Source organism: Atopobium fossor DSM 15642 (assembly GCF_000483125.1).
Taxonomy (GTDB): Bacteria; Actinomycetota; Coriobacteriia; order Coriobacteriales; family Atopobiaceae; genus Atopobium; species Atopobium fossor.
This window is the reverse complement of record NZ_AXXR01000003.1, coordinates 115,343-230,685: the sequence shown is the minus strand read 5'-3', so window position 1 is coordinate 230,685 and position 115,343 is coordinate 115,343. Positions and strand designations below refer to the sequence as shown.

The 115,343-nt window shown below is 47.1% G+C and carries 111 protein-coding genes, 2 tRNA genes and 1 riboswitch (2 of these 114 running past the window's edge); of the genes, 73 read left to right on the top strand and 40 right to left on the bottom strand.

Translation table 11 applies throughout. The features are described from left to right. From rplN to G469_RS0100975, 29 genes are all read left to right on the top strand, one after another. Positions 1-259: the 3' portion of a 50S ribosomal protein L14 gene (gene rplN / locus G469_RS0101115; protein ID WP_002563169.1), read on the top strand. Its footprint begins 110 nt before the window's first position; only the last 259 of its 369 coding nucleotides appear in the window; its start codon lies off the left edge, out of view; its stop codon occupies positions 257-259. Positions 260-273: 14 nt separating this feature from the next. Beyond that, positions 274-582, top strand: a complete 309-nt coding sequence (gene rplX, locus G469_RS0101110) for a 50S ribosomal protein L24 (RefSeq protein WP_028263480.1) — start codon at positions 274-276, stop codon at positions 580-582. A 274-nt stretch (positions 583-856) separates the two neighbouring features. Next, a complete protein-coding gene (rplE, locus tag G469_RS0101105; RefSeq protein WP_028263479.1) occupies positions 857-1,423 on the top strand; it encodes a 50S ribosomal protein L5 in 567 nt (188 codons plus the stop codon). A gap of 64 nt (positions 1,424-1,487) precedes the next feature. Next, positions 1,488-1,673, top strand: coding sequence for a type Z 30S ribosomal protein S14 (locus tag G469_RS0101100; protein WP_028263478.1), 186 nt, complete (start codon positions 1,488-1,490; stop codon positions 1,671-1,673). 98 nt (positions 1,674-1,771) lie between these two features. After that, the gene (gene rpsH / locus G469_RS0101095; protein ID WP_028263477.1) at positions 1,772-2,170 is read left to right on the top strand and encodes a 30S ribosomal protein S8; all 399 of its coding nucleotides are present in this window, start codon (positions 1,772-1,774) and stop codon (positions 2,168-2,170) included. 29 nt (positions 2,171-2,199) lie between these two features. After that, the gene (gene rplF, locus G469_RS0101090; protein WP_028263476.1) at positions 2,200-2,736 is read left to right on the top strand and encodes a 50S ribosomal protein L6; all 537 of its coding nucleotides are present in this window, start codon (positions 2,200-2,202) and stop codon (positions 2,734-2,736) included. A gap of 62 nt (positions 2,737-2,798) precedes the next feature. Continuing rightward, positions 2,799-3,167, top strand: a complete 369-nt coding sequence (rplR, locus tag G469_RS0101085; protein WP_028263475.1) for a 50S ribosomal protein L18 — start codon at positions 2,799-2,801, stop codon at positions 3,165-3,167. An 11-nt stretch (positions 3,168-3,178) separates the two neighbouring features. Further along, a complete protein-coding gene (rpsE, locus tag G469_RS0101080) occupies positions 3,179-3,700 on the top strand; it encodes a 30S ribosomal protein S5 (protein ID WP_028263474.1) in 522 nt (173 codons plus the stop codon). 2 nt (positions 3,701-3,702) lie between these two features. After that, the gene (gene rpmD, locus G469_RS0101075) at positions 3,703-3,891 is read left to right on the top strand and encodes a 50S ribosomal protein L30 (RefSeq protein WP_002563177.1); all 189 of its coding nucleotides are present in this window, start codon (positions 3,703-3,705) and stop codon (positions 3,889-3,891) included. A 13-nt stretch (positions 3,892-3,904) separates the two neighbouring features. After that, positions 3,905-4,354, top strand: a complete 450-nt coding sequence (gene rplO / locus G469_RS0101070) for a 50S ribosomal protein L15 (RefSeq protein WP_028263473.1) — start codon at positions 3,905-3,907, stop codon at positions 4,352-4,354. After that, a complete protein-coding gene (gene secY, locus G469_RS0101065; protein ID WP_028263472.1) occupies positions 4,348-5,634 on the top strand; it encodes a preprotein translocase subunit SecY in 1,287 nt (428 codons plus the stop codon). The genes rplO and secY overlap by 7 nt, the downstream gene beginning before the upstream one ends. A 16-nt stretch (positions 5,635-5,650) precedes the next feature. Beyond that, a complete protein-coding gene (locus G469_RS0101060) occupies positions 5,651-6,277 on the top strand; it encodes an adenylate kinase (RefSeq protein WP_028263471.1) in 627 nt (208 codons plus the stop codon). Continuing rightward, positions 6,274-7,062 carry a type I methionyl aminopeptidase gene (gene map, locus G469_RS0101055; RefSeq protein ID WP_028263470.1) on the top strand — a complete coding sequence of 263 codons (789 nt, stop codon included), beginning with the start codon at positions 6,274-6,276 and terminating at the stop codon, positions 7,060-7,062. The genes G469_RS0101060 and map overlap by 4 nt, the downstream gene beginning before the upstream one ends. 93 nt (positions 7,063-7,155) lie before the next feature. Next, positions 7,156-7,374 carry a translation initiation factor IF-1 gene (gene infA, locus G469_RS0101050; RefSeq protein ID WP_028263469.1) on the top strand — a complete coding sequence of 73 codons (219 nt, stop codon included), beginning with the start codon at positions 7,156-7,158 and terminating at the stop codon, positions 7,372-7,374. A gap of 140 nt (positions 7,375-7,514) precedes the next feature. Then, the gene (gene rpmJ / locus G469_RS0101045; RefSeq protein WP_002563183.1) at positions 7,515-7,628 is read left to right on the top strand and encodes a 50S ribosomal protein L36; all 114 of its coding nucleotides are present in this window, start codon (positions 7,515-7,517) and stop codon (positions 7,626-7,628) included. 15 nt (positions 7,629-7,643) lie between these two features. After that, positions 7,644-8,012 (top strand): 30S ribosomal protein S13, encoded by a 369-nt coding sequence (rpsM, locus tag G469_RS0101040; RefSeq protein WP_028263468.1) that lies wholly within the window; start codon positions 7,644-7,646, stop codon positions 8,010-8,012. Between the two features lie 12 nt (positions 8,013-8,024). Then, positions 8,025-8,426: a 30S ribosomal protein S11 gene (rpsK, locus tag G469_RS0101035; RefSeq protein WP_028263467.1), complete on the top strand. Its 402-nt coding sequence runs from the start codon at positions 8,025-8,027 to the stop codon at positions 8,424-8,426. An 18-nt stretch (positions 8,427-8,444) separates the two neighbouring features. After that, positions 8,445-9,038, top strand: a complete 594-nt coding sequence (rpsD, locus tag G469_RS0101030; RefSeq protein WP_028263466.1) for a 30S ribosomal protein S4 — start codon at positions 8,445-8,447, stop codon at positions 9,036-9,038. Between the two features lie 23 nt (positions 9,039-9,061). Next, on the top strand, positions 9,062-10,003 hold the full coding sequence (locus G469_RS0101025) for a DNA-directed RNA polymerase subunit alpha (protein WP_028263465.1): 942 nt from the start codon (positions 9,062-9,064) through the stop codon (positions 10,001-10,003). Positions 10,004-10,038: 35 nt separating this feature from the next. Next, on the top strand, positions 10,039-10,554 hold the full coding sequence (gene rplQ, locus G469_RS0101020) for a 50S ribosomal protein L17 (protein WP_028263464.1): 516 nt from the start codon (positions 10,039-10,041) through the stop codon (positions 10,552-10,554). Positions 10,555-10,707: 153 nt separating this feature from the next. Further along, positions 10,708-12,177, top strand: coding sequence for an ABC transporter ATP-binding protein (locus G469_RS0101015; protein WP_028263463.1), 1,470 nt, complete (start codon positions 10,708-10,710; stop codon positions 12,175-12,177). Beyond that, positions 12,174-12,959: an energy-coupling factor transporter transmembrane component T family protein gene (locus G469_RS07945; RefSeq protein WP_051353677.1), complete on the top strand. Its 786-nt coding sequence runs from the start codon at positions 12,174-12,176 to the stop codon at positions 12,957-12,959. The genes G469_RS0101015 and G469_RS07945 overlap by 4 nt, the downstream gene beginning before the upstream one ends. Before the next feature lie 29 nt (positions 12,960-12,988). Then, positions 12,989-13,825 carry a tRNA pseudouridine(38-40) synthase TruA gene (gene truA, locus G469_RS0101005; protein WP_156908392.1) on the top strand — a complete coding sequence of 279 codons (837 nt, stop codon included), beginning with the start codon at positions 12,989-12,991 and terminating at the stop codon, positions 13,823-13,825. Between the two features lie 24 nt (positions 13,826-13,849). Beyond that, positions 13,850-14,608, top strand: a complete 759-nt coding sequence (locus G469_RS0101000; RefSeq protein WP_028263461.1) for an HlyD/EmrA/EmrK family protein — start codon at positions 13,850-13,852, stop codon at positions 14,606-14,608. 129 nt (positions 14,609-14,737) lie between these two features. Continuing rightward, the gene (locus G469_RS0100995; RefSeq protein ID WP_028263460.1) at positions 14,738-15,811 is read left to right on the top strand and encodes a glycosyltransferase family 2 protein; all 1,074 of its coding nucleotides are present in this window, start codon (positions 14,738-14,740) and stop codon (positions 15,809-15,811) included. A 3-nt stretch (positions 15,812-15,814) separates the two neighbouring features. Then, on the top strand, positions 15,815-16,495 hold the full coding sequence (locus tag G469_RS0100990; RefSeq protein WP_028263459.1) for a response regulator transcription factor: 681 nt from the start codon (positions 15,815-15,817) through the stop codon (positions 16,493-16,495). 11 nt (positions 16,496-16,506) lie between these two features. After that, entirely contained in the window at positions 16,507-17,559 is a 1,053-nt protein-coding gene (locus G469_RS07940) for a sensor histidine kinase (RefSeq protein WP_084522256.1), read from the top strand. Positions 17,560-17,661: 102 nt separating this feature from the next. After that, positions 17,662-18,468: an ABC transporter ATP-binding protein gene (locus G469_RS0100980; RefSeq protein WP_028263458.1), complete on the top strand. Its 807-nt coding sequence runs from the start codon at positions 17,662-17,664 to the stop codon at positions 18,466-18,468. After that, positions 18,458-20,578: an FtsX-like permease family protein gene (locus tag G469_RS0100975; RefSeq protein WP_028263457.1), complete on the top strand. Its 2,121-nt coding sequence runs from the start codon at positions 18,458-18,460 to the stop codon at positions 20,576-20,578. Before G469_RS0100980 ends, G469_RS0100975 begins: the two co-directional genes overlap by 11 nt. Before the next feature lie 117 nt (positions 20,579-20,695). Here G469_RS0100975 and G469_RS0100970 read toward each other — a convergent pair whose 3' ends face one another. After that, a complete protein-coding gene (locus G469_RS0100970) occupies positions 20,696-21,418 on the bottom strand; it encodes a B3/B4 domain-containing protein (RefSeq protein WP_028263456.1) in 723 nt (240 codons plus the stop codon). 268 nt (positions 21,419-21,686) lie between these two features. On the opposite strand from G469_RS0100970, the gene G469_RS08820 reads away from it, so the two are divergent. Genes G469_RS08820 through G469_RS0100950 form a run of 4 tightly spaced genes read left to right on the top strand, consistent with a single transcriptional unit; the run spans position 21,687 to position 24,374 of the window. Continuing rightward, a complete protein-coding gene (locus G469_RS08820; protein ID WP_028263455.1) occupies positions 21,687-22,511 on the top strand; it encodes a GNAT family N-acetyltransferase in 825 nt (274 codons plus the stop codon). 37 nt (positions 22,512-22,548) lie between these two features. After that, positions 22,549-22,854 (top strand): peptide-methionine (S)-S-oxide reductase, encoded by a 306-nt coding sequence (locus G469_RS0100960; protein ID WP_028263454.1) that lies wholly within the window; start codon positions 22,549-22,551, stop codon positions 22,852-22,854. Between the two features lie 11 nt (positions 22,855-22,865). Then, the gene (locus G469_RS0100955) at positions 22,866-23,645 is read left to right on the top strand and encodes a Cof-type HAD-IIB family hydrolase (RefSeq protein WP_028263453.1); all 780 of its coding nucleotides are present in this window, start codon (positions 22,866-22,868) and stop codon (positions 23,643-23,645) included. 12 nt (positions 23,646-23,657) lie between these two features. Continuing rightward, complete coding sequence (locus tag G469_RS0100950; RefSeq protein ID WP_028263452.1) at positions 23,658-24,374, top strand: DUF554 domain-containing protein; 717 nt, start codon at positions 23,658-23,660, stop codon at positions 24,372-24,374. Here the strand turns inward: G469_RS0100950 and G469_RS07930 are convergent. Next, a complete protein-coding gene (locus tag G469_RS07930) occupies positions 24,352-27,321 on the bottom strand; it encodes an insulinase family protein (RefSeq protein ID WP_051353674.1) in 2,970 nt (989 codons plus the stop codon). The genes G469_RS0100950 and G469_RS07930 overlap by 23 nt on opposite strands. 128 nt (positions 27,322-27,449) lie before the next feature. Here G469_RS07930 and G469_RS0100940 point away from each other — a divergent pair, with 128 nt between their 5' ends. Continuing rightward, on the top strand, positions 27,450-28,433 hold the full coding sequence (locus G469_RS0100940) for a DMT family transporter (RefSeq protein ID WP_028263451.1): 984 nt from the start codon (positions 27,450-27,452) through the stop codon (positions 28,431-28,433). Between the two features lie 39 nt (positions 28,434-28,472). Here G469_RS0100940 and G469_RS0100935 read toward each other — a convergent pair whose 3' ends face one another. Then, positions 28,473-28,922, bottom strand: coding sequence for a universal stress protein (locus G469_RS0100935; protein ID WP_028263450.1), 450 nt, complete (start codon positions 28,920-28,922; stop codon positions 28,473-28,475). A gap of 301 nt (positions 28,923-29,223) precedes the next feature. Between G469_RS0100935 and G469_RS09235 the strand changes: the two genes are divergently transcribed. The 3 genes from G469_RS09235 to G469_RS0100925 all read left to right on the top strand — a co-directional run bounded on the left by G469_RS09235 (position 29,224) and on the right by G469_RS0100925 (position 31,298). After that, on the top strand, positions 29,224-29,433 hold the full coding sequence (locus tag G469_RS09235) for an ORF6N domain-containing protein (RefSeq protein WP_245579094.1): 210 nt from the start codon (positions 29,224-29,226) through the stop codon (positions 29,431-29,433). A 3-nt stretch (positions 29,434-29,436) separates the two neighbouring features. After that, complete coding sequence (locus G469_RS07925) at positions 29,437-30,234, top strand: ORF6N domain-containing protein (protein WP_245579093.1); 798 nt, start codon at positions 29,437-29,439, stop codon at positions 30,232-30,234. A 95-nt stretch (positions 30,235-30,329) separates the two neighbouring features. After that, positions 30,330-31,298, top strand: coding sequence for an undecaprenyl-diphosphate phosphatase (locus tag G469_RS0100925; protein WP_084522254.1), 969 nt, complete (start codon positions 30,330-30,332; stop codon positions 31,296-31,298). 17 nt (positions 31,299-31,315) lie between these two features. Here G469_RS0100925 and G469_RS0100920 read toward each other — a convergent pair whose 3' ends face one another. Further along, positions 31,316-32,350: an ATP-binding protein gene (locus G469_RS0100920; protein WP_028263448.1), complete on the bottom strand. Its 1,035-nt coding sequence runs from the start codon at positions 32,348-32,350 to the stop codon at positions 31,316-31,318. Positions 32,351-32,520: 170 nt separating this feature from the next. Continuing rightward, on the bottom strand, positions 32,521-34,356 hold the full coding sequence (locus G469_RS0100915; RefSeq protein WP_169726171.1) for a DUF3825 domain-containing protein: 1,836 nt from the start codon (positions 34,354-34,356) through the stop codon (positions 32,521-32,523). 177 nt (positions 34,357-34,533) lie between these two features. On the opposite strand from G469_RS0100915, the gene G469_RS0100910 reads away from it, so the two are divergent. Both G469_RS0100910 and G469_RS0100905 read left to right on the top strand, forming a co-directional pair. After that, the gene (locus tag G469_RS0100910) at positions 34,534-36,564 is read left to right on the top strand and encodes a heavy metal translocating P-type ATPase (RefSeq protein ID WP_211225389.1); all 2,031 of its coding nucleotides are present in this window, start codon (positions 34,534-34,536) and stop codon (positions 36,562-36,564) included. 132 nt (positions 36,565-36,696) lie between these two features. Next, positions 36,697-37,380, top strand: coding sequence for a hypothetical protein (locus tag G469_RS0100905; protein ID WP_028263445.1), 684 nt, complete (start codon positions 36,697-36,699; stop codon positions 37,378-37,380). Here G469_RS0100905 and trmB read toward each other — a convergent pair. Then, entirely contained in the window at positions 37,334-38,224 is an 891-nt protein-coding gene (gene trmB, locus G469_RS0100900; protein WP_028263444.1) for a tRNA (guanine(46)-N(7))-methyltransferase TrmB, read from the bottom strand. The two genes, G469_RS0100905 and trmB, sit on opposite strands and share 47 nt — an antisense overlap. Positions 38,225-38,234: 10 nt before the next feature. Further along, on the bottom strand, positions 38,235-38,858 hold the full coding sequence (gene yfbR, locus G469_RS0100895; RefSeq protein WP_028263443.1) for a 5'-deoxynucleotidase: 624 nt from the start codon (positions 38,856-38,858) through the stop codon (positions 38,235-38,237). Between the two features lie 116 nt (positions 38,859-38,974). Between yfbR and G469_RS0100890 the strand changes: the two genes are divergently transcribed. After that, the gene (locus G469_RS0100890) at positions 38,975-39,658 is read left to right on the top strand and encodes a GNAT family N-acetyltransferase (RefSeq protein WP_028263442.1); all 684 of its coding nucleotides are present in this window, start codon (positions 38,975-38,977) and stop codon (positions 39,656-39,658) included. Here G469_RS0100890 and G469_RS07920 read toward each other — a convergent pair. Next, positions 39,614-40,507 carry a DMT family transporter gene (locus G469_RS07920; RefSeq protein WP_035425212.1) on the bottom strand — a complete coding sequence of 298 codons (894 nt, stop codon included), beginning with the start codon at positions 40,505-40,507 and terminating at the stop codon, positions 39,614-39,616. The genes G469_RS0100890 and G469_RS07920 overlap by 45 nt on opposite strands. A 223-nt stretch (positions 40,508-40,730) precedes the next feature. Here G469_RS07920 and G469_RS0100880 point away from each other — a divergent pair, with 223 nt between their 5' ends. The 3 genes from G469_RS0100880 to pth2 all read left to right on the top strand — a co-directional run bounded on the left by G469_RS0100880 (position 40,731) and on the right by pth2 (position 43,823). Beyond that, complete coding sequence (locus tag G469_RS0100880; RefSeq protein WP_028263441.1) at positions 40,731-41,618, top strand: LysR family transcriptional regulator; 888 nt, start codon at positions 40,731-40,733, stop codon at positions 41,616-41,618. A gap of 30 nt (positions 41,619-41,648) precedes the next feature. Continuing rightward, positions 41,649-43,328 (top strand): energy-dependent translational throttle protein EttA, encoded by a 1,680-nt coding sequence (gene ettA / locus G469_RS0100875; RefSeq protein ID WP_028263440.1) that lies wholly within the window; start codon positions 41,649-41,651, stop codon positions 43,326-43,328. Positions 43,329-43,394: 66 nt separating this feature from the next. Beyond that, positions 43,395-43,823 (top strand): aminoacyl-tRNA hydrolase, encoded by a 429-nt coding sequence (pth2, locus tag G469_RS0100870; protein ID WP_035425210.1) that lies wholly within the window; start codon positions 43,395-43,397, stop codon positions 43,821-43,823. Between the two features lie 250 nt (positions 43,824-44,073). On the opposite strand, the gene G469_RS0100865 is transcribed toward pth2, so the two are convergent. Together G469_RS0100865 and G469_RS0100860 are read right to left on the bottom strand one after the other, a co-directional pair. Further along, positions 44,074-45,411, bottom strand: a complete 1,338-nt coding sequence (locus tag G469_RS0100865) for a putative manganese-dependent inorganic diphosphatase (RefSeq protein WP_028263438.1) — start codon at positions 45,409-45,411, stop codon at positions 44,074-44,076. Between the two features lie 123 nt (positions 45,412-45,534). Beyond that, positions 45,535-46,575: an asparaginase gene (locus G469_RS0100860; protein WP_028263437.1), complete on the bottom strand. Its 1,041-nt coding sequence runs from the start codon at positions 46,573-46,575 to the stop codon at positions 45,535-45,537. A 153-nt stretch (positions 46,576-46,728) separates the two neighbouring features. Here G469_RS0100860 and G469_RS0100855 point away from each other — a divergent pair, with 153 nt between their 5' ends. The 3 genes from G469_RS0100855 to G469_RS0100845 all read left to right on the top strand — a co-directional run bounded on the left by G469_RS0100855 (position 46,729) and on the right by G469_RS0100845 (position 48,787). Next, positions 46,729-47,910 carry an iron-containing alcohol dehydrogenase gene (locus tag G469_RS0100855; protein WP_028263436.1) on the top strand — a complete coding sequence of 394 codons (1,182 nt, stop codon included), beginning with the start codon at positions 46,729-46,731 and terminating at the stop codon, positions 47,908-47,910. A gap of 26 nt (positions 47,911-47,936) precedes the next feature. After that, positions 47,937-48,320, top strand: coding sequence for a hypothetical protein (locus G469_RS0100850; protein ID WP_028263435.1), 384 nt, complete (start codon positions 47,937-47,939; stop codon positions 48,318-48,320). A gap of 191 nt (positions 48,321-48,511) precedes the next feature. Continuing rightward, the gene (locus tag G469_RS0100845; protein ID WP_156908386.1) at positions 48,512-48,787 is read left to right on the top strand and encodes a hypothetical protein; all 276 of its coding nucleotides are present in this window, start codon (positions 48,512-48,514) and stop codon (positions 48,785-48,787) included. Positions 48,788-48,839: 52 nt separating this feature from the next. Here G469_RS0100845 and G469_RS0100840 read toward each other — a convergent pair whose 3' ends face one another. Then, positions 48,840-49,673 carry a DUF1700 domain-containing protein gene (locus G469_RS0100840; RefSeq protein ID WP_028263433.1) on the bottom strand — a complete coding sequence of 278 codons (834 nt, stop codon included), beginning with the start codon at positions 49,671-49,673 and terminating at the stop codon, positions 48,840-48,842. Positions 49,674-49,720: 47 nt separating this feature from the next. Next, entirely contained in the window at positions 49,721-50,050 is a 330-nt protein-coding gene (locus tag G469_RS0100835; protein WP_028263432.1) for a PadR family transcriptional regulator, read from the bottom strand. Between the two features lie 309 nt (positions 50,051-50,359). On the opposite strand from G469_RS0100835, the gene G469_RS0100830 reads away from it, so the two are divergent. Continuing rightward, positions 50,360-51,631 (top strand): ATP-binding protein, encoded by a 1,272-nt coding sequence (locus G469_RS0100830; protein WP_028263431.1) that lies wholly within the window; start codon positions 50,360-50,362, stop codon positions 51,629-51,631. A 40-nt stretch (positions 51,632-51,671) separates the two neighbouring features. Here the strand turns inward: G469_RS0100830 and G469_RS0100825 are convergent, their stop codons facing one another. Continuing rightward, complete coding sequence (locus tag G469_RS0100825; protein ID WP_028263430.1) at positions 51,672-53,153, bottom strand: DUF1846 domain-containing protein; 1,482 nt, start codon at positions 53,151-53,153, stop codon at positions 51,672-51,674. 303 nt (positions 53,154-53,456) lie between these two features. Here G469_RS0100825 and G469_RS0100820 point away from each other — a divergent pair, with 303 nt between their 5' ends. Then, on the top strand, positions 53,457-56,132 hold the full coding sequence (locus G469_RS0100820; protein WP_028263429.1) for a coiled-coil domain-containing protein: 2,676 nt from the start codon (positions 53,457-53,459) through the stop codon (positions 56,130-56,132). 264 nt (positions 56,133-56,396) lie between these two features. Here G469_RS0100820 and gltA read toward each other — a convergent pair whose 3' ends face one another. The 9 genes from gltA to galE all read right to left on the bottom strand — a co-directional run bounded on the left by gltA (position 56,397) and on the right by galE (position 65,100). Continuing rightward, entirely contained in the window at positions 56,397-57,794 is a 1,398-nt protein-coding gene (gltA, locus tag G469_RS0100815) for an NADPH-dependent glutamate synthase (RefSeq protein ID WP_028263428.1), read from the bottom strand. After that, positions 57,782-58,624, bottom strand: a complete 843-nt coding sequence (locus G469_RS0100810; protein ID WP_028263427.1) for a sulfide/dihydroorotate dehydrogenase-like FAD/NAD-binding protein — start codon at positions 58,622-58,624, stop codon at positions 57,782-57,784. Before G469_RS0100810 ends, gltA begins: the two co-directional genes overlap by 13 nt. A 155-nt stretch (positions 58,625-58,779) precedes the next feature. After that, positions 58,780-59,349 (bottom strand): aminoacyl-tRNA hydrolase, encoded by a 570-nt coding sequence (gene pth, locus G469_RS07915; RefSeq protein ID WP_035425207.1) that lies wholly within the window; start codon positions 59,347-59,349, stop codon positions 58,780-58,782. A 6-nt stretch (positions 59,350-59,355) separates the two neighbouring features. Next, complete coding sequence (locus G469_RS0100800) at positions 59,356-60,351, bottom strand: ribose-phosphate diphosphokinase (protein WP_028263426.1); 996 nt, start codon at positions 60,349-60,351, stop codon at positions 59,356-59,358. After that, the gene (gene glmU / locus G469_RS0100795; RefSeq protein ID WP_028263425.1) at positions 60,351-61,760 is read right to left on the bottom strand and encodes a bifunctional UDP-N-acetylglucosamine diphosphorylase/glucosamine-1-phosphate N-acetyltransferase GlmU; all 1,410 of its coding nucleotides are present in this window, start codon (positions 61,758-61,760) and stop codon (positions 60,351-60,353) included. Before glmU ends, G469_RS0100800 begins: the two co-directional genes overlap by 1 nt. A gap of 43 nt (positions 61,761-61,803) precedes the next feature. Continuing rightward, a tRNA-Gln gene (locus G469_RS0100790) sits at positions 61,804-61,878 on the bottom strand. A 45-nt stretch (positions 61,879-61,923) separates the two neighbouring features. Beyond that, the gene (locus G469_RS0100785) at positions 61,924-62,835 is read right to left on the bottom strand and encodes a peptidoglycan-binding domain-containing protein (protein WP_028263424.1); all 912 of its coding nucleotides are present in this window, start codon (positions 62,833-62,835) and stop codon (positions 61,924-61,926) included. Between the two features lie 111 nt (positions 62,836-62,946). Next, positions 62,947-64,035, bottom strand: coding sequence for a polyprenyl synthetase family protein (locus tag G469_RS0100780; RefSeq protein ID WP_051353673.1), 1,089 nt, complete (start codon positions 64,033-64,035; stop codon positions 62,947-62,949). A 9-nt stretch (positions 64,036-64,044) separates the two neighbouring features. Continuing rightward, a complete protein-coding gene (gene galE / locus G469_RS0100775; RefSeq protein ID WP_028263422.1) occupies positions 64,045-65,100 on the bottom strand; it encodes a UDP-glucose 4-epimerase GalE in 1,056 nt (351 codons plus the stop codon). A 151-nt stretch (positions 65,101-65,251) separates the two neighbouring features. Between galE and G469_RS0100770 the strand changes: the two genes are divergently transcribed. Beyond that, complete coding sequence (locus G469_RS0100770; RefSeq protein ID WP_028263421.1) at positions 65,252-66,280, top strand: 3-deoxy-7-phosphoheptulonate synthase; 1,029 nt, start codon at positions 65,252-65,254, stop codon at positions 66,278-66,280. 93 nt (positions 66,281-66,373) lie between these two features. Here G469_RS0100770 and G469_RS0100765 read toward each other — a convergent pair whose 3' ends face one another. The 3 genes from G469_RS0100765 to G469_RS0100755 are packed head-to-tail and all read right to left on the bottom strand — an operon-like array spanning position 66,374 to position 69,644. Then, positions 66,374-67,174, bottom strand: a complete 801-nt coding sequence (locus tag G469_RS0100765; RefSeq protein ID WP_028263420.1) for an energy-coupling factor transporter transmembrane component T family protein — start codon at positions 67,172-67,174, stop codon at positions 66,374-66,376. Continuing rightward, a complete protein-coding gene (locus tag G469_RS07910) occupies positions 67,159-69,051 on the bottom strand; it encodes an ABC transporter ATP-binding protein (RefSeq protein ID WP_084522252.1) in 1,893 nt (630 codons plus the stop codon). Before G469_RS07910 ends, G469_RS0100765 begins: the two co-directional genes overlap by 16 nt. 11 nt (positions 69,052-69,062) lie before the next feature. Next, the gene (locus G469_RS0100755; protein ID WP_051353672.1) at positions 69,063-69,644 is read right to left on the bottom strand and encodes an ECF transporter S component; all 582 of its coding nucleotides are present in this window, start codon (positions 69,642-69,644) and stop codon (positions 69,063-69,065) included. Between the two features lie 5 nt (positions 69,645-69,649). Continuing rightward, positions 69,650-69,780, bottom strand: a riboswitch (FMN riboswitch). Between the two features lie 81 nt (positions 69,781-69,861). On the opposite strand from G469_RS0100755, the gene murB reads away from it, so the two are divergent. Beyond that, complete coding sequence (murB, locus tag G469_RS0100750; RefSeq protein ID WP_028263418.1) at positions 69,862-70,788, top strand: UDP-N-acetylmuramate dehydrogenase; 927 nt, start codon at positions 69,862-69,864, stop codon at positions 70,786-70,788. A gap of 16 nt (positions 70,789-70,804) precedes the next feature. Here murB and G469_RS0100745 read toward each other — a convergent pair whose 3' ends face one another. Then, on the bottom strand, positions 70,805-72,169 hold the full coding sequence (locus tag G469_RS0100745; RefSeq protein ID WP_028263417.1) for a PFL family protein: 1,365 nt from the start codon (positions 72,167-72,169) through the stop codon (positions 70,805-70,807). A 181-nt stretch (positions 72,170-72,350) separates the two neighbouring features. Between G469_RS0100745 and G469_RS09120 the strand changes: the two genes are divergently transcribed. After that, positions 72,351-72,653, top strand: coding sequence for a hypothetical protein (locus tag G469_RS09120; RefSeq protein ID WP_028263416.1), 303 nt, complete (start codon positions 72,351-72,353; stop codon positions 72,651-72,653). A gap of 81 nt (positions 72,654-72,734) precedes the next feature. Here the strand turns inward: G469_RS09120 and G469_RS0100735 are convergent, their stop codons facing one another. After that, entirely contained in the window at positions 72,735-73,700 is a 966-nt protein-coding gene (locus G469_RS0100735) for a serine hydrolase (protein WP_028263415.1), read from the bottom strand. A gap of 487 nt (positions 73,701-74,187) precedes the next feature. On the opposite strand from G469_RS0100735, the gene G469_RS07905 reads away from it, so the two are divergent. The 6 genes from G469_RS07905 (at position 74,188) to G469_RS0100705 (ending at position 83,135) form a co-directional block, all read left to right on the top strand. Further along, positions 74,188-74,907, top strand: a complete 720-nt coding sequence (locus tag G469_RS07905; protein ID WP_084522251.1) for a TetR/AcrR family transcriptional regulator — start codon at positions 74,188-74,190, stop codon at positions 74,905-74,907. Next, a complete protein-coding gene (locus tag G469_RS0100725; RefSeq protein WP_028263414.1) occupies positions 74,907-79,520 on the top strand; it encodes a 2-hydroxyacyl-CoA dehydratase in 4,614 nt (1,537 codons plus the stop codon). The genes G469_RS07905 and G469_RS0100725 overlap by 1 nt, the downstream gene beginning before the upstream one ends. Positions 79,521-79,631: 111 nt before the next feature. After that, the gene (gene pepT, locus G469_RS0100720) at positions 79,632-80,930 is read left to right on the top strand and encodes a peptidase T (protein ID WP_051353671.1); all 1,299 of its coding nucleotides are present in this window, start codon (positions 79,632-79,634) and stop codon (positions 80,928-80,930) included. A 108-nt stretch (positions 80,931-81,038) separates the two neighbouring features. Beyond that, entirely contained in the window at positions 81,039-81,878 is an 840-nt protein-coding gene (locus tag G469_RS0100715) for an HAD family hydrolase (RefSeq protein WP_028263412.1), read from the top strand. A 136-nt stretch (positions 81,879-82,014) separates the two neighbouring features. Continuing rightward, a complete protein-coding gene (locus G469_RS0100710; RefSeq protein ID WP_028263411.1) occupies positions 82,015-82,812 on the top strand; it encodes a Cof-type HAD-IIB family hydrolase in 798 nt (265 codons plus the stop codon). 246 nt (positions 82,813-83,058) lie between these two features. Beyond that, positions 83,059-83,135, top strand: a tRNA-Met gene (locus tag G469_RS0100705). A 56-nt stretch (positions 83,136-83,191) separates the two neighbouring features. Here the strand turns inward: G469_RS0100705 and G469_RS0100700 are convergent. Beyond that, a complete protein-coding gene (locus G469_RS0100700; protein ID WP_028263410.1) occupies positions 83,192-84,205 on the bottom strand; it encodes a hypothetical protein in 1,014 nt (337 codons plus the stop codon). A 632-nt stretch (positions 84,206-84,837) separates the two neighbouring features. On the opposite strand from G469_RS0100700, the gene G469_RS09115 reads away from it, so the two are divergent. The 4 genes from G469_RS09115 to G469_RS0100680 are packed head-to-tail and all read left to right on the top strand — an operon-like array spanning position 84,838 to position 90,201. After that, positions 84,838-85,014: a hypothetical protein gene (locus tag G469_RS09115; protein WP_169726170.1), complete on the top strand. Its 177-nt coding sequence runs from the start codon at positions 84,838-84,840 to the stop codon at positions 85,012-85,014. Continuing rightward, positions 85,014-88,112: a type I restriction endonuclease subunit R gene (locus G469_RS0100690; protein ID WP_211225386.1), complete on the top strand. Its 3,099-nt coding sequence runs from the start codon at positions 85,014-85,016 to the stop codon at positions 88,110-88,112. Before G469_RS09115 ends, G469_RS0100690 begins: the two co-directional genes overlap by 1 nt. Positions 88,113-88,121: 9 nt before the next feature. Then, on the top strand, positions 88,122-89,633 hold the full coding sequence (locus G469_RS0100685) for a class I SAM-dependent DNA methyltransferase (protein ID WP_028263408.1): 1,512 nt from the start codon (positions 88,122-88,124) through the stop codon (positions 89,631-89,633). Next, a complete protein-coding gene (locus G469_RS0100680) occupies positions 89,623-90,201 on the top strand; it encodes a restriction endonuclease subunit S (RefSeq protein WP_028263407.1) in 579 nt (192 codons plus the stop codon). The genes G469_RS0100685 and G469_RS0100680 overlap by 11 nt, the downstream gene beginning before the upstream one ends. On the opposite strand, the gene G469_RS08815 is transcribed toward G469_RS0100680, so the two are convergent. Together G469_RS08815 and xerA are read right to left on the bottom strand one after the other, a co-directional pair. Further along, positions 90,167-91,318, bottom strand: coding sequence for a restriction endonuclease subunit S (locus tag G469_RS08815; RefSeq protein WP_051353670.1), 1,152 nt, complete (start codon positions 91,316-91,318; stop codon positions 90,167-90,169). The two genes, G469_RS0100680 and G469_RS08815, sit on opposite strands and share 35 nt — an antisense overlap. Further along, positions 91,315-92,280, bottom strand: a complete 966-nt coding sequence (gene xerA, locus G469_RS0100670) for a site-specific tyrosine recombinase/integron integrase (protein WP_028263406.1) — start codon at positions 92,278-92,280, stop codon at positions 91,315-91,317. Before xerA ends, G469_RS08815 begins: the two co-directional genes overlap by 4 nt. A gap of 32 nt (positions 92,281-92,312) precedes the next feature. Here xerA and G469_RS09135 point away from each other — a divergent pair, with 32 nt between their 5' ends. From G469_RS09135 to G469_RS0100655, 3 genes are all read left to right on the top strand, one after another. Next, positions 92,313-93,098 carry a restriction endonuclease subunit S gene (locus tag G469_RS09135; protein WP_051353669.1) on the top strand — a complete coding sequence of 262 codons (786 nt, stop codon included), beginning with the start codon at positions 92,313-92,315 and terminating at the stop codon, positions 93,096-93,098. 98 nt (positions 93,099-93,196) lie between these two features. After that, positions 93,197-94,000, top strand: coding sequence for a hypothetical protein (locus G469_RS0100660; protein WP_028263405.1), 804 nt, complete (start codon positions 93,197-93,199; stop codon positions 93,998-94,000). Continuing rightward, positions 93,997-97,083, top strand: coding sequence for a DEAD/DEAH box helicase (locus tag G469_RS0100655; RefSeq protein WP_028263404.1), 3,087 nt, complete (start codon positions 93,997-93,999; stop codon positions 97,081-97,083). The genes G469_RS0100660 and G469_RS0100655 overlap by 4 nt, the downstream gene beginning before the upstream one ends. A gap of 822 nt (positions 97,084-97,905) precedes the next feature. Here the strand turns inward: G469_RS0100655 and G469_RS07890 are convergent. Beyond that, positions 97,906-98,862: an Abi family protein gene (locus tag G469_RS07890; protein ID WP_051353668.1), complete on the bottom strand. Its 957-nt coding sequence runs from the start codon at positions 98,860-98,862 to the stop codon at positions 97,906-97,908. Between the two features lie 210 nt (positions 98,863-99,072). On the opposite strand from G469_RS07890, the gene G469_RS08810 reads away from it, so the two are divergent. Further along, a complete protein-coding gene (locus G469_RS08810) occupies positions 99,073-100,047 on the top strand; it encodes an NERD domain-containing protein (RefSeq protein ID WP_169726169.1) in 975 nt (324 codons plus the stop codon). Positions 100,048-100,507: 460 nt separating this feature from the next. On the opposite strand, the gene G469_RS0100635 is transcribed toward G469_RS08810, so the two are convergent. Next, positions 100,508-101,122 carry a DUF1643 domain-containing protein gene (locus G469_RS0100635; RefSeq protein WP_028263402.1) on the bottom strand — a complete coding sequence of 205 codons (615 nt, stop codon included), beginning with the start codon at positions 101,120-101,122 and terminating at the stop codon, positions 100,508-100,510. 187 nt (positions 101,123-101,309) lie between these two features. On the opposite strand from G469_RS0100635, the gene G469_RS07880 reads away from it, so the two are divergent. The 4 genes from G469_RS07880 to G469_RS0100615 all read left to right on the top strand — a co-directional run bounded on the left by G469_RS07880 (position 101,310) and on the right by G469_RS0100615 (position 104,499). After that, entirely contained in the window at positions 101,310-102,353 is a 1,044-nt protein-coding gene (locus G469_RS07880) for an EcsC family protein (protein WP_051353666.1), read from the top strand. Positions 102,354-102,550: 197 nt separating this feature from the next. Then, positions 102,551-103,045 (top strand): methionine--tRNA ligase, encoded by a 495-nt coding sequence (locus tag G469_RS0100625; protein ID WP_028263401.1) that lies wholly within the window; start codon positions 102,551-102,553, stop codon positions 103,043-103,045. 58 nt (positions 103,046-103,103) lie between these two features. Continuing rightward, positions 103,104-103,922 (top strand): DUF4230 domain-containing protein, encoded by an 819-nt coding sequence (locus G469_RS0100620; protein ID WP_028263400.1) that lies wholly within the window; start codon positions 103,104-103,106, stop codon positions 103,920-103,922. Then, a complete protein-coding gene (locus G469_RS0100615) occupies positions 103,912-104,499 on the top strand; it encodes a DUF4230 domain-containing protein (protein WP_028263399.1) in 588 nt (195 codons plus the stop codon). Before G469_RS0100620 ends, G469_RS0100615 begins: the two co-directional genes overlap by 11 nt. Before the next feature lie 156 nt (positions 104,500-104,655). On the opposite strand, the gene G469_RS08805 is transcribed toward G469_RS0100615, so the two are convergent. Then, complete coding sequence (locus tag G469_RS08805; protein ID WP_028263398.1) at positions 104,656-106,611, bottom strand: DUF5011/hyalin repeat domain-containing protein; 1,956 nt, start codon at positions 106,609-106,611, stop codon at positions 104,656-104,658. A gap of 159 nt (positions 106,612-106,770) precedes the next feature. Then, complete coding sequence (locus G469_RS0100605) at positions 106,771-107,508, bottom strand: MerR family transcriptional regulator (protein ID WP_028263397.1); 738 nt, start codon at positions 107,506-107,508, stop codon at positions 106,771-106,773. A gap of 245 nt (positions 107,509-107,753) precedes the next feature. Here G469_RS0100605 and G469_RS0100600 point away from each other — a divergent pair, with 245 nt between their 5' ends. Genes G469_RS0100600 through G469_RS07870 form a run of 3 tightly spaced genes read left to right on the top strand, consistent with a single transcriptional unit; the run spans position 107,754 to position 110,398 of the window. Beyond that, on the top strand, positions 107,754-108,764 hold the full coding sequence (locus G469_RS0100600; RefSeq protein WP_211225385.1) for a metal ABC transporter substrate-binding protein: 1,011 nt from the start codon (positions 107,754-107,756) through the stop codon (positions 108,762-108,764). A 5-nt stretch (positions 108,765-108,769) separates the two neighbouring features. Next, positions 108,770-109,516, top strand: a complete 747-nt coding sequence (locus G469_RS0100595) for a metal ABC transporter ATP-binding protein (RefSeq protein ID WP_028263395.1) — start codon at positions 108,770-108,772, stop codon at positions 109,514-109,516. Continuing rightward, entirely contained in the window at positions 109,517-110,398 is an 882-nt protein-coding gene (locus tag G469_RS07870; protein ID WP_322785993.1) for a metal ABC transporter permease, read from the top strand. A 101-nt stretch (positions 110,399-110,499) separates the two neighbouring features. Here G469_RS07870 and G469_RS0100585 read toward each other — a convergent pair whose 3' ends face one another. From G469_RS0100585 to G469_RS0100560, 6 genes are all read right to left on the bottom strand, one after another. Continuing rightward, positions 110,500-110,931 carry a Dps family protein gene (locus G469_RS0100585; RefSeq protein ID WP_028263394.1) on the bottom strand — a complete coding sequence of 144 codons (432 nt, stop codon included), beginning with the start codon at positions 110,929-110,931 and terminating at the stop codon, positions 110,500-110,502. A 34-nt stretch (positions 110,932-110,965) separates the two neighbouring features. After that, on the bottom strand, positions 110,966-111,406 hold the full coding sequence (locus tag G469_RS07865; protein ID WP_035425204.1) for a Fur family transcriptional regulator: 441 nt from the start codon (positions 111,404-111,406) through the stop codon (positions 110,966-110,968). Between the two features lie 156 nt (positions 111,407-111,562). After that, positions 111,563-112,699, bottom strand: coding sequence for a YdcF family protein (locus tag G469_RS07860; RefSeq protein ID WP_156908383.1), 1,137 nt, complete (start codon positions 112,697-112,699; stop codon positions 111,563-111,565). 56 nt (positions 112,700-112,755) lie between these two features. Beyond that, on the bottom strand, positions 112,756-113,976 hold the full coding sequence (locus G469_RS0100570) for an aminoacetone oxidase family FAD-binding enzyme (RefSeq protein ID WP_028263393.1): 1,221 nt from the start codon (positions 113,974-113,976) through the stop codon (positions 112,756-112,758). 100 nt (positions 113,977-114,076) lie between these two features. Further along, positions 114,077-114,619, bottom strand: coding sequence for a hypothetical protein (locus G469_RS0100565; protein WP_035425202.1), 543 nt, complete (start codon positions 114,617-114,619; stop codon positions 114,077-114,079). Between the two features lie 2 nt (positions 114,620-114,621). Then, positions 114,622-114,825, bottom strand: coding sequence for a helix-turn-helix transcriptional regulator (locus G469_RS0100560; RefSeq protein WP_028263391.1), 204 nt, complete (start codon positions 114,823-114,825; stop codon positions 114,622-114,624). Positions 114,826-115,214: 389 nt separating this feature from the next. Here G469_RS0100560 and G469_RS07855 point away from each other — a divergent pair, with 389 nt between their 5' ends. Next, positions 115,215-115,343: the 5' portion of a helix-turn-helix domain-containing protein gene (locus tag G469_RS07855; protein ID WP_051353663.1), read on the top strand. The gene runs 927 nt beyond the window's last position; 129 of the gene's 1,056 nt are visible here — the first part of the coding sequence; it begins with the start codon at positions 115,215-115,217; the stop codon falls past the right edge of the window.

Genomic DNA, 115,343 nt, shown 5'->3' with positions numbered 1-115,343 from the left:
CGTCGTTATTGGTGCTGTTCAGGAGGCTACCCCTGGTGGCAATGTAAAGAAGGGCGATATCGTACGTTGCGTTATCGTTCGTACCGTTAAGGAGACCCGTCGTAAAGACGGTAGCTACATCCGCTTTGATCAAAACGCTTGCGTTGTAATCAACAAGGATGGTAATCCTATCGGTACCCGCATCTTTGGGCCTGTTGCCCGTGAGTTGCGTGATCGCAAGTACATGAAGATCGTCTCTCTCGCACCTGAGACGCTGTAGGCAAGGGAGCGAATATGAAAATTAAGAAGGACGACCTCGTAGTAGTAATTTCTGGTAAGGACAAGGGCAAGCAGGGCAAGGTTTTGCGTGCGCTTCCTTCCAAGAATAAGGTTGTTGTAGAAGGCGTTGCAATCATTAAGAAGGCAATGCGTCCTACCCAGGCTAACCAGCAGGGCGGCATCGTATCCAAGGAAGCTCCTATCGACGTTTCCAATGTTGCCCTCGTAGATCCTAAGGATGGCAAGCCTACCCGCGTAGGCTACCGCGTATCCGAGGATGGCACCAAGGTTCGCTATGCAAAGCGTTCCGGTGAGGAAATTTAAGCAACAGCTAGAATTTCTCGGTAGCATGTACAAGACCCTGTTCTAAGGAGCAGGGTCTTTTCTTGTCTTTATGGCCTTGAGAACGTCATAAATGTGCAGGCTACGTGTGAAAATCTCAAGATAATCTACTAAACAGTGGTAATGCGTCGCGCAAATCACTAAACTGTATCGATGCATGTCTATGCGTAATGGGCGTGCTATGGCCCTTTGCATGCCAAACAAAGGGGCGCGAGGCGATCCCCGCGCGTAAGCCACCATGAGTTAAGGAGACAACATGGCAGATCAGAAGGACAAAGTAGTCCCTCGCTTGAAGGAGCAGTACTTCGCCACCGTTCGTGACGAGCTCCAGAAGCAGTTTGGCTACGCCAATGTAAACATGATCCCTAAGTTTGAGAAGATCGTGGTTAACATGGGTGTTGGCGAGGCTGCAACCGATGCTAAGGCAATTGATGGTGCTGTAGCAGACCTTCGTGTTATTACGGGTCAGCAGCCCATTATTACCCGCGCTCGTAAGTCTATTGCAACCTTCCACCTGCGCGCTGGTATGCCCATTGGCGCTAAGGTTACCCTTCGCGGTGATCGTATGTGGGAATTCCTCGATCGTTTGATTGCTGTTGCAATTCCTCGCATTCGCGATTTCCGTGGTATTTCCGATAAGAGCTTCGATGGCCGTGGTAATTTCTCCATGGGCGTAACCGAGCAGCTCATCTTCCCCGAGATTGACTTCGATAAGATGGACCACACGCGTGGTATGGATATCACCATTGTTACCACTGCTGGTACCGACGAAGAGGGTAAGGCACTTCTCGCCGCCTTTAACTTCCCCTTTAAGAAGAACTAAGGCATTTATTATTTGGTAAGTCGCGGCTTGGTATACGCCAAGACGACTTTATGAAGGAGGATTTGTGGCTAAGACATCGATGATCGTCAAGGCTTCGCGTGAGCCGAAGTACTCTACGCGCACTCAGAACCGTTGCCAGCGTTGTGGTCGTCCCCACTCCGTATATCGCAAGTTCGGTTTGTGCCGTGTTTGCTTCCGTGAGCTTGCAAGCAAGGGCGAGCTTCCTGGCGTAAAGAAGGCCAGCTGGTAAACAGCTGCTGCTGAGGAAGCAGCCATGTAAAGGCGCTTTTACCATGGGTTTAAGCGAACCAGACATGGAAATTCATCTCTAACAAAGGAGAAAACTACATGAACGTTACCGATCCTATTGCTGATATGCTTACGCGCATCCGCAATGCGAACTCTGCTGGTAAGGCAACCGTATCTATGCCTTCCACTAAGGTTCTTGTTGAGGTCGCTCGCGTTATTAGCGAAGAGGGCTATGTAGAGGGCTATGTTGTAGAGGACACTAAGCCCCAAAAGACTCTGACCATCACACTTAAGTATGGTGAGCGTCGCGCAAAGACCATCAAGGGCATCCGTCGTATCTCTAAGCCCGGTCTGCGTATTTACTCTGCAGTAGAGGATTTGCCTCGTGTACTTGGTGGTCTTGGTACTGCAATTATTTCCACTTCTAAGGGCATGATGTGCGACCGCGATGCACGTAAGAACGGCGTTGGCGGCGAGGTCATCGCTTACATTTGGTAAGACTCTAAGGAATTAGGAAAGGAGACACCGTGTCTCGTATCGGTAAGAAGCCTGTCCAGATTCCTTCTGGAGTCACCGTGACAGTAGATGGTTCTAAGGTAAGCGTAAAGGGCTCCAAAGGTGAGCTCGAGCGCACCTTCTCTGAGCTTGTAAACATTGCTCAGGAGGGCGAGGAGATTCTGGTTTCTCGCGTAGATGACTCCACCGAGTCCAACGCACAGCAGGGTCTTGTACGCACCCTTATTAACAACATGGTTATTGGTGTTTCTGCTGGTTTTGAGAAGCAACTTGAGCTCACTGGTGTTGGTTACCGTGCAGCTCTTAAGGGCAAAGATCTCGAGCTTTCTCTTGGTTATTCTCATCCAGTACCTTATCCCGCACCCGAAGGTATTACTTTCGAGGTACCCGATAACACTCACATCAACGTAAAGGGCATTTCTAAGGAGCAGGTTGGTCAGGTTGCCGCCGAGATTCGCGCTAAGCGTGCTCCAGAGCCCTACAAGGGCAAGGGTATTCACTACGTTGGTGAGCACATCCGTCGTAAGCTTGGTAAGGCTGCTAAGTAACCTCGCCTTGCGAATATAAAAGACCGTCACCCCGTTAGGTGGCGGCATAAAAAGGAGTGTTAATGAACAAGTTTAAGGCAAAGTTGCTCGGACTTAAGCGCCGCCAGCGCCGTGTCCGCGCCAAGATTTCGGGTACCCCCGAGCGTCCTCGCTTGAGCGTACACCGTACCAATGCCAACATTTATGCACAGGTAATCGACGATGTCGCTGCCAAAACCATTTGTGCTGCCTCCACACTCGACCCTGAGTTCAAGGCAACAGGCAAGGTGGCTTCCAATAAGGAGGCTGCTGCGTTCGTAGGCGAGCTCGTTGCAAAGCGCGCTGTCGAGAAGGGCGTAACTGAGGTTACGTTCGATCGTGGTGGCCGTGTGTACCATGGTCGTATCCAGGCACTCGCAGATGGCGCCCGCAACGCGGGCCTGAAGTTCTAGGAGGAATTTAGATGGCACGTGATCGTAAGCGCCAGCAAGAGACTGATCTTCAGGAGCGCGTAGTATTCATCCGCCGTGTTTCCAAGACTGTTAAGGGCGGTCGCCGTATGTCTTTGGTCGCACTGGTAGTAGTGGGCGATGGTAAGGGCAACGTAGGTCTTGGTTCTGGTCGTTCCGCCGAGGTGCCTCTGGCAATTCAGAAGGCAGTTGACGACGCCAAGAAGAACATGTTTAAGGTACCTATTACCGAGTCTGGTTCTGTACCTCATGCAGTAGAGGGTCATTATGGCGCAGGCCGCGTTCTTATTCAGCCTGCAGTAGAGGGTACCGGTGTTATTGCCGGCGGTCCTGTACGCCCCCTCTTTGAGCTTGCTGGCATCACCAATGTACTTGCAAACTCTCTAGGTACCGACAATGCACTTAACATGATTAAGGCAGCCGCAGAGGGTCTCAAGGAGCTTGAGAGCCCCGAGCAGACCGCTGAGCGTCGTGGCCTGACCGTCGGCGAGATGTTCGTCGGTAAGGAGAACTAATAATGGCAGACAAGACTCTTAAGGTTACGCTCGTTCGTAGCGCCGTAGCTTCTGTAAAGAAGGATCAGACGGCAACATGCCGTGCAATGGGCCTTCGTAAGATTAACGACGTAGCCGTACTTCCCGATAATCCCAGTGTCCGAGGTATGATCTTTAAGGTCAAGCACCTCGTGACTGTAGAAGAGAACTAGGAGTTAGCCTACTATGCAGCTCAATGATCTTCGTCCCGCAGAGGGTGCCAAGAAGGCCCGCAAGCGCGTGGGTCGCGGTAACTCCTCTGGTCATGGTACTACCGCTGGCCGCGGTCAAAACGGTCAGCTTTCCCGCGCAGGTGGCGGCAAGGGTTCAGGTTTCGAGGGCGGTCAGCAGCCTTTAGCTATGCGCCTTCCTAAGCTCCCAGGCTTCCGCAACATTAATCGTGTCGAGTATGCTCCTGTAAACGTTGCTCGTCTCGATGGTCTTTTCTCCGATGGCGACACGGTAGATGGTGCTGCTTTGGTAGAGAAGGGCGTAATTAAGTCCGAGCTCGTTCCCGTTAAGGTCCTCGGTGACGGCGAGATTACTAAGAAGCTTACCGTCAAGGTGGATAAAGTTTCCGCTTCTGCTAAGGCTAAGATTGAGGCGGCTGGAGGAAAGGTTGATCTCCCGTGCTAAAGGGAATCGCCAACGCATTCCGCATTAAAGAGCTTCGTAACAAGATTTTGCTTACGTTGGGTATTTTGTTCCTGTACAGGATTGGTTCACACCTTCCTGTACCGGGCATTCCCTTTGCAGGCATGCTTGCTGCTTACAAGAGCGCATCTTCTAATGCAAGTTTTATTTCAGTGCTCGACCTATTTTCGGGTGGTGCACTCTCTCGTGTGTCGCTGTTTAGCCTAGGTATCATGCCGTACATCACTGCAGAAATTATTATGCAGATGATGCAGACTGTTGTTCCTTCTTTGAGTGAGCTTGCCAAGGAAGGCGAGTCTGGTCAGCGCAAGATTACGCAATATAACCGCTATATTACGATTGTGCTTGCGTTTATCAGCGCCGTTGGCTATCTCTTCTTGTTTAAGAGTCCTGCTTTTGGTATTAGCTTTGCAAACAGTGGCGCACCCGAGTTTCTCATGGATGCAGTGGTTGTTGTAACTATGGTTACAGGCGCAATCATGATTATGTGGCTCGGTGAGGTTATCACTCAGCGTGGTGTAGGTAATGGTATGTCTCTGATTATCTTTACCAATATCATGAGTGGTCTTCCTTCAGCAATCCAGGGCACTATCCAGTCTTCTGATAAGGGTATTCTGTACGCAATCCTTACTGTTTTGGTAATTGCGCTTGTTATTCCGTTCATTGTTTACATTGAGCGTGGTCAGCGTCGTATTCCTATTCAGTATGCAAAGCGTGTTGTAGGCCGTAGGATTATGGGTGGTCAGTCTACGTATCTACCAATTAAGGTAAATACTGCAGGCGTAGTTCCCATCATTTTTGCTTCTGCAATTCTCTACTTCCCTGCACAGATTGCTGTGTTCTTCCCAGGTGTTGATTGGATTAACAGTGTTGCGAATGCTGTTTCTTCGGGCTGGGTAAACTGGACTCTCTCTGTTTTGCTCATTGTCTTCTTTGCTTACTTCTACACTTCAATGGTGTTTAATCCAGAGGAGACAGCAGATAACCTCAAGAAGCAAGGTGGCTTCATTCCTGGTGTACGTCCAGGTTCTGCTACCGCTGCTTACATTAAGAGCACGCTTGATCATATTACGCTGCCCGGTGCTATCTTTATGGCACTCATTGCAGTGGTTCCTTCTATTGCATTTACCTTTACGTCCAATGCGCTTATTAGGACGTTTGGCGGTACCTCGATTTTGATTATGGTTGGTGTTGCAATGGACACCATCTCCCAACTTGAGGCACAGCTGAAGATGCATAACTACGAGGGCTTCTTTAAGTAGGAGAAGAGTGACGTACATGAACATCGTATTGCTCGGCGCTCCTGGCGCAGGTAAGGGAACTCAGGCTCAGAAGCTTGTAGCTGAATTCGGAGTGGCTCATATTTCTACTGGAGATATGCTTCGTGCAGCTGTTAAGGCTCAAAGCTCTCTAGGCGTAAAAGCTAAGTCTTTTATGGATGCTGGTACCTTGGTACCTGATGAACTTATTATTGACTTGGTAAAAGAACGTCTTGATGCAGAAGATGCACAGAAGGGTTTTATTCTAGACGGCTTCCCTCGTAATACGGCTCAAGCAGTTGCTCTTGATGATGCGTTAGAAACTATGGGTAAGTCCATCGACTCTGCACTGCTTGTAGATGTAGCAGCCGATGTTATTGTTGCACGCTTAAGCGGACGTCGTACTTGCAAGGTATGTGGTTATACCGGTACTGCCGCAAACGAGGTTTGCCCAAGGTGCGATGGAGAAATGTATCAGCGTGATGACGACAAGCCCGAGACTATTAAGCATCGCCTTGATGTCTACGAGCAGCAGACTTCGCCACTTGTTGAATATTACCAGCAGCGTGGTCTTCTCAACAAGGTTGATGGCGATCGCCCTGTTGATGTTGTCTACCTAGATGTAAAGGATCAGCTCGGTCTATGATTATTATCAAAACACCGCAGCAGATTGAAGAAATGAAAGTCTCCGGAGCGCTGTCTAAGATGGCGCTCCGCCGCGTTGGTGCTGCGATCAAGCCTGGCGTAAGTACGTTGGAACTTGATCAGATTGCCGAGAGTGTAATCCGCATGCACGGCGGAACTCCCACCTTTAAGGGATACGGCGGCTTTCCTGGCTCTATTTGCGCAAGTGTAAATGAGCAAGTAGTCCATGGTATTCCTTCTGCTGACGTTCGTCTTTCCGAAGGCGATATCATTTCTATTGATACGGGAGCAACAGTAAATGGTTGGGCTGGCGACAACGCTTGGACCTTCTTTGTTGGTGAGCCTTCCCGTGAGGCTAAGGCATTATGCGAGGTAACGCGTGATTGTCTTAAAGCAGCAATTACTCAGGCTCTTCCTGGTAATCATGTAGGTGATATTGGAAATGCCTGTCAAGAGCTTGCCGAGAAGAACGGTTTTGGAGTTCTTCGTGAGTATGTAGGCCATGGTGTTGGCCGTGACATGCACGAAGAGCCAAATGTTCCTAACTATGGTAAGCGCGGTCGTGGTGTTCGCCTGCAGGTTGGTATGGTAATTGCAATCGAACCCATGATTACCTTTGGTAATCCTACGGTTGATGTAGCTCCCAATGGTTGGACAGTTTCCACTATCGATCATTCTTTGGCAGCGCATTATGAGAATACTGTTGCGATTACAGAAGATGGTCCGGTAATTGTTTCCGCCGATGACAACGGTGCATGGTGCTCCTTGTATGGTGGTCAGCTTTAGAATCTATGTTCAATTGGTGACGTTTGGACAAAATACCAATTGTTTAGGTATGATGTCTAATCGCCGATATTGTGCGAGGAGAGGTATACACCAGTGAGCAAACAGGACGCAATCGAGCTTGAGGGAAAAGTACTCGAGCCACTGCCAAATGCGATGTTCAATGTTGAGCTCGAAAACGGAAGCACTATTTTGTGCACTATCTCGGGCAAGATTCGAATGAACTACATTCGTATTCTTCCTGGTGACAAAGTTGTAGTGGAGATTTCTCCCTATGACTTGACTCGTGGACGCATTACTTACCGTTACAAGTAAGTAAGCGCTTTGTCCTTGTAAGGGACAGCAAACGGTTATTCACGCCTGCGGCTGGGCGAGTAGATAGCGCTAGATCAGCTCCACCTGATCAGCCACCATAGCACGAGGGTTCGTAATAGAACTATCGAGAGGAATTGAAAATGAAGGTACGTCCTTCCGTTAAAAAGATGTGCGATAAGTGCAAAGTCATTCGCCGTCACGGTAAGGTATACGTGATTTGCGAGAACCCGCGCCATAAGCAGCGCCAGGGCTAAGAGAGGAGCACGAAGTTGGCCCGTATTAACGGTGTCGACCTCCCACGCGAGAAGCGTGTCGAGATCGGTCTAACTTATATCTACGGCATTGGCCGCACCAGCGCTTCCAAGATTTGTGAAGCAGCTGGAGTAAATCCAGGTACTCACGTACGTGACCTCACTGAGGACGAAGTAACCAAGCTTCGTGACGCCATCGATGCTAACTATACTGTCGAAGGCGATTTGCGTCGTGAAGTTCGTCAGAACGTAGCCCGTTTGATGGAGATTGGTTGCTACCGCGGCCTTCGTCATCGCAAGGGTCTTCCTGTCCATGGTCAGCGCACCCACACGAACGCTCGTACCCGTAAGGGTAAGCGTCGTCAGGTCGGCGGCAAGAAGAAGTAGGGAGACTAGACAATGGCTACACAGAAGAAGAACGCTCGCGCACGCGTAAAGCGCTCTGAGCGTAAGAACATTGCTGTTGGACAGGCTCACATCAAGAGCACCTTTAACAACACAATTATTTCGATTACTGACCCTCAGGGTAATGTAATTGCATGGCAGTCTGCCGGTACTGTTGGCTTTAAGGGCTCTCGTAAGTCCACTCCTTTTGCTGCACAGATGGCAGCAGAGGCATGCGCCAAGGCAGCTATGGAGCACGGTCTGCACAAGGTTTCCGTGTTTGTAAAGGGCCCCGGCTCTGGTCGTGAGACCGCCATTCGTTCCCTCCAGGCTGCTGGCCTTGAGGTTTCGAGCATTCAGGACAAGACCCCCATTCCGCACAACGGTTGCCGTCCGTGCAAGCGTCGTCGCGTGTAGTAAGGAAGGATCACTAACATGGCAGTGGATAGGACGCCTGTTCTGAAGAGGTGCAGGTCTCTTGACATTGATCCCATCGTTATGGGCATCAATAAGAAGTCCAATCGTACGCCTAAGCGTACGCGCCGCAACGAGTCCGAGTACGGTCGTCAGCTGCGCGAGAAGCAAAAGGCTAAGTTTATTTATGGTGTTCTCGAGAAGCAATTCCGTGGCTACTATGCCAAGGCAATTAAGATTGAGGGCATTACCGGTGACAACCTGATGACGATTCTTGAGACTCGTCTTGACAATGTTGTTTTCCGTCTTGGTTTTGCACGCACTCGTAAGGAGGCACGCCAGACTGTACGTCACGGTCATATCACCGTAAACGGTCACCGCGTTGATATTCCTTCTTATCGTGTAAAGGCTGGCGACGTTGTTGCTGTAGCTGCTAAGGCCAAGGATCTGCTTCCCATTAAGGAAGCTTTGATTTCCACCGAGCACATGGCTGTACCCGCATGGCTTGAGGTTGATATTGAGAAGCTCCAGGGTTCTGTACTGCAGCTTCCTTCTCGTGATCAGATTGATCTCGATATTGACGCTCAGCTCATCGTCGAGCTCTACTCCAAGTAGTCCAGCTCTGGTTGGAGGTATACATGTCCGAATTCATCCGCCCTACCGTCTCTGTTGAGGAGATTAGCGATACCCTTTCCCGCGTCATTGTGGAACCTTTGGAGCGCGGTTACGGTGATACGTTGGGTAATTCCCTGCGTCGCGTACTTCTTTCCTCACTGGAAGGTGCGGCTGTTGAGGCAATCAGAATTGATGGTATTCAGCATGAGTTCACTTCGGTAGAGGGCGTTTATGAGGACGTTACCGATATCGTTCTGAATGTTAAGGAACTTGTATTCCAGGCAATGGGTACAGGTGACGAAGCTGAGGCAAGCATCAATATTGATGGTCCCGCAACGGTTACCGGTGGCGATTTCTCTGTACCAGCAGAGTTTAATCTTATTAACCCCGAGCACGTAATTTGCCACCTTGGCGAGGGTGCTCATTTGTCAATGTCTTTACGCATTGGCACTGGCCGTGGTTACGTGAGTGGCGAAGATAATAAGCGTGATTCCGATCCTATCGGCATCATTCACATTGATTCTCGTTTCTCTCCTGTGCGCCGCTGCGCTAAGGCTGTTGAGCCTTGCCGCGTAGGTCAGCACACCGACTACGATCGTTTGATCCTCGAGGTAGAGACCGATGGTTCCATCGCACCTCGCGATGCTGTGGTTGAGGCCTCTAACATTATTAATCAGCATATGGGTGCCTTTATGGCTCTTGCTGAGCAGACCGAGGAACCCGAAGAGCAGTCTATCTTCGCAACTGAAGAGACGGATGACAACAGCGATCTTGACAAGCAGATTGAGGACTTGGATCTTTCCGTACGTTCTTACAACTGCCTCAAGCGTGCAGCAATTCATTCTGTACGTCAGCTGGTTGAGTTCTCCGAGAATGATCTTCTCAACATCCGTAACTTCGGCGTCAAGTCCATCGAAGAGGTTAAGGATAAGCTCGAATCGATGGGTCTTGGCCTTAAAGCTTAAACCCCGCCACTTACACGCTTAGAGGAGTAGTAAGAATGAGGCACAACAAGAAGCGCGGCATGAAGCTTGGCACCGACGCAAGTCACACCAAGGCCATTAAGAAGGGCCTGGTTTGCGCTTTGCTGGCTAATGACCGCATCAAGACTACACAGGAGCGCGCCAAGGCTATCCGCCCTGACGTGGACCGCGTAATTACCTGGGCTAAGAGGGGCGACCTTGCTGCTCGTCGTAACGCTATTGCTAAGCTTGGCGATGCAGCTCTCGTTTCTGAAGTCTTTGATAAGGCTGCTCAGGGTATGTGGGCAGACCGCAATGGTGGTTACACCCGCATCATGAAGCTTGGTGCTCGTAAGGGTGACAACGCTGAAGTTGTTATTATCGAGCTCGTAAACGAGCCAGTAGCTAAGAAGGCTGCCAAGCCTGCAGCAACGGTAAAGAAGGTTGCTAAGGTTGAGGAGAAGGTAGAGGAGCCTGCAGTAGAGACTCAGGCAGAGGCTGCCGAGTCTGAGACTGTTGAAGCCGCTGAACCTGAGGCTACTGACGCTGAGTAGTTTTTACTCAATTGTAGTGTAAGAGGTCCACTGAGGTGGGCCTCTTTTCTTATATCGAGGCAGTTTTGTTTGTAGTAGCATGGATTGACGCCTGTACCGTGTGTACAGGATAGAGAGTGCTGTAGATATGTATTGAGCAAGAAAGGAGGACGAATGCTCGACTTTAAGGATGTAAGTTATTCATACAAGAAAGCTTACGAGAATGCTAATGTACTACATGGTGTTAACTTGACCGTAGCTCCGGGAGAGCGTGTTTGTATAGTTGGCGCAAATGGTTCAGGAAAATCCACTTTGCTTCGCTTGGCAAACGGAACAATAAGGCCTTCGTCCGGATATGTTTTGCTCAACGAACAGCCTATTTTAGATCTTGGCTCTGTGGAACTGCATAGGCATGTGGGATTGGTTAGACAAGATCCTACCTTGCAAATTGTGTCTTCTCTTGTTTGGGATGAAGTATGCTTTGGACCACAAAATATTGGTCTTGATGCTGAGGAGATTTCTCAAAGGTGTACAGATGCTTTAATCTGCGTGGGATTGGCACAATATAAGCAGAGAAGTACTTACAGTCTTTCTGGTGGCGAGCAGCAGCGATTGGCGCTTGCATCCGTGCTGGCTATGCAGCCAGAGTATATGCTTTTGGATGAAATTACCACGCACCTTGATCTGGTTTCTCGACAGAGTGTACGAGAAATTATCGATGGTTTGGTGCATTCTGGGATGGGCGTAGTTGAGGTATCTCACTATGTTCAGGACATACAAAAGGCCGATAAGGTTGTATTGCTGGAGCATGGTTGTGTGACTTGGCAAGGGATGCCCTATGAGCTGCTGCAATCTTCAGAGCTCTTGCAGCGCTCGTGTTTGGTGGGGGCGTCTACGTTATCCATACATGGTGATGAGTCGTCCTTAAAATCGGTTGTTGCTGCAAGGCCTTTGTCCACCCCTGTTTTACAGGCTAAACAGGTGGGTGTGGACGGCGTAATACATAATGCTTCGCTTGAAATTTACAAAGGAGATATGCAGCTTATCGCTGGTAAATCGGGGGCAGGTAAGTCAACACTTGCTCAAGTACTTGCGGGGCTAATAGAACCTGATGCAGGCGAAGTAACATATGTCCATGCTGAAGTAAAACCAGGTGATGTGGGCTTGGCATTTCAGCGAACTGCAGAGCAACTGTTTTGTGACACCGTGTTGGAAGATGTGATGTTTGGACCGCTGCAACAGGGTTTGTCAGAATCAGAGGCTCACAAGTGTGCAATAGATGCATTGCAGCTTTTGAGTATTGATGCAACGTTATTTGAGCGAAGCCCTTTTGATGTATCTGGTGGACAGGCGCGCCGTGTAGCGTTGGCGGGGATACTTGCCTTGCAGACGGAAGTGTTTATCTTTGATGAGCCAACTGCCGGCCTTGATGCACGTGGTCGAGAAGAGCTTCGATGTGTGGTATCTGAGTTGTGCAACAAAGGGCATGCGGTAATCGTAGTTACTCATGATATTGAGGAATGGTTGACTCAAGCAACAAAAGTAATGCTGCTTGATGACGGATGTGTTATCTGGTCGGGAGCTGCATGTAAAGCCCGTCACATATTGAGTCAATCAGGTCTTATTTTGGGTGAACGCTCATGAAAAATGTTGCAATTTTGGGCTCCTACAACTCAAAGCAAACCTGGCTGCATCTTGTTGATGCTCGAGCAAAATTGATTATGCTCATCATCCTGCTTGTGACAACATGTATGATCCATTCTGTATGGGGATTATGCCTGATTGCGGGTTTGTTAGCGGTTGCCTGGGTAGTCTCGCGTGCAGATGTGCGCGCATTGCAGCTGGCGATAAAACCGTTGCTGGTTATTACCTTAGTAAGCTTGCTGGTAAATGGTCTTGTGCTTGACGGGACAGGCACGATTGATCTTATAGGACCTGTTGGACTTACTTCAACAGGACTTGCGCGTAGTGCTCAAGCTTTGGCACGGGTATATCTGCTCTTGGGCTTCTTCTTGGTGGTATCCGCTACAACAACTGCGCCACAAATTGCTCATGCGTGTGGTCGATTTTTACAACCCCTTGCTCGATTTGGTATTCCGGTAGGGGATGCTTCTATGGTCTTATCGTTAGCATTGCGTTTTGTTCCTATCTGTGCAGAAGAATTTGAACGCATCATGATGGCACAAAAAATCCGTGGTGTTAGATTCGACAAAGGCAGTATAAAGCAGCGTTTAAAGAAGTGGTTATCGGTCTTGGTGCCTGTGGTGGTGGGATTATTCCGTAAGGCGGATGAATTGGCAATATCCATGCAAGATCGTTGTTATTCAAGTGCTGGTAGAAGATATGAGTCCAAGCCAATGCATGCGCGGGATATGACAGTGCTTACAATAGTTGTCTTGGCTAGCATACTTGCTTGTATGATGTAACAAAAGAAGAAGGAACAGCAATGTGCATGATGGATGAAAACAACTCCATAAAGCAGGCTATCGAGAAGCCCCTTGAAGTGGCAACTATGGTGCTCAAACTTGGTTATCGCGGAGCGTCTTTTTCCGGTTTTGCGGCTCAGCCAGGTGATGTGCGTACGGTAGCTGGAGAGCTTAATCGTGCATTGTCCACGTATCTGCACAGACCTGTAGAAATTACTTGTGCTGGTCGTACCGATGCGGGGGTTCATGCACTGGCACAGCATGTTAGTTTTCCAGTCTACAAAAAGGAGCTGGAACTAAAGGGAGCTACTATCAAGCGCGCACTTAATGCGCTGGTAGGAGATGACATTTCGGTTTCAGAAGTATATAAAGCTCGTGCGGGCTTCTCGGCAAGATTTGATGCGGAAGCGCGCAGCTATAGGTATCGCATTGCAGATGGTTGGACCCGTCCCATTATGGCGTGGGATCATGCATGGTGGTTGCGCGCTCAGGTGGATGTAGAGGCCATGGACCGTGCAGCTCAGAGTCTTGTGGGAGAACATGATTTTAAGAGTTTTTGTAAGGCAGCTTCGGCGGTGGATAAGCCAACGCATCGACAGGTAATGTCGGTGGGAGTAGCGCGCATAGAAGAGGCGGGAGAGCAGCTTATTACCGTAGATATTACAGGCAATGCGTTTTTACATTCCATGGTGCGCACTATTGTGGGCAGTTTGGTTGAGGTGGGGTGCGGTCGCAGAGAAGAGCAGTGGATTTCTGAAGTATTGGCTGCCTGTGATCGGAGAGCTGCTGGTCAGTGTGCCCCAGCAAAAGGCTTAGTGTTTGCGGCAGTGAGGTATCCAACAAAGTCATTTGAACCTTGGTTATAGCAGTAGATAAGAAGGTAGCAGGGTATGAAGCAGCGCAAGCGATATGAACGAAGTGATGTGATGGCGCCCAGTGCGCACAAGACACGCAACGCTCTGATTGCGCTGGCGGCAATAGTAATTATGCTGGCTGGTGGTGTTTTAGCGCTATGGAATCTTGCGCAAGCACATTCTCAGCTAGGCGATACGGGTTTATCGGCATCTGTAGAGAAAAACGGCGGTAAGAATACCGCGACAATAAATACACAGGTTTCGGATCATGTAATTACAACAGTGCTTGTGTTTATTCATGCAGATAAAGATGAATCGGTGTTGAGTTCGGCTAAATTGCTGAGTTTGGATCAAAGCGCAGGTAAAGGCTTTATTGTAAATCTGCCTATCGATATGGCAGTAAGCTTAGATGAGGCGCAGTCAACACTGGCAAATGTTTTTAAGAAACAACAATCGCAGGGCAGCATTGGTGTTGTTTCGGCTGCAACGGGCGTACAAATTTCACACGTTATGGTGGTTAATTCGTACGGTTGGGAAAAAGTGTTGGGGCTTTCTAACGTTGGTGCAACACAGTTGGCGCACCAGGCAACGGAGTTGCTGAGCATACTTCATACAGATATGTCTGCACCAGAATTACTCAATCTGGCAGAGACGACACATGGTATTGGTAGAAAAAATCTTAGTGTAGTAGAGGCTCCCTGCACGAGCATTGCTGGCACAGACGGTGCAACGCAAACTGTAGTGGATCCTGAGCAGCTGGGGCTTACCCTAGGGACATTGGTGGAAAAGCAATAAACAGGTAAAAGCTCTTGCATTTCTTACGATCAACTGTTGGGTTCTCGTGATACGTCATAGTCTAGGTAAAATAGAGCAAGAGTGATGCGGTGTAGCGACCGCAAAGACGTCACAGAATCCGGGGGTTTTATGGCGCGGAACAATCCAAAAGTCTCGGTAGTTATGCCGGTGTACAACGTTGCAGCTTATGTAGGTCGTGCAATTGAGAGTTTGCAGGCTCAAACCATGGGCGACTTTGAGCTGTTGGTTGTTGATGATGGATCAAAAGATCGCTCTGGTGATATTTGTGATCGCATGGCCGAGAAGGACATTCGTATAGATGTTTTTCATACATCTAATGGCGGAGCACCGGCTGCGCGCAACTTGGCACTAGATCATGCGCGTGGTCAGTACGTGTACTTCATGGATGCAGATGATTGGGCAGAACCAAGCATGCTTGCAGATATGGTTGCTCTAGCAGACGAGTACAATGCAGAGCTGGTAGTTGCTGGTTTTTACATCGATACATTTTATTCTAAAAAGAGCAATGAGCATTTGAGTGAACTTAAGGCACAGCCCTCAAAGGTATATGCAAATCAGGCAGAATTTCGAGCAAATGCCTATAAGCTTTTTGACGAGAATTTGCTGTATACCCCCTGGAACAAGCTCTTTTTGCGTTCTCGTATTGAAGAGCTTGGTCTACGCTTTCGTCCTACGTTTTGGGATGATTTTCCCTATGTGTTGGATTTTATTCGCGATGCACACAAGGTTGTTGTGACGGAAAAAGCGTATTATCACTTTATTCGTTCTCGTGCGGAATCGGAGACGGCTCGCTGGCGTCCCAACATGTACGAGAAACGCGAGGAAGAGCATGGCTGGATGCTCGATTTACTTGAGCACTGGGGTTTGTTGGATGATGTAGCAAGTAAAGAGATGGTTATGCGCCGTTATGTCGAACGCCTTATAGGCTGCATAGAAAATGTTTGCAATCCTTCAGCAAAATTATCGCGCGCGCAAAAAATAGAAGCTATTCGTCATATGATTAGCACGCCGCATGCGCAAGAAGCAGTACAGCTTGCCCGCCCGCGCTCTAGAGTTATGCGCACATTGGTAAAGCCTATTGCTCGTAAAAATGCAGCTCAGGCATATATTGAAGGTTCGTTTATCTCATTTGTTAAACGTCGCAATACGCGTATTTTTGCTACGCTCAAGGCACGTAGGTAGCTTATGGCACGTATTTTTGTTGTAGAGGATGATGCATCGGTTCGCAAGCAGCTGTGTACGTTGCTCAAAAATGCTGGTCACACTCCTGTATTGCCTACAAATCTTGAAACTATAGTAAGGGATATTTGTGCGGCATCGCCCGATATTGTACTGTTGGATCTTGGACTTCCAGGCACTGATGGCCAATATGTGCTTCGTGAGTTACGCCAAAAATCTAATGTACCTGCTATGGTGCTTACCAGTAGAACTTCGGAACTTGATGAGCTCATGAGCATGAGCTTGGGTGCAGATGATTTTCTCGCCAAGCCATATAACGGTCAGATTTTGTTGGCCCATATTGATGCTATTATGCGTCGCACACAGTCCGCAGACGCTAATTCAAGGACTCTGAGTTTTGCGGGGATAACGTTGGATTTGTCTCGTTCCTTTGTTTCTCTGGGCGAGAAGAGCGTAGAGCTTACTAAAAATGAGCTGCGTATTTTAGAGACGTTATTGCAGGGTAAAGGTGCCATTGTCCCGCGCGAGGACATTATGGAAGCCCTTTGGAACTCCGATGAATTTGTAGATGACAATACATTGACAGTTAATATGAATCGCCTACGCCGTACGCTGGCCAAAATTGGTGCGGATGAAGTGATCATTACTCATCGTGGACAGGGCTACTCCATTTTGGCACGCTCGTAGCGTAGGTATACATGATGATGTTTTCATACCTTAAATCACATTCCATTCCTGCAGCTTGTTGCTTGTTGGCTGCATGTATACCTGCAGCTTTATCGCGCTTAGCAGGAATGAGCCTGGATTTCTGTATCCTATGTTTTTTGTTGTCTGCCATGCCACTGTTGGCTGCAGGAGTATTTACCTTTGTGCGTGAAGCACGTTTCTTACGTGCGCTTGAGTGTATTTCTCAAGATACTACTGGTTCACCCATATCGTATGCTGCGGTTGAGTTGTTAGAAAAGCCTACATTTTATGAGGGCAGACTTTCGTATGATGCACTACATAAGGTAATGCTCGAGTCACAGCGACAGACAACAGAGGCTCAGGCACAGATGAATCAGTATCGTGACTATATTGAGACCTGGGTTCACGAAATCAAGACTCCTCTGGCAGCAGCACGGCTCATGCTACAAAATGAGCCCACAAGCAATGCTCGTGAATTGCAGGTAGAGCTTTCTCGCACAGAGGAGCTGGCGGAGCAAGCACTGTATCTAGCGCGCAGTACCTCTGTCGAGAAGGACTATGTCATTCGTAAGACCCCCCTTACCAGTCTGGTAAACACGGCAATTAAATCGCGTGCTCATACGCTTATTGCAGTTGGTATACATGTAGATACTTCAGACATTGTTGACAAGGACTTGGAAGTAGTTTGTGACTCTAAGTGGCTGGTATTTATCTTGGGACAGCTCATAGACAATGCAGTACGCTATCGCACGGACCATCACAAGAGCGATGATGAGCCTCCTATGCTGCGCTTCTCGGCAGTTATACAAAAGCCTTGCACCGCACACGAACGGGTAGACCTGCACATATGGGACAACGGTTGTGGCATTGCATCAGAGGATATAGAGCGTGTATTTGACCGCGGGTTTACGGGTCAAAACGGACGTACTCACACGCGTAGCACCGGTATAGGTCTGTATTTGGTAGCGGAGCTATGTCACAAGATGGGTTTGATGGTTACGATAAGTAGTCAGCAATATGCATGGACTGATGTGTGCATTGGATTGCCTAACTTACAAAAGTGAAAGCCAAGTGTAAGCTAGTTCGATGGCACCACGCTCGCCAACATCCGATGATAGTAGTGTCAACAAAGCCATTTGGCACAACCTATTGTTGGAGGACGCTTTATGAATAAGCATATGAGTACTACCCCAAAAAGCTATACTACGGCGCAGCCTGCGCTTGTTGCTTCTAATGTCGAGAAAATCTACGGAGGTGCAGATACCACCACCCGTGCTCTGGCTGGGGTAAGCCTCACCGTGCAAACGGGCGAGATGGTGGCCATCATGGGACCTTCCGGTTCTGGTAAGTCTACCTTACTTAATTGTATTTCCACTATTGATACGCCAACGGCTGGCTCCATTACTATTGGTGGCCAGAGCACGGCAACACTTTCTCAAAAACAGTTAGCCGCATTTCGTCGCGAGAGCTTAGGATTTGTCTTCCAAGACTCTAATTTGTTGGATACGCTAACCGCTCGTGAGAACATTGCACTTCCGCTGTCCATTGGTCGTGTGCCTGCAGCGCAAATCCAGCAGAGCGTTACCCATGTGGCTACTATGTTAGGCGTAACGGAAGTGCTTGAAAAATACCCCCATCAGATGAGTGGTGGTCAGCGTCAGCGTGTTGCTGCAGCTCGTGCCATTGTTACCAATCCTACACTCATCTTGGCAGACGAACCCACTGGTGCATTGGACTCTAAAAACGCCCGCGTGCTTCTTGAGTGCTTTGAGAGGCTCAATACTACGCATAATGCTACGGTGCTCATGGTTACGCATGATGAGTATGCGGCCAGTTGGTGCCAGCGTGTTATTTTTATCCGTGATGGCAAGCTGTTTACCGAGATAGTTCGTGGACAAAAATCCCGTCGTGAGTTCTTTGATCGTATTATTGAGGTTGTCGCCACGATTGGTGGTGACGTAGATGCTTGCTAAGCTAGCGTTTCGTAACGTACGCCGCTCCGCGCGTGACTACTTGGTGTATTTCTTTACCCTTACCATTGGTGTTGCTGTGTTTTATGCCTTTAACACCATTGCCGTTCAGGCAGATTTTCTTAAAAATGACGTGCGTGAGATGGTCAGAGAAATCCATGGCATTGTTACAGGGCTTACCATCTTTCTGGCAATCATTACAGGCTTTTTGATGGTGTATGCTAATAACTTTCTTATGCGTCATCGCAAAAAAGAACTTGGATTGTATCAGGTTCTTGGTATGCCGCGCTCTATGGTTGCTCGTACCATCACCCTCGAGACCATGCTTGTGGCCTTTGCGGCATTGGTCATTGGCTTTGCTGTGGGCGCTTTACTTTCTCAGATTCTTCTTTTTGTGACAGCAGCACTTTTTGGTTCTAAGGTTGACGAATTTAAATTCTTCTTCTCGTCCACTGCTTTTGCAATTACCCTTGGTTGTTTTGCTGTCATTTTCTTTATTATGGTGCTCTTTAACCTGCGTTCTTTGCGCAAGGTTGCACTGGTAGAACTCATGAGCGCTCAAAAAAAGGCCGAGAAAACACGCGTAAAGAGCTTGTTTTTTTCTAGCATGGTGTTTCTTATTGGCGTGGTGTGCGTGGGTGTTGCCTATTGGCGTTTGGTCACATTGGGCTTTCCTGGATTTGGTGGCACCGGAACTGGAGTGGACTTTCTTATTACTACAGTGCTTGTGTCAGTTGGTACGCTCGTTTTGTTTTATGGTTTAGCTGGCGCGCTGGTTGCTCTTGCACAACGATCCAAGAAATTCTATTTTTCTGGTTTACACAGCTTTAGTGTGCGTGAGGTGTCCAGTCAGGTAAACACTAATGCCATTTCGATGGGCTTTGTTTCCCTCATTTTGTTTTTGGCTATTACTTCTGTTACTACAGGTATGAGCATTACAAATGCGCTTAAGGCTGCACAAAAGGTAGCGCTTCCATTTGATGTAACCATCCAGGTTTATGCAGGATCAGAAGACAGTGCGGAAGTTTTAGCAACTGCTCCCGAGCGTCTTAAGGCTGCAGGGTATGACCTTGCTTCACTTGGTCAAACCTCCACCATGCTGTTGCGACTACCTCAGGATTGGGACAGCCAAAATACAAGCAATCAATCACTTTCTTTAGGTGGTTTTGTTCAGGCTGGTCATAGTAAAATGCCTGCTGGCTTTGAAAGTTCAGACGCTGCTGCGTACGCATTGGAATCTATGAGCATTGATGATTACAATGCTTTGCGCAAAATGGTAGGTTTGGACGCCGTATCGCTGGCTTCAGATGAGTATATTGTTACTTCCAACATGGAGGCCATAATTCCTATTTATAAGGCCGCGGTAAAAGAGAATCACAACATTGATATTGCAGGTGTCACACTCAAGCCCTCGAGTTTTGGTGTTGTTACGGATACTTCTGCCAACCTCATGAACTTCACCATGGCAAGCAATACGGGTACCTTGGTTGTTCCTAATGAAGTTGCTAAGAAGCTCGTGCCTCGCAAGTTTCTTCTCAACCTCACCTATGATCAAGGTAAGCAAGCTGCTGGCGATGAGCTTCTCAAACAAATTGATGATCTGGATGATCAAACAATGTCCCAGCTGATGTATGGCAACTCTGACTTTGGTACGGCTGGTATTCAGGTGCTTACTCGTACCGAAATGGCTAATGCCAGCCAAGGTTTGCGTGGTCTGGTAACCTATCTTGCTTTGTATATTGGTTTTGTTTTGGTAGTTATTTGCGCTGCTATTTTAGCTATTCAGCGCCTGAGTGCTACCTCAGACTCTGCAGCACGATATCGTACGCTCAATGATTTGGGTGCTTCCGAGAAGGACATGCTGCATTCACTTTTATTCCAAACCAGCCTCTCCTTCGTGGCTCCTTTATTGGTAGGTATGGCTCATTCTGTATGTGCTCTTAGTGTTCTTATCGAAATTGTTCGCGTGTTGGGTGGAGTGAATATTGCTACTGATTCGCTACTTATGGTGGCTATCTTTGTAGTAATCTATGGCAGCTATATGGGGCTTACTTATGGCATGTCGCGTCGCATGGTATTGAATGCACTTGGAACAAAGCGTCACAGTCTCTAAGATACAGAGTTACAGGTAATGCAAAATACATCGACCTACATCTCTTATAAGGTGTAGGTCGATTGTTGTTACGTGCCCATGAGCATCGAAAAAGGCATTGTAGAACGGATACTGTTTTTACTCAGCAATTATGCAGCTACGATTATCTGAGCTTATACAAGTTTGGGTAAGAATTGTGCCACCCAAGTGCTTCTCGATAAGCGCGGCCATGGTAGCAAGAGCCTCTGCCATTTCCTCTGTGCGTTCAGGATCTATACATTCGGTAACGATAAATACATTGCGGGTTGTATTGGTAATGGCAGTGCGCTGTCCGTCTCGCCAGTTAAAGCAACGACATACGGCTCCTGCATTATCTATGTAAGCCAGCTCGCCAGCTAAGGTGGGATCAGAGCCTTCTCCCAAAGGATCAAACTCATCTCCACCATCGGTTATCTTAAGCACCAGGTTTCCTACAAAGCTATCTACATCTTCGGCACCAAAAGGCAGAGCATAGCGCAAGGATAAGGCGTTGTAGATGTCTACCAGCGGAGCAATGTCGCCTACGGGGTTACCCTTTGATGCGCGTTTAAGGAGGTTCTCAATGGAGACACGGGCACCTTTTTTAGTCTTGAACTTTTGGTAGGCTTCACGCCAAACAGCTATGACTTTGTTTTTTGACAGCTGAGGGTCTTCCAGCCATTTATCTGCTGCAAGATTTGCGTGAATAAGCAGGTTGTGGATAGCCTTCTTGTCTTCTTCTGAAACTTCGGAGGGGAGTTTGAGTCCAGTTGCTACGACAACACCCAGCCGGGCATTGGGAAAAAGCTTCCAAAATGATTCGTCTGCAATAAACTGTTGCACGTTGTGCTCCTTAAAAGTGGGATAGGAATTGCAAAATCACAACTATTGTTGCGTTAAGCGAAATATTGATAGCGTTTAAAGAGTTACAGAAACAGTATACAAGCTTCCTTCTCTATTCAAAGTTAAGAATTAGTTTAGATAAATTATCATTTGGCTGTGTAATTTAACAAGTCTATACATGAATTAAAAACACAATCGGTCTTTTTGTGCATAAACTAATAGTACTATTAGCATATATGCGTAATTTGAGGTTTATACAGGAGCAATTATGTCCATGCCACGCCGTTGTACCAAGAGCGATCGCGCTAAAGTTTTGGAATATATTTCAAAAGATCCCGAGGTAACTACCTTTATCATGGGTGATATCGAGCAATTTGGCATGAGTGATCCCGTAAGTGTTTTTGCCCTTACAAATGAAGACGGCAGCTGGGATAGCATTGTGCTTAAGTTCTATGCTAACTTTGTTTGCTATAGCCAAAACCAGCTCTTTGATGCTCTTGGTATGGCGCAGCTTATTAAGGAAGAAACGAGCGAAATGCTCTATGGTTCTATTAATGGGCCGTATGAAGTCATTGCAGCTATTGCACCTTATTTTGATGATCTTTCGGTAACGTCATCCAATCTTGCACGTCTTACTGCCATCAATACCGAGAAAATCGCACCTGCTCCAGATGGTACGATCATTCGTCCGCTTTCAGCAGAGGATTACGATGATTTGTTTGCACTTCTTGCAAGCACAGATGAATACCACGAGCTATATTGTGATGCTCGTTCGGTGGCAATGGCTAAACAGCAAAAGGCAGCAGACGCTGCTCATGGTTGCTTAACCTATGGTGCTTTTTACGAGGGCAAGCTTGTTTCCACGGCGTCTACCAGTGCAAATAATTCACAGTCATCTATGATTGTTGGCGTATGTACTCGTAAAGATATGCGTAATTATGGTTTGGCTACCGCGGTTGTGGCTCGGCTCTGTGCGGATGAGCTTGCGGCAGGCAAAAAATTTTTAACGCTGTTTTATGACAATCCCACGGCTGGGCATATTTACAAGCGCATTGGCTTTGAAGGGGTGGCACAATACGCTATGTTGCGATAAATGGGGTATAACCCATTGCACATAGGAAGGTATTGTTTTGATTTCTACAATTTATTTAGCGGGTGGATGCTTTTGGGGCATTGAGCACCTCATGAAAGCGTTGCCTGGTGTTTTAGAGACCGCAACGGGCTATGCAAACGGTTCAAGTGCTTCAGATGCAACCTATGAGCGTGCGCGGCATCCTCATTTTGCAGTGGAGTCCAAAGAGCTGGAAAACTTTTTTGAGGCAGAGCAGTATCACCAAGATTATCTGGATAAAAATCCTGATGGCTACTGTCATGTGCCTTTAGGTGTTATTAAGCAGCTTTCCCAATTGACATTTGACGAGAACTATTACAAGTAAGTGAGCAGGTAATGACAAAAATTAAAGCTGCGTTTTTTGATGTAGATGGTACTCTGTTTTCTTTTAAAAGCCATACAGAGCCCGAGTCTACACGTCAAGCGATACGTAAGTTGCGTGCCGCAGGCATCATGCCAATTTTGGCAACGGGACGTCCAACCTATCAGTTTGAAGGCTTAGATCTTGAGCCGTTTGAGACTTTTATTACGCTTAATGGACAGTTGTGTTTTTCGCCTGCTGGTGTGTACCGCAATATAACCGTAAGTTCAGAAGATGTGCAGACCATTGTTGATCGTTCCTTGGCAGGCCTACATTCTACATTGTTTATGGAGCGCGAGAGATTTTATACCTCTGCATATACGGATCGTGTTCGTGCAGTAGAGAAGTTGGTGGGTGTTAGCTTCCCCACAGGAAATGCCTCTTGGGCACTGGGAAGTGATATTTATCAGTTTAATATCTATCAGGATCCTTCATATGACCAAGAGATTTTAGATTGCACATCCAGTGTTACTATTACGCGCTGGACAGATTTGTTTGCAGATGTTTTTCCCAAAGAGGGTGGCAAGGCTGCTGCAGTTTCCCAAACGTTAGAGCATGTGGGTATTGCGCCTGAAGAAGCTATTGCATTTGGTGATGGCGGCAACGATTTGTCTATGTTTGAGTTAGTTGGCACGGCTATAGCTATGGGTAACGCGTCTGACGAAGTAAAGGCTGCCGCTAACATAGTTACCGATGATGTGGATCATGACGGCATCTATAATGCTTGCGTTCGACTTGGTCTTATCGATGCATAACAGAAGGTTTGTATGGTTATCTTAGGTGCATTAGTTAATGGCATAGCGGCTCTTGTGGGCGGTGCGCTGGGTATGATAGTGGGTACAAAACTCAAACAAGACATGGGCAACTTTCTTATGGTGGGTATGGGCCTGTGTGTTGTATTGGCTGGTGTGCAGGGTATGGCTGCTGGTGGTTCGGTGTTGCAGGTAACACTTGCTATTACCCTAGGTGGCATTATTGGTCATTTGATAAACCTAGACGGTATTATTCATCATTTTGGCGATCGTATTCAGGATCGTATGCAGGCGTTTGCCGCGGGTAATCCTGCATTTGCTAACATGTCGGCGGGATTTGTTAATGCAACGCTAGTTATTTGTATTGGTTCGATGGCCATTGTTGGTTCATTACAAAGCGGCCTGACCTTGGATCATTCCACCTTATTTGCTAAGTCTTTAATGGATATGATCATTACTATGCTACTGGCTACCACTATGGGTGCTGGTGTTATGCTTTCTAGCTTGGTGGTATTTGCATACGAGGCGCTGCTAAGTTTGGGCGCAAGTTTTATTGCGCCCTATCTTACACAGGCTGTAATTACACAAATGCTTGCTACGGGTTCTTTACTACTGTTTGCTGTTGGTCTTAACCTGGCAAAAATCACAGATATTAAGGTGGCTAATTTCCTTCCGGCTTGCTTCTTGCCCATTGTGCTGGTGCCACTGCTTATGCTCTGTGGACTGATGTAGCGGCCAAATCGCCACCCATAAGAGGAATGATGGTCAGGTCAAGCTGAGAAGCATCAATGAGAGCTTTGCTGCCAAAGACACAGATACCACGCTCGGCCTTGAGGTTTTCAAGGCCGGCTGCGCGTTCGCGGACCTTCTCGACTGTAGCGTGAAGTGCTTCATTACGATGCAGCAGGCGTAACTGAGGATCTTGGCCATTCAAGCGTGTGATGTCTTGTCTGCGTGCAAGAGCTCGGGGTTTAATGGGGGCATCAAAGTTGGAAACCGTGCTTACTACATAGCCAGTAAACTCGTCTTTTGTGGGATTCCAATTTTTAAGCCATTCACCCGTATTTTCAAAGCGTTGGATGGTGGCATCCACGCTAGGATCGCGGTAGGAGAAAAAGCGTACAATGCCTGTAGCGGTAACATTAAAGCCGCAGCCGTATGCACCACCGCGTACGCGAACCTCGTTCCACAAATAATCAAGTGAGATAGCTCTACTAGCAACGTTCCAAACACCGTCAGAGGTGCAGTTATCTGCCTGTCCGTCCTTGCTTTCGGCAACAAATACTACATTACCAGGAACGATAAATGCTTCATTTTTGATGCTTGGCTCGGGGATTTGCAGCTTGCATGTATTGTTATTTGTGGACGTGAGTACCAGATTGTCTGCTGCTGCCCACCACTGTGCAAGTTCTTCGTCGGAGCCGGTAAAGCTAAGCTCCATATTGCTGGCAGAAAATATATCGCGAGAAATGCGTTTAAGAGTGGAAATAAGTTCGTCTGCACGTTCATCAAAGTGATCGATAAGCTCACAGAGGAATTGATAGAAGTCAATACCATTGAGTTTATCAGTGGTAAGCGCGGCTTTGCGGAAATAGGACATCAGACGGTTGCTAGCGCAAAGGTGACCAGCACCAATGAAAGATTGTTCCATACCAATGCGATGTTGCTGGAGAGCGTTAAGGATACGTGACCTATCATCAAACTGAGTGGAAGACCAAATCTCTATAGGAATTTGTGCAGCGTAAGAAAGGTTTTCGCTGAGTGTTGCAATGCCTACTACAAGTTTTGGGTGAACGTCGTTGGCATCGTTAAAATTACTATTGGTCTCTACAAAAAATGAGAGGTGGCCTAGGTTGGTTTCCACCAAGGTATCCAGCTCAGCTGCATTATGCGTGGCTGTGTTCAGCTTACCTAGTAGATCTGTGAGAATGGTTACGTAGGGCAAGTCATCCCAGGTAATGTTTTGCAAATCAAAATAGTTGTAAATGTAGTTGATGTGTTTGGTGGGTATTTCGTGCACGTAGCTGGGTGCAGGATACCTTTTTACGAGGTGCATGCCGGGGTTGGGGACAGCAGGGCCAATGTCACCTATACCAAGCATGGGCAGTGTTGCAAGAGCTTCGGGACTATCGGGAGCATCTTGTTCTGCACGTAGAGCATCTGTCTCATGGGAGATGGCTGTAAGTTGTTCGTTGCTCAATGTGCCCGCATAGTCTGCCAATTCTTTAATCTCGGCATCTGCATCGCCCTTATCGGTAGGTATGAGCTCCACTTGGGCAAAGTGAACAGAAGAGCAAATAACTTCATCTAAGAGATCTTCGTACCATGAGGTGGTAAGTGCATCATGCAAGAACAAAAGGGAGTTTTCATAATGTAGATAACTGGTGGGGTCATCGTCATTATAGAGCCAGCTGTTAAGGGATTGCATGGCTAGAGCTACTCCATCAGGAGTGTATCCCCACTCACTCTCGCGCAGATTAAACTCTGCTTGAGCCAATGCTGCATCAATGAGCTGTCTAGCAATTCCATTTTTAACAAGATCGCGACAAGTGCTAAATACGAGCTCTCGGAAGCGGTCTGCTACATTTGGCTTGGCGCCTTTAAGTTCGATAAGAATAAAGGGCTGAGCAACGCTGTCCATAAGGTAACTAACCACGTCATCACCCAAGTGAGCGTCCAGAATTGTGCGCTTGAGAGGAGCCTCGTTGGAGCCCATAAGTGCATCCATAAGGATATCTGCGCCAAGTACGCGTGTGCGGTCATGTGCTTTACCAATAACAAAGCCCAAGGTAATACTTGCATTGTCTGGTGTGGTAGCCATGGTTATTTGTGCGGGAGCTGCTATAAGAGGCTGCTGCATGGGAAGAGCATTTGGTGCCCCAGCATTACGTATAGGAGCTGCACTATAACGCTCATCCAAAAAGCTCAGTACGTGCTGGATGTCTAAGTTACCGTAAAGCACCGTATAGCTGTTGGGTAGCGTGTAGTGGCGGGCATGTGTATCTATAAACTCTTTGTAGGACAACTGAGGGATGGCACGAGGATTGCCACCAGATTCAAAACGATATGGTGTATCAGGGAAAAGCTGACGGCTCATCTCGCCCATCATGATTTCTTCGGGGTCAGATAGAGCGCCCTTCATCTCGTTAAAAACAACACCGTTGTACGTAAGTGTTTTTCCGTCTTCTGCTAATTCATAGTGCCAACCTTCCTGCTCCAAAATACGAGGACGGTGGTAGATAGCAGGATGTAGTACTGCATCAATGTATACATCCATAAGATTGAGCAGGTCTTGCTCATTGGTAGATGCAACGGGATACATGGTCTTATCGGGGAAGGTCATGGCGTTAAGGAAGGTTTGCATGGAGGTCTTAAGTAGGTTGGTAAATGGCTCTTTTACCGGAAACTTGTCCGAGCCACAAAGCACCGAGTGCTCCAAGATGTGAAAAACGCCCGTGTCATTTGCAGGAGGGGTCTTAAAGGCAATGCTAAACGCCTTATTATTGTCTGCACATGCAAGCCACATGGTGCGAGCGCCTGTGGGATTATGACGCATAATATAGGCACCACCTGCTATTTCTTCAATCTGCTCAAAGCGCTCGATAGTAAAGTTTGCAATGGTGGTGCCGTTTGCAAGCTCGGGAAGCTGTGTGGCGAAGTTAGGCGTTGTGGTATCCATGTGTTCCTTTCAATACGTGGCAAAGATGTGCCACGTGCGGGTTTGGGCACGTTGACGCTTATTTTTTGTCTGGCTAGATGGTACCCTCTTTTGGGTATTTAAAATCGTTTCACTGGACTGGTGATAGTGTGACCAATAAGCTGCCACAAGATTGTACAAAAGCTCAAGCTGTTAAGGAACCTGCCGAGAAGACCGTTGATGGTGCAGAGGTAGTTTTGGACTCAAATAAAACTGCGCAGTCACGTCTATTGCGCGGTGTACTTATTTCGCTTGCAGGTGGTGCTTGCTGGGGCATTAACGGTACCTTTGTAAAGATTTTGCTTGAGGTGTATAACATCCCAGAACTGTGGTTAGTGTGCATACGCGAGCTGGGTGCTAGCGTGTTGTTCTTGGCCACGGCATACGTTGTTAACCGTAGTGGTCTTACTGGTATTCTCAAAAATAAGCGTGACATGCTTAATTTAACGTGGATTTCTGTTGCATCTATTTTGATGTCTAACATTTCTTACGTTATGACCATTAGTTATACCAACTCAGCAACAGCCACAGTATTACAAACACTCAGTGTGGTTATGGTGCTGTTTTACGTATGTGTACATAATCGTCGTCAGCCACGCCGTCGTGAGTTGATTGGTATTGTGTTGGCAATTGGTGGCACGTATTTATTGGCTACGGGTGGTAATCCTTCTGAGCTTGCTATTCCAGCCTTAGGATTGGCTTGGGGTGGTATGTGCGCACTTTCTGCTGCAGCATTAGCAATCCTGCCCAACGACCTTCTTAATAAGTGGGGTAGTTTTGTGGTTAATGGCTATGCCATGCTCATCTCTGGCTTGATGCTTGCACTGTATGTACAGCCTTGGAATTACCTACCAAACATAGATGCGGTTGGCTGGATTTTGATTATATTTGCTATTGTTGTTGGCACGTACGGTGCCTATGCACTGTTCTTGCAGGGCTTGCGTGAGGTTGGCGCAGTTCGTGCAAGCATGCTTACAACATCCGAGCCTTTAGTAGCCATGATTTCTTCGGTGTTGCTTATGGGTACGGCCTTCTCGGTAACTGACCTCATTGCCTTTGCCATGATTATTGTGATGGTGTATCTAACGGCATAGCTTATATATTTGGTTGTATTTGGTGTAGCACGCAAAGAGTTACTTAACCACCAAAATGTCACAGGGTGTAGCACGCAGCAAGAAGGTAGAAATAGAACCCAGCAACGCATACTTAATGGGAGACAAACCACGGGCGCCACAAATTACCAGGTCAGGCTCAATCTGATCAAGCAGCTCTTCTTTAAGTGTCTCGCGCACACGTCCATACTTTACAACAACCTCAACGCCGTCTATTTCGGGGTCATTCTGAATAGTTTCAATGGTCTTTTCTATAGACTTGCGGAAGAGGGCTTCCAGCTTAGGGATGAGATCCACAGGATAAGTACCTGCAGTTTCAAGCGCAGTAGAATCCATAACGTGTCCAACATACAGCTTGGCGTGGTTGTTTTTTGCTACGGCAATAGCGCGATTGAGCACAGCATCCTGTTCCTCAGTGCCATCCAATGCAACAAAGATCTTTTTATAGCCTAGGTTTTTGTAATGCGCCATAATGCCTCCTTCATCCACGAAGCTGTTGTCATATTTATCGTACCCTTGTTGTGCTTTTGATATGTTCAATTCTACCTTCAGTACTTTTAATACAGCATAAACAAAATAAGGTGAGTAGATATAGTTCAAGGGTCGTATAAAAATCAAGATAGATTTTTAAAATACCGTTATAGTAGCCGTGAAAACTTAAAATGCTGTTAAGGCATTACATTAAGATTTTAGATTACTTATAAGAAAACTGTTTGATAACTAAAAGATACTAGAACGAATATTTAAAAGAATATATCGGAAGGTATGTTTTATGGCAGAGCAAGATAAAGAAATCATAGTAATCAATGAAGATACGATTAAGGATAAGATTCACTATATACGAAATCAAAAAGTTATGCTTGATTTTGAACTTGCTGAAATTTATGGATATGAGACAAGAGCTTTTAATCAGCAAGTCAAAAATAACATAGAAAAATTTGATGATGATTTTAGATTTCAACTTACAAAAGATGAATGGTAATTTTTGAGGTCAAAATTTTTAACCTCAAAACCTGAAGCCGGCTCCGGTGGAAGAAGGTATTTGCCTTTTGCTTTTACAGAGCAGGGTATTTATATGCTTATGACTGTATTAAGGGGAGAGCTTGCAGTTAAACAGAGCAAGGCTTTAATACGAATGTTTAAGCAGATGAAAGACTTTGTCATTGAAAACCAAGATTTTATAGGGGCGAAGGAATTAGCTCAAATAGCTATTCAAACAAATCAAAATACAAAAGATATAGCAAGGCTAGATAGAAAGATATACACCTTAGCCACAAAAGAAGATTTGAAAAAGGTAATGGATAATTTTATAGATCCGGAAACATACAAGCACTTTCTTTTGATGAACGGAGATAAGATAGAAGCAGATATTGCCTATACAAAAATATATAAGTCAGCAAAGAAAAGTATTTATGTGATAGACAACTATATAGGGCTTAAAACATTAGAACTTTTAAGAGCTGCAAGAGGTAAAACCCAAATCATAGTCTTTAGTGATAATGTAAAAAATAAAGATATGCTCACAAAAAATATCTTAGATGATTTTAGAAAAGATTATCCTAATATAGACCTGAAGCTAAAGATAGCCGGTAAAAAATACCACGATAGATATGTTGCAATAGACTATGGAACGGAAAATGAAGCCTTTTATCTTTGTGGGGCATCATCAAAGGATGCAGGAAATAAAATATCGAGCATTACCAAAATAGAAGAATCATCTAAGGATATGTACCATATGATGTTTAGTGGAATGCTAAACAATAAAGACTTAAAAATTTATTGATACATAAAAATGTGTTATGTAAAAACATGTGCATTTGCATATGTCATTGTGTGGCAGTGTGACGCAAAATCGTACCCCGGCAAGGAGAGAAGTTCGTGGATCTGCTTATAGAAATCCTTAAATCCATTTTGTTTGGCATTGTGGAGGGCATTACCGAATGGCTACCTGTTTCTTCTACGGGCCATATGTTGTTGCTAGACCAGTTTGTAAAGCTGGATGTGAGCAAGGATTTTTGGGATATGTTTTTAGTGGTCATTCAACTGGGGGCCATCCTTGCTGTTGTAATTTTGTTCTTTAGCAAACTCAATCCACTGTCTTGCACCAAGAATACTGCCGAGCGCAGCAATACCTGGAAGCTTTGGGCAAAAATTATTGTTGCGTGCATTCCAGCTGCTGTTATTGGCATCCCTCTCGATAATTGGATGGAGGACCATCTGGGCAGTCCTTTTGTCATTGCAGCTGCTCTAATCGTATATGGCATAGCTTTTCTTGTTATCGAGAAACGCCGAGAAGCGCGTGCAAAATCACTGCTTGACCAAGGTAAAAATGCTGTTGTGGCAGCACTTGCTGGTGTGGAGGCCGGTCTTACTGCCCCTAAGCATATGGCAGCTCCTGACATAAGTACATTGAGCGTATCTGAGCTTGCCGATAGTGATGCCAAAATTACCGATGTGTTTGAGATGACCTGGCCGGTGGCTTTAGGTATTGGTGCATTTCAGGTTCTGTCTATGATTCCAGGTACTTCTCGTTCTGGCTCTACCATTATTGGTGGTCTATTGTTGGGATGTTCTCGTGCAGTTGCTGCCGAATTTACGTTCTTTTTGGCCATCCCTGTTATGTTTGGTGCGAGCTTGTTGCGTTTGGTTAAGTTTTTCCTTAAGGGAAATGCATTTACTAACCATGAGCTTATGATTTTAGGAGTGGGCTGTTTAGTAGCGTTTGTACTTTCCTTGCTAACGGTTCGCTTTTTGATGAGCTTTGTAAAGCGCCATGATTTCCAGCCCTTTGGTATGTATCGCATTGTGCTGGGTCTTGCAGTGGTTGCATACTTTGCTTTGGTGTAAGTCTACGTAAATATTTGTTAAAGTGCAGTTTTTGCAAACTCTCCAAAGAAGGGTAGCGTGAAGTAAACGTATCCGCGCTTATCTCCGTTGATAACACCTTTGCGTATTAAGCGCTGTCTATAGGGATTAAATTCATTGCTTTCCATATGCAGCTTTTTACGAACTTCCGCAACTTTGCCACCTTCAGCATCTGCAATTCCTCGCACGACAAAGCGGTCTTTCTCAGAAAGCTCAGACCAAATTTTCTCGTATACGTACTCTTCGAGATACTGCTTATAGGTATCTAAAATAGACTGATAATCTCCATGAGCTTGCCATGTGAGATACCCTAGCACTTGAAATGCAAAAGAGTAACCAGAAGTAAGCTTAGCCATTTGACGAGCTTGATCATCCTGCAATCCAAATGTCTTCTTATAGTTTGCAATGATGGCACCTTGATTCAAGGGCCCCAAATCAATGCGTGGTGCACGATACAAAAACGTAAGATTCTTCGTATTCTGTAGCTCACGGATGTTTTCATAAAGACCTGTTACCAACAAATATACTGGTAATTCTTTACGGATAAGGATTTGAAACGCACTTACAAACTCACGCATTTCTTTGGTATTTGAGGCTTCATCTATGGTTATAAGTAGATGCTTTCCATGTTTCTTAATGCTCTTTAGCATTTGTTCAAGAGCGACTTCTACATCCGTAATGGGAGTGACTCCCGAAACTTCAAGTCCAAAACCAAAGAACGATAGGTTAATTTTTGCCTTTTGGAAAATCTGCGCCAGAGTATTTTCGCTGGATAGCTTGGCTACTAACGATTCAAGGAGATTTCTATTAGGATTAAGTTCGACTGTTATCCATCTGCCTTGCTCTGAGATGCGTGTAGTGACTTCAGTAAGAAAGACAGTCTTTCCAACACCACGAACCCCTGTTATTACATATACCTGTTGTTGCGGTTCTTTTTGAGCGAAGTTATCTAAGATTTCGTGTTGAGAAAAAAGACGAGAAATAAGTTGCGTAGGCTCTTTTCCAAAGGAAAGGGTGTATGGATTAGCCGACATGCCAATGCCTCTTTTACTGTTTTACAGATTCTTTACTGTTCTTTACTGTCTTATATATCCTTTACTGTTTTTTACTGTTTGTCAAGCAAAGTGTTATCTGTCGAGTTGACATGGTAGACACCTTTTACTGTATTCCACGAAGGAGACACGGATTGTTAAACTGCAATTCCTTAGACTAACCAGCTAGGAAGCTCAAGGCTTATGACTTGTGCGGCTCCACGTGCAACAATGCGAGAAACTACATTGGCAAGCTCATAGGTATTCTCGCTAGGCTTAAGAATAAGGGCATAATTTTCTAGGCCTGTGGCATCAACAGGAAGTGCTACAAGTGTTTGATTGAGCTGTGTGCTGTAAACCGGAGTTGCTGTTCGGTAGTTGTACTGGGCGGTAATGAGGGACTTATTGCAAGCATCAATGAAGTCTTGCTTGGGTAGCGTGTTTAGTATGGAGTCGGGCAGCATATCTGCAATTTGTTTAGTGGGAAGCTGCAGCGTAGCTTCTGGAGTAATACTAAGCACATTAGCATGCAGTTCAAAATTGGGGGCTGGGGGTAGCTGTGGAAGGTTGGTGAGCTTTTCACCCAAACCAGGAGTTTGGGTAGTGGCAAAGCCTGCGAATTGCCAAGGAGTTATTTTTGCGGACGATTTTTTTGCAGATGGAGTAAAGCATAGGTAGATTACCTGGTTAAATGGGGTAAGCAAGCCTGTATTGCAAGCGATAAAATCACCAGTAGAGGCTTGGATGAGTGTACCACTTTGCTTTGCCCGATAGAATACAGCGCTTATATATGAGCAAAGTTCGGTAGGTAAAAATGTTGTGGTAGGAGCAAAATCCTTGAGTGTTGCTGCTATGTTTTCCCAGCTGCCCATGAGGGCAAATGTTGCCAGCTCATTAAGTGCACTTGTTTGAGGACGAGCTGTGACACGTGTTATAAGCAGCTCATCAGAAGCACAATAAGTCTGTGGAGTTTTACCCAGTATTGGCTGATTGGACTGAACAACGCTTACAACTTCCCAAGGTTTTACATGGCCAGGCATTTTGCTTCTTTGGATGGTAGCTGTGGTCTGATTGCAGTTAATGAGTGCAAAGGAGATGCTGCTACGAGTTCCAAAAAGTGAACCAGTAGTGCGCGCGGTGTTCCAGCTGCTTCGTAAAAGTTCAAGGGCATTAGTGTTGATGGGTGCAAGTTCGTAGATTTTCTTAAGAAGATTGTTGGGGCAAAGTACTTCATTAATAAAATCCTGTGGCAAAGTGGATTGTAAAACCACGGGGATGTAGGCTTCTACCTGTGAGGGGGCTGCAAAAGTCTGCGCAGGAACGGAGGGTTCCTCAAGCGGTGTTTGAGGCGCATATGTAATATTAAGAGAAATATTTGGCGTAGGAATTGCTTCAGGCATGGGGATGGGGTAGTCGTGCCATGAGTAGTCAGGCTCTGGCTTGGTTTCTGGTTCTGTTTCTGATACTGCCTCGTCTAATGCTTCGGCTTCTCTTATGGGTGCCACTTCAGACGTGCTTTTGCTTGTGGGCTCGTCAATGACTTTGGGCGCTATTTCAAATTCAGGCTCAGAATCTTGTACTGGTATTGGTTCAGGCTCTTGCTCTGTCTCAGATTTTGATTCCGTACGTATAGGAGCAGGTGCTTCCTTGTGTTGAGGCTTTTGTGGACGAAGCAGCTTTGAACTACGCTTGCGCTTCCAGGGTTTGCCTTTTGTGGCAGCTTTATCTGCAGTTGTGGGTTCATCGATTTTCTCAAGAGCTTGATCAAAATCTGCGTGAGGCATGATGGTGGCAAAGATACGGCCTTTTTTAAATACGGTAAGTTTTACAAACTCGGGAAGTGCTTCCATGAGAGCGCCAATATCCGTGCAATCAAGATCTGCAGGAGTAATATCATCTGCCAAAAGCACAGCTTCCACGTCTGAAAGAGGAATCTGTCTCCCATACCCCAACTCTTGTTTAAGGAGCTTATACAGGTAAAGGGCATTATTTATAGGAATCATAGTCATACTGATGACCTTTCGTAAAAATGTGTTCCTCTCAAGCATAAAGTACCTTGCTGCTTGCTCTGCCCACTTTTCATAATTATTGCAATGCCGCATGCTTGACGAAAAGACTCTCTGGGAATAGTATTATTCATGAGTATATGAGCAGTTACTCATATATAGAGAAGAACGGGGATAAAGATGTCTTGCTCTTGCCATGCTGGTCATCATAACCACGATGAAGGTACTCAGTCCTGCTGCGAACATAATCATGATCATGATTGCATGCATGATCATGACCACAATCATGCTCATGAGTGTTGCTGTGGCTGTGGTCATGACCACTCGCACGGCGAAGAAGAAAACAAGATACCTCGTATCCTTGCGTCTGCAATTTTATTGGCAGTTGCCGTTATACTTACCAAGCTTGTGGAGATGCCCCTACCCCTACAGCTATTAGCTTATTTACCTGCGTATTTGGTAGCCGGCTATGATGTATTGCACGAGGCAGGCGAGTCCCTTATTGAGCGTAAGCCTTTTAACGAATCTTTGCTTATGGCCATTGCAACTATTGGTGCACTGCTCATCGGTTTTATTCCAGGTGGTTCTCCAGAGTTTGCAGAAGCAGTATTTGTTATGTTATTTTTCCAGGTAGGGGAGGCATTTGAGGATGCTGCGCAAGGAAAAAGTCGTAATGCGGTCTCTGCGTTAGTAGATATTCGTCCCGATGTAGCAAACTTGTTAGTAGATGGAGAAATCCACGAGGTTCATCCTGCACGGGTTCACCCTGGTGATACGCTGATAGTTCGTCCTGGCGAGCGTGTAGCATTGGATGGCGTTGTGGTAGATGGTACATCCAGTTTAGATACCGTTGCACTAACAGGAGAGTCTGTTCCTCGTGGTATTGTTGCTGGAGACAGCGTGCTGTCTGGTTGTGTAAACCTGAGTGGTGTATTGCATATCCGGGTAACCAAGGAATTTGATGAATCTACTGCATCTCGGATCCTTGATTTGGTAGAAAGTGCTTCTAGGGGTAAGTCTACTTCTGAACGCTTTATCACACGTTTTGCGCGTGTGTACACGCCTATAGTTGTAGGTGCTGCATTCGTAGTTGCTTTTGTGCCGCCTCTGTTGTCGGGCAATTTTAGTGCCAATTTTGCTACTTGGCTGCTACGCGCTCTTACGTTTCTTATTGTGTCATGCCCATGTGCGCTGGTTGTTTCTGTGCCGCTATCCTTCTTTGGTGGTATTGGCGCTGCATCCAAAAAAGGCGTGCTTATTAAGGGGTCAAATTATCTTGAGGCTCTGGCTCAGGCAGATACCATTGTGTTTGATAAAACGGGCACTCTCACACGCGGTGTATTTAAGGTGCGCGTTGTTCATCCCGAGAATATCAATCCCGATGAACTTTTGCACCTTGCAGCCCATGTAGAACGTCACTCTACGCATCCTATAGCAGCAGCTTTGCGCGAAGCGTATCCTAACGAGAAGGACGATTGCGTTATTTCCAATATCCAAGAGCGTGCGGGCGAAGGCATTATTGCCCAGGTTAACAACCAGACTGTAGCGGTTGGTAATAACAAACTTATGGATGAAGTGGGAGCTCACTGGCATGAGTGCAGTCTTGGCGGCACAACCATTCACGTGGCAATTGATGGCACGTATGCCGGACATCTTGTTATTTCTGACGAGGTAAAGCCTCATGCTGCACATGATCTGGCGGCTCTTCGCAAGTTGGGCGTTCGTAAAACCATTATGCTTTCTGGTGACCGTGCAGATGTGGCTGCTACTGTAGCAAAAGAACTTGGTTTGGATGATTATCATGCCAACTTGCTGCCTGACCAAAAAGTGGTGCAGGTAGAAGAGCTTCTTACTACTACGTCGGACGAGAAAACCCTTGTGTTTGTAGGTGATGGCATAAACGATGCGCCGGTGTTAGCACGTGCAGATGTAGGTATTGCTATGGGTGCCATGGGATCTGATGCTGCAATCGAAGCGGCTGATGTAGTGCTTATGGATGATAGTTTAAGTAGCATTGCACAGGCTATTGAATTATCTCGTCGTACCGTACGTATTGCTCGGCAGAATATTGTGTTTGCTATTGCTATTAAGCTGCTGATTCTTAACCTAGCTACACTGGGCTTAGCTCCCATTTGGCTGGCGGTGTTTGGCGACGTAGGTGTTATGGTGCTATGCGTGCTTAATGCATCAAGGACGTTGCAGGTCAAGTGAGTCGTACAGTTTTAACGCTTGGTTAAAAAATATAACCACTTGCCGAGTCTTATCTTCTAAAATACGGCTATCCAGAAAATAATAACTATATTATTTTCTTACACGTATGTAAGTTGCTGAAAAAGGAAATGTATGAGTTCCATACGTTCTATATTCAAAAAGTTGTTTATAGGTATGGCAGCTTTAGTAATAGTACTTCTTAGTTGTTTTGTTATAGAGCGCGTCTACGTAGCGTTTTTATATGCACAAGGTCCTAGCGAGGAACTTGCGCTTGAGGAAGCGCGTAACTCTTTTCGTTTTTCCGATTCGTTTAGTCTGGTGTATGTTGACAGAGATCAAAACGGTGATACCCGTTATCGTTTTATAGGAAAAGATAAAGATGGGGTTATTCGGGATCGCCTGTATATTACCTGTAAGTTTCAATGGTTTACTATTATTAGTCCCGGTGAAGTTTTTTGCCCCCAAGAGAGCGGCATGCGTATACCTTTCATGCCTCCTACTCTTTTTGACATCATACCTGCTGGATGGTATTACTACTCAACAGAATCTACCCCAAGTGTTATGGATAGATTTCTTATAAGTGTTAGGGGTGCACCAAATCAGGTTGAGGTGTACAAGGAGTTTACCTATAAGTTGAGCACAAAACGTGGGCAAAAATTAAAAAAATTAAGAGACGCTATACTACTGAAGCCTCTCTCAACATCAATTTCTGTAGGTCGTACCTATAAATATTGTGAGGAAATTGAAAAAGCAAAATTTAAGCGCCCAATCAAATTTGTTTGTTCTTGGAGCGAAGCCGCTTGTTACGCAGATTAGTAACCGTGCCCTGCATGCCATGAGGGATGTAGTCGAGTTCAGATAAATCCTCGGGTAGGTAATCAATCAAGCTCATAGACATATCAAGCTCAATGGATTGAGGGCGTGGACCAGGTGTAATTTCATAGCCATGTACCGTGGCGCCTTGAGCGGTAAGACGCAGCTCATAGCCTGTCGCTGGGTCATTTGGCAGCATTTCCCTAACGTTGTCACTCTTCCAGCGTAGTTTATAGCCCGCAGACTCAATTTGGGTGAGACTAAAGCGATACAGCGGAATGCTGTCGGTCTTTAATCGCACCAGGCCATCGGGTGCAAGAATTTCTCGATAGGAATTAAGCATGTGGGCATGTGTGAGGCGCTTGGTGCATTCTTTTTTGCGCGGGAATGGTGTGGGAAAGTTAAGGTGTATACAGCTAATTTCGTTAGCAGAGAAATACCGAGAAAGCTTTGCGGCATCACCAGGGACAAAAATGACGTTGTCTAGCTTGGCCTTACTGGCATGTTGCGCAGCATATGCAATACAAATGGGTTCTGAGTCCATGCCAATGAAGAGGATGTTGGGGTGCATGACTGCAATATCACAGGTAAATACACCCTTACCGCACCCTAAATCCAAATGAACAGCATCAAAGCGCGCTGGTTTTTTGACGGAGTGTTCTTTTGAGCATTTGTCCGTGTTATTGAGAACATCCTCAAAATCATTCACAATGCCTAGTGAAGGATAGCATGCTTCGGCCCAGCGGCCTTTAAGTGTCCAAGGTGCGGGTTCGATGAAGTTAGCAAAGCGCTCAAGGCGCTCTTCAAGAATAAAGTTTTTGGGTAGGCGAGCGTGAAGCGCATGCATGCAACTATCCTTACAGGCTTAAGAGTTCGTCGAGAGTCGATCCATATGAAGGCAAAAATTCTGCCACAAAGTCAGCGACTTCTGGTAGCTGGGCGGCCATTACGTCAACGGTGGCCTGACAGGTTTTTTGTGCAGTAGCAAACTCGGCATTGCCTGCCTGTGCTTCGTCAATGCATTTAATAAGCGCAGAGATCTTATCGGCAGCTTTAACTAAACGGCGTATATACTGCTCATCCTCAGACGGGCAATCCGTGTGATACAAATCTGCATATACACCACGTAAGTCCTCCGGAAGAGTCTTGATCAAAGATTCTTCTGCAAGCACCTCTATATCCTTGTAGGCATCCTGGATGTGTCCGTTGGCATATTTAACGGGCGTGGGCATATCGCCCGTGATAATCTCTGATGAGTCATGCAGCAGTGCGATCATTGCCGCACGATCCGCATTAAGGGTACGGCTATGACGTACGTTAGCAAGGGTGACCAGCATGTGAGCAATCAGGGCCACATCAAGTGAGTGCTCGGACAAATTTTCCTCGCGTGAGTTGCGCATAAGAGCCCAGCGATTAATGTACTTCATGCGAGATAAAATAGCTAAAAAGGGAGATTGTTGCTGGTTATGAGTTTGCGCCATGAGGTTCTCCTGCGCGTTCGTATCGGACGTGTTACAAGCTGCGCATAGGGGATATGGCGCAGTGCTATAAGCATATACTGTCTGCAGGAGTGACGTAGGCACAAGGGGAGAAGGATATGAATTTGCATGATATCCGTATGAGGGTGGCTACACCCAATGATGCAGCAGCTTTACTAAACATCTATGCTCCTTACGTGCAAAATACAGCGATTACCTTTGAGTATGAGGTTCCGACAACTGAGGAATATGCGCGTCGAATCTCTAGCTTTGGCTCTGATTTTCCGTTTTTAGTTGCCGAGAAACCCATCGAGGCTGTCACTGTAACCAATCCTCATGACGCTTTTGCTTTTAGCAGCGCTTCCATTTCTGGTAACACCACCACTCCTGCCACACAAATCCTTGGCTATGCCTACGCACATCCCTACTATGGCTATGCAGCATACAGTTGGTGCGCGGAACTTACTATTTACGTGGCTCCAGAAGCACGCCATCAAAAGGTGGGCACGCTTTTGTACGATACCTTGGAAGATGCGCTTGGTCGCATGGGCATTCTCAATGTATATGCTTGTATAACTACCAGCGATGATGCCTTGGATCCGCGTGTTCCAGTAGCATCGGTACACTTTCATGCCTCGCGCGGGTATCGCATTATTGGCACGTTTGAAAAATGTGGATACAAATTTAATCGTTGGTATAACACGGTATGGATGCAAAAAACGCTCGGTAGTCACCAAGATGATATGTCCACACCACACTCATTCGCCAATGTGCGTGGTAGCTTGAGCTGGCTTGTGCAATAGCTCACTTGCGGCAGCTCCTCCTACAATAAGTAGCGCACCCAAGGCCTTGGCTGGCGTCATGGTTTCCCCCAGCAAAAGTACGGAAAGCACTACGGCAGATAACGGCTCTATATATCCCAATACTGCAACCTGTTGTACGGGTAATTTTGCAATGGATGAGAAGTACCAGTAGCAGCCAAGCCCAGTGTTTAGCAGGCCTAAAATAACAATACCAACAATGGATGACGAATCATGAGGCAGCTCAAAGTGCATGCCACCAATGATTTGAGCCAAGCTATATATGCCAACTACTACAAAGCTTGCGCTCATTTGGATTGCGGAGTTGGCAAGTCCGGTAATGGAGGGTGCTCTGCGAGAAAAGATAATCATAACGGCATACATGCAGGCAGAACCTAGTCCCAACATAAGGCCAAGAGGGTTAAGTAAGCAGCTTACGTTGGTGTATACCACCAGAACAGCTCCTGCCAGCACGGCACAAAAACCAATTACACGAGCTGACGTGAGTTTCTCGCCAAACAGCAGGGGAGAAAGCACCATAACTATGACGGGTCCGCAGTAATAGGCTAAAGACGCAATTCCTACGCCTACCAGTGTGTACGCTTCAAACAAAAAGAGCCAACTAATACCTAACGCAGCTCCAGAAATGGCGAGCATAGCTATTTCTTTGCGAGCAACTCCGGCTAGTGCGTGACGGTTTGACGCAAATAATAAAATGAGCAAGCTAGCAGCGCCAAAAAACGTGCGAAACAAAACGATCTCACTACTGTGTAAGGCAATGCCGCTGGCAATAATGCCATTAGAACCAAATAGCAGTAAAGAAAGCAGGTATTTGGTAAGTGACTTGTTCACAAGCAGTCCTTGTATTTTCGTTGCCATCACAAAGAGCATGAGCAGCAGTTGGACAAGAGGCCAAACAAGAAAACAACGGACTTTAAGTGTCGTATCTTCTTACGTTCAAGAAAAGCGAATACTTCGCATGGATTGTATGACAAAATAGCATTGATAAGCGTGTGCAATCAAAAAAGCAATGCGTATGTAATTGTGCTGACGTTGTGCTAAGGAGCCTCACGCCATGGAGCAAAACATTACTAAATATCAGGCGTTCATAGAAACTGCGCGTCAGGGTAGTTTTACACGTGCTGCGCGCAGACTGGCATACTCTCAGTCGGGCGTGAGCCGCATGGTAAATGATTTAGAGCAAGAGTGGGGTATTCGCTTGCTGGAACGTGGTAAGCATGGCGCGCGTCTTACCCCAGATGGCCAGCGGATTTTGCCTCGCATTGAGCAAATCTGTGCCGAGCAGCGTCTATTGCAAGCAGAGGTAGATAACATTACAGGAATGCTTACAGGCAGTATTCGTATTGGTACGTTTTCGAGTGTAGCTAGTCACTGGCTGCCGCGCAGTATTAAGCGTTTTCGCGATGACTATCCCGGCATAGATTATGAGTTGTTGATGGGCGACTATTCGGAAATTGAAGCCTGGGTGGATGAAGGTCGCGTAGATATTGGTTTTTTAGCGTATGAACCTCAAAAGCCATCGCTTATGTTTGAACCTCTGGGTACCGATGAGCTTATGGCGGTTTTGCCCGAGAAGCATCGTCTTGCAAATAAGTCCACTGTTAACATTGCAGATCTTACGCGCGAGCCGTTTTTGCTGTTGGAACGAAAAGGCGTAGATGAGATTACGCCGATTTTCTCGAAAGCCGGCATTGAACTGCGTGCCGCACTTTCTACCTGGGATGATTACACTATTATGTCCATGGTGGAATCTGGTTTGGGTCTATCTATCTTACCTGCGCTTATTCTAAAGAGAAATCCATACCGCCTGGCAATTCGCCCTCTGGCGGACCGCGCCTACCGTACAATAGGCTTGGTTCACCGTGGCCAGGATAATCTAAGTGTGGCAGCCCTGCGTTTTTGCGACTATTTGAGTCGTGCGCCCCAGGTAAAACGTCAATAAAACAAAGCTCACATATATGAGGAGTGCACTATGGCAGAGTTTATTTATCAGATGTATAAGGTTCGTAAGGCCTACGACGGCAAAACCATTTTGGATGATGTGACCATGGGTTTTTACCCAGGAGCCAAAATTGGTGTAGTGGGTCCTAATGGTATGGGTAAGTCTACCCTACTCAAGATTATGGCTGGCATGGAAGACGTTTCTAATGGAGAAGCTCGTCTTGCTGCGGGTTATACCGTTGGACTTTTGCAGCAAGAACCTCCTCTGGATGATAGCAAAACCGTTAAAGAAAATATTGAGCTTGCTTTTGCGGACCTGTTGGCAAAGATTGATCGCTTTAATGAGATTGGCAATCTTATGGCCGATCCCGATGCAGATTTTGATGCGCTTATGACAGAAATGGGCAAGCTGCAAGATGAGATTGATGCAGCCAATGGTTGGGATTTGGACAGTCAACTGTCCCAAGCTATGGATGCGTTGCAGTGCCCCGATGCGGATGAGAATGTAGCTCATTTGTCTGGCGGAGAACGTCGTCGTGTGGCACTGTGCAAACTGTTACTTGAAGCGCCTGACTTATTGCTTTTGGATGAACCTACCAACCACTTGGATGCAGAGTCCGTTTTGTGGCTGGAGCAGTTCCTTAAAAACTATTCTGGCGCTGTTTTAGCCGTAACGCACGACCGCTACTTTTTGGATAACGTGGCTCAGTGGATTTGTGAGGTTGATCGCGGCACGCTGTACCCCTACGAGGGTAATTACTCTACATATCTGGAGACCAAGGCTCACCGCTTAGAAATGGAGTCTCGTCAAAACGAGAAGCGCGCTCGCAAGATGAAGTCCGAGCTTGCATGGGTTCGCTCTTCTCAGAAAGCTCGCCAGGCAAAGAGTAAAGCGCGTTTAGCTGCATATGAGCAGATGGAAGCAGAGGCACGTCGTGCCACCAAGGTAGACTTTACGGATATCCACATTCCTGTTGGCCCACGTTTGGGTACCAAGGTTTTGGAAGTTGAGCACTTGCATAAGGCTTTTGGTGACCGTGTGCTTATTGAAGACTTGAGTTTTAGCCTTCCGCGTAATGGCATTGTTGGTGTTATTGGTCCCAACGGTGTGGGTAAGTCTACACTCTTCAAGATGATTACGGGTTCTGAACAGCCAACATCTGGCTCACTTACAGTGGGTGAAACCGTGGAGCTTTCTTATGTTGATCAGGGTCGCGTTGGCTTGGATGCTCAAAAAACGGTATGGGAAGTAGTATCTGATGGTAACGATGTCATTCGTGTGGGCGAAACAGAAATTCCTAGTCGTGCTTATGTAAGTGCCTTTGGGTTTAAGGGTACCGATCAGCAAAAACGCTCTGGTGTGCTTTCTGGTGGTGAGCGCAATCGCCTGAATTTGGCGCTTACACTTAAGCAGGGTGGCAATCTGCTGCTCTTGGACGAGCCTACCAACGACCTGGATACCGAGACCTTGGAAAGCCTAGAAGAGGCATTGCTTGAGTTCCCAGGTTGTGTGGTCATTACAAGCCATGATCGCTGGTTTATGGACCGCATTTGTACACATATCCTTGCTTGGGAAGGTACAGATGATGCGCCCGCTACGTGGCATTGGTTTGAGGGTAACTTTGCAGATTATCAAAAGGACCGCGTGGCTCGTTTGGGTGCAGAGGCTGCGCGCCCTCACCGCCTGCATCGTAAACTTACGCGCGACTAAGAAAAGTTGAATATTTGACCAGTATTAATTTAATGAGCATCACCGATTGAGAAAAGAATTCTGCCCATGGCTTACAAGTCTAAACAAATGATTGTCATGCGCCGTGATCTTCACATGCGCAAGGGAAAAATTGCGGCTCAGGCTAGTCATGCCTGTGTAGAAGCTATCCTTATGGCGCTTGCTCGCGAGAAGCGCTTGGATCAGGTGCGTGTTGCCCATGATAACTGGGTGTATCTAGAAGAGGGCAGCCAAGAGCCAACGCCGTTGTCTGGCTGGTTTGAGGCTGGTGTTGCCAAAATCTGTGTGTATGTGGATTCCGAAGAAGAACTGCTGGATTTAGCAGCGCGTGCTAAAGAGCAAGGTTTTGTGTGTGCGCTGGTACGTGATGCAGGGCTTACAGAGTTTCATGGTGAAGCAACGTTTACTTGTTTGGCGCTGGAACCGCTGCTGCCCGAGCAAGTAGACCCCCTAACGGGGGATTTACCCTTATTTTAGGCATGAAGTAGGAGCTATAGGTAGTGTCTCTAGGTGGAGTAATAACTATTTCGCATTGCGTCATGTCATTATTAATATTAATAATGACATGACGCAATGGAAGCTAAAAATAGTGTTGGAAAGCTAAAGACACTGTTGGAGATTAAAAATCTTGAAAATCTTGAAAACCTTGCGAGGATTTAAAAATCAGGGCTGATGCCGGAAACATTCTGGCATCAGCCCCTTATCGTTGAGATTGTATGCGTTAATCTTAATCCAGCATATCAGTAAGCGTGGACATCAGAGGTGGCGTGACTTGCTTTTTACGGCTTACTACGCCCTCCAAAACAGCCATACCATCAACAGGTTTTACACCAAAGGCATGCTCAATAACAGTCTCGGCATTTTCGCCCCAGTAGAGCAGCTCAGAAGTTTGAGACTTAACATCAGTGAACATATAGAAGACTAGAGGAATATCGTTGGTAGCAGCACCTTCCTTAAGGTAGGGACCAACCAAAGCCTCTGCAGCCTTGCGGCTATTCTCGGTCATAAAGCTTGCCTGACCAACGCCAAAACGAACCTTACCGCGCGAGAACACCTTGAAGTCGCCACCAAAAACATCCTCTGCGGTGCGTCCTGTTAGGTCTGCGCCAGCATCAAACATGGCATCGGAGTAAGTGTCTACGTCCTCACCGCAAATGGCAGCTAGAGCACGACCCGCCTCAATATCACGAGCAGTACAGGTAGGAGAGCGGAAGCAGAGTGTGTCGGACAAAATGGCGCTCATCATAAGACCAGCAATGTTGGCGGGAATTTCCACACCCTTCTCCTGATAAATACTGTACAAAATGGTGCAGGTACAACCTACAGGCTCAAGACGCATGCGGATGGGGCCGTCGGTTTCAATGGAGCCCAAGCGGTGGTGATCAACAATCTCCATAAGTTCTGCCTGCTCAAGACCGTCAACGGCCTGGCTACGCTCGTTAAAGTCAACCAAAATGACGTGCTTTTTGCTGGGATTAAGCAGGTCAGGAGAGCTTACCATGCCAGCATATTTGCCATTCTCGTCCAAGACGGGGAAGAAGCGGTGCTTGGAAGCGGTAATAACTTCCTTGGCGTCGTCAATAGCAGTGTTTACCGAGAAGTGCAGCAAGTCTGCAGCGGGGCGCATCTGGCTGGAAACCGGCATGCTCATGGCATTGGCACGGTCTTCTTCCAGGCTGTCCAGGTTGGCAAACGCAATATCACGGATGGCGATAAGACCCTCAAGCTCGCCGTTTTTATCAACAACGCACAAAGAACTTACATTGTTGTCGCGCATGCTTGTCCAAGCCTCTGCCAAGGTGGTATCTGCCGCAATACCGGGAATAGCTTGGATTTGTGCATCCTTGATTTGAGGGGTAACGGTAGTAATAAGCTGGGGCTCGTTAAAGCCAAAGTGCTTGAGAACCCATGCGGTCTCGCGATTAAGGGCGCCGCAACGGCGAGCCTCATAAATAGGTTTATCAATCTGGTTTTTAAGATACGCGTAGGAAAGAGCTGCGCAAATACTGTCGGTATCGGGGTGCAAGTGTCCAAAAACGTTGACCTTGCGAATATCGTCGGCCATGTGATCTCCTCGTCGTGTTTGCTTACGCGCGTTTGGTGGCGCGCAGTTTTAACACGTCGATTTTGCCACGATATGCTGTATAAATGGGGTTTTTCGCCTAATGAACATACAAACAAGAGGTTGCTACAGGTCCATGCGATCGTGATTAATGGGCGCATAAAATAGCTCTGCGCGCTCTTGGGGGTCATGTGTTTGGCCTAATACCCACATAGTTTTGGCTACTAAAGCTTCAGTGGACATGTCTGCATCACGTAAAATACCAGGATGATTGGCATAGGCGTGGCTCACCTCATACACGCCAAGGTCGAGACCTTCTTCATCTACCTGTGTGGTAATGACCAGGGTGCGACCAGAGTCTACCCAGTCAAAAATTGCCTTCTTGTAGGAAGCATCTGCATGCTCGGGGATGCCGCCTATACCAAAAGTTTCCAGAATGATGGCATTGTAGTCCCGTTTAAGCAGCTCAAAGATGGATGGATTGAGCTCGGGCGTGAGTTTAAGCACAATGGCTTTCTCGTCAAGCTGGTGATAAAAACGAGGGGCTGCGGTGAGCTTACAGGGTTTCTCGACAGCGGTGTGGGTAGATGTGCGGATAATTTTGTTGTTGCGAATAACGGCTATTGCTGGGAAATTCATACTGGTAAAGGCGTTAAAGCTCATAGTGCGCTGTTTGTGCGCACGGGTACCGCAAATGACTTGTCCGCTAAAGACAATAGATACATCACGTGAGGCATCATCGCAAGCGTATAGCAAAGATTGATACATATTGAGCTTAGCATCGGTAAAGGGATTACCCATGGGTTGCTGTGAGCCTGTAAGGACAATGGGCTTAGGTGAGCCTTGGATGAGGTAAGACAGTGCGGCGGCAGTGTAGGCCATGGTGTCGGTGCCGTGGAGTATTACAAAACCATCGTACGAATCGTAGTTTTTCTCGATAAGCGCTGCAATTTCTAGCCAATTACGAGGACGCATATTGGTGCTGTCTATGTTCATGGGCTGAACGTAGTCCAAGTTGCACAGTCCTTCAAGCAAGGGGACTTCTTGTACAAGCTCACGACCAGAAAGCGTGGGTGTAAGCTGACCAACCTGACCGGTGGAAGCAATGGTTCCGCCAGTGGCAATCATCAAAATGGTTTTGAGGTTTGGCATAGCTGCATCTGACATAGTGGAAGCCTTGCTCGTGGGGTGCATGGACATGCTAATACTAGGACAAATATGCGCAAAATTATATAAGCGTTTGGCTAGTGGTAAGACTATCCCGTAGAGGATAATAGAAGCAGGTAATCTGCATATTGTGCACAGGGGCGGGGAGGCTTCATGAACGATTTTGAGTATTATGCACCTACACACGTGGTGTTTGGCCGTCATTCTGAAGAGAAGCTCGGTGAGCTTGTGGTTGCTGCTGGTGCTCATAAGGTACTGCTGCACTATGGTTCGGGAAGTGTTAAACGTACGGGTGTGTTGGATCGTGCCAAACAAAGTCTTTCTGTAGCCGGCATTGAGTATGTTGAGTTGGGTGGTGTGGTGCCTAATCCACATCTATCTTTGGTACGTAAGGGTATCGAGTTGGCATGTACCAACAAGGTAGACTTTATTGTTGCTTTGGGCGGTGGTTCTGTCATAGATTCTGCTAAAGCAATTGGATACGGTGTTGCCAACAAAGGTGACGTATGGGATTTTTATTTGCGTACACGCAAGCCTACGGCCTGTCTTCCCATTGGTGTCGTCTTGACGATAAGCGCAGCGGGATCGGAGATGTCTAACAGCTCTGTTATCACAGATGATTCTTGTGGAGATAAGCGTAGTTGCAACACTAATTTTGCAAGGCCTATCTTTGCCATTATGAATCCCGAGTTGCTCTACACATTGCCCGAATACCAGACGGCATGTGGTACTACAGATATTCTTATGCACACTATGGAGCGCTACTTTACAAGTGGTTCCACCATGGAGCTTACGGATAGTCTTGCAGAGGCTCTTATGCGCACAGTATTGGATGCTGGTCTTATCGTTACGTCTGATCCTACTAACTACGATGCGCGTGCCGAACTCATGTGGGCAAGCTCTTTGTCTCACAATGGCCTGACTGGCTGTGGTGGAGATGGTGGAGACTTTGTTTCTCATAACCTAGAACACCAAATGAGTGGCATGTTTGATGTTGCACATGGTGCTGGACTAGCAGCTATTTGGGGAAGCTGGGCACGTTATGTATATAAGGATTGTTTGAGCCGCTTTGTGCGCTTTGCGCATAATGTTATGCGTATTTCAGATACAACGCTGTCTGAGGAAGACATTGCGCTTGCTGGTATTTGCGCTTTGGAGGATTATTTCCACCGTATTGGTATGCCAATTACTATGAAAGAGTTGGGGATAACACCAACTAATAAACAGTTGCACGAAATGGCGCGCCAGTGCGCTAAAGTAAATGGTGGATCTAAGGGCTCGGCAAAACTCTTATACGAGCAGGACTTTTTGGCAATTTATCGCATGGCATTGTAAGGTCATGTGCAGGTAAGGAGACATGCATGTCTAGTTTGCAAAGGCAGTTTAAGATTTCTTGTCTTACACTGCTGGGTTTTGGTTTAATGACTGTTATATTTGGGCTGGTAGGAGGTTTTATTCACCTGAGTGCTCCTGCTGGTACTGCTGCAAGCTTGGTGTTAGGTGCCCTGAGTGTCTATTACGGATACAACAGTGCTATGGCAGCAAATGTTCCTGCTCAAGCAGTTGGTCAGCGCAATAATTTAGGTATGGTACTCGTGCTTTCCATCATTGTGATTTTTGCGGCGCTTGGTGGAAGTATCCTAGGTCAAAAAATTCCTTTTATGATAATGGGCTTTGTTCTTGCCGTAAGTGCTCTTATCTGCATCATGCTATGTAATAAGCTTGCTAAGGAAGTTGACCGATAAAACCAAATATTAGTACAGCTTAAACCCAAGGAACTGATTTCGATAGTACTTCGGAATCAGTTCTTTTTTGTTACTCGGGTGATGCCTGTGCTTTAGATTATGAGTCTATGTATAGGTAAAGATAATTATGTTATAAAGTAAGAAAGATTTAATTCATCGAAAGGTGGAAGTCAAGCTAGTAAAGGAAGTGCTTGATGATGGAAGTCTGCGCTAAAAAAGTTGCTACCAAGGCTTTAAATATTCTTTTTGCTGCTTGCGTTATTGGATATGCGGTCTCTGCGTTTTATTTTCATGTCAATGTGTCTTTATTTCAATTCTTAGCAGGAATGATGGCAACCATCATGAGTGTAGTGCAACTTAAAAAAGAAAGAGAAACATTAACGAGGGTCGAAACCATCGTTAATGTTGTATGCATAGTTTTTACTGGCATCTTTGCCTTAGTCGGGTTAGTCCATCTTTTTATCTAAAGAAAAGACATCTGCAATAACATATGCGTTGAGGGAATATCTGCCTGACTAATTATGAAAACAAAATGGTAGGCCCTTGGGTGTTTTCAAACAGCTCTATTCGAACATGACCGTCAGTTGCGCTGCTAATATCTCTGAATTGCTTGTTCATACGTGTTGTACTAAACCCTACGGTAGTCCATGCTAAAAGTGCAGTTGCTATACCAACAGCAATCATAGAACCTGCAATAAGATGAACTACCTTCCAAAGAGGGTGTGCAATTCCATGATTCCAAGCAACAGGAGCAGAGGGGTTTATAAAAAGCGAGGCACCCTTACAGATAAGCCATGAGAGCGCCTGAATAATAAGGCGTGATAGTGCAATTGTTACATGTGAGAAATAGAGGCCTGCACCCGATATGACAAGGCTAATTCCAAGTGCTAATAGTGCTGCCGAAATACCTCCAGTAATTATGGCATTATAAGTAACAATTGTGCCAGGTATAATTGCGCATATAAAAAGGCCCGTAAAAACCCAAATGACTAGCAGTGCTGAAAAAAGAACAACAAGTGCAGCAACAAACAGAGCAGCTATAGCAAAAAGAATTGCAACCCAAAGAGGCGAACCGAGAATTGTCAAGATGAGAAGGCCGATGAGCGTTGCGGTTGGAATTTGTGTACTTTTTAGTTTTGCTGCAAATCGAGATACTGCTGGTAGCTCAGAAATAATACGTTGTGCCGCTTGCTTGGGTTTCTCCAATTCCGCTATCGCATCGGATTCTTGCATACCAGCTTCAAGACGATCTTGTATGGCTTCTTCATAAAAAGAAAGTGCGCGTTTAATTTCTTCCTCTGGAAGTGAACTCAGATGATCGCGTAATGCTTGCATATATGCATTCTTATCCATGGTGTTTTCCTTTGTCGTAAGGCAAAATGTCTGTGTAGAAGTGTCTTTTAAACGTCCGAATTGTTTTGATGCAATCTATTCTCAACGTAGTTATAAAGTTCTATGGCTTGCTGACGTTCTTGCGTAAATTGCTTAAGACGCAATTTTCCCTCGGGGGTTGCATGAAAATATTTTCGCAAACGACCATTATGCTCAGCTGAACGAGAAGCAACAAGCTGTGCTTGTTCTAAACGCTTGAGGACGGGATAAAGGGTTGATTCGGTCAGCTCAAGAGCGCTAGGTATATCTTTAATAATCGCATAGCCATAGGATTCTTTATCACAGACAGCTGCAAGAATGCAGGCCTCGATAAAACCTCTTTTCATTTGCGAGTCCATAGATACCTCCCTCCTATGCATGTGTGTTCTTGCATGATCTTAGTACTATTTATTGCATAATACTATATATCACATAGTATTATGCTTACAACAAAAAAGACGAGAAAATAAATGGCATTTTTAGTTTGAGTGCCAAACTCCATAACAAAACAGTGCCAAACTCCATAACAAAACAGTGCCAAACTCCACAACAAAACAGTGCCAAAATCCACAACAAAACAGTGCCAAACTCCACAACAAAACAGTGCCAAACTCCACAACAACATACATTATGATATGATTAGCTGCATAAACATAAAAGGAGGATGTATGAAAAAGTACATGCCACGTATTGCAGATGAGGTTTTAAAATCTAGGCTTGAGGCTCGTGGTGCAGTACTGGTTCAAGGCCCAAAATGGTGCGGTAAGTCTACTACTGCCGAACAGTTAGCCAAAAGTGCGGTTTACATGCAAAATCCCTCAATGCGTGAGCAAAATATGATGCTTGCCAAGGCTGACGCTTCTCGTTTTTTAGCAGGTAAGACTCCTAAACTTATTGATGAGTGGCAGATCATTCCTTTTATTTGGGATGCAATTCGTTTTGAGGTAGATAAGCGTGGGGAGTTTGGTCAGTTTTTACTTACTGGTTCGGTTACTCCACCTAGCTCAGATGAGATAACCCATAGCGGCACAGGGCGTATTTCTTGCATGACAATGCATACAATGTCTCTTTTTGAGTCTGGTGACTCTAGCGGGGAAGTATCCCTAAAAAAACTCTTTGATGGATTAGGAGAAGTGCGAGGCACTTCGGATAAAAGCTTGGAAGATTTGGCCTTTCTCACTTGTCGGGGTGGATGGCCAATGTCAGTGGGGCAAAAAAAGAATGTGGCATTGCAGCAGGCAATCGATTATGTAGAGAGCTTATTGCAAAGTGATTATTCCAAAGTCGATGGTATTTCCAGAGATTCAGGTCGCATGAATCGAATTTTAAAATCATATGCTCGTAACCTTGGTACACAGGCAAATTACTCGACAATAAAATCTGATATTGTTGCCAATGAAGAAGATTCAATTAGTGAAAATACCATCGCTTCATATCTTTCAGTCCTTAACAAGCTGTTTGTAACAGAGGATCTTTGTGCTTGGAATCCAAACATTAGATCAAAAACAGCAATACGTACCTCAAATACGCGACATTTTACAGACCCCTCTATTGCAGCGGCAGCATTGGGTCTCGGACCAAATGATTTAATGAATGATTTAAAAACATTTGGATTCTTTTTTGAAACGCTATGTGTAAGAGATTTACGTATATATGCTCAACGTCTTAATGGCGAGGTGTATCACTATCGAGATAAGTCTGGTCTAGAATCAGATGCCGTTGTTCATCTACGTGATGGGCGATATGGTTTGGTGGAAGTGAAGCTTTTCTCACAAGAGCATATTGATGAAGGTGCATCCAATTTACTTACGTTGCAAGAAAGAATTGACACCTCCCGTATGAAAAAAGCTTCCTTCCTTATGGTGCTTACGGGTACACCATATGCTTACAGACGAGAAGATGGGGTTATTGTTGCTCCTTTGGCTACCCTTGCTCCATAAGCTTTGTGTACCAGCCTCACAGCGCAAGGTGCAAAGCAGCTTACTTGTGGTAGTACGCACCGCTCTCAAAATGAGGCTCGCAGCAAACGTTAATACCTAGCTGTCGATATACACGCTCATCTGTTGCAGAAATGATTACAGAGAAGTACGCGTCACAGCCGTAAAGCTTACTGGTAGCTTCAATCACGCGCTTGGCCTCCGAATTGGTGGCAGAACTAATAGAAAGTGCAATCAGAGTCTCATCCGAATGCAGGCGAGGATTATGACTGTGCAGATGTTCGGTCTTTAAGCGACCAATGGGGGCAAGTGCTTCGTTGCTCACCACATAGGTGTCCTTATCAACATCTGCTACGCGTTTGAGGGCATTGAGCAACAATGAGGAAGCAGCACCCAATAAAGAGGATGTTTTACCTGTTACGACGGTGCCATCTGGTAAGACCATAGCTCCAGCAGGAGCGTTTGTCTCGGCAGCTTTTTCTAAAGCAGCTCTGTGAGCAGGCGAGAAGTTCTCGTCCACGCCAACTTCCTTCATAAGCAGACGAGCTTTATCTAGCTGAGAGGTACCCACGCCTGTACGCTCGATTTTCTCGGCACAATGGAAGTAACGGCGTACAATCTCGTTCTTTGCGGCAGTGCGGCACACTTCATCATTACTAATGCAGTAACCCACCATGTTTACACCCATGTCCGTGGGAGAGGCATAGGGACAGGTTCCCAAAATGCGCTCCATAATGGTTTTAAGCACGGGGAAGGTTTCTACATCGCGATTGTAATTAACGGTTACCTCGCCATGAGCCTCCAGATGGAAGGGGTCAATAATATTATTGTCGCCCAAATCAAGCGTGGCAGCCTCATAAGCAACGTTGACGGGGTGTGCCAAAGGCAAGTTCCAAACAGGGAAAGTCTCAAACTTGGCATATCCTGCATTGATGCCGTGTTTATGCTCGTTGTACAGCTGAGAAAGACATACAGCAAGTTTGCCAGAGCCAGGACCAGGAGCCGTAACAACTACGAGGGGATGTGTGGTCTTGGCAAACTCATCCTTACCAAAGCCTTCATCGCTGGCGATAAGATCTACGTTGGCTGGGTATTCGGGAATGGGATAGTGCTTGTAAACGGCAATGTCCATATTTTCCAGCATAACTTTGTACTGCTCTGCCTTTTGCTGGCCAGACCACTGTGTAATAACTACACCGCCAATAGCCAAACCCATGGAGCGAAATACATCCATGAGGCGCAAAACATCTTCTGCATAGCTAATGCCAATATCGCTGCGGCGTTTACCGTGCTCAATATCGTTGGCGTTAATGGCAAACAAGACCTCTGCTTCATTAGCCAAGGTTGCTAGCATACGCGCTTTAGAATCAGGAGCAAAACCAGGTAACACGCGAGAAGCATGGTAATCATCAAACAGTTTGCCGCCAAACTCCAAATACAGTTTGCCGCCAAAATGTGCGATGCGGTCCCTAATGCGTTCTGCCTGCATGGATAGATATTTGTCATTATCAAAACCAAGCTGCATAACTGCCTCCGATATAGCAAGTCCTCTCAGACTTTTTATGGCATCAGCCACGTTCACATACGGTAAAAAGTTTCTCACACTCACTTGGGTAATATGTGCTCGCAATGCAATCTCATCCAAAAAATCTGACGACTTAATAAAGAAGACTTATGAGTCTGACGATAATTGAAGTGCCAGCTTATACATAGTTTTTATGATTTTGAATTTTACTTATAGTTAAAAATAATCTAACTTTGTTACTATTGTGCGATATTGAAAATTGAGCGAAAAGCTTGTTGATTTTTATTTTTCAAGGAGAGGTACATGAGTAAAACTGAGGCACTCATTACAGGTGCTCTCGCCACAAGTGTTGTTGTGGCTTCTGGTGTAATAGCTACGCCTGCGTTAGCTATTGAGGGCGTACATCAGCCAACGACTCCCACGCATGAAGTTCCCAAGAGTCAAGAAGTTACTACAGCTACAAATATTTCTGAAGCTCAAAAACAGGCCACTCAGGCAGCGGCAGCAGAAAAAGATGCATATACTCGTCAGCAAAAAGCTCAGGCTCAGCGCGATGAGGCACAGCAAGCGGTACAAAATGCTCAAGCTCAGCATGTAGCACAAAAGCATCAAGCTGCAGATGCTTTTGATGCAGCAAAGCGTGATGCGCAAACGGCCGAACGCAATGCACAAGCGCTGGTAGAGCATGAGCGTTCAGCTGTTGATAAAAGCGCTCAGCAAGTTCAGGATGCGCAAAAGCAAGTAGATGTCGCTCAACAAGCGGAACGTGAAGCTGCCCATGCGTATTCACAAGCGGAGACTACCCATAAGCAAGCTCCAACTGAGAAAGATGTCTCACGGGCACAGCAGCGTGTGCAAGAAGCTGCTCGCAGCAAAGAAGAAGCTCAGCAGAAAGCAGATACTTCCGCAGCTCAGCTTACAGAAGCTCAGAAAAAAGCCTCTGCGGCTCAGCAGGAACTTTCTGTAGCTCAAAGCAAACAGGATGATGCACGCAAAACGTTGCAGACAGCACAAGATTTGCTCGATAACGCTAATAATCAAAGTGCACTTCTTCAAAATATGCAAGAGCAGGCAGAAGAGCGCCTTCGTGCGGCCGAGAACACCGAAACACAGCTTAAGGAGCAAGCTGCTTCAAAAGAGGTGCTACTTAATGCAGCGCGTAAAGAGGTTCAACGTATCCAGGAACTCCAAAAGAGCAACGAGGCAGATCTTGCTGCGGCCATACAAGAACGTGATAATCCCGAACATCCTTATGGTGATGCATGGGGTTTCTTTGCATGGAATGGTTCAAAAAAAGCTATTGAATATTTTGAGAAAGCAGATTATGCCTCCTTTACTCACAGAGGGAGCAAGAGGGATGCTACCGATGGCGAGCATATCCGTCTAACAATTTCTCTTATGGAGAAGCTCAACGATATGCGCAAAAATAGGGCGGGCGTACCAGAGCTTGAAGTTTCTGATGAAGTTATGGCGCGCTCGATGGTTAATACCAATTGGTCAAGTGTACAAAAGACTCTCAAGCATGCCGAGAAAGGTGGTATTACCGAGGTTCTTTCTACTGCACCAGGTCCTCAAGCGGCATTGTGGTGGTGGTACAGGTTTGAAAGAGATAGGATTACCGAAAAATACAAGATTATTGAAGGTAAAGAGAGCACACTTAACGATAAGGAATTGTTTGCTTGGACATACGCCCATATGAAAGAGCTTATGCAGCAAGGCTTGGAGTGGGTTGATGTAGGACACTATCTTGATGTGGTGGATCCCAAATATACCGTTATGGGAGGATCCTATTCCAAAAATGGTTTTATTGATGGATATGGTGTCTATGGTCTGGGTTTTTGGAAGCAAGATAAAGCAGACAAAACTAACCATATGCCCCTTGCAGAATACAAGAAAAGGTTTGAGGCATATGTAGCTGACCTTGCGCAAAAGCGCCATGATGCTGTCCAGGGACTTGAGCATAATTCTCAGCAGTTGGCACAACAGTTGGCGGCTGCACAGAATTTGGTACAACAGCGTAATCAAGAACTGACAGCTGCGCGCCAGGCTATTGAAGCCCATACACAAGGATTGCTTGCTGCTGCTCGTGCATCCGTTCAGGATGCAAAGGATGCGATACGCCAGCAGGAAGAGAAGCTTGCTCAAACTCGTGCTCAACTTCCAGAATTGCAACGCACATATAGCTCTGCGCAGGCTACCGTAGCACAAGCACAAAAAAATGTGGCAACAACACAAGCTGATGTTCTCAAGCGCACCAATGAGGCTTCTCAGGCTAAACAGAATCTAGATACCAGTGCAGCCGCTGTCTTGCGTGAAGAAGCATCGTATGAGCAGGTGCGTGAACAATACACCAAAGCAACCGCAGTACTTAATGCAGCAAAACAGCAGCTTGCACAAGCGCAAAAGGCTGTTGCACAGGCACAGGCACAGCTAAGCACAGCAAAGCAAGAAGTACTTGCTGCTCCGCAGCGTTTGAACAAAGCAATCAGTCAGCTTAACCAAGCTAAAGATCGTGCTGTGCGTGCTCAAAAGATTGTATACCGCGGCATAGATACGCCGCAGATAACCGATGCAGACTTTACGAACCTTAACGCTTATATTGATACACTTAAGGCTTCCCAAGCAGCTCTTTTACAAGCTCAAAAACAGCTCTTAGCTCGTCAACAGGCATATAATGAGGCACAGACCGCTTATAAGCATGCAATGGTAGAACGTATGGCGGCAGATGCCCAGGTTATGCTTCTGAAAAAACAGCATGCTTCTGCTCAGGCATATCAATTGGATAAGCATGAAGATAGTAAGACAACTAATGTAGGCCGAGCAACGGTTTTACATACAGCTCAGCATGTTGCTGCATTACCAAAAACAGGTGATGCTTCCTATCCGATTTCTGCGTGTGTAACACTTGGTATGATGGCACTTGCAGCAGTGGGGCTTAAAAAAACTGCGAAATATGCCCCTCGTCACCTGCACCGATAAGTTGGTAGAGAAACAGCATTGTCCTGTTGGATAAGCGAGCTGTTTTGAGAACAAGATAACTTCAGCAAAAAAAGAACTGCCTGTGAGCCATACTTCAGCGACCAGGCAGTTTTTTGTTAAGAAAATTTGTCTGGGTATGTATTTCTAAAAGTATACTTCACATATTTGTTTATTTACGGTGAACGGTAATCCTTTAGGAAAATAAAAAGAGAGGCTTGGTTAATCTTCAAGCCTCTCTTATAGATGTGTTATATATCGTAGCTCTTACGCAAACGCTTTGGTAATGGCAGCAGCAGCAGTCTTGCCTGCACCCATTGCTAAAATGACGGTTGCGGCACCAGTTACGATGTCGCCACCAGCCCAGATGCGTTTATCGGAAGTTTGACCGTCTTCGTCAGCCTCGATATAACCCCACTTATTAAGCTTCATATCGCCAATCATGGGAGCAAAGGGGTTGGCGTTGGTACCAATGGCAGAGATGGCTACGTCGCAAGGAATTTCCTCAATAGCGCCCTCAATAGGCACTGGGCGACGACGACCATCTGCATCAGGCTCGCCAAGCTCCATCTTTTGCACGCGAACAGCAGCTACTGCGCCATCCTCGCCAGCAACAAACTCTAGAGGAGAAACCAAAGGCATAACCTCTACGCCCTCGGCTTTTGCATGATGAAGTTCTGCCTTACGTGCAGGCATCTCTTCCTCGGTACGACGATAGGCAATGATTGCATGCTCTGCACCTAAACGCTTAGCGGTACGGACGGCATCCATAGCCACGTTGCCGCCACCAAATACAACAACGTTCTTGCCATGCTTGGTAGGCGTGTCATACTCGGGGAAGTTGTTGGCCTTCATCAGGTTAACGCGAGTGAGGTATTCATTGGCAAAGAATACGTTAGGCAGGTTTTCACCAGGAACGTTAAGGAACTTGGGAAGACCAGCGCCTGTTGCAACGTAAATGGCATCAAAGCCCTTCTCGAACAACTCGGAAGCGTCTGTAATACGACCTACTACGGCGTTGTACTCAAATTTAACGCCCAACTCTGCCAGAGCATCAATCTCGCGCTTTACAACAGCCTTAGGTAGACGGAATTCAGGAATACCGTATACAAGTACGCCACCGCCGGTAAAGAATGCCTCATAAACAGTGACATCAAAGCCATTACGAGCAAGTTCGCCTGCGCAGGTAATGCCAGAAGGACCAGAGCCTACGACAGCAACCTTTTTGCCATTAGAGGGAGCAACGCTGGGCTCGGAAGCAAGCTCAGGCTGGTCCCCAACAAAGCGCTCTAGCTGGCCAATGGCAACAGGATCACCCTTGCGACCAAGGATGCACTTGCCCTCACATTGGCTTTCCTGAGGGCATACGCGACCGCAGATTGCGGGAAGCATGGAGTCTTCGCGGATAACGTCCAGAGCGCCGCCAAAGTCTTCCTCACGGATCTTCTCGATAAAGCGAGGGATCTGAATATTTACAGGGCAGCCGTCTACGCATAAAGGCTTTTTGCAGTTCAAGCAGCGATTTGCCTCAGCAATTGCCATCTCGGGGGTATAGCCTTTATCAACGGGACGGAAATCTGTTGCGCGCTCGGCTGCGGGTTCTTCATTATCGGGAACACGGGGTGCCTTAGCATTAGGCACATACCTTCCATTTACCTGTGGCATGCGCAAGTCGCCTCCTCATAAGCCTTGAGTGATTGACCTTCCTCGGTGAGGTAGGATGCCTGACGCATGCGCAAGTCGTCCCAGTTAACCTTGGTTGCATCAAAATCGGGACCATCAACGCAGGCAAACTTGGTTTCGCCACCAATTTCTACACGGCAGCAACCGCACATACCGGTGCCGTCAACCATAATGGGATTAAGGGAAGCGGTAATAGGAGTGTTGTACTTCTGAGCGGTGAGAGTAGAGAATTTCATCATAGGAACAGGGCCAACGCAGAATACCTGATCAATTGCACCAGCCTGCAGTAGGCGCTCCAAAGGAGCGGTTACAACACCCTGCTCGCCGTAAGAACCATCATCTGTGGTGATGTGAACATGCTCATCATCTAAAATCTCACGGAATTGGTCTTCAAGCAAGAGAAGTCCCTTGGTACGTGCACCCATGATTGCATGAACTTCATTACCAGCAGCTGCCAAAGAACGAGCTACGGGATAAGCAATGGCCAAACCAACGCCACCGCCAATAACGGCATAGCGACCTTTGCCCATCTCGGTAGGCATACCCAAAGGTCCGGTTACGTCTTGCAAAACATCGCCAGCTTCGTAGCTAGATAAAAGGCGTGTGGTCTTGCCAATCACCATAAAGATGAATTCAACCCAGCCCTCTTGAGCATTCCAGTCTGCGAAGGTAAAGGGCACACGTTCGCCCACCTCGTTTGCACGAACCATCAGGAACTGACCAGCATGAGCATGCTTAGCCATCTCGGGTGCCTCGATGCGGAACTTAAATACCTTCTCAGAGAACTGCGTCTTTTCGAGGATCTTATACATTAACCGTACTCCTCTCCGCTTTCTCCATACGGCGATAAACCCTCCTCTAAGGGTTTATCGATTTTCCTTCCGAAGCTATGTAAAAATGCACAGCTCCGTATATTTTACTCTAAAGTATATATTTACGTAAGTTACGTAAATATATGTAATCAGTTTTAGAGTAGTGTGCTTATGCCGCTAGAAATACATTGCTGGCACAACTCAGCACCTACTTGCGCATTAAAAAGAAATTCTTCACGTGCGGTATTTTTAAGATCGCGCAGCACGTAGGTGGCAACATCCATTTTTCCAGGAGGACGTCCAATTCCCATGCGCAAGCGAGCAAAATCTTTAGTCCCGAGCTTATCGGCAACGGAACGCAATCCGTTGTGCGCATTGAGACCACCACCAAACTTCACGCGATTTTGGCCTTCTGGCAAATCTACTTCATCGTGGATAACTAAAATTTCCGTAGGTTTTATCTTATGAGCACGTGCTACTTTAGATAGGGGACCACCGCTTGTATTCATGTAACTTTGTGGTTTAATAAGAAGAATGGGTTGGTGAGTACTGGCGACTTCTGCAACTTGAGCACCAGCCTCATCCTTCCAGTATCGGACGTTATATGCTTGGGCAAGGGCGTTCACTACGGCAAAACCAATGTTATGACGAGTAAACGCATACTGCGGCTCAGGATTACCTAAGCCGCAGATCATGCGGATTTCTTTTACATGTAAGGTAGACATAATGCCTTACATCTCGGAGTTACCACCGTGTACGCCGCTAACGGTTTGGTCGGCGTATACAGCATAGATAGCGTCTGCAAGCTCTTGTGCTACTGAAATAGACTTAATCTTGGAACCCTCGGTGTTGGCAATGGCACAAGGGATTGCATCGGTTACAACGCACTCCTCAATGGGCGCTGCTTCTAGGCGCTCAATAGCGGGGCCCGAGAAAATGCCATGGGTTGCGCATACATAGATGTCGCCTGCACCCATCTCTTTAAGCTTACTAATGGAGCCACAGAGCGTACCAGCAGTATCAATCATGTCATCATTAATGATGCAGGTTTTGCCCTTTATGTTGCCAATAATACCCATGACTTCTGCAGCGTTGTGCTTGGGGCGGCTCTTATGAGCAATGGCAACCTCACAACCCAGATAATCGGATAGTTTTTTGGCTACCTTTGCGCGGCCCATGTCAGGGGACACAATAACGGTGTTGTTCAGGTCAAATCCCTTGGTCTTAAAGTAGTCACCAAACTGATAGAGGGCAGTAAGATGAGTTACGGGAATGTCAAAGAAGCCCTGAATCTGACCAGAGTGCAAATCAAGAGTAATTACGCGGTCAATACCAGCAGCTTCAAGCAAGTTTGCTACAAGACGAGCGGTAATGGGCTCGCGACTTGCGGCTTTACGGTCTTGGCGTGCATAACCATAGTGAGGAATAACAGCAGTGAAGTTGCTGGCAGACGCGCGATGTGCAGCATCAGCAACAATAAGAGTCTCCATAAGCAGATCATTTACATTAGTGCCTGCGATGGACTGTACGAAAAACACTTCGCTGCCACGAACAGTCTCTTCAAAGCGAGCGTAAATTTCGCCATTGGCGAACTTCTCGATCTTAAGACCTGACAGCTCAAGGTGCAGAACATTTGCAATGCGCTGGGCAAGCAGGGGATTGCCGGTACCAGTGTAGAGCCTAATTTGTTTCTCCACGTTAAGGGGCTGGCACAGAGTTTCGTACATTACTTGTTGCCTTTCTCGAGTCGCTGCTGCCTTGCGGTTGCAAAGCCTTCCTTTATGACCTGACGGGAACGCTCAATGCCAAGCGCTCCTGCGGGGACATCCTCGTAAATGCAAGAACTTGCACCCGTAACAGCGCCTTCTCCAATGGTTACGGGAGCTACCATCATAGTATCCGAGCCTACAAAAGCGTTGTTGCCAATTGTGGTCTTATTTTTGTGAACGCCATCATAATTGCATGTAATGGAGCCGCCACCAATGTTTACGCCGCTGCCCATGGTGGTGTCCCCCAGGTAAGACAGATGAGGAACTTTGGAGCCTTCTCCAACAACAGTATTTTTAAGTTCAACGTGTGTGCCAGCCTTAGCACCATCTTTGAAGTGTGTACCGCCACGTAAGTAGGCACGAGGACCACAGCTCACGTTATTGTCTATGGATGAGTCTACTATGATGGTCTCGTCCACTGTGCAATTGTTACCTACGGTAGCATTGGTAAGACGAGTGCTAGGACCTAATACGCAGTTTGTGCCAACACTGGTGTGACCAAAGAGCAGGGTGTTGGGCAAAATCTCTGTATCCTGGCCAATGGTTACCTCAGGACCAATCCATACGCTTGTGGGATCCAGCATGGTAACGCCATTTTCCATATGCTGTTGGTTAATGCGCTGTTGCATGATTTTGCTGGCGCTTGCAAGTTGCACGCGGGAATTTACACCCAAAAGCTCAGTGTATTCTTCACAGTGAACGGCAGAAACGTTGCTGCCGTGCTTGTTGAGCCAGGCTATCATGTCAGTCAGATAGTACTCGCCCTGCGCATTGTTATTGGAGAGTTGGGCAATACCCTGTGCAAGGGAACTACCCTCAAAGCAATACATACCAGAGTTGCATTCGCGCAGCTCTTCTTGCTGAGCAGGGGTACAATCTTTATGCTCGATAATGGCTTTAACCTGACCGCCTTCAAACACGATGCGACCATATCCCGTTGGGCTGGGAGGCGTCATAGTAAGAATGGTGCAGGCGTCATTGCGCGCAGTGGATTTGTCCGTAAGCCAAGAAATGGTTTGAGGACGCATCAGAGGGCTATCTCCATACAACACAACAAATCGATCATTGATGGTGTTGACGGGTGCATCAGCAAACAAAGTGTCAAAAACACAGCGTACGGCATGACCGGTGCCAAGTTGTTGGGGTTGCTCGACAAATTCCACATCATCAAAGGTGCTCAAATAGTCGCGCACTTCTTGTGCGCCATGACCTACAACCACAATAATGCGGCTGCAACCAGCACGACGTGCGCAGTCAACCGTCCAGCCAACAAGAGGACGGTCAAGTAATTTGTGCATAACTTTAGGATGACGGGACTTCATGCGCGTACCCTCGCCAGCTGCGAGGACTATCGCGGTGAGTGGCATTAGTATGCCTCCAAGAAAAAAGATTAAGCCGTCAAAAAGCGACTGGCTGGGGCAGAGGGAGTCGAACCCCCATTACAGGCACCAAAAACCCGTGTCTTAACCATTGGACGATGCCCCAGTGCGCTTTACTAGTGTATACGACAAGTAGTGGTTTTTGCTACTACTAATTAGAAAATGCTTCGCAAATTGCATCAAGTAACATAACTGCCAACGTTTGTGCATCAGAAGCAGAGAACGTTCCGTCATATTCTGCACCAATAGGCAACTCAAGACGCACCAAAGGATGAGAAGAACGAGAGCTTTCGCATGCAGTGCGGATGCGGCGCGGAAGTGTTTCTAAGTCGTCTACTTCAACGTTGGGAATGTTGGTGTTGTAGGGAAGCGAACTGGGCGAGAGCAAAAATACTGTTTTGGTAAGAGGGGTATTCTCGTCCACTGAATCGATAAGTTCAATATCTGCATCGGTTACGGTTGCTTGAGCTAAATTCCACAGACGACCAGCAACATTGCGCGAGATGGGGTCCGCAGCGCTAAAAGCTAGGTGAGCATGTTCTAGAACTGATGCTGCACGTGCAAAGCCCATACCCATTTGAGGATGAGGTCCAGCCGCGGGCTTGCCACTCCATACATGATGCAGACGGTTTATAGCATCAAAGGTGTCCGAAAAAGCCATACCATCAGCCAAAAGACCAATATTTTCTTGGAATTGTTTGACGGCTGCCTCTGTATGAACACCGTAGTAGCTATCAGGCTTACCACAGGAAAAACCTAGTACATTGAGGCGTTCTTGCAAAATTTTAATATCGCGACCATGAAAATTGGGGAGGCGTAAATACAAGGTCCGCTCACCAAACTCCCAGCTTTCATCTACTAGCTCTGCCCAGCATGCAGCATCCACCTCACTGGAGAGTGAAAGCTCATGGTCCAAACGAAAACGTGTTACTGCTGTGGCAGTGGAGCTGCCAAACGTTGCATTACTGCGCTCGGCATCATCGATGCTGTAGCCAAGATTAACCAGGCGTTCCTGGATATCTTCCACGGCAGCTCCGCTCATGCCTTCACGAATGGGATCCATCTATCCTCCTAAAACGTAATGCTTCGTTGCATTTGAATTATCCGCAGCACATCTGGGCGTGCAATATTCAAGCATTGCCAAGTGTACCCGACAAAAGCCGTTTCAAAGCGGCTAGCCCAGACGTTCAATAAAAAAGTCCGCCATGGAATACAAAATAGTGAGTGCCTCTGGTGCTAGTTGAGTTTTGGTCAGTACGGTTTTTGCATCGTCTACCAGTGTTTGTGCATAGTTTTGTACATGGGTAATACTCCCAGCCTGTTCCATAAGCTCCACAGCATGTGCAAGCTGCTTAGGGTCAGAGGTATTACTGCTCAGAATTTCAATGAGTTCACTGCAGTTTTGTGAATTAAGCTCAGAAAGGGCGTGCACTACACAAAGTGTGCGTTTTCCTTCTGTAATATCGCTGCGCCAGTCTTTACCTTGAGCAGTGGCATCTCCAACCAAATTGAGTAGGTCATCTTGCAACTGAAAAGCAAGACCTGTTTTCATGCCAAAGTCATGGAGCGCTTCAAGTTGTCTGTCTGTGGCATCGCCTGTACATAAAGCACCGGCTACCAGCGGAGTTGCTGCGGAATAGTAAGCTGTTTTATGCGATGCCATATACAGATAGTCGTCCTGAGAAATATCCCAACGATCATCGCGCGCCCAACCAAGGTCAAGCGCTTGTCCCTCAAGAGTGCGTTCTTCCATCTGGCAGAGAAGTTCAACGAGTTGCACCTTTGTTGCATCAGATAGGTGTGTAGCGCGTATCATTCGTGCAACTACATTTACCAGAGCAAGGTCTCCAATAGTAATGGCAATACCAACGCCCTGTGTTTGATGAACGCAGGGCTTGCCACGACGTAGTTCACTTTGGTCTGCAATATCATCGTGGATAAGCGCTGCACTTTGAAAATCCTCGATAGCTGCGGCGATATCCAGGGCATCTTTTTCGTTTCCACCTACTGCTGCGGCACCCAGCAAACAAAGAGCAGGGCGTGTGCGCTTACCTCCCCACGCAGTAAAAGTTTGCAGGGGTGTATACAAAAAACTATCCAGATCATGTGCGGGAACCCCGGGTTTCTCGCCAAGAGAAATCCGGGGGGTTGTGGACTGCACATAGGTATCTATTTGCGTGCGCTTGGTCGCGAGGAATTGCGTAAATGCAGCTCCACCATCGGAGGTGGGGATAAGTGAAGCGCTCTGTGAAACATCGGTCATGAATGAGCCTTAGCCTTCGTAGCCGTTGGGATTGTTGGACTGCCAATTCCAAGAGTCGCGGCACATATCATCTAAGTTAAACTGTGCTTCCCAGCCCATAAGCTCTTTGGCCTTGATGCAGTTGGCATAGTTGGCAGTAACGTCTCCAGCGCGGCGAGGTTCCATAACATAGGGCAGTTCCTTACCACAAGCTGCCGAGAAGGACGTGATGACATCCAAAACAGAGCTGCCCTTACCGGTGCCTAGGTTAAAAATCTCTACGCCGCTGCGGCCGTCCATCCACTTAAGGGCTGCTGCATGGCCACTTGCCAGGTCACATACATGGATGTAGTCACGTACGCCCGTGCCATCATGAGTGTCGTAGTCATTGCCATATACGTGAATGGCGTCGCGCTTACCTACAGCTACCTGTGCTACATAAGGTACTAGGTTGTTGGGAATGCCCTTGGGATCTTCACCCATAAGTCCAGAAGGATGCGCGCCAATGGGATTGAAATAACGCAGTAATACAACGTTCCACTCGGGATCAGAGCTGTGTAGGTCGGTGAGGATTTGTTCAATCATCCATTTGGTCCAACCATAAGGGTTGGTAGCATTTTTCTTGGGGCTGGCTTCGGTTAGAGGTAGAACATCGGGATCTCCGTATACCGTAGCAGAGCTCGAGAAGATAATGGACTTGCAGCCATGCTCACGCATGACATCTACCAGCGTAAGTGTAGAGGCAAGGTTGTTTGTGTAGTACTCAATGGGCTTGGCTACTGATTCACCAACAGCCTTGTAGCCAGCAAAATGAATGACAGATGTGATGGTGTTGTTGTCAAAAATGTATGCAAGAGCTTCTTTGTCACACACATCTGCGCGATAGAAAGAAAGGTTTTTGGCTGCTTCTTCACCCACAATGGTGTCAATGCGATCCAACACTTTCTCACTTGCATTGGACAGATCATCCACGATTACAACGCTATAGCCATCTTTAAGCAGCTCAACCACGGTGTGACTGCCAATAAAACCAGCGCCACCGGTGACGAGTACACATTGCTCTTGAGTGGTAGCTGCAGTATCCATGTTTCCTCCAAACATTGCGGAGGTCGTTTGAACCGCCGCAAACTGTTAACGTTTCTTTGCAAGTATAAGCGAGCTACATGAATTGCATGTGCGTGGATGGGTCAAGGTGCTAACATGCTTCCATTACATACATGAGATAGCGAGGTACGTTATGGCGTTTGACTTCATGCGCAAGCTGCCTATCCCACAAGAAATTCGCGAGCAGATGCCTTTATCGGCAGACGCTACGCAGCGCAAAGTGGCGTTTGATGAGGCGATTGCTCGTGTATTGCGTGGTACAGATACACGTAAGCTGCTTATTATTGGTCCATGTTCGGCTGATCGTGAGGATACGGTGCTGGACTATATGGTGCGTCTTGCTGCAGTTGCCGAGCAAGTTGCCGAGAAACTCATTATTATTCCGCGCGTTTATACCAATAAGCCTCGTACCAAAGGTACTGGTTACAAAGGCTTGCTACACAATCCAAACCCGCAGGCAGGAGATGACCTGTTGGTTGGTGTAAAGGCTATTCGTCATATGCATTTGCGCATAATTGAAGAGACGGGTATGTATACCGCAGATGAAATGCTCTACCCGTCTAACTACCAGTTTTTAAAGGATTTGCTTGCCTATAATGCTGTAGGTGCGCGCTCGGTGGAAAATCAGGAGCATCGCTTGGTTGCCAGTGGCATTCCAGGTCCTGTAGGGATGAAAAATCCTACGGGTGGTAGTTTGGATGTCATGCTGAACTCTATTTATGCAGCTCAACAGTCGCAAACATTTATTTATCGTAATTGGGAAGTAAGGACTACTGGCAATGATTTAGCCCATGCAATTTTGCGTGGCTATGTGGGGTCCGATGGTCGTACACATGCCAATTATCACTATGAGCATCTGGAGCGTTTGGCAGAGGCTTACACGACAGATCTTTATGCAAATCCTGCGGTAATTATTGACTGTAATCATGACAACTCGGGCAAGCGGCCTTTAGAGCAGGTGCGTATTTGCAACGAGGTGCTGGATAGTATGGATCGCTCAAGCAAAGTATCTGGTTTGTTCCGCGGCTTTATGGTGGAAAGTTATTTGGAGGATGGCAATCAGCCCGTTAATGGTGGTGTGTATGGCAAGTCCATCACTGATGCTTGCTTGGGCTGGGATAAGTCTGAACGCTTGATTTTCTCGATAGCAGATCGTATCTAATTGCTTTGTGTAGCATGCATTAACATGTTGGCAAATGCTTAGCAGCTTAGATGTTGAGGCGTTTAAGTGCTTGGATGTCAAGGTGGTTAAACGCTAGAAGCCTGCGAGAAGTCCTAACATAATGCAATAGAGAAGCGTGAGAGCCCCCGCTAGGGCATCACGCTTTTTGTATACAAGCCGATGCCAGTGGGAACGCGCGGCGCCACCCTCATAGGAGCGTGCGTCCAACGAACGAGCCAATCCATTGGCATGCCGCAGGGCACTGGCAAGTAAAGCTGTAATAACGGGAACGATGGCTTGGATGCGCTTAAGCACCGAACCTTCGTTTATGCCCGCACCGCGAACCATTTGTGCGTCCATGATGGCATTAGCCTCATCGGCAAGAGTGGGAATAAAGCGCAGCATGAGCGAGAAAACCATGGCAAGTTCGTGAGCGGGAAGCCCCAGCTTACTTAAAGGTGAAAGCAGTGCGTCAAAAGCGTCTGTAAGCTGGGTTGGGGTGGTGGTAAGTAATAACAATGTAGCTGCCACGATAGCTACAATCATGCGCAAAGAATACAGAAGTGCCACACGAACGCCTTCATTGGTAATGTTGAGAATGCCCCAACTTACAAGCACTTCTCCGCGGTGGATCATAAGCATATTGATAAGACCCAGTGCTAGTAACATGCCCACAATGGATTTGATGGCATCAAATAGTTTACCCGCAGGAACGTGCGCCATGCGACTGAGCGTTGTCACACAAACAAGTCCAAAAACCAGTTGCATAGGCGCTTGAATGAAGAAGGCAGAAACCATGAGCACAAAAGCAGCCAAGATTTTGGTGCGCGGATCAAGTTTGTGGATAACAGAATTGCCTGCTAGATATTGTCCAATGCTTACGCGAAAGGCCATGGGGGCACCACCACCTTTGCAGATGATGCGACCTCTGGAGTGGTTTTTGTGGAGTTGCTAAAACTAGGTAAACCAAGCGTTTGTAACAGGCTTTGTACAAGATCATCCATGGTAAGAGGCTGTCCCAGATAAGAGTGAGGAACTTGCTTTTGTAGGGCAAGTGCAAAGATAAGTGGATACGGCAGGGCAAGTCCCGCCTCACGCAAACGCTTCTGGTTATGAGGTTGAAACACCTCACGCGGCGTACCACTAGTAAGAATATGTGATTGGTCAAGCACAATAATATGTTTGCTTGTGGCTGCTTCTTCCATGGAGTGTGTAACTTGGATTACGGTTGTGCCCTGCTGGTGGATGCGGTTGAGCAGGCTACGGAGGGTTTCTCGGCCAACGGGGTCGAGGCCCGCAGTTGGTTCGTCCAGCAGAAGAATTTTTGGTTGCATGGCTAAGATGCCTGCAATGGCACATACACGTGCTTGGCCACCAGATAACTCAAAGGGAGAAGCGTCCTTTTTATGAAGTAGTCCCACTTCTTGTAGAGCTTGACATGCCTGCTTGGTTGCTTCTTGTACAGAGGCTCCCAAGTTCTTGGGGCCGTATGCTACGTCTTCTAGCACGGTTTGCGCAAAGAGCTGTCGTTCGGGGTGCTGCATAACATAGCCTACCTGCCCATGAAGCTTGCGTCGTTCCCGCTTATGGGCAGTATTGATGCTGTTTACAAGTAACTCACCTGAGTCTGGAGCTTCCAAGCCGCAGATAAGCCGAGCAAGAGTGGACTTGCCAGATCCTGTTTGACCAATGATTGAGGTACATGAGCCTTGTGGGATGGTAAAACTTATGTCATCGAGTGCTGGACGCTGGACGGATGTTGTGTTTGCGGCAGCATAGGAATAGCTGAGCTTGCAAGCTTGGACGGCTGGCAAGGTAGGGACAGGCAAGGTACACGTGGCGTGTTCTGTGGATTTTGCAGGCGTATATGGGGATGTTTCAGATACAGGGGGACTGTCGGGTGCGTTAATGGGCTGTAGTAGATGTGCGAGTTGCTGGCAGAGGTTTTTCTCGTCACAGGTCCAAGAGATGGGGACACCTTTTTTGACGAGTGTGGCGCAGAGCCGAGCAATAAAGGGCTCTTCCAGCTCAAGTTGAGCGAGGGTATCTGTATGAGAAAACACTTCTTGTGGCGTACCATCCAACACAATGCTGCCGTGGGAAAGCACGATAACGCGGCTTGCTGCGAGGGCTTCTTCCATAAAATGTGTGACGTGCACAATGGTTGTGCCTGTTGCGGTAAGCTTGTCCATAATGTGCATAATGCTGCGACGACCACGAACATCCAACAAGGCTCCAGGTTCGTCGAGTACCAAAAGACGAGGTTCCATGGCCAGAGCTCCGGCAATTGCTACTCGTTGTTTTTGCCCACCAGACATGTGGGAGGGATTTGCTTTGGCATAGGCATCCAGCGCCACACGGTGCAATTCTCGCTGGACACGGTGCGTTATCTCCTGAGGCTCAACACCTAGGTTCTCTGGTCCAAAGGCAATATCATCTTCCACAATTGAGGTAACAATTTGGTCGTCTGGATTTTGAAAAACCAGTCCGAGCCAGCGGCGGGCTTGTCTGTAGGCGTCAAAATTGGGATGCCCCTCTGTACAAACAGCTTGGTCAACAAGGGTAATGCTGCCTTCATCTGGAGCAAGCAGACCACATAAGACGGATGCCAAGGTAGACTTACCTGAGCCATTGGCACCCAAAATACATATACGTTCACCTGGGTTTATTGACAGATTAATGTTGCTAAGAGCAGCAAAATCCTTGTACCACAAACTCACATTGGTAAGCTGTGCAATAGGCTTATTTGATGAGGTGTGCGTATTGGTCATGTGGGACTGGTTTACTCCGATAAAGCCTTGGTGATGGGCTTATACATAATAGCCGTAACCACGCAGTTAATAAGTATTTTTACCAGGTTAAATGGTAAAAGTGCAGGAACGATAAGTGCAACGACATCATCAAAGCTGGTGCCCATATACAAAGGAGTCAAAATAAGGTTGCCTACAATGCAGGCAACAATGCAACACACAGCGCCAACAACCATACCTAAAAGAGCGCCTGCAAGCGTGGCCTTGCGCTGGTAAATGAGGATTGCAGGTAATGCCAGGGAAATGGTCGCCACTATGGCCATAATGACGCCGTAAAAACCAGAGTGCGTTGCAAAGTGCACCAGATAGGGTAGGACAGAGATAATTGCTGCAGTTGCTGGTCCAAAAGCAAAGCCGCCGATAAGAGCCACGATGCCGGAAGGGTCATACTTTAAAAACTCAAGTCCCGGCAAGATGGGAAACTCCAAAAACAGTGTGCAAATGGCCGAGACCGCGCATAACAATGCTGTAACAGCAATACGCTTAGTGGTCCATGTGCCCTGAGCAGTAGTGGAATGAGAGTCGTGATGCATATTTGAAGTGGATTGTGCCATGAGGCGCTCCGTTTCTTTCATCCGGACTATACCGTTGGCTCTGGATTTGCACCAGATCAGCCGACTTTCTCGGCGCGCGGGCTTGGCGAATAGCCTTACCGCCAGTGGGGAATTGCGCCCCGCCCTGAAACTGTTGGCAAGAGTATAGCATTTAACAGGCATTCTCGATAGGTTATACTCATGTTCAAGATTTTTATCAAAGGAGTGAGTCTATAACATGTCTGATTTGGATAACGATAAACCCTCGCTTGCCGAGCGTTTGGTAAGTATTGCCGGCGAGGATAACGTCTATTTTGATGAGCCCATGAGCGAACACACAACGTTTGCTATTGGCGGTCCTGCAGATATGTATGTGGTGCCTGATACCTTGGATCGTGTGCGTGTGTTGATTGATACCTGTCGTGAGTTTGGTGCTCACTGTTTTGTGTTAGGTCGCGGTAGTGATGTGCTTGTTTCCGATAAGGGTTATAGGGGTGTCATTATTGGCATGGCAGACGCTCTGGATGATTTGACGGTAGAGGGCGAGCGCGTTATTGCTCAGGCGGGTGTTTGCCTTTCCGATGCTGCAGAAATGGCGTGTGCCCTCAGCTTAACGGGTATGGAGTTTGCTTGTGGCATCCCCGGTACGGTAGGCGGGGCTGCATTTATGAATGCCGGTGCTTACGATGGCTGTATGGCAGATATTATTGAGTCTGCACGTGTACTCACGCCTGAAGGTAAGATTATTACGCTTTCTAACGAGGAACTTGATTTGGGATATCGCTCAAGTCGTATTAGTAAAGAAGGCCTAGTTGTACTTGAAGTAACCTATCTGCTGCATGAGGGTAATGAGTCCGAGATTCGTGCAAAGATGGATGATTTTACCCAGCGCCGTGAGTCTAAGCAGCCTCTGGAATTGCCCAGTGCTGGCTCGACTTTTAAGCGTCCCGAAGGGTATTTTGCTGGCAAGCTTATTATGGATGCTGGTTTGCAGGGTTACCGTGTGGGCGGCGCCGAAGTTTCTACCAAGCATGCTGGCTTTGTGGTAAATATTGATCATGCAACTGCCGCTGATGTTCATAGCGTTATCCAGCATGTGCAGGATGAGGTTATGCGCCAGTTTGGCGTTTGTTTGGAACCAGAAGTTCGCTTTTTGGGTGAGTAACCAACTGCTGCTACATTTAGTTCTTAAGCGAGTTAAGCGGTGCAGGGAAGCGACCGCCACGATGCGCCAGTACCGTACCTGCATTGGGATTAACGTGCATAACAGGAGCAGAACCAAAGAGTCCACCAAACTCCAAAACGTCTCCCTCTTTGCTACCAATGGCAGGGATAAGGCGTACAGCCGTGGTCTTGTTGTTAATAACACCAATAGCCATCTCGTCTGCAATAATGCCGGCGATTGCTTCCACGGGAGTGTCTCCGGGAACAGCAATCATATCCAAGCCAACAGAGCAAACGCAGGTCATAGCCTCAAGTTTCTCCAAAGAAAGAGCACCGGACTTTGTAGCAGCAATCATACCAGCATCTTCTGATACAGGAATAAAGGCACCAGATAAGCCGCCAACAGAAGACGATGCCATGACGCCACCCTTTTTAACGGCGTCATTAAGCATGGCAAGTGCGCAGGTGGTTCCAGGGCCACCGCAGGTGCCCACGCCGATAATTTCTAATATGCGTGCAACGGAGTCTCCAACTGCGGGGGTGGGAGCAAGTGATAGGTCTACAATGCCCTTCTCGACACCCAGGCGACGAGCTGCCTCACGGCTTATGAGCTCACCTGCACGGGTAATCTTGAAAGCGGTTTGCTTGATGCGCTCGGCCACAGTCATCATGTCTGCGTCTGCGGGCAGGCCTTCCAATGCGCTTGCCATAACGCCAGGACCAGAGACGCCCACGTTAATAACAGCATCTGCCTCGCCCGTGCCATGAACAGCGCCAGCCATAAATGGAGAATCTTCAACCATGTTTGAGAAAACTACTAGCTTGGCGGCACCGTAGCATTGGATATCTGTAGTGAGTTTAGCCGCTTCAACAATTTTTTGAGCCATGAGCAAGACGGCATCCATGTTAATGCCTGCACGTAGGCTTGCTACATTTACCGATGAGCAGACGCGTTCGGTGGTTGCCAGCGCCTCAGGGATGGAGTTAATCAGACGGCGGTCACCATTGCCAATGCCCTTATGGACTAAAGCAGAAAAGCCACCCATAAAGTCAATACCCAGCGTTTTTGCCGCACGATCCATGGCATGAGCCAAGGGCGTGAGGTCTTCATTGGGACAAGCAGCAGCAATTTGTGCAATAGGTGTTACCGAGACACGCTTGTTTACGATGGGAATGCCATATTCGCGTTCCAATGCTTGTGCGGTTGGAACCAATTTTTGAGCGGTAGTGGTAATGCGGTCATATACCTTAGTGCACATGCGATCGAGGTTCTCGTCCGCGCAACCACCCAGGTTAATGCCCATGGTGATGGTGCGAATATCCAAATGTTGATCTGAAACCATGCTGCGAGTTTCTGCAATTTCCTCGGTCGTAATATCCATGTGGTGAATTCCCTTCATGGGCGTGAGTAGATAGAGAGAAAATCATGTGGTAAAAGCATAATTCACAAGGAAATAGTTTACCAAAAGAGCTTATTAGTCATGGTTAACTCTAATGTGAGATTTGTATACAATAATCTTACTAGGTTGAGAGGGGCAGATGCCGTTGCCATAAGGCGTAAGAATGGTAATGCTTATGAAAGAACTTTATCATTTTATTTGGGAGACCAGGTGGGGTAAATATCTGAGGATTTGCTGCGGAGTTATACTAATCCCACTGCTTATTGCCTCTATGATTATTCCAGCAATGCATCCATATCAATACTGGCTGACAACATTATGTTGGAGTGCTGTATTAGTTCATGAAATCATTCGACCTGTTGAAGAAAAACCATCCGCTCAGCGAATGCACATAGTCTTAATCATATTGGGTATGTTTCTTGTTGTTTCCAATATTTTGAATGCAGTCAATGCTAAGCCGTTTTAAAAGTTAGCTCATCTCATTCATCTTGTATTAAAGCAGGAAAAGAGACGAGAAGCTGATTCTTCAGTACGACTAGAACACCTTTTATGAAATCCCTGGCAGAGAGGTGTAGTCCGTTTGTAGCAAGTCTATGCTTCCACCACACATGCAGCCATGAGCAGCATTGAGTGCATCTTCTAGGGGAAACATGGCATTAAAATCCTCGGGTGCATTAGACATAACTACAAATACATAGGGGCCGCAGTCCGAGAAAACCACGCCAGCATCTACCGTTGCTTCGTTACCCGTGCCATCCTTGGGATACCAGCCAGGTTTTGCCCATACGGTATAGCGATCACGGAGCAAGCCGCCCATAGAAGTGTGATTGGATTGAGCTAAGAAGTTGGTAAATTCCTCAGAGCCCTTCTCGCCAGAAACACCGTAGCGGAAAATTTCTTGCCAGACGTTGGACAGCTCTGCGGCGCTAATCTTTGGATAATAGTGTACATAAGCTATTTGACCTGCGTTGGGAGCGCCATGCTGGGTAAGCCAATTGCCATAGCTTGATAGACCAAAGGTATGAATCAGCGTGTGGAAAGATTCGTTATCGGAGTTAACAATGCAGTTTTCTGCCACACCAGCAAGTCCGGAGGCACCTCCGTGTGTCTCGTATACCATAGCCGTATAGGCAGCTTTAATGGCACTTGCGGGGTACAGGGCAGTGTCTTTGTTGTAATCAAGAGAACGACCCGTATTAAGGTCTAAGAGCGAGAAACTTAAAGTATAGCCATAGGACTCAAATTCATCCACAGCATCAACCAGTTCACCGTAGCTGGAGGTGTCTGTAAAACCCTCTGGTGCGTGAACCAAAATGCCGTCTTTGTCATAGTCTACGATGGTTGCATCTTTGTCTGTGTTAATGCGCGGGCTTGCATCATTAGAAAGTGCGGCACGAGCAGTTGTTGTAGGGCTTATTGCTGCGTTTTGCTTGGTCTTCTTGGCTTTTGTATACCTCATGCCACATGAAATAAGAGCAATAAGCAGTCCTAAGATAACAAGAAGTCCCAGCACAATTACAACAATCGTGCGTGTTGAATACCTGTGCTTTGTTGTGTGATTAGGTGACTTGTGATGATGAAGTATATGCCCTTGTGATTGAGCATGACGTGTTTGGCGCTGATGTGTTTGTTGGTGACGTGTAGGCTCAAAACGGTGCAGAGGGAGACTTTTTGGCCGGTGGTTATTTGTCTGAGGCTGGCTGTTTGGCTGGCTATGGTTAGAAGATGAAGAGTGCCGGGAATGGTAAGGGTTGTTAGCAGACAAAATGTAGTTCCTCTGGCAGAGTTTTGGCCGGACGCGTACAAGAAGTAGCTGCTAAAAAGTAGACACTCAAGGTCAAATACAACTACATTTCAATAGTGTAGCAGTTTTATGTTTTTGAGCGCGGGTATATTACGCAGCATTTCTCGCTCGTGTAATACTACACAAATTGTTACTTACTATACATAGTGTGTAATAACTGATAAAAAACTGAGCGATAGCTCAAAAAGGAGAATTCATGCGCGTCAGGACTGGTTGCGAAGATACTCCGCTTATTGCTACCAATGTTGTAACTGCAAATATGGATCGCCGTATTGTGCGCACACGACGTGCTTTGCGTGATGCTCTAGCAGCAGAGATCGAGAAGACCGGGGATTTGTCACAGGTAACTGTTACTGCGGTAAGTGATCATGCACAGATTACGCGACGTACTTTTTATTCGCACTTTAAGGATATTCCAGATTTGGTGCGTGCGATTGAGGATGACACGTTGGAATGCCTGCGTCCCTACATTGTTCGTATTGCAACAACAGATTTAGATAGCTTGCAAGAGGCTATTACGCATTTGCAGCCCTGTCCCGGTACGGTTGAGGCGCTGGAGTTTTTAAAAGGAAGTGGAAGTTATATGCCTGCGCTACTTGGTGACGGTGGCGACCCAGGTTTTATTCATCGTATTGAACTTCTCGTTCGTGAGGTGGTTCATGAGCGTGCAGCTCAAGGCATTAATGAACACGTAGGTGAGGCTCTGCTGGATTACTACCTTACCTATACGATTTCTGCTGAAGTTGGCGTTTTGGTTCGTTGGCTTACGCGTGGCATGCAGGAAGACGTGGGTATTATGTCTCGCATTATGACGGCGTTGATGTTTGTGCGTCCAGGTGATCTTTATGACAAGCAAATGAACTTTAACGTGGGTGCGCTTGGTGCTGCAATTGCGTTTTATAGGGGGGAACAATAATGACAAATCATGAACTCTCTAATCGTGAACAGGCGCGGGTGGCACGTCCACTGGATTTGGTAGCAGATGGTGCCGAGCTGCATCCTGCACATGCAACTGACTTTTCTCATGCTCAGCTGCGGCTGGGCATTGATGTTGGCTCTACTACGGTAAAGTTAGCGGTCATAGACGAGAAGGCCCAGCTCGTATATGCAAATTATCAGCGTCACCATACCGATGTTCGTGCAACCGCGCGCGAGTTATTCCAAAAAGCGCAGACGTATTTGCCTGGTGCATCCATGCGGGCATCCATTACTGGTTCTGGTGGTTTGCTATTAGCTAAATGGCTCGAGCTCGAGTTTGTTCAGGAAGTTATTGCTTCCAAGCGTGCGGTAGAAAATCTCATTCCTCAAACTGATTGCGCTATTGAGTTGGGCGGCGAGGATGCCAAAATTATCTATTTTGATAATGGCATTGAGCAGCGCATGAATGGTACCTGTGCGGGTGGTACGGGTGCCTTTATAGACCAGATGGCAACCCTGCTTAAGACAGATGCTACCGGTTTGAATGAGCTTGCTAAGAGCGCAACACATATTTATCCCATTGCAAGTCGTTGCGGTGTTTTTGCAAAGTCTGACGTGCAGCCCCTTCTTAATGAAGGTGCGGCACCAGCCGATATTGCCGCTTCTATTTTTCAGTCTGTGGCCAATCAAACCGTTTCTGGTTTGGCTTGCGGTCACCCCATTCGAGGCTATGTAGCATTTTTGGGCGGTCCGCTTAACTACCTATCTGAGCTGCGCAAGCGTTTTTACGAGACGCTCAATTTGGACGAAGAGCATCGCATTGTTCCTACGAACGCGCATTTGTTTGTGGCAACGGGTGCAGCACTGGCGGGAGAGTCTACGCAAACCATTAGCTTAGACGAGCTTATTGATCTTCTCGATAACTTAGGTGACGTGCAAGGCTCTGAGGTGGCGCGTTTGGAGCCGTTGTTTGCAGCACCTGAGGATTACGAGAAATTCTGCGAGCGTCATGACAAGCAGGTGGTGCCTAAGGGCGACTTGGCAGGTTATTCTGGTCGCGTTTTTTTGGGTATTGATGCGGGCTCTACCACTATGAAGGCTGCTGCTGTGGGTGAAGATGGCCAGCTTTTGTACACCTGGTATGGCAACAATGGTGGCGATATTTTGGGTACTGCGCAAAAGATCATGGATGATTTTTATGGCAAGTTACCTGCGGGTTGCACCATTGGTCATGTCACTACAACGGGCTACGGAGAAGCGCTGCTTATAGAGGCACTGCGAGCGGATTCGGGAGAAATCGAGACCGTAGCACACCTGCGTGGCGCAAAGGCATTTATTCCCAAGGTGGACTTCATCTTGGATATTGGCGGCCAGGATATGAAGTGCTTGCAGGTTAAGGATGGTGTTATTGAGCACATCATGCTTAATGAGGCTTGCTCTGCTGGCTGCGGTTCCTTTATAGAGAGCTTTGCTGTCTCCATGGGCATGGATGTCCGTGAGTTTGCGGCAGAAGCAGTTAAGGCTACTGGTCCGGTGGATTTGGGTAGTCGTTGCACCGTGTTTATGAACTCTCGAGTTAAGCAGGCACAAAAAGAAGGTGCAACCGTTGGCGATATTGCATCGGGTTTGTCTTACTCTGTGATTAAAAACGCGCTGTTTAAGGTTATTAAGCTGCGTGATTTTTCCGAGATTGGCAACTATGTTGTAGTGCAGGGCGGTACCTTTATGTCCGATGCAACCCTGCGCGCTTTTGAGCTGCTTACGGGTCGTGACGTTATTCGTCCCGACATTGCTGGTTGTATGGGTGCCTACGGTGCGGCCCTTCTCGCCAAAGACCGTGCGGGAGAAAATGGTACTTCTACGCTACTAGACCGTCAGGCTCTTGCAACGCTTACAGTTAAACACTCCAAGGTGCACTGTGGCTTGTGCTCTAACAACTGCCTGCTTACTGTGTCCAACTTTGGTAAGGGTCGCAAGTTTATTACGGGTAATCGCTGCGAGCGTGGTGCGGGCAATAAGAAAAAGAAATCCGATGCACCCAATCTGTTTACCTACAAAAATAAGCTGCTCTTTGATCGCCCATCACTTGATAAGAAGACCGCGCCGCATGGCACCGTGGGCATTCCGCGTGCGCTTAATATGTACGAAAATTATCCGTTCTGGCATACCTTCTTTACGGAACTGGGCTTTAGCGTGGTGCTGTCCGATCCTTCTTCTAAGAAGGTGTATGAGTCCGGTATTGAGTCCATGCCTTCGGAAAGCGTGTGTTATCCTGCAAAGCTTTCCCACGGCCATGTAATGAATCTGCTTAAAAAGAAACCTGACTTTATTTGGATGCCCTGCATTCGTTGGGAGCGTATTGAGGATACAACTGCTGGTAATCACTATAATTGCCCCATTGTTATGAGTTATCCTCAGGCTTTAAGCCTTAACATGGATGAGCTGTCTGCTCCGGACGTGCAGTTTATGGCGCCCTTTATTCCGTACGACAATAAAAAAGAACTCAAGCGTCGTCTGTATGAGTTGATTTCTGTTCAGCGCGAGAAGGACGCACAGTCTGGTAAAGGTGTTTTTCGCGGGGAGCATATTACGCGCGGAGAAATTGATCGCGCCGTTAATGCTGCTTGGCAGGCAGACTTAGATTTTAAGGAGGCCATGCAGCGTAAGGGCGATGAGGCTTTGGCATGGCTTGAAGCGCATGATGGACATGGTATTGTGCTGGCCGGACGTCCTTATCACAACGACGGTGAAATTAACCATGCTATTCCCGAGCTCATTTCCTCGTTTGGCTTTGCTGTTTTAACCGAGGACAGCATTGCACATAAGATGCAGCCAGAACGTCCTATTCGCGTGGTTGATCAGTGGATGTATCACAGTCGTTTGTATAGGGCAGCACGGTTTGTTGCCAGTCGCAATGACTTGGATTTGATTCAACTCAACAGCTTTGGTTGTGGTTTGGACGCGTTAACCACCGATCAAGTGCAGGAGATTCTTGAGGCATCGGGCAAGATTTATACCGTGCTTAAAATTGACGAGGTTTCCAATCTAGGTGCGGCACGCATTCGTGTCCGTTCCCTTATGGCAGCTTTGAATGAACAGCGTGCAGAGTTGGAGCGCACGGTGGGCGAGGGGCAGTTGGTGCCTGTGGAGCGTAAGGCTGCAAGCGCTGCCTGGGAAAAGATAGAATTTACCAAGCAGATGTTTGATGAGGGCTATACCATTTTGGTTCCGCAAATGGCGCCTATCCACTTTGATATTCTCGCTGAGCTGCTGCGTCAGTATAAGTATAACGTTGTGCTGTTACCATCCGTTGACCACGGTGCTATTGAGGCTGGTTTGCGTTACGTAAACAACGACATTTGCTATCCATCTATCCTGGTAACCGGCCAGATTATGGAAGCAATTGAATCGGGCAAGTACGACCTTAACAAAACAGCCGTTATTATTTCTCAGACGGGTGGCGGTTGTCGCGCAACCAACTACATTGCGCTTATCCGCAAGGCACTGCGCGATGCTGGTCATGACCAGGTGCCTGTTATTTCTCTTTCTGTAGCGCGAAGCCTAGACGAGAACAACCCTGGCTTTAGCATCATGAAGCCTGGTTTGATTTTACGCGCAGGCTTTACCTTGCTTTTTGGCGATTTGATTATGCAGTTGCTGTACCGCACACGTCCGTACGAGACAGTGCCTGGCTCTGCTAATGAGTTGTACGAGAAATTCATGGCGCGTGCACGCAAGGAAATGCCAACCATTAGCCGTCGTGCGTTTTATGCGCTGTGTCAGGATGTGGTGGATGCGTTTGAGACACTGCCGCTTACCAATGATCGTTCCAAGCCACGTGTTGGTGTAGTGGGAGAGATTTTAGTAAAGTTCCACCCCACAGCAAACAATGAGCTGGTTAAGGTCATTGAAGCCGAGGGTTGCGAGGCCAACGTGCCTAATCTAACAGACTTCTTCTTGTTTGGTATGTCCAATCAACTCAACATGAAAGATGAGTTGGGTACTAAACTCTCGAGTCGTGTAACGCATTCTGCTGGTATTCGAGCAGTTCAAGGCATGCGTGAGCCCATTAACAACATGCTTAAGAAGAGTACGCGCTTTGAACCTTACGAGCCTATTGATGAGTTGGGTAACAAGGCTGCTCAGATTTTGTCGTTGTGCAACACCATGGGCGAGGGCTGGCTGTTGACGGCCGAGATGGTGGACCTTATTGATCATGGAACACCCAATATTGTGTGTGCTCAGCCCTTTGCGTGCTTGCCCAACCACGTGGTAGGCAAGGCCGTTATTAAGCGCCTGCGTCAAATGCATCCTGAGTCCAATATTGTGGCGGTAGATTACGATCCTGGCGCATCTGAGGTTAACCAGCTTAACCGTATTAAGCTCATGATTTCCGTTGCTAAGGAGAATTATCGTAACAACCGTGAGGGTGGCTTTAAACTGGAAAATCCTGCCGATCCAACACTGTATACAGTCGCGCCCTCTGTGGACGAGAAATGCGGCGGACTTGTTTTGAGTTCCGAACAGCTGGAGCGCCTTGCGTCTGTTAAAAAGACTGCGGCCCAACGAGCTTCTCGGCACGAGGACTTCTCATCCAGCACTTCCAAATAGCATGATTTTTCTGCCATTGACGTAACCTAAGGAATAATGAGTCCGCATTTCTTTAAACTGGAATGCGGACATTTTTTAGTTTAATAGTGGCTTGCAAGTAAAGGAGCAGTCATGACAGATAATACAGTTCCACAAAATTATACGGGCACCCCCATCCCCGAGGGTGTTTCTGACGTAGTAGCTCGTTTTATGCGCTACGTACAGGTGTACACCACGTCCGACCCAAACAATGATACGCAGGTGCCCTCTACGGCAACGCAGTTTGATTTAGCGCATATGCTAGAGGCAGATTTGCTTGAGTTGGGCTGTGAGGATGTGTGCGTGGATGAGCATGCCTATGTAACAGCAACCGTTCCTGCCTCTGCCGGCGCAGAGGATTTGCCTGCGTTGGGCCTATGCGCTCATATGGATAGTGCTCCCGATGCACCTGGCAAGGGAGTTGCGCCTCACATTGTCCACTACGAGGGTGGACCTTTGGTAAGCGGCATAGTTAATGGCGAGCCGGTTCAGTCCACGGTAGAGCAGGTTCCGGACCTCGATATGTTTGTGGGCATGGACATTGTGTGCTCTGATGGCACTACCTTGCTTTCTGCTGACGATAAGGCCGGCATAGCAGAAATCATGGCTCTTATCGCTCGCTTAAAGAAGCATCCCGAGCTGGCACATCCTACGCTCAAGATCGCCTTTGTACCGGACGAGGAAATTGGCCATGGTGCAGAGCTGCTTGACCTTAAGAAGTTTGGTGCTGCTTGGTGCTACACCGTTGACGGAGAAACGTTGGGCGAGGTTAACTACGAGACCTTCTCTGCCTGCGAGGCAAACATTACATTTACCGGCGTGATGGTACACCCGGGTTCTGCTAAGGACATCATGGTTAATGCCATTACAGTAGCGCGTGAGTTTGACGCTATGCTGCCTGCCAACGAGCGCCCCGAGCATACCGAGGGCTACGACGGCTTCTTTATGCCTACCGAGATTTCCGGTGATGCCAATGTGGTAAAACTGCAGTACATCGTGCGTGACTTTGACTCTGCTAAGTTTGAGGCTCGTCAGCAGTTGCTGTATGACATTGCAGGTTTTCTTAACAAACGCCATGGCGAGGGTACGGTAGAAGTTTCCATTAAGCCCGAGTATCGCAACATGGCCGAGTGCTTTGAGGGCCTTGAGTTTTTGGTAGATAACGCGCTTGAAGCTAACCGTGAGGCGGGTATTACCAATGCGCATTGTGTAGCTGTTCGTGGTGGTACTGATGGTAGCCAGCTTACCTTCCGTGGCTTGCCATGTCCCAATATTGCAACGGGCGGCTATAACGCACATTCGGTGCGTGAGTTTGTGCCCGTGCCCAGCTTGGAGATTACCGTTGATGTGTTAGAGCATTTAGTTGCCAAGTTTGCGGTGGCTCAGCAGTAACAGGCAGCAAAGTACGCCGCAAAAAGCAAGCAGGGGCAGTGAGTCGCAAAGGCAAACAGACAGTAATCGCAAACAGACAGTAACCGCAAGCGCGTGAAATGAGTTTGTATGATAAAGCTTGTACTTACCGATATGGATAATACGCTATTGCCCTTTGGTGATGCGCAGGTCTCTAAAGAGACTATCTGCGCCATTCGTAGGCTTATGGATGCGGGCATTCACTTTGCGCCTGCAACGGGACGCGGATTTTCTGATTTAGCTCAGTTTTTTAAGCTTGATCAAACTGTGTTAACTACGGCAATTACCTGCAATGCGCTGGAAATTTGGTTGGATAACAGGCCCATACTTCAAAAGTATTTCTCGCAAGCAGACCTTGAGAATATCGCTCGTTGTGTTTGTGACATTGACGGGGCTGCGCTTGTAGTAACGGGAGATGATCCAAAACCCTGGATTATTGGTTTGCATGGTAAGGGTAACAGCAAGTTGGATAGCCCCGGTGCTTTTCCTAGTGGTTATATCTTGACCGAAGAATTGCCTGAGATTCAAACAGTTAATGTTGGTGTCTTGTTTGATTCTGACCTTATACGCAAAGAGGATATTGAGCAGCAGCTTATGTATGAGGTGCCTTCGCTCGATTTTCTCTACACCTATATTGATTGGTTTGATGTTACGCCTAAGGGCTGGTCAAAGACTCAGGGCGCGCAGATTTTGATGGATGCTTTAGGGCTTATCAAAGAAGAAGTTGTTGTGTTTGGCGATGGCGTTAATGATCTTTCCATCATCTCGGCACTGCCCCATTCTGTTGCCGTTGCTAATGCCGAGCCAGTGGTTGCTGCTGCGGCTCGGTATCATATTGGTCAGAGTGCGGACTATGCGGTAGCCAAGGCGTTTAATCAGATTGCGGATGTGGCAGGAACAGGTGAGCTGCCTGAATTTATGCGTAACTAGTTGTTAAGGTAAAGGTTGCGCTAAGTAGCGTGCTTAGCAGCTCGTAAATAGTGCATAAAAAGGCGTGTAAAAAGTATACGAAAGGCATTTGGAAGGCATACGAAAGTCGTGTGAAAGGCGTAGGAAAGGCGTTTACATGATAAAACTTATTGCTTCTGATATGGATGGTACTCTGCTTAACGAGAACAGCGAGGTCCCACCAGAGACGTTTGATCTCATCATGGCTCTTCGCGAGAAGGGCGTGCATTTTGCTGCCTCTTCTGGCCGTCGCTACGATACGCTATGCAAGTTTTTTGCGCCTGTTCGTGAGTACATGGATTTTGTTGCCTCCAATGGTGCACAGGTTTTTGTAAATGGCGAGGTTGTAGACCGCGAGGTTATGAGTCACGCTTCGTTGCTGCGTCTTATTGAGGTGGTACGCCGTTTTGACTGCCTGCACGTGGCCTTGTCCGATCGCACTCATACGTTTTTGTACGATGACTACGAGGTGTATGAGCGCGAGATTGACAAGGACCTGCCCGATGCTCATCGTATTTATGATGAGTTGAGCCCCAACGTTAATATCTTGAAGGCGTCCATTTACTGCGATACCGCCGAGTATTTGATGGACATGCAGTATGCGCTTTCTCGCGAGCTGGGTGACAAGTTTGCCTTTACCCCCTCCGGTAAAAAGTGGATTGATGCTAATCAGCTGGGCGTAACCAAGGCAACCGGTATTGCGCAGGTCATGCGCGCACATGGTATTGAGCGTGAGGCAGTTATGGCCTTTGGCGATGCCATGAATGACTACGAGATCTTGAGCTTTGTTGGTCATTCTCGTGCTATGGGCAACGCGCGTTACGCTATTAAGCAGATTGCCGATAAGGTTATCGAGACAAACGTAGAGCATGGTGTTCAAAACGAGATGCGCAAAGTGTTGGAGAGTTTGTCGTAGAGTTGCGAGATAGGGTGGCGGAGCTCCGACACGCACACAGTCGATAGATTGTGAGCGTATCAGCGAGCAACTTGGCGAACAGCGACTAGGCTTCCTGCAATCGCGTTAGCGAACGGACTGGTGGGCGGACTGGTGAACAGCGGCTAGGATGTGCTGTCCACAATTCCGTCACGTTTAAACAGATGGTATTGACATTATAGGTAAGCGCGCGTAACATTATCTACCGCACTTTGGTGCGCTAGATATTGCGGGGTGGAGCAGTCTGGTAGCTCGTCGGGCTCATAACCCGAAGGTCGTTGGTTCAAATCCGGCCCCCGCGACCATGAATTTATAACCGTCACTTGTAAAAGCAGGTGGCGGTTTTTTGTATGACTGACATTTAGCTCCATGTTCTAGTACTAAGCGCACTTGCAATTTCTTGCAAGTCAGGGAGGTCGTCAGTGCCTAAAACATCGGTGAGATCAAAGTTCCTTGCTCCCATCGGAGCGTACGGGGTGACTTTTTTGAAATCGGTCTCAATGAATTGATCCACAAAAAAGTATCTATGCTTTTCTGCGGTCAAATCATAGCCGTAATTTTTCCCGTCTTTTATCGCCTCAATGATTGCATCCATACGTTCTTGAGTACACTTTCCTAGTTCAAGATGGTACTGCATTTCCCCGGATTCTTCCCATGCCACAATGCGTGCGCAGATTTTCCCAACCGCCCGGACACTCTTGTTCTTGTACAGGCCAAGGTAGTCGTGTGGTCTAAATCCATGTTCTGCTTTGTCGTAGTACAGACCGCTTTCCTTATTGAAGTCAAAGGTGGTGCCGCACAATCGCATGCGCAGGTACTTCCAAGAATCCTGCTCGACAATTAGATTGTCGTGGCGGCAGTAGTCAATGTAATCATCGAGTACCGCCTGCATTTTGTAATCACGGTCATCAAGAACATCCTGAACCGCACTTGCCAATTCTTCGAATGTCATGTTTACATGAACGATGCCATATTTCTCGCCTGAGATTTCATTGTGCTTTGATATCTCGGTTTCGACGAGTCCTTTCTTGTCTTCAGCCATCGGAACCGGAGCAAGTGTGAGCAGTCGCTTGTATTTTTCTCCACTGAAAGCCTTTATGTGATTCATCAGCTGGGTCGTATAAAACCAATCGGACAATTTTGTTTCCACGATAATCTTGAAGCTTTCTTGGGTGATTATTGCATCGGGAACGCTATCTTTGCTCTTTTCCTGCAGAGTGAAAGTAACCTCCGGCTCAAAAGCATCAGATTCTGTCTTCAGAAAGCGGAAGAACTTATCAGGAGAATACTGATACAAGCGTGATAGCAGTAGCATCGTGTTTGCAGTCGCAACATTTTCTTTTTGTTGATAGCGTTGGAAGTAATGGATTTTCATTTTTCACCTGGTTAATGGATGTGCTTTGTATTAGAAGAATTATTGCATTTGTAATGTGGAGCTATGTGTATTTTTTAGGTAGGCGGGTCCTCACTGAATCTGTTATCAGCGTTTTCTTGTTTTGAGTATGTCATCTCTGAAAGCTCTTCCACAAGCTCATATGTTGTGGGATCGAAGCCTATCAGGCGGCAGACTTTGGCTTCCAGGTTGATGCCATCTGTGCTGCTGCCTATAAGCATGCTGAGTGTGCAGTGTTACGTTTGGTGTCCGCCTTGCCAACACGCATATGCAGGCGCTTGTCGAATCTCTCTACAATCCCCCTAAGCGCTGAGAGGCGGTGCGTCTTGCTTAGACGGTCGTCCGGGCTTCCTAGAGGTATGGAGCATCCCCGCAAGGGAGTGCTATCTCGTGCATACGCGTGCTGCTCCCGTCGCTCGGAATCCGGGTTGAACGGCATCCTATCGAAGTTTGCAGCACGATAGATGTGGCTTCCAGTACCGACAGGCAGTCTATCTTGTACGTCGTACGCGCGAGATAGACTGCCTGCTTATAGGGACAATCTGCACTGTTAGAGAATTGCGAGATGGTGCTAAAATTATATAAGTATTATGCATAACCAGATGGAGGCATCCATGGAGCAGATCAATAGACAGACTCTCCTCAACGGCAAGAAGACCGAGAGGGTCATATTTGCTGTGACTCCAGAACTCAAGAATGCCGTCAAGGAACTGGCTGAAAAGAAGTGTATGAGCGTAAGCGCGTTCATTTCGTCCATCCTCGCCGATGCTATCGTGAAGGAGGCGAAGTGATGGGTGATATGAAATACGCGACCGTCTCCATTCCGTTCAACGAAGAGTTCTACGAGGAAATGCTCATTCAGTATTTCACGGAGAACCTCGGATATGAATATCTGCACGGTCCAGATGTGGAGCGTACGAGTGATCGGTATCAAGATGTCTTCCTGCCTAGGATTCTCAAGGAGAGCCTTTGTCGTATAAACCCGAGCCTTCCGTCCGTCGCTATCGACGAGGCGATGATGAAGTTCTCCGCAGTGGAGAGTGGCTCTCTTGAACAGCGCAATGAGGTCTTCACCGACTACCTGCAATCGGGCGTCGAAGTTCGCTACTTCGATGGCAAGGAAGACCGCGACGATATCGTCTACCTTGTCAACTACGAGCATCCCGAGAAGAACTTCTTCCACATTGTCAATCAATGGACGTACGTAGAGCACGAAAACAAGCGCCCCGACCTCATCGTCTTCTTGAATGGCATCCCCGTTGTGGTCTTCGAGCTTAAGTCTCCCTCTCGCGAGGAGACAAGCGCTTCGGATGCCTACCTGCAGCTGCGAAACTACATCAAGGCGATCCCCTCCCTGTTTGTGCCCAACGTTTTCTGCGTGATGAGCGACATGACCGAAACGCGCGTCGGTACCATCACTGCGACCGAAGACCGCTACGTCGCCTGGAAGAGCGCGGATGGTGATTATTCTGATACGCAGACTGCCAACTGGAAGACCACACTCGAGGGCATGTTCCGCAAAGAGCGGCTTTGCGACATCATCCGCAACTTCATCTGCTTCAACGATTCCGCAGATAAAACGGTGAAGATTCTGGCGGCCTATCACCAGTACTTCGGCGTGAGGAAGGCTGCGGCGCGCGCACTCTCCGCCGTCGGCGGGAGTGGCCAGATTGGTGTCTTCTGGCATACGCAGGGATCAGGGAAGTCACTTTCCATGGTCTTCTTTGTGCATCTCATGCAACAGCTAGTGGAGAACCCCACGTTCGTTGTCGTGACCGACAGAAACGACCTCGATGACCAACTCTTCGGACAGTTCGGCCGCTGCACCAAGTTCCTGAGACAAGTCCCCGTACAGGCGCTTCACCGCGACAAAGGCAAGGGTAATCTCAAGGACCTGCTTTCCGAGCGCGACGCCAACGGCATCGTGTTCACCACCATGCAGAAGTTTTCCGAGGGAGACGGCCCGCTCAGCGAGCGGCATAACATTATCGTCATGGTCGACGAGGCCCATCGCGGGCAGTACGGCCTCATCGAGGAGATAAAGCCCGACGGCACCATTTCGATCGGCGCCGCAAAGCTCGTGCGCGACGCACTGCCTAACGCGAGCTACATCGGCTTCACGGGGACGCCCATCGCGCTCGACGGGCGCAACACCCGCGAGGTGTTTGGCGACTACATCGACGTCTACGATATGACGCAGGCAGTCGAGGACGAGGCAACGGTTCCCGTCTACTACGAGAGTAGGGTCGTGGCCCTCAACCTCGATGCAGACGCGCTCGAGAGCCTCGACAAAGCCTATAAGGAGTTCTCCGACGAGCACGACGAGGAGACGGCGCAGCGCAGTAAGCACCTCATGTCCGGGCTCGACGGCATCCTCGGTGCTCCCGAGACGGTGACCGACCTCTGCCGCGATATCGTCTCCCACTATGAGGCGAACCGCGCGGGGTTGCTCGCCGGCAAGGCTATGATCGTGGCCTACTCGCGCCCCATCGCCATGAAGATCTACCACGAGCTGATGCGCCTTCGCCCGGAGTGGACCGACAAAGTGGACGTGGTCATGACCACGAGTAACCAGGACCCCGAGGAATGGTTCGACGTCGTGGGCGGCAAGGAACACAAGGCGGAGATGGAGCGCCGCTTCAAGAGCGACGACGACCCCCTCAAGATTGCCGTCGTCGTGGACATGTGGCTCACGGGCTTCGACGTCCCCTCGCTTGCCACCATGTACATGTACAAACCCATGAAGGGCCACAACCTCATGCAGGCCATCGCCCGCGTCAACCGCGTGTACCCGGGCAAGGAGGGCGGGCTTATCGTCGACTACATCGGCATTGCGAACGCCCTCAAGTATGCCATGAAGTCCTACACGAACCGCGACCGCAGGAACTACGGGGACATGGACGTCGCCAAGACTGCCTACCCCAAGTTCCAGGAGAAGCTCTCGGTCTGCCGCGACCTCCTGCACGGCACACGCTATTGCGAGCGGGTGTTCACGTCCGACAAGGTGACTCTTGCGACTCTCATATCCGAATGCACCGACTGGCTGCTCAGTCCGGCGCACGAGGAGACGCGCGACGACTTCCTGAAGCAGGCGCAGCTCCTCGCGAAGGCGGAGAGCCTCTGCAAGAGTATGGTCTCCGAGCAGGACCAGCACGAGGCGGCGTTCATAGACGTCCTGCGTGTGCAGGTGATGCGCATCCTTGGTCGCAACGGCACTGGTGGCGGAGGCATGACCTACGAGGAGTTCAACTGCCGTGTCGCGGCCATCCTCGAGCAGTCCGTGCACAGCGAGGGCGTCATCGACCTGTTCGACAGCAAGGACAAGGTGGAGGTCTCGCTCTTCGACGAGGGCTTTCTCGAGGAGATTCGCCGCATGAAGGAGAAGAACATCGCCTACGAGACGCTCAAGCGCCTCATCAAGGAACAGGTCCGCGACTACCAGAAGACGAGCGTCGTCCAGGCGGAGAAGTTCTCCGACATGCTTCAGCGTTCCGTTAACGGGTACCTCAACGGCATGCTCTCCAACGCACAGGTCATTGAAGAGCTTATCAAGATGGCGCACGAGATGATGGCGGAGTGCGAGGAGGGCAAGAAGTTCGGCCTGGGCAAGGAGGAGCTCGCCTTCTACGACGCCCTCACCAAACCTCAGGCGGTCAAAGACTTCTACGATAACGACCAGCTGGTCGCCATCACGCGAGAGCTGACCGAGCAGCTGAGAAACAACGCTACGATAGATTGGCAGAGGAAGGAGAGCGCCCGCGCGGGCATGCGCCGCTCGATAAAGCGCCTCCTCAAGAAATACAAGTACCCACCCGACGGGCAGGAAGAGGCGCTCGACACCGTCATGCGGCAGTGCGAGCTCTGGGCTGACAGTCGGGTTATGGATTAAGGCGGCAGCATGGCAACTAAGAAACAATCGAACACTCAGGAGCTGGGCTTCGAGAAGAAGATCTGGAAGGCAGCGGACAGCATGCGCGGCCATATAGACGCCTCGGAGTACAAGAACGTGGTGCTCGGCCTCATCTTCCTCAAGTACATCTCGGATAGGTTCGAGCAGCGTCACCGGGAGCTCGTGGATGAGGGCGAAGGCTTCGAGGAGGACCGCGACGAGTACGGCTTCGAGAACATCTTCTGGGTCCCTATGGGGGCCCGCTGGGAGGAGATTGCGAAGGCTGCGCACACGCCCGAGATAGGCAAGGTCATTGACGAGGCCATGCGTGAGATCGAGGCGGAGAACAGGACGCTCAAGGGCACCCTCCCCAAGAACTTTGCCCGCCAGGAGCTCGACAAGCGCATGCTGGGCGATGTTGTCGACCTTTTCACCAACGTGAAGACGGCTGGCGAAGACGGCACGCAGGACGTGCTGGGGCGCACCTACGAGTATTGCCTGGCCAAGTTCGCAGAGCAGGAGGGCAAGAATGCCGGCGAGTTCTACACGCCCACCTGCATAGTCCAGACGCTGGTCGAGATCATCGAACCCTATCACGGGCGCGTCTACGACCCGTGCTGCGGCTCGGGCGGCATGTTCGTGCAGTCGGCCAAATTCGTGGAGAGCCACGCCGGCAACATCAGCGATATCTCGATCTTCGGGCAGGAGAGCAACCCGACTACGTGGAAGATGGCCAAGATGAACCTGGCTATCCGCGGCATTGACGCTGACCTCGGCGAGCACAACGCCGACACGTTCTTCGACGACCTGCACAAGGATAAGCGCTTCGACTTCATCCTGGCGAACCCGCCCTTCAACCTGAAGGAGTGGGGCGGCGACCGCCTGCAGGACGACCCTCGCTGGGAGTTCGGCATCCCGCCCGAGAGCAATGCGAACTTCGCGTGGATGCAGCACATGATCCACCACCTGAATGAGCGTGGGCGTATGGGCATGGTCCTGGCGAACGGCTCCCTGTCGTCGCAGACAAACAACGAGGGAGAGATTCGCAAGGCGATTATGGATGCCGACTACGTCGAGGGCATCATCGCCATGCCTGATAAGCTCTTCTACAGCACGGGCATCCCTGTATCCCTGTGGATCATCGACAAGGACAAGCCGCAGAAGGGCAAGACGCTCTTCGTGGACGCCCGTGAGATGGGCACGATGGTGTCGCGCAGCCTGCGCGAGTTCATGCCGGAGGATATCCAGAAGGTGGCCAAGGCGTTTGATGCGTTCCGTGAGGGTACGCTTGAAGAGGAGAATGGCTTCTCCGCCGTTGTGACCATCGAGGACATTGCCAAGCAGGACTACATCCTTACGCCCGGTCGCTACGTTGGCATCCCCGACGAGGAGGACGATGGCGAACCCTTCGAAGAGAAGATGGCTAGGCTGACTGGCGAACTCTCCAAGTGCTTTGAGGAGTCGAATCGCCTACAGGAAGAGATCAAGAAGAACCTGGAGGCTATCGGGTATGGGCTCTAAGTACAAGATCGGTGAGCTCTGTAATTTTTTCAGGGGTGCAAGCGTTCCGCGTGCTCGTATGCAAGAGTCGGGCGACTATCTCTATGTGCACTATGGAGATCTGTACAAGGGGTTCAATATCTATATCGACGTGGAAGACCCGCAGAAACCGCTTCCTGCTATTGCTTCGTCTGAAAAGATTAAAGGTGAACAGTTTCTCGTCGACCAAGATATCGTCTACGTTTTGACATCCGAGACTGTCAACGATCTTGGACATGCGTTTTTGTTCAAAGACCCCACGAGCGTTCCCGCAGTTGCAGGGACCGAGACGACAATTATGCGCGTAAGCAGGCAGGACCTAGTTCTTCCTGCTTACCTAAACTACATGACGCAAACCGTACGATTCAAGAGACTCCTGCGCCAGTACGTAAAGGGAATGAAGGTTTTCAGGGTTCATCCGTCAGATGTGGCTCGTATCGAAATCGACTTGCCGAGTCTCGAAGACCAGCACAAAGCGGTTCATATCCTCGACAACATCGAATCGAAAATAACCCTTAATCAGCGCACAAATGATAATTTAGCTGCGTGATGTCGACCTTCGAAACGTCGATTTCTCCAGACATCAGCTTTGGCAACAGAGCGTCACGGAGCTCGGCAAGTTTTTGCGTTTCGATCTTATTTGCCAGAATCGAATCGAAGAGAGGTGCCAAGCTATCGCTTAGTTCCTCGAAGGCCGCTTTGTTGTAGGGAATATTAAGGCGAAGAGTCTCAACCGGACTGAGATTTGCTTGGGCAGTTCCCTTGGCGATTCCAATCATTTCGTTCTGGAATGTTTTTTGCCTAAAGAAGAAATATAGACCGGGCAATAACTGTGCTGACTGCGGCTGTAACACAGCTACACGTTGATTCAACAGGCAGTTCTCTTCTGCGACAATGCCAACTCGTCCGACATTTCCGGTAAGGGACAACACGACATCTCCGAGCTGCAATTTGCAAAAGCTTTTCATCTTTACCGGCAACGCATCAATCCTGTTTGACGCGGAGCAATCGACACTGCCGTCTTGGACGTTCTTGATGGTCAAAACTTTATATTGGCCATTGTCTGCATAGGTTCCGCTTTTGAATGCAAATCCGTTTCCAAAACCCATGATGGCACCCAAAGAAACAGATTCATCACATGCTTCCAAATAGCGAGCAAGGAGCGTTTGGCCCAAATCTTCTAAATTATCATTTGTGCGCTGGTTAGTGGTTATGAGCTCACGGATGGGATTCATTACACCTGCTATCGCACGCTGTTTTCCAGCGTCCATATGCTCGAGTGTGTAGTGCATGATTGCGGACTTATCTCCACGTGGCATTTTGGTCCCTTTGGTGGTCGAGACCATATAGTTGAAGAATGCGTCGTCCGATAGCAGCCAATACAAGTACTCTGCATCACAATGTGATGGCTCAAAGACGAGCACGTCGGGTGAACAACATCCGTCGTAATTCGCCTGCCATATCTTCTTGAAGTAGGGGCGAATATTTGAGATGAGAATGTCTCCCTTATGGAAGAGACGAGCTTTTTCGCTGGCAGGTTTAGACAGATTGGCGGCAATTCCAGCTCTATTTGGTAGCATTGATTCGGTCGTTATGTAAGGCAGCGGGCCAACAGACACGCTCTCTGTGCGATACCTGCAGATGTTGTCAAGCTCAATCGTACTCATTCCAAATACCTTCTATGCGATGCCTTCACGTTGTTCTGGTTTACCAGCGCGTAGTGCATGGTTGTATCAATTCTGGCGTGTCCAAGGAGTTTCTGCACTTGCTCTATTGGCATGCCTTTGTCGATGGCATGCGTGGCGAGGGTCCGGCGGAACTTGTGTGGGTGTACTCTGCCAACGCCGGCCCGTCTGCCAAGTGAGCGCAGTCTTTCTTCAACACCGCTAATTGTAAGTCTTGCGCCATTATTTTTGAGTGCAATAAATAGGGCAGGGTTATCGTCCATTCGTTCTTGCAGATACTTTTGGAGATGCAGTTTTGTTCTGGCGTCAAAGTAGGCGAAGCGTTGCTTATTGCCTTTGCCGGTAACAACGCACTCGCGGTTTTGCAGGTCCACGTCTGCAATGTTCAGCCCGACGAGCTCGCCAACGCGAATGCCGGTTGAAATGAGGATGTCGATAATTGCGAGATCTCGTTGCTCGCTGCAGGTGTCCCGTAGGGTCTCTAGGTCTTCATCACTCAAGACACTCTTCGTCTTCGTTGGAGTTTTGACCTTGTGTATGCGGCGGATGGGGCTCTTTACCACGTAGTCTTCGTCTTCGAGCCACGAGAAGAAGCTAGAGAGAATACGCCTGATGTTGTCGATGGTTACCTTGCCTGTGTGGCGCTGTGACTCGTAGTCGCTCAGATATCGCCTCAGGTCGTCGCTGCAAATTTGTATGTAGGGCTTTGCCACAGTGAGGCTCATGTGCTTGATGGTGCTCTCGTAGTAGGCAAGCGTCTTTGTGGAGCAACCTTCTACCTCCTTTGCCGTGAGGAAGAGGGCTAATAGGTGGGCGTTATTGCAGGCGCTGCTTGTCATGGGCGTATTGAGCACATCTTCAAGAGTCCTTTTTAAGAGCTGTAGCTGCGTACTGCTTAGATTGTCTTGCATCCGCACAAGCACTTGGTTTATTTCTGCCTCCATTGCTGTTCCTTTCGTTGAACGTGATGGAGTACATGGTAGCTTTGCGGGTTGATGGAGCACCAAATGATAATTTGGCTGAGATAGCCGACGGGATTTTCGAAGACTGGCTCCTCACGGCCGAAGGTGAACCAACGCCGTTGTCATGCTTTGCCACATTTAATCCTTCGACTTATTCACCGAAGGAGAAATGGTCGACTGTGGCATATGTCGATACGGGCTCGGTAACACGCAATCACTTCGAAAGACCCATGGTTATCGACACTGCAACGGAGGAGTTGCCCAGCCGTGCAAGACGTAAGGTGGAGAACGGCGATGTTGTCTATTCAACTGTACGACCAAACCAACTTCATTACGGAATAATGTGCAACCCGCCAAACAACATGCTTGTCTCTACGGGATTCACGGTTGTTCGCGATTCTATGGGGGTTGGTGGCCCATTTATTTACCTTGCACTGACCAGATCATCGATTACTACAAAGCTTCAAAGCGTCGCCGAACAGAGCACTTCGGCATATCCGTCTATTAAGAGCTCGGATTTGGAACAGCTTGAAATTCCAATGCCCACCCAAGAAGAGGTTGAGAAGGTTAGACCGCAGCTAGACAGCTTGTTTACTGCCATTGCGCATAATGAAAACGAATCGAAAACGATCGCGGGACTGCGAGACGCTCTGTTGCCAAAGCTGATGTCTGGAGAAATCGACGTTTCGAAGGTCGACATCACGCAGCTAAATTATCATTTATTGGTCGTAGCACACCGCGCTCGCAATCAACTTATAGATGTTACCGTCCTAGATATTCAAATGAGCGGTGTATGTTGAATCGTATATAATATAAAGCAGTTAGAAATTGTGTATTTATTGCCTGGTCGGTTGGCACCAAGGGCGTACGATGCATAAGATTATTGGAGGCAAGTAAGGTGTCTCTGTCTCTTAAAACATGGCTCACGAAGGAACAGTGCACTTTTGGGGACGGTACCTCTGTAAATTGTTGGTTGCTTGAGTGGGAGCCGATTACTGAAAGTGAGCTTGATGAGTGGGCTCTGCATCTTCGTCGACAATATATATACGATGAAGACCTTGATTATGAGAGCAAGCTTTTTGGATTGTCCATTTGTGAATACCTCACGAATTCGGTTGTACCTGACAGAACAGATAGGCGTAATGCGAGAAGCGGAGACTTTGCTGAGATTATTATCGAAGACATTCTTGAGTGTCTATGCGGATTTGTAGTACCACGCTATAAGCATCGCTATAGAGAAGACAAGAACGCGTCTGGTCCAGGAACTGACGTTATTGCATATCAGCAAAGTGATAGTAGCATCCCATCCGCGGACGATAAGCTCTTAGTTTTTGAAGTCAAATCAAATACTTCTGGCAAAACGGAAGCCGAATTTTTGAAACGAATTAAAGACGCGACTGCAGGCTCAGCAAAAGATCCTAATCGCATGCCAATGTCTCTCGAATGGATGATTAAGAAGGCGGATCGTGCAGGAGACAACGTGACCGTAAAAAATCTTCATCGATTCTGGGATAAGGGAGGCTCGCCTTATGCAGTGGAGTATGGCTCCGCAGTAACCACCTCGTATTGCACGCCTAGTGAAGTCTTAACCAAAAGCCTGCCTGCAGATGTCGGACTTAGAATGGACAATTTGCTACTGATTGTCCATGGCAACAAGTTGATGAAGCTTGTTAACAGCCTCTATGACAGGATGACGCAATGAATGGCAGAGACTCCTCAAACGACAACGCATTGAGCGGCGAGAGGCTGATAAGAAGAAAGTTCCAGTACGCTAAAGCAAAAGCGAAGCTTGTTGAGTTCTCTACTCCACGTGAGGAATATCCCGAGTTTAAGTTTGATTCTGACGACCTTTGCTTCAATGCAATGCATGCTCTGTCATCGTATGTGGATGTACTGTTGCATAGTGAGGTGCCCGATGAGGATACGCAGCGAAAACTGAAAGAGGCCGCTTCATTCTACGATGCAGCTTCAATCGAAGAAGATCATTCTCAATTCAGTGATGGCTTCTGGCTTCTTGCGATGGCTTCGTACTTCTTGCTAGAGAACTTTGGCTCTGCAGCAGTTGCTTCAGAGCGTGTGCATAACTCGCATTACTACGGGGAAATGGGCGCAAGATTCTACTTTCTTGTGAACTATCTGCTCAAGGGGGCATCTCCGAATGAGGAATTACGGCTCTCGAAGCTAATCAGCTATATCGAGGGCGACAGGATTCCTCTCAACTCAGTGCAAGAAGAAGCTGCAACACTACTCAATATCGATAGTCCAGAAAGCTACTTGTTTGGAAAAGTCTGTTATGTCGCTATCGGGATAGTGACAAATTTTGCTGCTAGTAGATGGCTTCCAGAATTTAGTGGCTTGGATAAAGCCCGGTGGAGTTCATACCTCAAATCTGATAGCGCGTGTCGTCTGCTCTGGCAATCGCAGAAAAGTATTGGACAAGCAGGCGCTTTTAAAGGGAAGAGTCTCTTTGTCCAGATGCCTACGGGTTCAGGCAAAACGCGTAGCATCCAACTCCTAATTAGGTCAAGAGTGCTCGCTGGCAAATGTAAACAAGCGGTTGTAATGGCTCCGTTGCGTGCACTTTGTTCTGAAATTGCAAGAGATTTGGAAAAGAGCCTCTCCGACATCGTCGAAGTAAGACAAGCCGCCGATACACTTGAGTTAGATACTTGGCTTGGAATACCAAGCACAAAACCTCGAGTACTTGTTTTTACGCCAGAGAAATTCGCATATGTTGAACGCCATGAGGGCGGCTTAATAGTTTCGACTGAGTTATTTATTCTCGATGAAGCCCATCTTGTCGACGACTCATCGCGTGGGGCTTCCTATGAGCTGACAATAGCGGAGATTAAGCAGAAGAACCCTGATTCGCAGTTGGTCATGCTATCTGCAGTAGTACAGAATCCTGAAGAGATTGCCGACTGGGCAATGGGGGATTCAAAATCGTGTATCTCTAATAACGACATCCCTAAGACTGAGAAATCGCTTGGAGTAATTGATAAAGGTTATCACCTTAATTTTTGGGACTTAGACATGCTCGGGAAATCTGAGTACTTCGTGCCGTTGAAACCAAAAGTGCAGGTGCTGGATTCAATTGGTCGCGAGTCAAAGAACAGGCATTTTCCCGCATTGGAGAATGAAGACAACGATGCTGTGTCTTCGCGAGAGCTTGCTCTGTATATGGCGGAGCAGGTCATCCCAACTGGACCTGTCGCAATGTATCTCCCGCAGACGCGCTTTATTAGCGCATATTTCTCACGTTTGCATGAGCTAATTAGACATGGCTGCAAACTGCCACGTCTGGCTGCTAGTTGCAACAGCGATGAAGGCCAAAGGATTTCCAAGCTAGTAGATATGCACTATGGCAGCACACAAGGTAACAACATCTTCCATGATGGCATCCTTGCAGGAATTTTGCCCCATTACGGCAATCTGCAAGGATGTTTGAGACAGGTGGTAGAGGACGAACTCGAAAGAGGTAACTTTAAATGCGTGGCATGTACGTCGACATTGGCGCAGGGCATTAATTTACCAATCAAATACTTGATTATCACAGCAGTAGAAAATGGTATCTCGACAGTAAAGACTAGAGACTTTCAAAACCTTTTGGGAAGGGTTGCGCGTTCGGGTAAGTACAGTGAGGGCAGTGTGCTCATCAGTGACCCGTCGATACTGAGTTTGTATGGAGCGCAGAACTATGGCCGCCTGTTGGATGACCGTCAAAGCGAAGCTTGTGTCAGCGCCATTGCAAAATTGTTTAACGACTTACCAGTGAAGCGAGCAGGCGTTACTCTTACTGTTATCCCTGGCAATGACGTTGTGAACATGATGCTGGAGGGGCTCGCGCATCGCGACGCATCCTCTCTGCTCATCGATATTCTTGTTGAAATTGGTTTGAACATATCTGAAGCAAGACGTTGTATTGCCAGCCGTCTAATTTCTTTCGCGGCAATCGAGACTTACGTGGCTGGTATGCTGGAACAGAAACCGGATGATGTAAATGCGGTCAGTTTAAGTGTTAGTACTTTTGCGTATGCAAGTGCAGATGATGCTATGAAAGAGCTTCTATTGAAGCTGTTTCAAGCAATATGTGAGACCTTAGAGGATCAAGCTCAAAGCCTGCCCGTCTCGATCTACTCAAAGACTCAGATGGGAGTAGCTAAAACAGAGCTGCTCAAGCAATGGCTGCAGTCAGCGGATGGGGACGCTTTCTTAGCTGCAGAAGATAATCGACACCGCCTTTCGTTAATTTGCAAGGCTTATAGGTATTGTATGGGGGATGGTGACGAGTGGTTTGATGATGCCGTGCTAAGCGATTTGGCCAACATGTGGATGTGCGGAAGAACAATCAACGGTATGTGTAATGAGCTCAAAAGCTATCATACGTTTCAGCCAAGAAAGGGACCCAACGTACACAGAGTGGAAAGCGCTTTAAGCGATGATATAAGTTATGGACTCGCAAACTTTATATCTTGTATTGCAGATCTCCTAGAGCCGGTTCTCGGCGATAGCGCACCCGTGAATTTAAAGGAGTCGCTCTTCCTCCTGCATGAAAAGGTCAAGTTTGGAGTTAGCATGCCTTTGGGTTGTGTCATATCTCAAGAAATCTTTGCAGACCGAATGGTCGTAAGAGACCTAGTTGAGATTCTTGGGTTTGCAGAAGAGAAGTCAAGTGACTTTCTCCGCATGCTCATAATTCATCACAAGAAAGAGGTAGAAAGCTACCTTTCAAATCTACCAGCCTACTTTACCAATCGATATGAGGCGTGGATGCAAAACGAGTAGCGCGATTCCTGTGATTTGCCCTGCCCCGAGCCCGAAGGCTCGGGGCAGTCGTTTTAGAATCTACCTCCTGCCATTGAGGACGTTCTTATGGTGGCGCAGGAAGGCCTTCTCGGAGCCCGTCACCAAAAGGCTCACGATGTCGTAGCGGATACTAGTGAGGCCCTCCACCTCGGACTCGGCAAAGTATGCCGCCGCGATGCCCTCGAAGCACTCCTGGTCGGATTCCTCCTTGGGTATGTCGTACTCCGCACTTTGGTGGCGGTGTCCACAAAGACGAACTCCTTGCTGTCCATGGTGATGAAGTCGATGCTCTTTCTCATGGCCTGAGGCCTCCTCGTGTCTAGGCCGACATCTTGAAGTGCCTTGTGGGGCGGATGGTACCTGCGTATGAGGTAAAAACGAAATACGGATGTACTCGACTTTCCCGAAGGGCGCTTTGTACCTTTCGGAAAAGTTTTCGCGGCCCTTGCGCGCAAGCGATCGTGGGTGATTCTTCGCTCCCAGAGCGAGGCGGGATGGCCATGCCCCATAAGATGCTCGGCGCTTCATCTCGTCGTGGCGCTGCTCGTCTGGGGTGTATGAAGGCGTCAGATCTCGCTATCCATTGTGCCTCGTGGTTTGCTGAAGGAGCTACTGCGTTGTTGCATCCATTCTCTCAACTAGACAATTGGTCCAAGTGACCACTGCTGCTCCTTTGGCTCAAAGCTTTGTAGATAGTTCTGCCTTTGGGGACTTACGCAGTTGAAAAGACATAGAAATGAGCACTTTCTGTGCCTACATTCCATCCAGCTGCCCTGTAGTACGCTTGTTTGACTTATGCGCCTACTCTTCAGTACCTTCGGCAATGTGTACGTACGGTTTCCAGAGTGGGCATTCTTTCCAGCCCTCAGCAAACCCCATACGATGGAGCTCATCGGCATTCAGGCTATTCAGCAGTCTGAAGAGGCGTTTGCGCCAAGAGGTTTCTGGTGCAATGCGCTCCAGCAGGTAACTCAGAATGGTGAGAATGCCGAACATGTTGTCCGATCTCACGTCAAAGGGCTCGTGCCACTCCGGATATTTCGACTGCTTTGGGATGATTGGCTTGGTGCCAATGCCCCTGTTCCAGAGGCGGCTATGGTGGGCACAGATGTTGCGCACTGTGTTTATGGCGACAAGCCAAGATTTGAGCACATGCGAGCTCACATTTAGATTACTTGCGAGTTTGTTCCGGATGTCAGAGGGCGCTCCATTATAGAGCTTGAGCATAGTGCCAAAGTCCATCAGGTTGACGAGTATCCAGTAGGGAGGAAACTCGTGCTCGTTGCTATAAGTCTCCTTGAAGTGAAGAGTAAAGGGTTCTCGGGAACGCTTGAGCTCCTCCTTGCATCTTGCGATGAACTTGTCGTACTCGCTTTGCTCGAGTCTGGGTAGGTTACTGGGGTCTAAAAACCCGAAGGTGCCAGTTGTTCTAGCAAGCTCGTAGGCGAGCTGTGTGCGGAAGTAGACCTCCACGCGTTCTATCGCATCGAGCACGACAAGCCTGAATTGCCTGTCAAAGATGTAGAGGTGCCAGACCTGACTAAACGACGTTCCTGCGATGAAGCGCTCGTCCTTCTCACAATCCTTACTACCTTTGGGCTGACGCTTGAAGATGTGCCAGTACCCGCTCAGGCGATAGTAGCCGATGTCGGCAAGGTGCCTGATGAGGTCATTGCGATTGGCCACAAGACCGCGCTCGTTTATGAGAAGATCCGCCTGCTGTTCAAAGGACAGCCAAGGCTTCGTGTATGTTCCCATGGTGTGTCTATATCTCCAAATAAAGAAGACCCGCCAGTGTGCATGCTTAAAAGCAGAGGCCAGGCGGGTTTACTGACCACAGTCTATCACATTCATATCCACCGCGAGACGGTGCCGACACCTGTCCAAGGTATCGACACACATATGGATATAAGTGTAATATTATTGAATAACCAAGCATCATCAAAAGGAAGAAATGAGGCCATTGTCTTGAGTTTTCTTGGATACATGAAAGGTGAAGAACCAGGCTTTTTTGAGAGAATCCCTCACGTATTTAAAGGTAAGGGACATTATGGTGAGTATCTTACGGAATATGCTCTTAATCACAAAAGTATTCCTGGCAAACTAGAAACCTACACTAATTTGTTAGTGCCTCGCTTTGGTAAGGTGACCGAAACATCAGAAATTGATGTGCTTATGCTGCACGAGAGGGGCATTTACGTTTTTGAATCCAAGAATTACTCGGGCTGGATATTTGGTAGTGTCAATCAACGTCAGTGGACTATGGCGCTTAACGCAAGAACCAAGGAACGCTTCTACAATCCTATTATGCAAAATAGGGGACATATTAGGGCTTTGTCGGAGTACTTACAATTGCCCGAAAGTGTATTTAGGTCAGTCATAGTATTTTCCGAGCGCTGCGAACTTAAGAAAGTGCCGGAAGATTCGTCCGAGTTTCATATTTGTCAGCGCCAACACCTTGTTCGAGACATAAAGCGCGATCTTTCTCATAGAGAATTGCTGTTTAATGAGAAACAATTTTCTACGATTGAATTACAACTAGAGGTGCTAGCGGCTGCGTCAACCAATGAAGCTCTTCAAGAACATGTTGCCGAGGTAAGGCAGGCTTTTTCTGGTCAATCTACTAAAAAGCCGTCTCAAAAACAAAGCATTGAAGTACAGCAAGCCATTCAAGCTCAACAAACTATCCAAGTAGAACAGGCTCCCTCCAATCAAGTAACCGAGGAAGACTCTATGATTAAGCTGCGCTTAGAGTTACTCACATCAGCTTCGATTGGAGAAACGCCTCAAAAACAGACTGTCGAGACAAAACAGAATGCTTCTGATCATATTTGTCCTCGCTGTGGCAAAGAATTGATAGAGCGACATCGTAAGTCTGATGGCAGCACATTCATTGGATGTAGCAGTTTTCCCAAATGTAGGTACACAAGAAATAGCTGGTAATAGTTGGTAGTTGTAATAGCTTACAGAGCAGTACTATTCTGAATATAGTCGCCTATGTAATTTGTCGCACTTTTGTTGGACAAAAAATAATAGATGAACCCGTAAATACCTTTTCTCGTACATCACCCTTCAAAGTAGATGAATTAGCTGTTTACATAGTATGTATCGTTATATTTGGCTTTGTTGCTCTTGATGCTATCAACAATAGTAGTTCGCCAATTCTAGCGAGGGCGCTCGTTCTTCCGCCCATATTGGCGCTTTTTAACACTCGAAAAAGAACGGGACGAAGCCTTTTCTTTGTCCTTGTGGCGTTTGCAGCTGCACTTGGTCTGATGATAACCTCACTTATCCTTCCAGATATTGTGCAGGTAAAAGCATAGGACAATCACTGCATTACCGAGAAAATCATTTTATATTTTCGCGTTGCCTTTCAAAATGATTTGGCACTTCAAAAGGCGTCTTACACTCCACAAACAACTTTGCCTTTGTCGTTAAAGCGAACAGGCGAGAGTACCAAGCGAGTAAACAAAGGATGATGCGGGTTGCCCAGCTTTGAGGGATGTCCAACCATATACCACTGCCTGCCTGTTGCTAAGCGTAAGATTTCTAGCTCGCTTTGCTTTAAATAGCTCCTACGATCAACAGTGTTACCCCAAGCTGCTAAAAGCAAAGCATCCGGATAGCAGGCAAACACCTCACGCACAAGAGCAAGGTTGGCGTCTAAATAATCTTGGCGAGCATCTTTGTTTTTATGAAGGTTAATGGGGTTTGTTGCGCGCTGGGGATACAAGTTGAGCATAATCCAGCCATCGTAACCCTCATCACGCTTGGATTCCAGAATGCTCTTTACACGCCGGATAGTAGGGTCGTCACCAGCGGGTCCTTCTGCATCAGAAGCGGTACTGGGATTTACGCCAAACACCACAAGTGGCTTTGTACCGGGCACACCTAACAAAAAGCGAACTGTGTCTTTGTTGCCTACCATAATTTTCTTATCAGGCTGCACATTAGCTAGCTTGGAAGCAAATTCATCGCATACGGATTGAGGAGTGTGCCCGTTTAAGCTGGTAGACATAGGTAGCCTTTAGTTTGTATAGGACGATTTTATTTTTTGATTTTAACATCACGTGGACTAGTCGTGCATTGCATACGACTCCTACGTTTACAGAATTGTAGTTCATGATTACCTATCTTATGGGAAGATAGGTAACAGCTAGATAGGTAACAAGTGGTTGTACAAAAAGCTATAGATTGGAATCAAAATGACTGATGATTATAGTGGTTCTGCTGCAAATATGCAGCAGGGGGGGGACTTCACTGACAAAAGTACGCTAGATGAACAGGAAATCATTCAGCTAAAAAAGCTTGACGCTCGCTATAAAAAAGTGTCATCAAATAAACTTGCTCAAGCAGGTAAAAAGGTATTAGATCTTGTTCCAACACAAGCAAAAGCTGCAGTTGCTGCTGCAGGAGCAACTATTACTGAACAGCAATTATATAATCAAGCTATGGAATTAATAGCAAAAGGATTTACTATTGCCGAGAAAAATGCAGCTAAATATACGGTTAGTAAAGAAGCAATAGTAAAGTCTATCAATGCTACAAGTGATGAAACTCAGATTAACTCTTTTGAAGAAATTTGTACGCTACCAAGCTCCATCATTTCTAAAGCAGCTCATAAAGGAAATATTCAACATGCCCTTTCTGCGTTAGCGGAGGGAGCTGCTACTGGTCTGTTTGGTTTTGCAGGTGTTCCAGCTAATTTGGCAACAAGTACATTTGTCTATTATCGAGCAGTTCAATGTATTGCCATGTCATATGGATTTGATATCCAAGATGACCCAGCAGAATTAATTATCGCAGGTGAAGTACTATCAAGTTCTATGAATCCGTTGAGTAGTTCTAACAATGGTCAAGTAAATACAGTTAGTAAGTTTATGACCTTAGCTTTTGTGTCAAATGTCGAGGTAGTTGCAAAAAAGGGTTGGGTTGCAATGGCTCAACATGGAGGCTCCGCACTTTTGCTTGTTCAAATGCGTGCGCTTGCCAACAAGGCAGCACAAAAAGCTTTAGTTACAGCAGGAAAGCAGGGGCTTGAAAAAACAGCATTAAAGGAAGTATTTGAACAAATTGGAAAGCGCCTAACACTAAAGACCATTCAAAGAGCAGTTCCTGTTGTCGGTGCGGGAATTGGTGCATTAATCGATTATGCACAAATGAACGCTATCATTGAGTATGCGGATATTTTTTATCACCGGCGGTTTATTATCGAGAAAGAACAGCGTATAAAAGAATTACATGCTTAAATAATTGCTTTACAGAGAAAAGCAGTCATAGTCTTTATGGCTGCTTTTTCATACATGAAGTATCTGGCTGATTGCTTATTGTTATGCAATACTACAAATACCTTTTATTATTTCCACTCGGGATATTCCTTTACAGAACAAGACACTGTATACCCTATACTTCTAGTAACAACTTCCCAAACCAAATGGAGAAAATCATGTCTGAAGATACCCGCAAATCTGCAGAAGACCTTATCGATAAGGCCGTCGAGGTAGCAACAGAGGCACAAACCAGCGAAGCTGTAGCTTCCGCAGAGCTTAATGACCTCCATGAATCCGTCGGTCTCAAAGTTGTGACCGAGCCTCTTGCAGAGGAAGAAGTGGACTTTGATACCTTTAGCAAGTCAGATTTCCGTGCTGTAAAGGTTAAAGAATGCACAGCTGTTCCCAAATCAAAAAAGCTACTCAAGTTCGTTTTGGATGACGGCAGCGGCACTGATCGCGTGATTCTGTCCGGCATTCATGCCAACTACGAACCCGAAGAGCTGGTTGGTAAGACCCTCATTGCCATTGTTAACCTGCCGCCTCGTCGCATGATGGGGATTGATTCCTGCGGCATGATTATCTCGGCAATTCACGAGGTGGACGGAAAAGAAGCTCTTAATGTTCTAATGGTTGACGATAAGATTCCTGCGGGAGCAAAGCTGTACTAAGCGTTAGTCGGTAGGTGTAGTAAGGCATCGGCACAAAATTTTGAGGTAAGGAGACGTGGTGGATAGTTCTGTACCAGATTCCGAGAATACCGAGCAAGAAGAGACAAAAGTTCTGGGGGGGGGGAGCTCTAAAGACATTCAAAAAGAGAGTTTTAGCTCGTCTGCTATTGCTCAGAAAGTCAAATCTCTAAACGAGAAAATCCCTAATCAAAAAAGCAGGGATAAAAAGTCCCATCTAGGTGCAATAAAGGGTATTGCTAAGCTTTTTAAAATGCTTGGTCCCAAAGGCACACTCATTGCACTTGCTGTTGTAGTTGCAGCAATATTTCTTACGTGGTTTGGCGTCAATTGGATGCAACCGCCTATTTTTATTAGTTCTTCTCAACTTACCAAGATGATTGCTGTCAATCAGCTTTCAGTTATTGAGTACCCCTATGAGGGTGTTGCTGATTATACTGATGGCTTTTACTATGAGCACTTACCAGTACACATGCACTATAAGGCAACTGTTAATGTTTCATTTAATCCCGAAGATGTGCAGTGGGAAATTGATAACGAGAAGAAAATAATCACTCCCATTCTTCCTGAGTTCACTCATTCAGAACCAGTCATTGATGACCACATTGTCTATCTTGAAGATGGGGCTATAGGTATCGATCCAAAGAAGGCTTTTAATTATTGCAAGCAGGATGCAGTAAATGACATAGCCAATAAGATTGATTTAGACAATATGGCTGTAGAAAATGCTCATGCCATAATCGAGGGTCTTACTTACAACCTAGTTGAGTCTAAAGGCTACAAAATCGTATGGCCAGAAGATATGGAAAAAAGTGAGCAAAAATCAGTAGAGACTGCAGGTGATAAGAATGCTGCGTAAAATTGTTGCAAGTCTTGTATCAGCTTTTCTTATTGCTGGAGCTGTGGTTTTACCGGGATGTAAGTCTAAAGGACCTGATTTTTCAAATGCTATTCAAGTTGCAAAATGGGCCAGCTATGACTGCTATTTTCACGATGTGGCAAAAGGTAAATTCCGCGATAACTTGGCCCTGCTGTTTGGACATGAAATTTGGTATGAGTATGATGCAAAAGTTCAATATGGCATTGATTCAAAGAAAGTAAAAGTTGGTAAGCCTCATCAGGTAGGCTCAGATATGGTAGTAACGGTGCAAATACCAAAGGCAACAATTCTTGGTCGTCCAGCCATTGATCCGGATTCAATAAATTTTGTTGCAAAGAAGGATGGCCTTCTTGTTATGTGGGCAGACCTGGGTGCTCAAGAAAAGCAGCAGGTTCTTAACGATGCGCAAGATAAGCTCGAAGAGAAGTGCTCTAATAACACAGATTTGCTCGCAAGGGCAGATAAACGAGCCCAAGAGCTATTGAAAAATTATGTCGAGGGCATTGGTGATGAATTGGGCGAGAAGTACGTCGTTGAGTTTGAAATTGTAGAGTAGGCTGCAAACCTGATAAGCCACAGACCAGCTCTACAAATCCCATACACCTAAAACAAAGGTCGGTAGATTTAATCTACCGACCTTTACTCATGCGTCTTTGTAAGACGTACTTGTTAATTTAAGCGCTTGCGGATCTATTTATCTGCTTACTACTACTTACTTCGTAAGACTCTTCTTGTAGTGACGTGCTCCCAAAAATCCCATGGCAGATAGTCCAAGCAATGCAACATACAATCCTGTATTGGTGGTGTCACCTGTTGCGGGAATAGCTGTTTTTGCAGGCTTGACGGTCTTTGAGCTAGGAGCAGGTTTCTTGGTACCAGGAATTGGATTGCCAGGCGTTGGGTTGTTGGGTGTATTTGGCTGAGGGGCTGGCTTGGCAGCTACGGTAATCTTTGCTGTCTTAGTTGCGCTTGCACCCTGGGTGTCGGTTACCTTAAACGTAACCGTATACTCGCCTACAACATCCTTATTAAAGCCGCCATCACTGACAACCTGGACAGCATTCTTCAAATCGCCGTCCTCAGTATCTGTAGCAGATACAATAAGGCTCTTTACATCCAGCTCTTCACCTTGAGTAATGCTTTTGTCGGTTACTACCAATTGAGGAGCTTCGTTCATAGTCAAAGCATTTGCCTTATAGATGGCATAAACAGTAATCGGCTCGCGAACAATGCTGTTCTCGGTAAAAGTATTACCGGTTCCATCTGGCTTGGTATTCCAGCCCTCAAACTGATACGTAAGTCCTGCTGCAGCATCAAATGGAGCGGGGTTATCTGCAAGGGCATCGCCAAGTACGGTAGCAGTTGGTTTTGTTCCGGTATTGAATGAGTCAGTATTCAATGCACCGTTATATGCTACGCGAGAAGTTCCAAGGTTCTGCTCGCTACTATCTCCCAGGCCTGCTGTGTTTTTATCAAACTTTACGAGTACGGGACTAAAAGAAATAGAAACAGGAGTTTTTGCCTCAATAGCGGGAATAGATTGCGACAAATCCAAGAAATAGAACGTTGGCATTTTGACATAACCGTCAACTCGTCCAGAAATAGTTGCCTTTTGAGAATTGCCGACCAACTCCAAGGCTTTATCTTTAGAAATGGTCAATGGAGACTCAGCAACCAGACGCATATTTTCATTTTCAACGTCATGTCCGCTTACGCCCAAGATTTTCTTTCCGCCATAGGCAGAGTTAGTCCTCAGGATGGTCCTTACGGTTATGTTCCTAGACTTAGCAGGGTTCTTAATGGTAAACGACGTTGAAGGATTTGTATCACTTACCAGTGAAGTAATATTCCATTTTTCTGCACCACTTACCTCTGCTATTTCAAATTTATCCCTTGAGGTGGTGTCGAGTGCCATATAGGGCTGGAAAAAATAGCCGGTAAAGGTGAGCTTGAGTTCTTCAGGAACTTCAACTTCATCAGGAATAGTGATATTCAAGTCAACATGGGTGTAGCCAGCACGCTTTGCAGAGCTACCCTGATCAGACTGAGTATTGGTCATGATGGTTGATCCGTTGCCGGTATACAGCCAGTGAGCAATAATCTTATTCATATCAAAGCTTGATTCTAAAGAAAGCTCGTAGCTATTGCGGCTCTCATCAAAATACAAGTTAATATCATGATCAGTTGGATTGGTATCAAGCTCGGTATTTATGACTGAGCCTGGAACCGTATCCTGATCTGACTTATTCAAATTAATGTGTGTAACATTGCCATTAAGATAGCCAGTTACACCAAGCCTGCTTATAAAGACAGGGTACAGCTCTGTTACATCATCCTTAACGAGCTCAGAAGCCTTTTCCTGAGCATAATACAGCTTAGCGCCGTCAGTAGTTTCATAGTTGGCAGAAGGACTCCATCCTAAGAAGTACTTTTTATCCAGGGCACCGCCACTTTCCCAGCCAACACCCCTGTTGGTCGAGTCAGAAATGGCTTCATCTGCGGTAGCAAAGCTAACAGGTACATCACCAGATGCCGTTTTAAAGGTTACATTGTGGGGAAAGCTGGTAGGAGAGGTTGGATCTGCTGCAAGTGCAACAAGAGGCAGGGCAGCCAAAAGGATTGCCGTGCACATTGCCACACGCAACAAATACTTTGATAAGTGCTTCATCGCTCGCTTCCTTCATTAGTGAAGAGCTATCAATACCACGCATAATAAAATGCAGTTTAATTAGTATACGCCTATTATCAGCAGATGTATATCTTAAAAATAACAGTGGTATAACCTGAAAGAAGTCCAAACATCACGCACGATGAAATGAGAGTAAAACTACTTGTTTTTCTCAACAAACGCGTTGATAACGCTGCTGGTATAAACCGCAGTTCCTTCTCCAAACTGATCAATGTTTTTATGGAACTCGGGATTGGCTGAGTATCCAGCGCCAATATAACCAAATACCTCAACACTACAGTCAAAGCCATAGCGACGAATGTTGTCTAACAAATCATGAGCCAACTTCTGATTTTGTGGCGCATCAGGAGCAAGGCCAGCGTCTTTATTGAGTGCAAGCTGCTGAAACACGCGGTTAAAGTCTACAGTAGCCTGCTCCTCTTTACCTTGTTGCTTACTTAGCGACTCATCAATAAGCTCATCGCCGTAAAGCTTACGCGCTTCTGCTTCATACTCTTTACCATCATCCCAGGTAAATCCTTTAAATTTGTTTTGAGCGGTCATGGGAATGCCCTCCTTTATAGATTGAATTGTTGTGCGGAGTGTGTTAATAAGATCGTTGAGCTGTACTTGTTCAGACTCAAGCAATTCAAGTTGCTGCTCAAGCAATGGCAAGCGGTCGTCTTTGGATTGTTCTAAAAGCTCCCCAATAGTAGTAAGCGGAAAACCTAAATACTTGAAGTACAAAACGGTTTGCAGGGTATCCAGGTCTTCATCGGTGTAATAGCGGTATCCATTACTTGCCTTGTGTGGAACGAGAAGACCAATATGGTCGTAGTAGTGCAAGGTCCTAACTGATACGTGCGCAAGCTGGGCTGCTTGTTTGATGTGATACATGGGCACCTCCTTTCACTACTATTTATAAGGCCTGACGTTTAGTAAGGGTCAATAGCTATTTTGACTATTTTGAAAATAAAAGTTTGCCTTAGCTAACTTATTGCAGTATGATGCTCTCTAATAAAAAAGTAAGCCTTAGCTAACTTATAGAGTAAGCCATTCAAGAGAGGAATTTAAACCTTCACTATCAAAACTCTTAAGAAAAGCTTGGGCGCACAAGAACCCGGAAAGAGGAAAGTACGGATATGGTTCATACACATACTTCAGACTGTCAGGCTTCTGCTGTGCCTGCTGCACGTATGCTCTTGCGCGCAGCTTTACCAGCTTTTACCGCTATTGTTACAGCCTTTATAGCAGTGCTTCTGCTATCTGGATGTACAGATGCAAAGCCCAAAATGTCTACTGATGCAGCCATGACAGATAAAAAGCCCATTGTCCTAACCACATTTACTGTGCTGCAGGATATGGCACAAAATGTTGCGGGAGACCACCTAGATGTTCAGTGCATTACTAAGCCAGGTGCAGAGATTCACGACTATGAACCCACACCCGATGACATTAAGCGTGCTCAGGGTGCTAGCTTGGTATTAGAAAACGGTCTTGGTCTGGAGCGCTGGTTTGAGAAGTTCATGGCAGATTCTCCAGCTAAACGCGCAAACCTTTCTGAAGGCGTTGAGGTCATGAACATTGCCGAAGGCGAGTACGCCGGTAATGCAAATCCTCATGCGTGGATGTCTCCCAAGAATGCAGAAATCTACGTAGATAATATTGTGGCTGCATTTAGTGATCTTGATCCTGCTCATGCAGAGGATTACAAGGCAAATGGCGAGAAGTACAAGGCTCAAATTCGCCAGGTAGGCGAGGAAATGCAGGCTGGTCTTGCAGGTTTGCCTGAGGATCATCGCACGTTGGTTTCTTGCGAAGGTGCCTTCTCGTACCTCTGCCGTGATGCCGGTCTTAATGAGGTATACCTTTGGCCAGTAAATGCAGAGGATGAGGGTACTCCTCAGCAGATTGCCAACGTCATTAAACAGGTTAAGGAAAAGTCTGTCCCCACCGTTTTTTGTGAGACCACGGTTAATCCTAAAGCTATGCAGCAGGTAGCAGATGAGACGGGCGCCAAGTTTAACCCCGATGACAAACACGCGTTGTACGTAGATTCCCTTTCCGAGAAGGACGGCGTAGTTCCCAGTTATCTTGAACTGCTGCGTCATGACGCTCGCGTCATTGTTGATGGTCTTACCACTCAGAAATAAATCCTATGAACATGCTTGAGGTTAGCGGGCTGACGGTAAGTTATCCTCATACGCCCACGCCCGCTATTAGTAACGTGAGTTTTATGTTGGAGCCAGGTAGCTTATGTGCGTTGGTAGGCGCAAATGGTGCAGGTAAGTCCACGCTACTCAAAGCTCTTATGGGCATGCTGCGCCCTCAGGCAGGAACCATCTGTTTTGCGGGTTTGAATTCAAGTCAAGCCCGCAAGCAGGGGCTTGTTGGCTATGTTGCCCAGCGAGATGCCATGGCAGAAGATTTTCCTCTGCGTGTGAGTGACGTGGTTATGATGGGGCGTTATGGCAAGCTAAATTTGTTTTCTCGTCCCTCCAAAGAAGATAAGCTTGCTGTGGAATTAGCACTTGAGCGCGTTGGTATGAGTGAGTTTTCTAACAGACCCATTTCTGCACTTTCTGGAGGCCAAGCTAAGCGCGTTTTTATTGCTCGTGGTTTAGCGCAGCACGCACAGTTTATGCTGCTAGACGAGCCTTTTGCGGGTGTCGATAAAAACTCTGAGGCAGCATTGGTATCCCTCATTCAAGATATGGCTCACCAAGAAGTAACGGTATTGTGTGCTGTGCATGATTTACAGATGGTAACCGAGTCTTTTGATCAGGCCATCTTGCTAAACCATACCTTAGTGTATCAAGGTCCTTCTCACCAAGCCCTGCAACCCGAGCGTGTGGCTCAGGCGTTTGAAGTGGATATATCTAAAGCGCAAAGGTTGGTGATGTAGGTGGCGCTTAGTCTATTGGCTGCACAGCCCGTTGACGTTACTCAAATACCTTTGCTTGATATTTTGAGTTTTGCCTTTATGCAGCGCGCTCTTATAACGGGCATGGCAACGGCACTCGTTTGCGGTGTAATTAGCTGCTTTGTTATTCATGTTGGTTGGTCACTCATGGGTGATGCAATTTCCCATGCGGTTTTGCCTGGTGTTGTTATTTCCTATATATTGCAGTTACCTTATGCGGTTGGTGCAGTGGTGGCTGCGCTCATTGCGGTGGCGCTTATTGGTCTGGTGCGGCAAAGTAATGTTATTAGCTCAGACACGTCCATGGGTATTGTCTTTACTACGCTTTTCTCATTAGGCACGGTACTTATTTCTAAAGTTCCTAGTCAAACAAGTCTCTCGCACATTTTGTTTGGCAATCTGCTGGGCGTTACTCCTCCAGATATGTGGCAGGTGCTGGTATTGGGCAGCGCTGTTTTGGTGGTGGTAGTTGTACTGCGTCGAGACCTTGCACTGTTTACCTTTGATCCCATGCACGCACAGGCTTTGGGAAAGTCTCCACGGGTACTGAGCTGTATTCTGTTGGTGGCACTTGCTATTACGGTGGTGGTGTCGCTGCAGGCAGTAGGCATTATTCTGTCTGTTGCTATGTTGGTTACACCAGGGGCTACGGCGCGCATGCTTACCGATAATTTCTGGAAAATGCTGTGGTTGTCTCCTGCCATTGCAGCTTTGGCAACAGTGTTAGGTATCTGTGCAAGCTACGTGTTGGATGCCTCTTCCGGCGGTATGATTGGTGTAGTGTTGGGCACGTTGTTTGCGCTAGCAGCAGTGTTTGGTTCTCGTGGTGTGCGTGTACACATGCAGGTAGAGCAACAAAAATAGGGTGCTGGACGTATATCCAGCACCCTTGTGCGTTTGCTTATGTGTTTGATGGCATGAAGGTTAGGTAACGCAAATAGGCATAGGCTATAGAGCCCATAGACTTACATCTGAGACTGGCCGATCATCCAAATAAGCTTGGAAAGAGCAGCATTTTGCTCGTCCATTGCAGCAGAAATCAGGAAGTTATCTTCAGAATCCGCATCCTTCTTAATTTGAAGGGCCAATTCACGCAAAGACTCAAAGTCACGCTTTGCAGCGTCAAAGATATTCTCGGGAGACTTAAAGTCATCGGGGTACTCTTCGAGTGTGGAAGAAGCAACAAACTTCTTGAGAGAACCAAAAGGCTTGCCACCGTTTTGCAAGATGAGCTCTGCAAGCTCATCAATTTGATCAAAAGTTTGGTTGTACAAGGTTTCTAGCTGTGCATGTGCAGTAAAGAAAGAAGAACCCTTTACATACCAGTGAGCGTTTTGAAGCTTGTGAGCCTCTACAACAAAGTTGGACAACAAAACATTGAGCTTATCGTTAAGCATAATTTCCTCCTTGGAAATAGGATTGTGGTTAAGGTTATTGATGTATGGATAGGTTTGAGTGAGTTTCTGCGCGAGAAGCACTGCCATCTGCAGCAGATGATTGACTTAAACAATCCAAACACAATCCGGTAAAGTACAGAGAAAAGCTGTGTACTTGTCCAACTTTTGCTGCATTGGCAGTAAAGGACATGTGAGTTGACTCCGGATTCTCTAGATCAAAAACCCTTCCGCAATGAGTGCACCTAAAATGAGCGTGTTGGTTAGTGAGACAATCAAATCTGGAAATGTTATCTCCTGTATCCACCTGCAATAGCTCACCTCGTTCTACCAGCTGCATCAAATTGCGATACACCGTACCCAAACTAATGTTGGGAAACTCCTCGCGCAGAGCCGTGTAAACCTGATCTGCGGTGGGATGGTCGTGGCGATCTTTCATATAGGCGCGGATTGCTTCGCGTTGCTTACTCGTTCTCATCGTATCCTCTTATCAATAACGATAATCGTTACTAGTTAGTATGTTGCCAGAAGAAACGAATCTATACACGGCAATGAAAAAATTTTAAATTTCTTTTCTTGCTAGATATGGTGATCTTGGATGATGGCCTGGAACAGCTGTTTTATCAAATAATCGTTATTGTATCCCAGCAACCATTTTGGCAAGAACCGTCAATAAGGTTGGTATGAACCAAAATAGAAGAATGCCCCACAATATCAGTAGTGCTTTTATAAACGATTGCTTCCAAATAACGAGGAAGGCAACAAACTCGCGGACCATGGCATTGATATAAAAGTACAAACGCGTTTTTGATCCACGACCATCGCAGCTCAAACCCATATTTTTGGCTAATAGCAAAGCACGATATACGTGGTAGTTGTCGGAAACTATCAACACAGTTGGGGCGCTACTGCTAGTAGTGTCGTTGTTGTTTGGAGCATTATGCCTAACATCAGCATTGATAAGCTTAAACGAGAATTGAAGATTTTCTTGCGTGTTGCGCGAATTACGCTCTTGTACAAGAGCATGAGCAGGGATACCTTTATCAATAGCATATTCATACATGGCTTGTGCTTCTGGAACCAGTTCATCTGAGCCTTGCCCGCCAGACATAACAAGTTTACTGCCAGGATTTTTATGCCACGCTGCAATACCAGCATCTATGCGTTTAGCTAAAAGAGGCGTTACCGTACGACCATCAATGAGCCCAGCACCCAGTACAACAATATGTGTGTACTGCTTACGGGTTTGAGGAATAAGATTAAGCCAACTTGCTACTACGTACAAAATAAGAAGTAATGAAACAAAAGCCAGAGCAGTAGAAATAAGCACATATATAAGCGTCAATGCCCAGATTGCAAGATTCTCTGTTGCATGTTTGGTGGGAGACATAAGAGGCCACACTACCAAATACACAATAGCAAGAATGCCAGCGCCAAAAGAAAGAAGGTTATGTGGGCGCAAACCTTCCTTGCGAATAAGCTGAATGCTTGTAGTAAGTGCTGTGGCAATAATGGCTATAGGGGATAACGAGAGCATTACTACTACAAGGACAAAGAGGATAAGTCCAAAAAATGCTGCATCAGAGTCTTCTGGAAATTGCACCATGATGCCTGCAAATAAGATTCCCACGCTTATTAAGCACGCAAAGAGCTTAATAGAGATCCATAAGGTTCGACGCTCCTTGTGCCATTGCAATACAAAAAGCCCTAATGTAACCAGTAGGGGGAGTGTTGTTATAAGAAAAACAGTTATGTGGTCACTCAGATTCACAGGTAAGCCTTTCGTTTGTTGTTTGTATTCTATCGTAGGCTTTACCTGCGGTTGGCTTACTCTTTGGTAAGGTTAGCGCTTATGGCAACTGCCACAGCATAGGCAGTAGACCATGCGGCAGTAAAGTTAAATCCACCCGTAATGCCATCTATATCCAATACCTCACCTGCATAATATAAGCCAGGAGTTTCCTTTGATTCGAGTGTGACGTTATGTATGGTGTCTAAAGCTATGCCGCCACAAGTTACAAATTCTTCTTTATAGCTGGTACGTCCAGAAATGTGATAACAGTCCGAAGTAAGTATATTTACTAGGCGATTAATATCTTTTTTAGAGAGCTCATTGCAGCGCTTCTCTATAAGGTTTGGACTTGGAGACGTATCATTTTTATTCTGTGTGCTGCCCTGTTGCACATTAGTTTGAGTGCGTTCCAGCAAATACGCCCAAAGTTTTGCCGATAAACCAAAAGGAGCTACATTACGTACTTGTTTACGAGCGTTTTGATCAAGAATGTGCATGAGTTGGTGACGCACAAGTTCCATGTTTTTCTCGCCCACCCAATTAATGTGTAGCGGAGATTGATAGCTACAGTCTGCCAAATGGCGCGCGGCATAACTTGACAGTTTGAGTGTTGCAGGGCCGCTCAATCCTGTATGCGTAACAAGCAGCGCTCCATCCGCTATAAATTTTGTTCCTGGAATGCTAAGAAGCGCTTGGGAAGTGGAGGTACCAGCAAGCTTGTGCAGTGTTACGTCTGTTACAGTAAAGGTAAATAAACTAGGAACACAACCTTCTTTGTTGGGTGTACCACCAATAGTTACCGCAACAAAATCAAATGCTCCGCCATTGCAACGCAGCAATGCTTCTGGATGGTTGATACGCTGATTAAGTACAATACGCACTCCAAGCTGCTGTGCAGTTTGCGTAAAACAGTTTATGATTGCATGGCTCGTTTGAGCTTTTGGAAAGACGCGTTGGTCTGGCTGTGCCACAAGGGGTACTCCATGAGCTTCAAACCAAGCATAAGCATCTTGTGGACCAAACTGCTTAAACAGCCTTTTGAGAAGTCCGGCACCTCGGGGATATACCTGCTTAAGGTCAGTTACCTGAGCAAACGTATTGGTACAGTTGCAGCGCCCACCACCAGAAACTTCCAATTTAGAGAGTACTTTGTTGCGCTGCTCAAAAATGGTAACTTCAAGCTTAGGGCACTGCTCTTTGGCGTTAATTGCCAAAAAGAACCCTGCTGCACCTCCACCAATAACTGCAAGTTTCAAATGTTTGTCTCCTTGTTCATTAAAGATATATTCATTAGAAATTTTTATTTGAGAAATTCCTCCTACTTGTTGTCTGTGCCGGTTAAGCTGATTAGATAGATTAGTCCTCGTCATCCAGAGCAGCTAAACAATCTTCATGGTTGCGATAGCTACGCCAAATACCATACTCAGCAAGTATGAAGAAACAGCTAAACATACCAAGCATAAAAACAAACATTGCAATATCACCAGCCCAGGTAATATGTGCCCAGCCAAGCTTGGTTACTTCACTATACAACCGTCCGCCAACTGCAGCCGAGGTAATCAAAGCAGATAATGCAACTGCACTTCCAATCCGACCAGTTTGCAAAAATGAGCGTGCTTCGGTATAGCGAAGATCGTCACTTACAATTTTGCGTCGAGCTTTCATGCATACTACAACGGCAATTGCTACAAACAAAAAAGTAGATTCAAGTGGACTTTGCCCTAGTATGCCACTTACATTGGATGGCTGACTTTGTGCTAGGTAATTAAAGCGTGTGTAGATATCAAATAAGATGCCTAAAGCCAAAATATAAAATCCAGTTTTATATATATCTCCGAGTTGAGCACTTATACGTTCATCTCTTTGCTTATGCGAAAATAGCTTAAAACGAGTATTCATACTTATACTTCCCAAAATAGATCATCTAGAGTTTTACCTAGAGTTTTGCAGATATTCATACAAAGATTGAGCGTGGGATTATAACTGCCGGATTCAATAAAACAAATAGTTTGCCTTGTTACTCCCACAGCTTTTGCTAACTGCGCTTGCGAGAAACCAGCCTGCTTGCGAGCTTCTTTTAAGCGTTCGTTCTTTACTCCATCCATAAGAGTCCTTGGTAGTTGTTTACATGGTGTGCACGCGGGATAACATGGCCATTGCTATCCTGTGTGTCAGAAATATATGACATACAAATCTAAATGTCAACTATATATGACAAATTTTTTTGAGTATCGTCTATTGATTTGCATAATAGCCATTAGTCAGAATCAAACCTACTACAAAAAACACTTACAACAGACACTTGAGGCACAAAAACAGGTTTGCTGCATGATGGATGACTCTGATTTTCTCTTTGAATGGTTAGCATTTTCCCAGTTCAAAGACCCTTGCAATCGCTGGTTGACAAAATTCCAACACAAGTTGGTAGTATGCAACCACTTACATTCATATGGTCTTCTTATCAACTAAAATGAATGCAAGCAAAGGAGACAGTATGATTTTAGGCGAGAAGATAATGAGCCTGCGTAAGCGCGTGGGTTGGTCGCAGGAAGAGTTGGCGCACGAGCTTGGTGTGTCGCGCCAATCGGTGAGTAAGTGGGAGTCAAGCACTTCGATTCCGGAT

Excerpts from the sequence above, each read along its gene's own strand:
- rplO (WP_028263473.1), top strand. The coding sequence starts at position 3,905 with ATGCAGCTCAATGATCTTCGTCCCGCAGAGGGTGCCAAGAAGGCCCGC.
- glmU (WP_028263425.1), bottom strand. The coding sequence starts at position 61,760 with ATGCCACTCACCGCGATAGTCCTCGCAGCTGGCGAGGGTACGCGCATG.
- G469_RS0100975 (WP_028263457.1), top strand. The coding sequence starts at position 18,458 with ATGCTTGCTAAGCTAGCGTTTCGTAACGTACGCCGCTCCGCGCGTGAC.
- G469_RS0100990 (WP_028263459.1), top strand. The coding sequence starts at position 15,815 with ATGGCACGTATTTTTGTTGTAGAGGATGATGCATCGGTTCGCAAGCAG.
- G469_RS0101015 (WP_028263463.1), top strand. The coding sequence starts at position 10,708 with ATGCTCGACTTTAAGGATGTAAGTTATTCATACAAGAAAGCTTACGAG.
- rpsH (WP_028263477.1), top strand. The coding sequence starts at position 1,772 with ATGAACGTTACCGATCCTATTGCTGATATGCTTACGCGCATCCGCAAT.
- G469_RS0100700 (WP_028263410.1), bottom strand. The coding sequence starts at position 84,205 with ATGAAAATCCATTACTTCCAACGCTATCAACAAAAAGAAAATGTTGCG.
- G469_RS0100860 (WP_028263437.1), bottom strand. The coding sequence starts at position 46,575 with ATGTCAGATGCAGCTATGCCAAACCTCAAAACCATTTTGATGATTGCC.
- G469_RS07945 (WP_051353677.1), top strand. The coding sequence starts at position 12,174 with ATGAAAAATGTTGCAATTTTGGGCTCCTACAACTCAAAGCAAACCTGG.
- trmB (WP_028263444.1), bottom strand. The coding sequence starts at position 38,224 with ATGCATGCGCTTCACGCTCGCCTACCCAAAAACTTTATTCTTGAAGAG.
- G469_RS0100560 (WP_028263391.1), bottom strand. The coding sequence starts at position 114,825 with ATGGATGGAGTAAAGAACGAACGCTTAAAAGAAGCTCGCAAGCAGGCT.
- G469_RS0100980 (WP_028263458.1), top strand. The coding sequence starts at position 17,662 with ATGAATAAGCATATGAGTACTACCCCAAAAAGCTATACTACGGCGCAG.
- truA (WP_156908392.1), top strand. The coding sequence starts at position 12,989 with ATGGATGAAAACAACTCCATAAAGCAGGCTATCGAGAAGCCCCTTGAA.
- murB (WP_028263418.1), top strand. The coding sequence starts at position 69,862 with ATGTCTGATTTGGATAACGATAAACCCTCGCTTGCCGAGCGTTTGGTA.
- G469_RS0101060 (WP_028263471.1), top strand. The coding sequence starts at position 5,651 with ATGAACATCGTATTGCTCGGCGCTCCTGGCGCAGGTAAGGGAACTCAG.
- pth (WP_035425207.1), bottom strand. The coding sequence starts at position 59,349 with ATGTCTACCTTACATGTAAAAGAAATCCGCATGATCTGCGGCTTAGGT.
- G469_RS08815 (WP_051353670.1), bottom strand. The coding sequence starts at position 91,318 with ATGAGTACGATTGAGCTTGACAACATCTGCAGGTATCGCACAGAGAGC.
- G469_RS0101025 (WP_028263465.1), top strand. The coding sequence starts at position 9,062 with ATGTCCGAATTCATCCGCCCTACCGTCTCTGTTGAGGAGATTAGCGAT.
- G469_RS0100780 (WP_051353673.1), bottom strand. The coding sequence starts at position 64,035 with ATGACCGATGTTTCACAGAGCGCTTCACTTATCCCCACCTCCGATGGT.
- G469_RS0100865 (WP_028263438.1), bottom strand. The coding sequence starts at position 45,411 with ATGGCCGACGATATTCGCAAGGTCAACGTTTTTGGACACTTGCACCCC.
- G469_RS09120 (WP_028263416.1), top strand. The coding sequence starts at position 72,351 with ATGGTAATGCTTATGAAAGAACTTTATCATTTTATTTGGGAGACCAGG.
- rplE (WP_028263479.1), top strand. The coding sequence starts at position 857 with ATGGCAGATCAGAAGGACAAAGTAGTCCCTCGCTTGAAGGAGCAGTAC.
- G469_RS0100770 (WP_028263421.1), top strand. The coding sequence starts at position 65,252 with ATGGCGTTTGACTTCATGCGCAAGCTGCCTATCCCACAAGAAATTCGC.
- rpmJ (WP_002563183.1), top strand. The coding sequence starts at position 7,515 with ATGAAGGTACGTCCTTCCGTTAAAAAGATGTGCGATAAGTGCAAAGTC.
- G469_RS0100995 (WP_028263460.1), top strand. The coding sequence starts at position 14,738 with ATGGCGCGGAACAATCCAAAAGTCTCGGTAGTTATGCCGGTGTACAAC.
- rplX (WP_028263480.1), top strand. The coding sequence starts at position 274 with ATGAAAATTAAGAAGGACGACCTCGTAGTAGTAATTTCTGGTAAGGAC.
- G469_RS0100635 (WP_028263402.1), bottom strand. The coding sequence starts at position 101,122 with ATGTCTACCAGCTTAAACGGGCACACTCCTCAATCCGTATGCGATGAA.
- G469_RS07865 (WP_035425204.1), bottom strand. The coding sequence starts at position 111,406 with ATGAGAACGAGTAAGCAACGCGAAGCAATCCGCGCCTATATGAAAGAT.
- G469_RS07880 (WP_051353666.1), top strand. The coding sequence starts at position 101,310 with ATGACTGATGATTATAGTGGTTCTGCTGCAAATATGCAGCAGGGGGGG.
- G469_RS0100565 (WP_035425202.1), bottom strand. The coding sequence starts at position 114,619 with ATGAATACTCGTTTTAAGCTATTTTCGCATAAGCAAAGAGATGAACGT.
- pepT (WP_051353671.1), top strand. The coding sequence starts at position 79,632 with ATGACAGATAATACAGTTCCACAAAATTATACGGGCACCCCCATCCCC.
- rplR (WP_028263475.1), top strand. The coding sequence starts at position 2,799 with ATGAACAAGTTTAAGGCAAAGTTGCTCGGACTTAAGCGCCGCCAGCGC.
- G469_RS0100785 (WP_028263424.1), bottom strand. The coding sequence starts at position 62,835 with ATGGATCCCATTCGTGAAGGCATGAGCGGAGCTGCCGTGGAAGATATC.
- rpsD (WP_028263466.1), top strand. The coding sequence starts at position 8,445 with ATGGCAGTGGATAGGACGCCTGTTCTGAAGAGGTGCAGGTCTCTTGAC.
- G469_RS0100725 (WP_028263414.1), top strand. The coding sequence starts at position 74,907 with ATGACAAATCATGAACTCTCTAATCGTGAACAGGCGCGGGTGGCACGT.
- G469_RS0100905 (WP_028263445.1), top strand. The coding sequence starts at position 36,697 with ATGAGTTCCATACGTTCTATATTCAAAAAGTTGTTTATAGGTATGGCA.
- G469_RS0100855 (WP_028263436.1), top strand. The coding sequence starts at position 46,729 with ATGAACGATTTTGAGTATTATGCACCTACACACGTGGTGTTTGGCCGT.
- G469_RS0100800 (WP_028263426.1), bottom strand. The coding sequence starts at position 60,351 with ATGTACGAAACTCTGTGCCAGCCCCTTAACGTGGAGAAACAAATTAGG.
- ettA (WP_028263440.1), top strand. The coding sequence starts at position 41,649 with ATGGCAGAGTTTATTTATCAGATGTATAAGGTTCGTAAGGCCTACGAC.
- G469_RS0100690 (WP_211225386.1), top strand. The coding sequence starts at position 85,014 with ATGGGTGATATGAAATACGCGACCGTCTCCATTCCGTTCAACGAAGAG.
- G469_RS0100655 (WP_028263404.1), top strand. The coding sequence starts at position 93,997 with ATGAATGGCAGAGACTCCTCAAACGACAACGCATTGAGCGGCGAGAGG.
- G469_RS08805 (WP_028263398.1), bottom strand. The coding sequence starts at position 106,611 with ATGAAGCACTTATCAAAGTATTTGTTGCGTGTGGCAATGTGCACGGCA.
- map (WP_028263470.1), top strand. The coding sequence starts at position 6,274 with ATGATTATTATCAAAACACCGCAGCAGATTGAAGAAATGAAAGTCTCC.
- galE (WP_028263422.1), bottom strand. The coding sequence starts at position 65,100 with ATGGATACTGCAGCTACCACTCAAGAGCAATGTGTACTCGTCACCGGT.
- G469_RS09235 (WP_245579094.1), top strand. The coding sequence starts at position 29,224 with ATGGCAGAGCAAGATAAAGAAATCATAGTAATCAATGAAGATACGATT.
- G469_RS0100810 (WP_028263427.1), bottom strand. The coding sequence starts at position 58,624 with ATGTATAAGATCCTCGAAAAGACGCAGTTCTCTGAGAAGGTATTTAAG.
- yfbR (WP_028263443.1), bottom strand. The coding sequence starts at position 38,858 with ATGGCGCAAACTCATAACCAGCAACAATCTCCCTTTTTAGCTATTTTA.
- G469_RS0101000 (WP_028263461.1), top strand. The coding sequence starts at position 13,850 with ATGAAGCAGCGCAAGCGATATGAACGAAGTGATGTGATGGCGCCCAGT.
- G469_RS0100595 (WP_028263395.1), top strand. The coding sequence starts at position 108,770 with ATGAACATGCTTGAGGTTAGCGGGCTGACGGTAAGTTATCCTCATACG.
- G469_RS07890 (WP_051353668.1), bottom strand. The coding sequence starts at position 98,862 with ATGGGAACATACACGAAGCCTTGGCTGTCCTTTGAACAGCAGGCGGAT.
- G469_RS08820 (WP_028263455.1), top strand. The coding sequence starts at position 21,687 with ATGTCCATGCCACGCCGTTGTACCAAGAGCGATCGCGCTAAAGTTTTG.
- G469_RS0100955 (WP_028263453.1), top strand. The coding sequence starts at position 22,866 with ATGACAAAAATTAAAGCTGCGTTTTTTGATGTAGATGGTACTCTGTTT.
- pth2 (WP_035425210.1), top strand. The coding sequence starts at position 43,395 with ATGGCTTACAAGTCTAAACAAATGATTGTCATGCGCCGTGATCTTCAC.
- G469_RS09135 (WP_051353669.1), top strand. The coding sequence starts at position 92,313 with ATGGTAGCTTTGCGGGTTGATGGAGCACCAAATGATAATTTGGCTGAG.
- G469_RS0100950 (WP_028263452.1), top strand. The coding sequence starts at position 23,658 with ATGGTTATCTTAGGTGCATTAGTTAATGGCATAGCGGCTCTTGTGGGC.
- rpsE (WP_028263474.1), top strand. The coding sequence starts at position 3,179 with ATGGCACGTGATCGTAAGCGCCAGCAAGAGACTGATCTTCAGGAGCGC.
- G469_RS0100625 (WP_028263401.1), top strand. The coding sequence starts at position 102,551 with ATGTCTGAAGATACCCGCAAATCTGCAGAAGACCTTATCGATAAGGCC.
- rplQ (WP_028263464.1), top strand. The coding sequence starts at position 10,039 with ATGAGGCACAACAAGAAGCGCGGCATGAAGCTTGGCACCGACGCAAGT.
- G469_RS0100685 (WP_028263408.1), top strand. The coding sequence starts at position 88,122 with ATGGCAACTAAGAAACAATCGAACACTCAGGAGCTGGGCTTCGAGAAG.
- G469_RS0100600 (WP_211225385.1), top strand. The coding sequence starts at position 107,754 with ATGGTTCATACACATACTTCAGACTGTCAGGCTTCTGCTGTGCCTGCT.
- G469_RS07930 (WP_051353674.1), bottom strand. The coding sequence starts at position 27,321 with ATGGATACCACAACGCCTAACTTCGCCACACAGCTTCCCGAGCTTGCA.
- G469_RS0100835 (WP_028263432.1), bottom strand. The coding sequence starts at position 50,050 with ATGGACTCGCAAATGAAAAGAGGTTTTATCGAGGCCTGCATTCTTGCA.
- G469_RS0100710 (WP_028263411.1), top strand. The coding sequence starts at position 82,015 with ATGATAAAACTTATTGCTTCTGATATGGATGGTACTCTGCTTAACGAG.
- G469_RS0100920 (WP_028263448.1), bottom strand. The coding sequence starts at position 32,350 with ATGTCGGCTAATCCATACACCCTTTCCTTTGGAAAAGAGCCTACGCAA.
- G469_RS0100830 (WP_028263431.1), top strand. The coding sequence starts at position 50,360 with ATGAAAAAGTACATGCCACGTATTGCAGATGAGGTTTTAAAATCTAGG.
- G469_RS0100850 (WP_028263435.1), top strand. The coding sequence starts at position 47,937 with ATGTCTAGTTTGCAAAGGCAGTTTAAGATTTCTTGTCTTACACTGCTG.
- G469_RS0100825 (WP_028263430.1), bottom strand. The coding sequence starts at position 53,153 with ATGCAGCTTGGTTTTGATAATGACAAATATCTATCCATGCAGGCAGAA.
- G469_RS09115 (WP_169726170.1), top strand. The coding sequence starts at position 84,838 with ATGGAGCAGATCAATAGACAGACTCTCCTCAACGGCAAGAAGACCGAG.
- G469_RS0100915 (WP_169726171.1), bottom strand. The coding sequence starts at position 34,356 with ATGACTATGATTCCTATAAATAATGCCCTTTACCTGTATAAGCTCCTT.
- G469_RS0100605 (WP_028263397.1), bottom strand. The coding sequence starts at position 107,508 with ATGTATCACATCAAACAAGCAGCCCAGCTTGCGCACGTATCAGTTAGG.
- G469_RS0100745 (WP_028263417.1), bottom strand. The coding sequence starts at position 72,169 with ATGGATATTACGACCGAGGAAATTGCAGAAACTCGCAGCATGGTTTCA.
- rpsK (WP_028263467.1), top strand. The coding sequence starts at position 8,025 with ATGGCTACACAGAAGAAGAACGCTCGCGCACGCGTAAAGCGCTCTGAG.
- G469_RS0100890 (WP_028263442.1), top strand. The coding sequence starts at position 38,975 with ATGAATTTGCATGATATCCGTATGAGGGTGGCTACACCCAATGATGCA.
- xerA (WP_028263406.1), bottom strand. The coding sequence starts at position 92,280 with ATGGAGGCAGAAATAAACCAAGTGCTTGTGCGGATGCAAGACAATCTA.
- G469_RS0100715 (WP_028263412.1), top strand. The coding sequence starts at position 81,039 with ATGATAAAGCTTGTACTTACCGATATGGATAATACGCTATTGCCCTTT.
- G469_RS0100880 (WP_028263441.1), top strand. The coding sequence starts at position 40,731 with ATGGAGCAAAACATTACTAAATATCAGGCGTTCATAGAAACTGCGCGT.
- G469_RS07940 (WP_084522256.1), top strand. The coding sequence starts at position 16,507 with ATGATGATGTTTTCATACCTTAAATCACATTCCATTCCTGCAGCTTGT.
- G469_RS0100755 (WP_051353672.1), bottom strand. The coding sequence starts at position 69,644 with ATGGCACAATCCACTTCAAATATGCATCACGACTCTCATTCCACTACT.
- G469_RS0100615 (WP_028263399.1), top strand. The coding sequence starts at position 103,912 with ATGCTGCGTAAAATTGTTGCAAGTCTTGTATCAGCTTTTCTTATTGCT.
- gltA (WP_028263428.1), bottom strand. The coding sequence starts at position 57,794 with ATGCCACAGGTAAATGGAAGGTATGTGCCTAATGCTAAGGCACCCCGT.
- G469_RS07910 (WP_084522252.1), bottom strand. The coding sequence starts at position 69,051 with ATGACCAATACGCACACCTCATCAAATAAGCCTATTGCACAGCTTACC.
- G469_RS07905 (WP_084522251.1), top strand. The coding sequence starts at position 74,188 with ATGCGCGTCAGGACTGGTTGCGAAGATACTCCGCTTATTGCTACCAAT.
- G469_RS0100820 (WP_028263429.1), top strand. The coding sequence starts at position 53,457 with ATGAGTAAAACTGAGGCACTCATTACAGGTGCTCTCGCCACAAGTGTT.
- G469_RS0100680 (WP_028263407.1), top strand. The coding sequence starts at position 89,623 with ATGGGCTCTAAGTACAAGATCGGTGAGCTCTGTAATTTTTTCAGGGGT.
- G469_RS0100910 (WP_211225389.1), top strand. The coding sequence starts at position 34,534 with ATGTCTTGCTCTTGCCATGCTGGTCATCATAACCACGATGAAGGTACT.
- G469_RS0100840 (WP_028263433.1), bottom strand. The coding sequence starts at position 49,673 with ATGGATAAGAATGCATATATGCAAGCATTACGCGATCATCTGAGTTCA.
- rpmD (WP_002563177.1), top strand. The coding sequence starts at position 3,703 with ATGGCAGACAAGACTCTTAAGGTTACGCTCGTTCGTAGCGCCGTAGCT.
- G469_RS0100935 (WP_028263450.1), bottom strand. The coding sequence starts at position 28,922 with ATGGCGCATTACAAAAACCTAGGCTATAAAAAGATCTTTGTTGCATTG.
- G469_RS0100585 (WP_028263394.1), bottom strand. The coding sequence starts at position 110,931 with ATGCTTAACGATAAGCTCAATGTTTTGTTGTCCAACTTTGTTGTAGAG.
- G469_RS0100765 (WP_028263420.1), bottom strand. The coding sequence starts at position 67,174 with ATGGCCTTTCGCGTAAGCATTGGACAATATCTAGCAGGCAATTCTGTT.